The organism is Pseudomonas sp. P1_A1 (assembly GCF_056406935.1).
The window spans coordinates 397,168-509,208 of the sequence record NZ_JBFTZE010000001.1; the positions used below are offsets into that span (position 1 = coordinate 397,168).

Consider the following 112,041-nt stretch of genomic DNA (forward strand, 5'->3'; position numbering starts at 1 on the left):
CTGCAGACCGATCCCCGTGGTTTTGCCACCCTGTGGCTCAGCCGAGAAGAAAAGAACAACGCGTTCAACGCCGAAATGATCCGCGAACTGATCCTCGCGCTGGACAAAGTATCGGGCGATGCCAGCCTGCGTTTTCTGCTGATCCGTGGGCGCGGCAAGCATTTCAGCGCCGGGGCCGATCTGGCCTGGATGCAGCAATCGGCCGAACTCGATTACCACACCAACCTTGATGACGCCCGGGAACTGGCGGAGCTGATGTACAACCTCGCCAAACTGAAAGTCCCGACACTGGCCGTGGTGCAAGGTGCGGCATTCGGCGGCGCGCTGGGCCTGATCAGTTGCTGCGACATGGCGATTGGCGCCGATGATGCACAGTTCTGCCTGTCGGAAGTGCGCATCGGCCTGGCACCGGCAGTGATCAGCCCGTTCGTGGTGCAAGCCATCGGCGAGCGCGCGGCGCGGCGTTATGCCTTGACTGCCGAACGTTTCGGCGGGCAACGGGCGCGGGAAATCGGCTTGTTGTCGGAGAGCTATCCGATGGCTGAGCTGGAGCAGAAAGTCGATCAGTGGATCGACAATTTGCTGCTCAATAGCCCGGCAGCCATGCGCGCCAGCAAGGATCTGCTGCGCGAAGTCGGCAACGGCGCGCTGACCCCGGCGCTGCGGCGCTACACCGAGAACGCCATCGCCCGAATCCGCGTCAGCCCCGAAGGCCAGGAAGGCTTGCGCGCCTTCCTGCAAAAACGCTCGCCCACCTGGCAAGCCGAAACCACTCTCAAGGAGCCGCGTTGATGAGCGCACCTGTTCTCACCACCCTGCTGGTGGCCAACCGTGGCGAAATCGCCTGCCGGGTGATGCGCACCGCCAAGGCTCTGGGCCTGACCACCGTGGCCGTGCACAGCGCCACCGACCGTGACGCCCGGCACAGCCGCGAAGCGGATATCCGCGTCGACCTGGGCGGCAGCAAAGCCGCCGACAGTTACCTGCAAATCGACAAACTGATCGCCGCCGCGAAAGCCAGCGGTGCTCAGGCGATTCATCCAGGTTATGGTTTTCTCTCGGAAAACGCCGGGTTCGCCCGGGCGATCGAGGCGGCGGGCCTGATCTTCCTCGGCCCGCCCGCCTCGGCCATCGACGCCATGGGCAGCAAGTCCGCCGCCAAAGCCTTGATGGAAACCGCCGGTGTACCGCTGGTGCCCGGCTATCACGGCGAAGCCCAGGACCTCGACACCTTCCGCGACGCCTGCGAACGCATTGGTTATCCGGTGTTGCTCAAGGCTACGGCGGGCGGCGGCGGCAAAGGCATGAAAGTGGTCGAGGACKTCAGCCAACTGGCCGAAGCCCTGGCCTCGGCGCAGCGTGAAGCACAATCGTCGTTCGGCGATTCGCGGATGTTGGTCGAGAAATACCTGCTCAAGCCACGTCATGTGGAAATCCAGGTATTCGCCGACCAGCACGGCAACTGTCTGTACCTCAACGAGCGTGACTGCTCGATTCAGCGTCGGCATCAGAAAGTCGTCGAAGAAGCACCCGCTCCAGGCCTGACCCCGCAATTGCGTCGGGCCATGGGCGAAGCCGCCGTACGTTCGGCTCAAGCGATCGGCTATGTGGGCGCCGGCACCGTGGAGTTTTTGCTGGATGCGCGCGGTGAGTTCTTCTTCATGGAGATGAACACGCGGCTGCAAGTCGAACACCCGGTGACCGAGGCCATTACCGGCCTCGACCTGGTGGCCTGGCAGATTCGTGTAGCCCGTGGCGAAACGCTGCCGATGACACAGGATCAGGTGCCGCTGATCGGCCATGCGATCGAAGTACGGTTGTATGCCGAAGACCCGGGCAACGATTTTTTGCCGGCCACCGGGCGTCTGGCGTTGTACCGCGAGTCCGCCGAAGGGCCGGGGCGTCGTGTGGACAGTGGCGTCGAAGAAGGCGACGAGATTTCGCCGTTCTACGACCCGATGCTTGGCAAACTGATTGCCTGGGGCGAAGACCGTGAACAGGCGCGGCTGCGATTGCTGAGCATGCTCGAGGAGTTTGCCATTGGCGGGCTGAAGACCAACATCAACTTCCTGCACCGGATCGTCGGCCACCCGGCGTTTGCCGCCGCCGAACTGGATACCGGGTTCATTCCGCGTTATCAGGAGCAACTGCTGCCAGCACCTTCGCCACTCAGTGATGAGTTCTGGCAAGCGGCGGCCCAGGCGTTTGCGCAAAGTCAGCCGGCTGTTTTGCGCGCCGATGATCCGAGTTCGCCGTGGGCCTTCAACAATGGTTTCCGTGCCGGGCTGCCAACAGAAATCACCTTGCACTTGAGTTGCGAAGGGCAAGACCGTGCGCTGACCCTGGGCAATGCCGACATGCATACCGCACGGCTCACGGGTGAATACCTGCTGACCGAACACCACGGTTTGCGCCGCCAGCACCGGGCCATCCGCCGTGGCGATGCGCTGTATCTGCAATGGGACGGCGAGCTGCGCCGCATCGAGTCGTATGACCCGATCGGCGCCGTCGAAGCCAGTCACAGCCATCAAGGCGGGCTTACCGCACCCATGAACGGCAGCATCGTGCGGGTGTTGGTGGAGGCCGGGCAAACGGTCGAAGCCGGGGCGCAACTGGTGGTGCTGGAAGCGATGAAAATGGAGCACAGCATTCGCGCGCCCCACGCCGGGGTGATCAAGACGCTGTATTGCCAGGAAGGCGAAATGGTCAGCGAAGGCAGTGCCTTGGTGGAGTTGGAACAAGCGTGAAATGAAGATCGGTCCTACGCGTTGCGAGGACCGATCCGATTAGAATTTGGCAGTTGCCTGAACCACCACGCCGATGATTCGGCATTCTTCGGTGTAAAGGGCTTTCGGATATGTCGGATTGAGCGGGACCAGATAACGCTGCCCGCCCTCTTCGATCAGCTTGCGAAAGACCGCCTCGGCGCTGCCGGGCCATTGGGCGATCACCAGTTTGCCAGGCTCCGGCACGATCGCCGGGTCGACCAGAATCAGCATGCCCTCGGCAATGCTCGGCCCCGTCGGTGCCGTCATCGCATCGCCGACCACCACCAGCCAGAACGCCGCGCCCTGTGCATGGTAATCGGACAGCTCGAAGCGTGGCTTGCTGACAGCCAGCGAGGTGCCGTAGGTCGACAGCTCGCCGTCGCGCACCACCCCGGTTTCTCGCCAGTCACTGACCGGGTAGCGAAAGTACGGGTTGTACTTTTGCGCCAGGGAGATCTCCTCATCCTCTGAGGGCAGCGGCTCCCTGATCACCATCGCCACTTCCAGATAGTCCATGCCGAGCGCCCGCAAGACGCGATTCATCTCTCCGATGCCGGGCTGACGACGTTTATTGAGCCAGTGGCCGACGCCACCCTGGGACATCCCGATGCGCTCGGCGAGTATTTCTTGAGTGACTTTGAGTTCACTCATTTTGGCCTTGACCAATTCAATCCATTTATCCATGTGCGGCACGATACGTGGGGTACTCCGACCATCAAAACACAAATTGTAGTATTTAAATTAAAGACACAAATACAGTACGTACTAAGCTGGGCTCACGGATTTGAATCTCTCACGGAGCTCGCCATCGTCATGACCATCCCCAGCAATACCTTGCCCGATATGCAAATCGACACCAGCCTCACCTCGCCAAAAGGCTCTGCCGCGGCGCAGCGGGCACTGGACTATTACTTGAAACCAGCTGTGTCAGAAGTAGCCAGCGAAGAACGTTTCTTTGATGTGAACCGTAGCATCAGCAGCGAAGAAGCGCTGGTTCATGCTTCGGATTTGCTGCGATGTGCTGTCGCCACCGCGCATGAGTCAGCCAACCAGCTGCAGGGCACAAGCCGGGATCTGGCGTTTTCGACGGTGCACATGATCGACATGGCCAAGGCGATGGTCGACCGGGCCCTGGAGGGCAATCAGAACAATTGAGGCGGGAGCGTATTGGAGGAGGACAGGAAAAATTTTCCAATCGCACAGGTAGAAACATTTGACTTGCAAATGATAATGATTATTATTGCATCAGCTGATCGCGAGATCAGTCGATAGCCCAAGAGACCTTAGGTCGGACTCCTGGACTGTCTCCTCATCAGGCTAATCACGGTTTTTGACCCGGCTTTTTGCCGGGTCTTTTTTTTGCCAGTCAGGCTGGCTTTGGCTTCAGGCTAATGAAGTCTGTAGGTGCTGCAAAATTCGATTGGCGCGGATGATATCAAAAGAATATCTACTGCCAAGAGAAGCCCGGCAACACTGGGCCAAACTAACGAAAAATAGCACTTGAGAATCAATTGCGCAGTCTCTAAGCTGCATCGGCGTCAAGGAGGACGCCCCCCTTTTACACCCCCGTAATTTCCCCCGGTTTCTCCCCCTCTTGCGTGTAAAGTAGCAGCCATAAAAATCGTATTCAGGAATTGATTATGGCCGGGGCTAAATCTTCTTTCGACATCAGCGCTAACTTCGACAGCGGCAACATTGATGTGCTGGACATCAGCAATCCTCTGCAAGCGTTGCTGGCCATCAGGCCAGACACTCGCAGCCAGCATTTCCAGTGGTTCCACTTCAAGGCCAGCGGCCTGCATGTGGGTCAGGAGCATTGGTTTCGTCTGAACAACGCCAGCAAGTCCTCATACAACAAGGCCTGGGATGGTTATCAGGCGGTGGCGTCCTACGACCACGTGAACTGGTTTCGGGTGCCGACCATCTTCGAAGGCGACTGCCTGCGTTTCAGCCTTGAAGCCACTGCCACCCATGCCTGGTTCGCCTATTTCGAACCCTACAGCCGTGGCCGTCACGACTGGCTGATCGAACAGGCACTGACCAAGGCCGGCACCGAACTGTTGGCCACCGGCAAGAGCGTTGAAGGTCGTGACATCCAGCTGCTGCGCAAAGGGACTGGCGCCGAAGGCCAGCGCAAGGTCTGGATCATCGCCCAGCAACACCCCGGCGAACACATGGCCGAATGGTTCATGGAAGGCGTGATCGAGCGTCTGGAGAAACACGACGACCCGGTGCTGAATAAGCTCCTGGCCAGCGCCGACCTGTACCTGGTGCCCAACATGAACCCGGACGGCGCCTTCCACGGTCATTTGCGCACCAATGCCATGGGCCAGGACCTGAATCGCGCCTGGCAGAACGCCAGCCAGGAAATCAGCCCGGAAGTGCTGTTCGTTCAGCAGCAAATGGAAAAATATGGCGTCGACCTGTTCCTCGACATCCATGGCGATGAAGAAATTCCCTACGTGTTCACCGCCGGTTGCGAAGGCAACCCCGGTTATACACCGCGGATCGAAAAACTCGAAGAGCGCTTCCGCAGCCATCTGAAGCACCTGACCAAGGACTTCCAGACCAAACACGGCTACACCCGCGACGAGCCTGGCAAAGCCAACATGACCTTGGCCTGCAACAGCGTCGGTCAGAAGTTCGATTGCCTGTCCTTTACCATTGAAATGCCCTTCAAGGACAACAACGACGCGCCAAATGCGCTGACTGGCTGGTCTGGTAAGCGTTCGAAGCAGTTGGGCAAGGATGTGCTGACGACCATCGCCGACATGGTCGATACTCTGCGTTGATTATTCAAGATCAAAAGATCGCAGCCTTCGGCAGATCCTACAAGGCTGCGATCTTTTTACTCAGCCGGGATCCGCACACAATCCTGGGGCCCCAACAGCCGCCCATCCTCGGCGCGCAATTCCAGCGGCCGCAACGGTCGACCGTTCTCACGATCGACAACCTGCGAATGCGCCTCCCCCGCCTCATAGAAAAACGCCTCGCCCCACTGCCGCAACCCGATGATTAACGGGAACAAGCCTTGGCCCTTCTCCGTCAGCACATATTCCTGATACGCGCTGCCATCCGACGCCGGCACCAGATCGAAAATTCCGTGGGCCACCAATGTGCGCAGGCGTGCCGAGAGAATGTTCTTGGCCATGCCCAGATTGCGCTGGAACTCACCGAAGCGTCGCAGGCCATCGAACGCATCGCGCACGATCAATAGCGACCACCAATCCCCAATCGCATTCAGTGAACGGGCGACCGGGCATTCGGCGCCTTCCATGCTTGTACGTTTAACCATGACCACGTCCGCCGGCATCAATGTGGTTGCAATATAAAACCAGACTCCTTACCGTACAACTGGTTTTATATTGAAACCACACAAGGAAGCCTGTGATGAAACCTGACCACCCGTTAAGCGGCGCCGTGGTGCTGCTGTTTGCCGTCGCCTGCGGCCTGGCCGTCGGCGATGTGTATTACGCACAACCATTGCTCGATGCCATGGCCGAAGCCTTCGCCATGGACCCGGCAACCATCGGTATCGTCATCACCCTCACCCAGATCGGTTATGGCGTGGGCCTGTTGTTGCTGGTCCCTCTGGGGGATCTGCTCAACCGTCGCCGATTGATCGTCTTGCAAACCCTGCTCTCGGCACTGGCATTGTTGATGATCGCGTTAGCGCCGAGCAGCACCTGGCTGTTGCTCGGCATGGCGCTGACCGGATTACTGGCGGTCGTGACGCAAGTCCTGGTGGCCTACGCCGCGACGCTGGCCATCCCGGCGCAACGTGGACGTGTGGTAGGCGTGATCACCAGCGGCATTGTCGTCGGCATTCTGTTGGCACGAACGGTGGCCGGCGGCATGGCCGACCTGGCTGGTTGGCGTTCGATTTATCTGCTGTCCGCCGGGTTGACCCTGGTGATGGCGCTGCTGTTGTTTCGTGTGCTGCCCAGGCACGAAGACGCGCGACCGGATAGCGCTTACGGCGCGTTGATCGGCTCAGTCTTCACGTTGTTCAAGGAAGAACCGGTGTTGCGTCAACGGGCCACCCTTGCCCTGCTGACGTTCGCCAGCGCCATGGTGCTGTGGACCCCTTTGGTATTGCCGTTGAGCACCCCGCCGCTTTCACTGTCCCACACCGAAATCGGACTGTTCGGGCTGGCCGGGGCTGCCGGCGCACTGGCCGCTGCTCGCGCCGGGCATCTGGCCGATCGTGGCCTGGGTCAATGGACCAGCGGACTGTCGTTGTTGCTGATGCTCGCCTCATGGCTGCCCATCGCCCTCACTCAATCCTCGCTGTGGGCGCTGCTGCTCGGGGTGATTACGCTGGATCTGGGTTTGCAGGCCGTTCATGTCACCAGCCAGAGCATGATCTACAGCGTGCGCCCCGAAGCGCAAAGCCGACTCACCGCCGGCTACATGCTGTTCTATTCGATCGGCAGCGCCTTGGGCTCTATCGGTTCGACGGCGATGTATGCCTGGGGTGGCTGGATTGCGGTGTGCTGGCTGGGTGCGGGCATCAACGCCGTAGCGTTGATCTATTGGTGGCTGACGCTGGCCACCAAAGACCAGCCGATAGAGATGGCTTCACACTGACCGGTAGGAGCTGCCGCAGGCTGCGATCTTTTGATCTTAGAAATCGAAGGTGCCCCAAAATCAAAAGATCGCAGCCTGCGGCAGCTCCAACGCCTATTGCGTACATCTTCCTCTTACCAACTGCTACCGATCCCTGCCCCGCAACATGCTGTCCAGCACCTCATCGCGGCGCACCCAACCGTGAAACAACGCCGCTGCCAGGTGCAGCAGCACGGTCAGGAACAGTAGATACGCCAGATACCTATGTGCCTGGCGCAAGAACGCAAACAACTGCGCATTCGCCGGCAGGATCGACGGCAGTTGCAACGAGCTGCTGAGCATCACCGGATCGCCAGCCGCCGAAATCATCGCCCAGCCCAGCAACGGCAAAATCAGCATCAAGGCGTACAGCAAGACATGCGAAGCCTTCGCCGCGAGCACTTGCCAACCCGGCAGGTCCGCCGGCAGCGGTGGTTGCCGGGTCGAAAAACGTACGGCCAGACGCACGACCACCAACAGCAGAATGGCGATGCCCAACGGTTTGTGCAGGTGGATCAGCCACTCATGGCGCTCGGACACCGAGGCCACCATGCCGGCGCCGATGAACAGCATCGCGATGATCATCAGCGCCATCAGCCAATGCAGCAGCCGCGCCAGGGGAGCGAAATGGTTCGGTTGAGCGCTCATTGATGAGACTCCTGCTTGGCGTTGGGCAACTGATTCACTTCGCTGGTGCGACGCAAATAGGAATTGGCATAGCCCGCTGAACGAGTGGCGAGCAGCGGGTCGTCGGAGCCTTCGATACCGCTGGGCAATACCAGTGGGTCGTAGTTGATGTCACGGCACTCGCCATTGAGTTGTGGCTGGGTGCTTTCGAGCACCAGAGTGCCGGCGTTCAGTACTTTTCGGTCACCGGGCCAGGTCTTGCTCGCGTCGTTGACCGGGTCCCCGGGGTTCGCCAGGGTGATGTTCAACTGCCAACGCAGCGGTCCGGCGGACAAACGCTGAACCAGATCCTTCTCCAGAAAGTCAGCGCCCTCCGGTGCCGTCGCGCCCGCCGCATCCTGAGCAACCGGGGTCATGCTCCAACGCACCGCTTGCCGCTGCCCCGCTGCGTTCACCAGGTAAAACGCATTGACGCTGTTATACGTCTCGGTCGCATAACTGGCAGAAGGTTTGGCGGTCTTGATCCAGGCCAGAAACGGCGCGGCTTCCGGGTGAGAACCGAAGAATGTCGGCACCACCGCAGGATTCGGTTTGCCGGTGGCCGGGTCCGGTGACTGCGCCTGTTGCAGCTGATAGAACGCCTCGGGCGTGCCCACCGGGAACACCGGCATGCTGTTCATCCCGGTGCGCCACTGCTGACCGTTGGCCTGGGTAAAGCGCAACGCCAGGCTGCGGATCGGCACGCTGTTGTCCGGTGCGTAAGGGTTGCCGGCAGGCAGCGCGAAACGCCCGACCACCGGGGTCCGCGCTTCATTGAACACTTGGGCGCTGGAATACTCGCGCACCTGGCCGCTGCTCTCGAAATGCCCGATCACGCACACCCCTTTGGCGTGGTTGCGACGGAACCCCGGGTGCACGCCGTTGTTTTTCTCCAGCACATTGATCAACGCTTTCGGCGTCAGGCGCTGTGGGTCGAGTGTGCCGTTGACGTAGGCAAAAGCCCCGGCCAGCGCGGCGACCACCACGGCGATGCCGGTCAGGCGCAACGTCAGGCTCGCGGTGCTCAGGGGCGGCCGAGACGGCCCTGTTGTAGATGAGCGATCAACCATGAAAGTCTCCGGGGCCGTAGGCCACAGGGGGAAAGAGCTATGAGACGAACGTCACGTAGGATTATTCCCCCTGAACTGTAGTTTCTTTCAAAGCACCGCTAGCGACGAATCCTCAAGGTTGGTCAAACCGGGTTAAAACTCGGCTCACGCTTCTGCAAAAAAGCCTGCATACCTTCCTGTTGCCCCCCCGTGGCAAACAAGCCATGAAACACTCTTCGCTCGAAAAGAAGGCCTTCACGCAACCCTGACTCCAGTGCCCGGTCCACTGACTCGCGCGCAGCGAGTGTGGCGGTTTTGGCGAAACCGGCAATGGTCTGCGCTGCGGCCAAGGATTGCTCCAGCAGATCGCTGGCAACGATGACCCGCGACACCAATCCTGCCCGCTCGGCCTCTTCGGCCGACATCGAGCGTCCGGTCAAAATCATGTCCATGGCCTTCGACTTGCCGATCAGGCGCGTGAGACGTTGGGTCCCGCCCATTCCAGGCATCACCCCCAATCTGATTTCCGGTTGGCCAAAACGAGCGTTATCCGCAGCAAAGATCAGATCGCACATCATGGCCAACTCACAGCCGCCACCGTATGCATAACCGGCAACAGCGGCCAGCTTGGGCGTACGCAACGCGGCAAAGGCTTCCCAATCGGCGAAATAATCCTCATGGACCATGTCCAGGTAAGATTTTCCGTACATCTCCTTGATGTCGGCGCCAGCCGCAAAAAAATCCGCTGTCCCGGTGATCACGAAACAGCCGACTCCGGGGTCGCGGTCCAGCCGTTGCAAGGTGTCCAGCAGTTCGCGCATCAGGGCCGAACTCAAAGCATTCCTGGCATGCGGGCGATTAAGACGAATCAATACGACTCGATCATGACGTTCGATCAATGTGTGCATGGTGATCTCATTAAATAGATGTGAAATGTTTGAATGAAAAACGCTCTTGGCACACTTCAGGAATCCCAGATTGCGCCATACGCCGGAATGCCTCGCCCTTCCATTTCCTCAACCACTCGCTGGGTGAGCGTCTGGTTCGAAATGCAGATCACCGCCTCGGCACCGAACGAGCGAACCGCGTCATAAGCCAGTTGCACAAGGTCTGGCTTGCCGAGCACATCGGTGTCCCAGATCAAGGCATCAGGATTGGCCCGCAGGATCTCTTCCACCAGTTCGTCACCGTAGGTTTTTCGCGGGCTGCGGGTCGACCAGACCAGCCGTATCGGTACTTGCCTGGCCAACAAATGGGGCAACACCGGGCCGATGCCGCTGCCCGTGGCGATGTACACCACCGATTTGAACAGGGTTTCGATGTGCGCCACGCCAGCGGTGGTAATGCCTTTGACCCAGACATGCGTCGGCATTTGCTCGATGAACTCGCCGGTCCAGTCACCTGCCCGGGAAATGATCAGGCGAAAACCCGCTTCACCCGGTGCGGGAATATTGGCAAAGGAATGCCACTCCATCAGCGGGTTGAGACTGATGGCGTTGGAGGAGCCGGCAAACGGCGTGACATGGCCAAAACGGGCTATTACCGCATGAGAAGAAGGCCTGATCAGTTGCACCGGCACTTTGCGCAGACGAAACCATGGCAAGGCGATGCTGAACGTCAGCACAATCAACATCCAGAATGCCACCGACGTCGACAGCGCCTCGCTCACGGAGGCCTGCGGGTTCTGGTCCCGGGTAAACAGAACGCTCCATACCCAGAACAGGGCAAGTGCGGTCCACCCACCAAAGCGGTGCATTCGCTCGAAGCCGTTGTGAAAACGCCCGCGAATCCGCGGGTGAGCCATGACGGCCACCAGCAGCAAGATCCCCAGCAACCCGGCGCTCACCCCGAGCAGCGCCAGAGAAACGCCGCCCAAGCTTTCAGTCCAATGCCAGGCCAGGGAGCCACTCAACACCGCGAACCAGCCAATAGCCGCCAACGCGCCGCCGCTGTGCAAACCGCCGAAATGATAAACCTTGGCCAGTGAGCGGCGAATCGCAAGCGGCCAGCAAGTGGGCGCCCGGGTTGCCAGCCAGAACAACAGATTGATGATGTATTGCTGGCGAATCAAAATCGCCATCGATAGATTCGCCACCACCAAACCCGACAACGCTTCAAGGACGATCCCTGAAGATGTCCACCACTGCCCGGCAGTCATCCCATGCACCAGCGCCGCGCTATTGAGCGCAAGCACCAGGGCTACCAGGCGGTTGTAATGAGAAAATATCGGCAACGTTCCCAATCGCCGCCACAGCGGGTATTTGGCGGGCAGCGCGGTATCCGGATTTACCCCCTTCATGCGCTCACCCCTTGCCCGGTCGCCGCGGCAAGGTCGGCCCGATGTGTCATCGCCCACTCCAGCAACAAGCGTTTGTCCACCTTGCCGCGTGAGGTCAGCGGAATGTGCTCCACGGCGAGGATCAGCGAAGGAACGCAATAATAGGCAAGCCGCTCTTCACAGCGCCGTCTTGCATCATCGATGTCCGTGGTAACGGGGTAGACGAAGGCCACCAGATGGCGACTGTCGAGTTTCAACGTGACCGCCCGCTCGCAGCGATCAGATGACTCCAGAGCCGCAGAAACAGAGTCGAGCTCCACCCGAAACCCTCTGACCTTGACCTGATCATCGACGCGCCCCAGGTGTTCAAGTTCGCCGCTCGCGGTCCAGCGCCCCAGGTCCCGTGTGCGGAACATCATCCGGCCTTGCCCCAGAAACGGGTCAGGCCGATAGCGTTCGGCGGTCAATGTCGGGTTGCCCAAATAACCGGCTGTCACACAGTCGCCACCGGCCCACATCTCGCCTTGCTCACCCGTCTCGCACAGCTGGCCCGCCTCGTCCAGGACGTACACCGTGTTGTTGGGCGTGGGTTTGCCAATCGTCAGCGCACCTGCGCCCCTGTAATGCTGCAGGGTGTTGACGATGGTGGTTTCGGTCGGGCCGCAGGCATTGTAAAAAGTGCAGAACGAGGACCAGCGATCAGCCAGGGGCTGAGGGCAAGGCTCCCCGGCAAGGGCCACGACCTTGACTTGCTGACAACGCAATGGATCGAGTGTGCCGAGTATCGAAGGTGTAGCGATCAGCACATCGCATTGTTCGGCCGTCTGGGCGATGTCCTTGCCACGGATCATCAAGGTCGCGCCATGCGCCAGACACCCGAGTATTTCCCAGGCCGCCATGTCAAAGGCAATGTTAAGTATCTGTCCGACCTTGAGCCCAGGCCGCATGCCGAGATTGCCAGGAGCTGTCAGCAAAATATTGCACACATTGCGGTGGGTCACCCGAACCCCATTGGGCAGGCCGGTGGTGCCGGAAGTAAACAGCACGAAGCACAATCGATCCGGGGTCGATGACAGCGAACAGGCCACATTCGGGTCATCAGCGGGTGTTGACGCAACCTCCATGAACTCATCGAGGCAAATGCAGTGTTGCTGCGACGTCAGGGGAATTCGCGATTCGAGGCTCGACAGTGTCAGCACCACCCGCGTCGAGGCCACGTCCATGATGTGGCGCAATTGCGCGGTGGGAGTAATCCCTACGTGCTGAGGGATGTAGGCAGCACCCACTTTCAATGCGGCCAACATTCCCACCAGCATCGGGATCGAACGTTCCACAAACAAGGCCACGTGATCACCCGGGGCGACGCCCTGCTGACGCAACAGCGTGGCCAGTCGGTTGGCCTGCCGGTTCAGTTCACCATAGGTGATGGTTTCGCCCTCACAATGGGCGGCAATGCCCTGAGGTCTGGCGGCGGCTTGCGCCTCGATAGCGTGATGGATCAGAAGATACTCAGGCTCAACCGTCGGCCCACGACCGAACCGCGGCCACACGTCATGGGTGTTGTTGTCCGGAAGCAGCGAACACATCGATGCCGACTCAAGGGAAATTTTGCACTCTTGCATGTTAAAAAATTCTCTTCAGGCTCAATATTTACGTTCAAGCACAGGTGGTTCTGCGCAGTCTGGTGAGAGGCTGGGCTGACTGCCTGAGCTTGCTGCATGGGTTGAGCCGCGAAGTTCGATGCCATTACATGGATTACAAACCCATCAGAAATCTCCTACACAAATAAGTAATGGTTTTCCCCGACGAAGGAATAAACCACGGTGGCCGGCGTCCTTCTTGTCAGTGCCATTCATCACAGCCAGAGAACACGCCTTCTCCATGAACAACATCGACGGACAATTGCGTGAAATCATTCCCAGGCTGCGGCGCTTCGCCGTGTCGCTGACGCGCAACCCCAGCAGTGCCGATGATCTGGTGCAGACAAGCCTGGAACGAGCGCTGTCGAATTGGAGCGCTAAACGTCCGGAGGGCGACCTGCGGGCCTGGCTGTTTTCGATTCTTTATCGGCAGTTTCTCGACGCCCACCGCCGCTCCCGGCGGTATGCGCGGATGCTCGAATTCTTTACCGGGCGCGACGATGCGCAGCCTTCGGTAGAACGCACGGTAATCGCCCAGTCGACCCTGCAAGCCTTCGATCAGCTCAGCACCGAACAGCGCGCACTGCTGCTCTGGGTGTCGGTGGAAGGCTTGAGTTACAAGGAGGTCGCCGAGATTCTCGACGTCCCCATCGGCACCGTGATGTCGCGCCTGTCCCGCGCTCGTCAGGCCTTGCGCCAGCTCAGCGACGGCGAAATCACCCGCCCTTCCCTGCGGAGACTCAAATGATCAGCATGCCGCCCAGCGAGCGTGACCTGCACGCCTACGTCGATCACCAACTCAGCGATGCCGACCGACATCAGGTGGACACTTATCTGGCCAGCAATGCCAAAGTCGCCGCGCAAGTACGCGCCTGGCAGCAGGACGCCCAGCAATTGCGCGCAGCCCTGAGCGGCGCCTTGCAGCAACCGGCCAACCCGCAACTTGACCCGGCGCTGATTCGCCAGCGCCTCAAACGCCAGTCGCGCCGTCATCTGGCCAGTGCCGCGGTGTTGTTGATTGCGGTCAGCGTCGGCGGATTGGGCGGTTGGCACGCGCGGGAGATGACTCTGGTCAGCCCCCCACTGCCGATGGCCGATGCGATGCAGGCCTACCGACTGATTGCCCAGCAAGGCATCCTGCCGGCGGATTACCAAGTCAGCGACGATGGCGATATGCAAGGCTGGCTCGACCGCTATTTCAGCCAGGCCCATCGCCTGCCGAACTTGGCGGGGGCAGGCTACAAACCGGTCAGCGGCCGTTTGCTCAGTACCGAGCAAGGGCCGGCAGCGATGGTGGTTTACGAAGATCATGGCGGCCACAAAGTCAGCTTTTACGTCCGTCCGCCGGGACCGAAAAACTTCCTCCTGCCCCGCGGCAGCCGCAGCGACGGCGATCTGCAGGCCGAGTATTGGTCGGATGCCGGGTACAACTACGCGCTGGTCAGCCCGAGTGACACACCGGCGGCGCAGATGCTCAAGCAGACACTGAAGTTCTGATCCGGGTTGTGGTCACCCCTGCCCAAACACCTGCGAAGGCCTGCGCAACAGCGGGTCGAACGGGTTGATCCGCGGCCCGATCAACGCCGCTTCGCGCTTGAGCATTTCCACCACGGTCGGCAAACGATCCGGCCCCAGGCGATCACTGATCGTGGCCACGCTCAACGCCGCCACTGCCCGGCCGTCGCGATCGAGGATCGGCACGGCCACGCCGGCCATGCCCTGCAACACGCCGGTGTTGCGCCCGGCGTACCCCAGCGCGCGCACATTCTCGACTTCCGAGCGCAGGAACACCTCGTCATACAGGTGAAAATCCTTGAGCCGCGGCAAGTTGTAGTGAATCACCGTGTCGCGTTCCTCTTGCGGCAGGAATGCCAGAATCGCCAGGCTGCCCTGACCCACGCCGAGCGCCACCCGCCCGCCGATGTCACCGGTAAATGTGCGGATCGGAAACGGCCCTTCACTGCGGTCCAGACAGATCGCATCAAAGCCACTGCGCGCCAGCAAAAACAGCGAATCGCCCAGCGATGCCGATAACCGCAGCAATGCCGGCCGCGCCAGTTCGCGCAGGTTGTTGGTATTGCCGGCGCGGGCCGCCAAGGCAAAAAACTCCAGGCTCAGGCGATAGCGTTTGCTGCGGGCGTCCTGCTCGACCATGCCCTCGTCCATCAAGCTGCGCAGCAAGCGGTGGGTAGTCGGTTGCGACAAGCCGATGCGCTGCGCCAGTTGCGTCACGCGTTCGCCGCCCTCGACGGTGTCACCCAGGCTGCGCAGCACCGCAAACAGTCTTGAGACCGCACCGACACCGACTTCATTTTTGTTTTCATTCCGATCAGTGGAATCTGACATTTGATTTCTCATCAATAAATTTACTCACTGAATAAAACTGAAAATAGTCATCGCTTCAGTGAAATAGGTTATTGAGCCCATCCTATTCTTCGTCCTACTCTGCGTCCATACAGGGGCGATTCGAACAACAACGGCAGCCGACACACGTCGAGCGCCAACGCACCCCGCAACATCTTTTCGTATCTGCCCATACAAAAAAGCGCGCCGTTGGCGACGCATAACAATCTCAGGTGGAGCGCAGTCATGGCTTTTGTGCAGCTTGAAAACCTCGGCAAACGATATGGCGAGATCGACGCAGTCGTCGCCACCAATCTGTCGGTGGAAAAAGGCGAGTTCGTCTCACTGCTCGGCCCCTCCGGCTGCGGCAAAACCACCACCCTGCAAATGATCGCCGGCTTCGTCGAAGTCAGCAGCGGACGCATTGTGCTGGACGGTCGCGACATCACCCACGCCAAACCCGCCAGCCGTGGCCTGGGCGTGGTGTTCCAGAGTTACGCGCTGTTCCCGCACATGACCGTGCAAGACAACGTCGCCTTCGGCCTGCGCATGCGCAAAGTGCCCAACGGTGAGTTGCAGCAACGGGTGGACCGGGTGCTGAAACTGGTTCGCCTGCACCAGCACGCCGAGCGTTATCCACGGGAGCTTTCCGGCGGCCAGCGCCAGCGTGTGGCACTGGCCCGGGCGTTGGTGATCGAACCGCCGGTGTTGCTGCTCGACGAACCGCTGTCCAACCTCGACGCCAATTTGCGCGAAGAGATGCAGTTCGAAATCCGCCGCATCCAGCGCGAAGTCGGGATCACCACGCTGATGGTCACCCACGACCAGTCTGAAGCGCTGTCGATCAGTGATCGGGTAGTGGTGATGCAGGCCGGGCGCATCACTCAGATCGACGCGCCCTACACCCTCTACGAACACCCGCGCACCGAGTTCATTTCCGGGTTCGTCGGCAAAGCCAATCTGCTGCCCGGTGAGCGAGATGGCGCCGGTGTGGTTCAGGTGTGCAACACCGGCAACAGCGAACTGACGTTAAGCCTGCGCCCGGAGAAAATCGATCTGCGGGAAAAAGGCCATGGTCGTCTGCAAGGCAAGATCGCCAGCCGCTTCTTCCTCGGCAGCCAATGGTTGTACGGCGTAACGACAACCCTGGGCGAACTCTGCGTGGTGCGTCGCAACGACGGCTCGGCGCCACTGGCCGAAGGCACGGCGGTCGGCCTCGACTGGGACGCGGCACTGCTGCGGGTGCTGAGTGTCGACGAGGTGTCGGCATGAATACGCTCGCCGCCATCCGCCAGGGACGCCAAGGGTATGTGTTGTCGGCGCCGGCCCTGGCGTTGTACGTCGGCCTGCTGGCGATCCCGCTGCTGCTGACGCTGGTGTTGTCGTTGAACGTCTTCGACTACAGCGCGGGGATCAACAGCGACGCCTACACCTTCGCCCATTACAGCAGCCTGCTGGGCGATCCGTACTTCTACGAGATCTTTCTGCGCACGATGTGGATCAGCGCCCTGACCACCCTGCTCTGCGTGCTGATCGGCGTGCCCGAGGCCTACATCCTCAGTCGCATGGGCGCACCGTGGCGTTCGATTTTCCTGATTCTGATCCTCACGCCGCTGCTGATTTCGGTGGTGGTGCGGGCGTTCGGCTGGAGCCTGTTGCTGGGCGCCGACGGGCTGGTCAACCAGACCTTGCAAGCCTTCGGTGGCTCGCCGATGAAGCTGCTCTACACGCCGTTCGCAGTGGTGATCGCGCTGGTCCACGTGATGCTGCCGTTCATGATCATTCCGGTCTGGACCTCGCTGCAAAAACTCGACCCGGCCGCCGAACAGGCCGCGCTGTCACTGGGCGCCAGCCACTTCACGGTGATACGCAAAGTAGTGTTGCCGCAGGTCATGCCCGGCGTGCTCTCCGGCACCTTGATCGTGTTCGGCCTCGCGGCCAGTTCCTTCGCCATTCCCGGCCTGCTGGGCGGACGCCGGCTGAAGATGGTCGCCACGCTGATCTACGACCAGTACCTGTCGGAGCTGAACTGGCCGATGGGCGCCGCGATTGCCGTAGCCCTGCTGTTGCTCAACCTGCTGATCATGCTGTCGTGGAACCGGATGATCGAAGGCCGCTACAAGAAGTCATTGGGATAATTCGTCATGTCCAGAAACGGTCCTTTCGCCCTGCTGTTCCATGCCCTGGTGGTGCTGTTCATGCTCGCGCCGCTGGTGGTGGTGTGCCTTGTCGCCTTCACCCCGGAAAACACCCTGAGCCTGCCGACCACGGATTTCTCCCTGCGCTGGTTCCGCGCCGTGTTCGAACGCGCGGACTTTGTCGATGCGTTCTACAACAGCCTGATCCTGGGCTTCAGCGCGGCCAGTCTGGCGACGCTGATTGCGGTGCCGGCGGCGCTGGCGATCACCCGCTTCGAGTTCCCCGGACGGGACTTCTTCAACGCCCTGTTCCTGTCGCCGATCATCATTCCACACCTGGTGCTGGGGGTGGCGTTGCTGCGCCTGTTCGCGCTGATGGGCGTCAACGGCAGCTTCGCCTGGCTGATCTTCGCCCATGTGCTGGTAATCACGCCGTATGTGTTGCGGCTGGTATTGGCGTCGGCCATCGGCCTGGACCGCAGCGCCGAACACGCCGCGCAATCCTTGGGCGCCGGGCGCTTCACGCTGTTCCGGCAAATCACCTTGCCGATGATTCTGCCGGGGGTCGCCGGTGGCTGGCTGCTGGCGTTCATCAACAGTTTTGACGAGGTCACGTTGTCGATCTTCGTCACCTCGCCGGCTACTCAGACGTTGCCGGTGCGCATGTACGTGTACGCCACCGAATCCATCGATCCGATGATGGCGGCGGTGTCGGCCCTGGTGATCGCGCTGACCGCGCTGACGATGATTCTGCTCGATCGGGTCTACGGCCTGGATCGGGTTCTGGTGGGTAAACAATGAGGGCGCCATGGCTCTGCTGAAACGACTGGCCGAAGGCGACCGCCCGGCCCTGGACTTTACCCTCGACGGCTTGCCTGCCAGCGGCTTGCTCGGCGACACCCTGCTGACCGCCGTGCTGACCTGCAGCGAACACCTGCGCGGCAGCGACTTCAGCGCCGAACCCCGCGCCGGCTTCTGCCTGATGGGCGCCTGCCAGGACTGCTGGGTACGCCTGGGCGATGGCCGCCGGGTGCGGGCCTGCTCGACGCTGCTTGAGGCCGGCCAGCAGGTCAGCCGCGAACCGGGGCGCTCGGTATGAACGCTGTGGTGATCATCGGCGCCGGCCCCGCCGGGATTCGTGCGGCACAGACGCTGGTGGCGCATGGCGTGCGCCCGGTTCTGCTGGACGAAGCCGCACGCGGTGGCGGGCAGATTTATCGGCGGCAACCGGCGAACTTCAAGCGCTCGCCCGTCAAGTTGTATGGCTTCGAAGCCCCCAAGGCCAAGGCGCTGCATCAAACCATCGACGCACTGCGCGAACAACTCGATTACCGCCCCGACACGCTGGTGTGGAACGCCGAGGCCAACGCTCTCGACACCTTGCACGCGGGTCACGCTGCGCGCGTGGCGTTCTCCCGGGTGATTGTCGCCACGGGCGCCACCGACCGCATTCTGCCGGTGCCGGGCTGGACGTTGCCGGGGGTGTACAGCCTCGGCGCGGCGCAGATCGCCTTGAAGTTTCAGGGCTGTGCCATTGGTGAACGCGTGGTGTTCGCTGGCAGCGGACCGTTGCTGTACCTGGTGGCCTATCAATACGCCAAGGCCGGCGCCAACGTGGTCGCGGTGCTCGACAGTTCGCCGTTCAGCGCTCAGGCCCGCGCCCTGCCCGGTCTGTTGTCGCAACCGGCTACCCTCGCCAAAGGCCTCTATTACCGCAGCTGGCTGACCGCCCAGGGCATCCCGGTGCATCAGGGCGCCAGCCTGTCAGGCATCGATGGCCAACAGCGTGTGCAATCGCTGAACTGGCGCAACGCAAAAGGCCAACATCGGATCGACTGCGACGCCGTCGCCTTCGGCCATGGCCTGCGCAGCGAAACCCAACTCGCCGACCTGCTGGGCTGCGAATTCACCTGGAACCCGCTCAACCGCGCCTGGCTGCCACAGCGCGACAGCGCCGGGCGCAGCAGCGTCGCCGAGGTGTACCTGGCGGGTGACGGCGCCGGCATCATGGGTGCCGACGCGGCGGAAATGGCCGGTGAACGGGCAGCCCTGGCCTTGCTTGAAGACAGCGGTTACCTGCTCCCGCCACAACGTGCCACCCAGCTGGAACAGTCGCTGAAAGAAATTGGCAGATTCCGCCAAGGTCTTGAGCGTGCCTTTGCCTTCCCCGAAAGCTGGGCCGCCGACGCTGAGGATGACCTGATGATCTGTCGCTGCGAAGAAGTACGCGCCGGCGACATCCGCCAGGTGGTGCGCGAAGGTCACTGGGAGATCAACCGGGTCAAGGCCCATTGCCGGGTCGGCATGGGTCGCTGTCAGGGCCGGATGTGCGGGGCCGCCGCCGCGGAAATCATTGCCTGCCAAAGTCAGCGTTCAGTAGCCGACATCGGTCGGTTGCGGGCTCAGGCACCGATCAAACCCTTGCCGTTCGGACTGGAGGTCGAGCCATGATCGAGGTCGAGGCAGTCATCATCGGCGGTGGCATTGTCGGGGCCTCCGCCGCCCTGTTTCTGAGCAAGGCTGGCCGACGCGTGGCGCTGCTGGAACGGGATTTTTGCGGTTCGCATTCCAGCGGCGTGAACTATGGCGGTGTGCGTCGTCAGGGCCGGCCGCTGTCGCAATTGCCGTTGTCGCAACGGGCTCACGAGATCTGGGGACAGCTGCCACAACTGATCGGCATCGACGGCGAGTACCAGCGCAGCGGTCACTTGAAACTCGCCCGCAGTCTCAACGATTTACGAGCGTTGCAGGATTACGCCGCCAGCAGCCAGGGGTTCGGCCTCGATTTGCAGATGTTTGATCGCGATGAGTTGCGCGCACGTTTTCCGTGGGTCGGAGACGTCGCGGTCGGTGCTTCGCTGTGCCCGGACGATGGCCACGCCAACCCGCGCCTGGTGTCGCCGGCGTTTGCCCAAGCGGCACGTCGGCATGGCGCGCAGGTGCATGAGCAATGCGCAGTCACGGCGGTGGACCACGATGGTCAGCGCTTTCGCGTCAGCACTCAATCCGGCCTCGAACTGCGCGCCCCCTGGCTGCTGAACTGCGCCGGCGCCTGGGCCGGCAACCTTGCCGCGCAATTCGGTGAAGCGGTGCCGATGCATGCCGGGCACCCGGCGATGCTGGTCACCGAGCCCTTGCCGCTGGTGATGAATGCCAGCACCGGCGTCGAGGGCGGCGGCATCTATGCCCGCCAGGTCACGCGGGGCAATTGTGTATTGGGCGGCGGTCAGGGCTTTGCCCTTGATGGTGCCCGCGCCCGGCCTGGTCAGAGCGCGGTGATCGAGATCCTGCGTCAGGCCGTCGAGCTCTACCCGTTTCTTGAAGGCGCCCAGGCAATTCGTACCTGGAGCGGCACCGAAGGGTATCTGCCCGATCGCCAACCGGTGATCGGTCACAGCAGCACGCAACCCGGTCTGTTGCACGCATTCGGCTTTGCCGGCGCGGGCTTTCAGATCGGGCCTGCGGTGGGCCAGGCGCTCACCGAGATCATCTGTAGCGGCGCGTCAAAGACGTCGCTGGATGCGTTTTCCATCACCCGGTTTCACTCCATCTCCGTAGCTTGATAGAGGAAGGTCGCGCCAATGAATAACCTCAAACGCACTGCACTGCTCGGTTTGTCCTGCATGAGCGCCCTGCTCACGGTCACCCAGGCCCAGGCCGAGCCGACGCTATACCTGGGCATGAACGGCGGGACCATGGAGCGGCTCTACGCCGACAAGGTGCTGCCGGCTTTCGAGAAAGCCAATAACGTCAAAGTGGTGATCGTGCCGGGGACCTCGGCCGATATTCTGGCCAAGGTCCAGGCCAGCAAAGGCAACCCGCAATTGCACGTGATGTTCCTCGACGACGGCATCATGTACCGCGCCATTGCCATGGGCTTGTGCGACAAACTCGAAGACAGCCCGACCCTGGCGCAGATTCCGCCCAAGGGCCGCATCAAGGATCAAGCGGTGGCGGTCAGCCTCGGCGTTACCGGGTTGGCGTACAACACGCGGCTGTTCAAGGAAAAAGGCTGGAACCCGCCGACCTCCTGGATGGACATGGCCGATCCTCGATACAAGGACAAGGTTGTGTTCCAGTCGATGGCCTCCTCGACCTTCGGCCTGCACGGTTTCCTGATGTTCAACCGGATTCAGGGCGGCAGCGAAACCAACGTCGAACCGGGGTTCAAGGCCTGGCCGAACACCGTCGGGCGCAACGTGCTGGAGTACATTCCGAGTTCGGCGAAAATCTCCGAAATGCTCCAGACCGACGAAGCGGCGCTGTTCCCGCTGACCCCGACCCAGGTCACCGCGCTGAAACTCAAGGGCATGCCGGTGGAATATGCGCAGCCAAAGGAAGGCTCGGTGGTGCTCAACGTGGCCGAATGCGCCATCGCCAACAACACCCAGCCGGAACTGGCGCAGAAGCTCGCCGCCTTCTTGCTGACACCTGAAGCACAGGCTGCGGCGCTTGAAGATGGCGATCAGATTCCGTCGAATCCGAATACGCCAACCACCGACAAGACCCGCGGTCAGGTCGAGGCAATGAAACACTATCTGGAAACGGCGATTGCCATCGATTGGGATCAGGTCAACGAACAGCGCCCGGCGTGGAATGACCGGTGGAATCGCAGTATCGAGCGCTAACCTCGAAGATCAAAAGATCGCAGCCTGCGGCAGCTCCTACAGGGCCTGGTGTTCATCCGCGATATTTCGGTGAGCATCGATCCAAGGAGCTGCCGCAGGCTGCGATCTTTTTGCGGCCCCTCCACAGTTGCCAGAGTGGTCGGGTTATTCCCCATTTGGTTAAAATACGCCGCCGCGGCTCAGGGGAAGCCGGCCAAAAGATTACGGGGTGACATCACAGTGGCCGTTCGACCGCCCAACCGTGCGCGACTCACACCACGCTGGCCAGCGCTGCGCCGTTTTTTCGGCAAGGTATTGGCGGCACCGACCAGTGGCAGCGCGCAAGGTCGAGTGATCCACGACTACTTCCGCCACAAGGCCCATGTTCAGGGCTACACCCTCAGCCACAGCCAGTTGCGCGTGATCGACTGCATGGCGCAACACGCGTCGGCGCTGCCGGGGCCATCGGCGCCACTCCCCGGGCTTTACCTCCATGGTGCGGTCGGGCGCGGCAAGAGCTGGCTGCTCGACGGTTTTTTCCAGGCCATCCCCGTCACGGCCAAACAGCGCCTGCACTTCCATGAGTTTTTTGCGCAATTGCACCAGGGCATGTTCAGCCATCGCGATCAGCCCGATGCGCTGGCAACCACCCTCGACGAACTGCTGCAAGACTGCCAGGTGCTGTGTTTCGATGAATTCCACGTGCATGACATCGGCGATGCGATGCTCATCACGCGGTTGTTCAAGGCGCTGTTCCGCCGGGGGATTCTGCTGCTGGTGACCTCAAATTACCCGCCGGAAGGTTTACTGCCCAACCCGCTCTACCACACCCGCTTCAAACCAGTGATCGACCTGATCAACACGCGCATGCAGGTGATGGAAGTCGGCGGCCCCCATGATTACCGCAGTCAGGCGCGAACCCATGCGCAGCAGCTGTTTACCCAGGGCCAGTACGTCTGGCCGGCCACGGTAACCCAGCGTCAGGCGCTGCACCTGCTCGAACACGACGCACCGCCCATTCGGCTTCCCGTCGGGACACGACACCTTCAAGCCCGATACTGCGAAGGGCGAACCATCGGCTTCACTTTCGCCGACCTGTGTGAACACCCCACCGCCGTCATGGACTACCTGGAACTGTGCCGGCGCTTCGACCGCTGGATCATCGACAAACTGCCCAGCCTCGCCGACTGTTCAATCGCCTCCCAGCAACGCTTTATCAACCTGATCGACGTCTTGTACGACCAGGACAAACACCTGATTCTGCTCGGCTACCAGTCATTACGCGAATGCCTGGACGGCGATGCCATCGATCTGGCGCGTACGCGCAGCCGGCTGGGGCAGTTGCTGGAGGTCAGGGAACTCGCCTGACAGCCACCACCACTTTCCCGCTATCATGTCGCCCATTTCCAAGGCCCTAGCGCCTTCCTTCAGATCAATAGCGAACCTGCCTATGCACACCCTCGCACAACTGCGCGCCGGCCAATTGTCGGGTATCACCCGCCTGGACCTGGTCTGTGGCCTGACCGAATTCCCCCGGGAAATCTTCGACCTGGCGGACTCGCTGGAAGTGCTCAACCTCAGCGGCAACGCCTTGCGCAGCCTGCCGGACGATCTGCACCGCCTGACCCGTTTGCGCGTGCTGTTCTGCTCGGACAATCAGTTCACCGAACTGCCCGCCTGCCTCGGCCAGTGTACGGCCCTGACGATGATCGGTTTCAAGGCCAACGCCATCGAACACGTGCCGGCCGCCGCCCTGCCGCCGCTGTTGCGCTGGCTGATCCTGACCGACAACCGCATCACGGATCTGCCAACCGAACTGGGCGAGCGCCCGCACCTGCAAAAACTCATGCTCGCCGGCAACCGGTTACAGCGTTTGCCCGAGAGCCTGAGCCACTGTCATCGACTTGAGCTGATCCGCATTGCCGCCAACCAGCTCACCGAGCTTCCCGAATGGCTGCTGACCCTTCCGGGCCTGACCTGGCTGGCGTACGCCGGTAACCCATTGGAAACCGAAGCCGATGCGGCGGCACTTGAAGCCACGGCGAGCATTCCCTGGTCCGAGCTGAGCCTGGAGAAGAAGCTGGGCGAAGGCGCGTCGGGGGTCATTCATCAGGCGTTGTGGGAACAGACGAAACAGGTTGCGGTAAAACTCTATAAAGGCGAAATGACCAGCGACGGCTCGCCGTTGCACGAAATGAACGCCTGCATCACTGCCGGTATCCACCCCAACCTGATCCGGGTCGAAGGGCGGATCGTCGGGCACCCACAGGCGCAAGCCGGGCTGGTGATGCAGCTGATCGACCCGAGCTACCGCAACCTGGCCAGCCTGCCGAGCCTGGCGTCCTGCTCCCGCGACATCTATGCCGACGACACCCGGTTCAGCGCCGGCGTGGCAATGCGCATCGCCAGTGGCATCGCCTCGGTGGCCGAACACCTGCACCGCCAAGGCATCACCCACGGCGACCTCTATGGCCACAACATTCTGTGGAACGAGCATGGCGATTGTCTGTTGGGGGATTTTGGCGCGGCATCTTTCCATGCCACCTCAGACAGCCTTGAAAGCCGTGCGCTGCAACGGATCGAGGTACGGGCGTTCGGGATCTTGCTGGGGGAGTTGCTGGAGCGGATCGACTCGGGGTTGAGCGCTGAACAGCGGGTCGCGTTAGAGGATTTACAGCAGCGCTGCTGTCAACCGGATGTGTTGGCGCGGCCGGGGTTCAGTGAGGTTGGCCGCGTGTTGCAGGAAATTATTGCGGCGTATTGAAAAAAAGATCGCAGCCTTCGGCAGCTCCTACGCGCCTGTGGGCGCTGGCGAAGCCTGCGATCTTTTACTGTTTAACCCGCCAACCCGACAAACATGTCCTGCACGTCATCGTGGTTATCGAGGCCTTCGAGGAACGCTTCGACTTCTGCCATCTGCTCGTCGCTCAAGCCGCTCACCGGGTTCTTCGGCTGGTAACCCAACTTGGCCGACAACACGGTGAAGCCTTGCTCCGGCAGCGCTTTCTGTACCGCGTCCAGGTCCGCAGGATCGGTCAGGAACAGCGTCGCGCCGTCTTCGCCCGGCTCGAAATCCTGGGCGCCGGCTTCGATCGCGGCCATTTCCGGATCGGCGTCAGGGCTGTCCGGGGACGCCTCGATCATGCCGACGTGGTTGAAGTCCCAAGCCACCGAACCGGAAGCGCCCAACTGGCCCTTGCGGAACGCGACGCGGATTTCAGCGACGGTGCGGTTGATGTTGTCAGTCACGCATTCAACGATCAGCGGCACCTGATGCGGTGCGAACCCTTCATACGTCACGCGATGGTATTGCACGGTTTCACCGAGCTGGCCGGAGCCTTTCTTGATCGCGCGTTCCAGGGTTTCGCGAGGCATCGAGGCTTTTTTCGCCTGTTCGACCACCAGACGCAGGTGTGCGTTGGTGGCGGTATCGGCACCGTTGCGCGCAGCAATGGTGATTTCCTTCACCAGTTTGCCGAAGATCTTACCCTTGGCGTTGGCTGCCGCTTCTTTGTGTTTAACCTTCCACTGTGCGCCCATTACTCACTCTCTTGATCTGTGGCGCCGAGACATCTATTGGCCGACGCGTAGCGCAAGTTTATACGGCCTAAAGATGCCAATCGACCAAAAATTCCAAGATATTCAGCCCATGACGGGTCGACATCTTCACCAATGTTTGTAGGGCGATTCTGAAAAGTCGATTTGCGGTGACGCTTCAGGGCTGTGGTTTCGTACCCTCTGCGCCCATTCCCATGGCAGAAGCGCGCTCGATGCACAACGACAAGGAAAGCCCCTACACCCTGACACTCCTCGACGGCGGTCTGAGTTTGCAGGTGTTGCAATTCAATGGCCGCGAGGGCCTCAACCAGCCCTATCGATTCGACATCGAGGTGATCGGCCTCGCACCGGCGATGAACCTGGATCGGTTGCTGCAACAACCGGCGTTCCTGAGGCTGTCGGCTGATCAGGGCATTCACGGCGTGATCCACAGCGTCAGCCGCGAACATCGCGGCCCGTATCGGGTCGGCTACTCACTGGTGCTGGTGCCCCATCTGCAACGACTTCAGTTGCAAAGCTCGCGTCGGGTATTTCATCGTCTCAGCGTGCCGGCGATCATGCGTCAGTTGCTGGAGAAGCATCAGCTGCCCGAGCATAGCTATCGCTTCGACCTGACCTGCGGCCACTACCCGCTGCGGCCCTTTTGCATTCAGTACGATGAGAGCGATCTGGCCTTCATGCAGCGGCTGTGTGAAGAAGAAGGCATCCACTTCCACTTCGAACATCAGCACGACGGGCACGTGCTGGTCCTGGCCGATGACAGCCTGAGTTTCCCGCAGGAACCGCTGCTGATGCCGTTCCATGCCGACGTATTCAACGACCCGCTCTTGCCGGCGATCAGCGAATTGTTCCAGCGCCATGACCCGGCCCCCGCCCCGGCACAATGGGATGCCAGAAACCGCGGCGCGCAGGTGATTGGCGACGGCGCGGCCAACCATCCGCTTGCCGGAACGGGCCCGGTTACGGCAAGACCCGCGCCCGAACAGCTTCATCGCGAACAGCTGGGCCGCCGCTTGCTGGAACGCCTGCGTTGCCAGTACCGGCAGATCCACGGCCAAAGCACCTTGAACGAGCTGCGCAGCGGACGAATCGTGCAAGTGGCGCAGCACCCGCTCTCGAGTTTCAACGATCAGTGGCTGCTGACCGACATCCAGCACCAGGGGCTGCAGCCGTCGATTCTCGCCGAGGATGAACCCGGCATTGCCCGGCGCTACAGCAATCGTTTCACCGCCATTCCCTGGTCAACGGTATTCAGGCCGGCGCTCAAACAGGTCAAGCCGAGCATCCCGGGCTATCAGACCGCCCGGGTGCTGGGCCCCGTCGGGCAACCGGCTGCACTCGATGAGCAAGGCCGAATACAGGTCTGCTTGTGGCCGAAACCGGCGTTCGAGGCGGATGAGTCCGTTGGGCTCTGGCTACCGGTCGCCCTCACAGCACCGGACGGTCGGATCGATCCGTCCAGGCTGCCCATGGCCGGCACCGAAGTGTTGGTCAGTTTTCTCGACAGCGACCCGGACCGGCCGGTGCTGTGTGCCGGCATGGGCCACCTCCAGCCTTCCCGGCCCGCTCCCGAACCACGCCGCGATGCGCATCTACTGCTCGATTGGCTGATCAACCGCTCGGACCTCCTGCCGTGATTTTACCGGGTCGCTCCCACAGGAATTTAGGCTGGCCGCCTACCTTGTATACGACGCAAAACCTGTGGGAGCCTGGCTTGCCCGCGATAGCCGCGCCGCGCTCTACCCGACGGGCGCCAGCCCAAAAAACGCCTGTATCAAGCGCAAATCCCGCCGCCGTTCCATACAACCGATCATGTGCCGATTGACCAGCCCCTCCCCAATAACCGGCACCTCCATCTACCAACGCTTCATGCCGCTGCAGATCGAAAAAATCGCCGAACATTCGGCGCTGATTCCGGGCGCCCTGGACACCATCACCAACCTGCGTCAGCAAGGGATCAAGATCGGCTCGTGCTCCGGTTACCCGAAACAGGTCATGGACAAAGTGGTGGAACTGGCCGCCACCAACGGCTATGTCGCCGGTCACGTGGTCGCCACCGACGAAGTGCCCAACGGCCGCCCATGGCCCGCTCAGGCCCTGGCCAATGTGATTGCGCTGGGCATCGATGACGTCGCGGCCTGTGTGAAGATCGACGACACGGTGCCGGGCATTCTCGAAGGTCGCCGCGCCGGCACGTGGACCGTGGCGTTGATCTGTTCCGGCAACGCGCTGGGTCTGGACTACGAAGGCTATCGCGCCATGAGCCGCGACAAACTGGCCAGCGAACGCAAGCGCATTCATGCCCTGTTCGAAGGCTCGCGACCGCACTACATGATCGACACCATCACCGATTTGCCCGAGGTGATCGCCGACATCAACAAGCGCCTGGCCAACGGCGAAATGCCGCAAACCAACTGATTGCACCTCTCGCCTCCTAAAAAAACGCCGGTTCCTTTGATGGAGCTGGCGCTTTTTTGTGGCCGATCACTTGATTTAGAGCATTGAACGGCCCATTTGCCTCGGGCAAATCCTGCGAAACAGGATTACAGTTAACGCACGCCGTCGAACAAGAACGGTGACTTCAGACCAGACTTGTGAGGAAACACCGTATGCCCTGGAAGAATTCCGAATCACGCTACAGCACCGTATCGATCGCGCTGCACTGGTTGATGCTGGTTCTGTTAATACTGGTCTACGCCTGTATCGAATTTCGCGGGATCTTTCCCAAAGGCAGTGGCGGCCGAACGCTGATCAAGGAAGCGCACTTCATGCTCGGCCTGACCGTGTTCGTGCTGGTCTGGTTGCGGCTGTTCGCCCGCAGCCTGGGGCCAGCGCCGCAGATCTTCCCGGCCTCGCCCCACTGGCAAACCGTGGTTGCCAGGCTGATGCACTGGGCACTGTATATTTTCATGATCACCATGCCGGTTCTGGGTTGGCTGATTACCAGCGCCGAGGGGCATCGGGTGATGTTCTATGGCGTTGACCTGCCGTTGCTGATCGAGGAAAACAAACCGCTGGCCAAGCAGTTCCAGGGCTGGCATGAGCTCGGCGCCACCATCGGTTATTGGCTGATCGGGTTGCACGCGGTGGCCGGGATTTACCACCACTATGTGGTGCGCGATAACACCTTGCTGCGGATGATGCCCAAACGCGGTTAATCGCGACCGCTTTGCTCGAAACCCCGGCGGCCCTGCAAGCCGCCGGTGTGGATGAAGATCAGGCGCGTGCCTTGGGGAAATTTACCAGCTTCGACCTGTTGCTTGAGAGCCATGAGCGCTTTGCCGGTGTACAGCGGCTCGAAAAGAATGCCGCTGGCCTGTTCGGCCTGCTCGATGAATGCAAGCAGCTGCGGATCGACTTTGGCAAAACCGCCACGGCTGGCGTCCAGTAGCTCATACAAGGGATCGACCCAACCGGCTTCCTGCCCAATCATCTCGACCTGCTGCGCCACGCCATGATCATCGGGCACCGCCAGCGCGCCATACACCGGGTGTTCACCCGCCTCGGCCAGCACCAGACCGGCCAGGGTCGTGCCCGTTCCGCAGGCCAGCCACCAGCCGTCGTAATGGCTCCAGCCCAGACCACTCAGTTGCTCGCGGGCCTGTGCCACCAGCTGCATGCAGCCCTTCGCCCCACGCAAGCCGCCACCACCTTCCGGCACCGGTTGCAGCTCGGGATACTGTGCCTGCCACGGCTGCCAGAAACCCGGCTCATGCCGCGCTCGATAACCGCCATAACCCAGCCAGTGCAACTGCATGCCGAACGCCTGCAAGTCCTTTACGGTCGGGGTGTCTTGCGGATGCCCGCGCAGCAAACCGACCGTGGTGAAACCGAAGCGCTTGCCCGCGGCGGCCAATGCGTGGAGATGGTTGGAGTGAGCACCGCCCAGGCTGATGATGCCTTGGGCGCCGTTCTGGTCGGCGGCTTTCAGGTGTTCGATGAGTTTGAACCACTTGTTGCCACTGATCAGCGGGTCGATCTGGTCCAGACGCAGGATGGCGACGTCGATGCCGGCGGTGGTGAGCCAGTCGAGGTGAAGGGGTTCGAGGGGGGCTTGGGGGAGCCAGTCTGTTGGAGGGGAAAGCATTGATGCCGGCTCTGGGTAAAGAGCCGGTATCTTAGCAGCAGACTTGTGGCGAGGGAGCTTGCTCCCGTTCGGCGGCGCAGCAGCCACAGAATCAGCGACGTTGATTAACCTGATACCACATCATCGCTGATAGAGGGAGTCCTTCGGCCTCCAGCGGGAGCAAGCTCCCTCGCCACAGACTTTGTGTTGATTACAACTCAGCCGCCAACCGCGAACCCTGGTTGATCGCACGCTTGGCATCCAGCTCCGCCGCCACGTCCGCGCCGCCGATCAAGTGCACGTTCTGCCCGGCCGCAACCAGACCGTCGTGCAACTCGCGCAATGGATCCTGCCCGGCGCAGATCACGATGTTGTCCACCGGCAGCACCTGCGGCTCGCCGCTTTCGCCGATGCGGATGTGCAGGCCTTCGTCGTCGATCTTCAGGTACTCCACGCTGTTGAGCATTTGCACCTTTTTGTTCTTCAGACCGGTTCGGTGAATCCAGCCAGTGGTCTTGCCCAGGCCGTCGCCGACCTTGGAGGTCTTGCGTTGCAGCAGGAACACTTCGCGGGCCGGCGCATGCGGCGCAGCCTTGATGCCCGCGACACCGCCACGCGCTTCAAGGTGCGTATCGATGCCCCACTCCTTCCAGAACGCTTCGCGGTCCTGACTGGTGGCCACGCCTTCGTGCACGAGGAATTCCGACACGTCGAAACCGATACCGCCAGCGCCGATTACCGCGACGCGTTTGCCCACCGGTTTACGCTCGAGGATCACGTCCAGGTAGCTCAGCACCTTGGCGTGCTCGACACCCGGAATCGCCGGCACCCGTGGCGCGATGCCGGTGGCCAGGATGATTTCGTCGTAACCGCCCTCGACCAGCTGCGCCGCGTCCACACGGGTGTTCAGGCACAGCTCGACGTTGCTGGTCTGCAACTTGCGGTTGAAGTAGCGCAGGGTTTCGAAGAACTCTTCCTTGCCCGGCACGCGCTTGGCGATGTTGAACTGGCCGCCGATTTCGCTGGCCGAATCGAACAGCGTCACCTGATGACCGCGTTCGGCGGCCACGGTGGCGGCGGACAGCCCCGCAGGACCGGCGCCAACCACGGCGATTTTCTTGATCTGCTGCACCGGCAGGTAATTGAGTTCGGTTTCATGGCAGGCCCGCGGGTTCACCAGACAACTGGTCAACTTGCCGCCGAACGTGTGATCCAGGCAAGCCTGGTTGCAACCAATGCAGGTATTGATTTCATCGCCACGGCCGGCCGCCGCCTTGTTGACGAAGTCCGGGTCGGCGAGGAACGGCCGCGCCATCGACACCATGTCGGCATCGCCTTCGGCCAGGATCTGCTCGGCGACTTCCGGGGTGTTGATGCGGTTGGTGGTGATCAGCGGAATGCTCACCGAACCACGCAGTTTCGCGGTGACCTTGCTGAACGCCGCACGGGGCACTTTGGTGGCAATGGTCGGAATCCGCGCTTCGTGCCAGCCGATGCCGGTGTTGATGATGGTCGCGCCCGCCTGCTCGATGGCCTTGGCCAATTGCACGATTTCTTCCCAGGTGCTGCCGCCTTCCACCAGGTCGAGCATCGACAGGCGGAAGATGATGATGAAGTTCGGGCCGACCGCTTCGCGCACCCGACGGACGATTTCCACTGGCAGGCGCATGCGGTTTTCGTAGGCGCCGCCCCAGCGGTCAGTGCGATGGTTGGTGTGGGCCGCGAGGAACTGGTTAATGAAATAACCTTCGGAACCCATGATTTCGACGCCGTCGTACTCGGCTTTTTGCGCCAGGGTCGAGCAGGTAACGAAATCGCTGATCTGCTTCTCGATGCCTTCCTCGTCCAGCTCTTTAGGCTTGAACGGGTTGATCGGCGCCTGGATCGCGCTCGGCGCCACCTGTTTCGGACTGTAGGCATAACGCCCGGCATGCAGGATCTGCATGCAGATCTTGCCGCCCGCCTCGTGCACCGCGCGGGTGACGACCCGGTGTTTGAGCGCTTCTTCCTCGGTGGTCAGCTTGGCCGCGCCCGAGTAAACCCCGCCCTCATCGTTCGGGCCGATACCGCCGGTGACCATCAGACCTACGCCGCCACGGGCACGTTCGGCGAAGTACGCGGCCATGCGCTCGAAACCGCCGGGCTTTTCCTCGAGACCGGTGTGCATCGAGCCCATCAGGGTGCGGTTGCGCAACGTGGTAAAACCCAGGTCCAGCGGGGCCAACAGGTGCGGGTAATGAGCGGCGGCCATCGGTAACTCCACAACGAGCGATCACGGAAAAATTGCAGGAGCTCTTCGGCCCCCGTCGGTCATGTTCGACAGACTAAGAGTCGCACTGCTGTCACTCAATGACCGTAACTGACAACTTATTGATCCAAATGCGCAACGCCCCTTGGCAAGCGCAGGCATGGGCCCTACCCTAGTCGCGAACCCTGCACACGGCCGCTGACTGTTTTCCATGCGCAAACTTCTGTACCTGACCCTCTCCATGGCGTTGATCGCCGTTCTGACGACCTACGCGATGTGGGCCGCGGACCGTCCGGTGGGTCATTACCTGTCGGACCTGCGCATCAATCTTGCGGTCGATCAGGGCACGCCCGCCAATCATGGCAATCTGCTGGGCATCCAGCCCGAGCTGTTCCCCACCGACTATCAAAGCCCCGAACGCCTGCACCGCAAGCTCGCGGCCTACTTGCAGAAAGCCCAGGACCAGGGCCTGCTGAATGAAAAAACCATTGTTGTGCTGCCCGAACATGTCGGCACCTGGCTGATGGTCAGCAGCGAGAAAGACGAGCTGTACCAGGCCAGCACCCTCAAGGAGGCCATGAACTGGCTGGCGGTGAGCAACCCGCTGCAGTTCATTCGCGCCCTGATCAGTGCCGAAGGCAGCAACCGTCTCGACGACGCGCACTTGCGGATGAAAGCCAAACGCATGGCCAAGGATTACCAGGCACTGTTCGGTGGCCTGGCGAAAGAATTCCACGTGACCCTGGTGGCCGGTTCCATCGTGCTGCCCGAGCCAAGCGTCAGCGACGGCACCCTGCACATCGGTCACGGCGCGCTGTACAACAGCAGCGTGGTGTTCGGTCGCGACRGCGTGCCAATCGGCCAACCCCAGCGACAAGTGCACTCGACGTTCGCTGGACGCGGCACGCTCCAAGGCAATTCCGATCATCCGGTCAACGTCGTCGACACCCCGGCAGGACGCCTCGGCGTGCTGATCGGCAGTGACAGCTGGTACCCCGACAACTACCGCAAACTCGACAACCAAGGCGCGCAACTGGTGGCGGTCCCGGCGTTCGTCGTCGGGCGTGGGTCCTGGGATCAACCGTGGCGCGGTTATAAAGGCCTGCCCACACCGAGTTCTGTCAGCCTCAAGGCCGGCGAACTCAGTGAAGGTCAGGCCTGGCAGCGGCTGACGCTGATCGCCCAACCACCGGCCAGCCAGAGCATCGCCGGCATGAGCGTGTTCCTGCGCGGTCAGTTCTGGGACAAGAGCAGCGCCGGTCAAAGCTTCCTCAGCAGCAACGGGCAGCATTTCGCCGACGGCGATGCCCGCGGCGCGCAATTGCTGAACCTCTGGTTGTAAGCGATGAAACCGCAGCCGATGCGCCTCGGGGATCTGTCGGTGGGCTTCGTCCATAGCCTGGCCGATGCCGTGCGCAGTCATGGCCTGGACCCACAACCGTTGCTGGAACAATACGGCCTCGACGCCGCGCGACTGGCCGAAGCCGGCGCCCGCCTCTCAATCCCGCGTTACATGCGCCTGGGCCACGGCGCCATTCAACTGACCGACGACCCGGCGCTGGGCTTGCGCATGGGCCAGCTCAGTCGCCTGAGCCAGGTTGGCCTCGCTGGCGTCACCGCCGCCCAGGCCCCCACCGTGCGCGAAGCGGCGCGCTGCCTGATTCGTTTCGAAGCGCTGTACGGCTCCAACTATCGAGGCCAGTCGAGCTTTCACGAAGACGCCCAAGGCGCCTGGCTGCGGTTCTATTCGATCAGCCCCTATAACGCCTACAACCGCTTCGTGGTGGATTCGATCATCGCTGGCTGGTTGCAGCAATTGTCCAGCGTGAGCCCTGCCCCGCTGCGCGCCGAACGAATCGAGATCGAATTTGACGCGCCGGATTACCGTGAAGCCTATGCCGTACTCGGCGACTGTCCGATTCAGTTTGGCGCCGAACAGAATCAACTGCGCCTGAGCCTGGACAGCCTCGCCCAGCGCAACCCGGAGCACTGCCCGAGCACCTGGCGGCACCTGCTGCAACTGTGTGAACGGGAACTTGAGCAACTGACACGCACCCGCAGCCTGCGTGAACGCATCACTCAGTTGCTGGGCCCGTTGCTCAATGGTGGCCGGGAACCCGACCTGGAAGAAGTGGCGGCACGCCTGAAGCTGCCAACCTGGACCTTGCGCCGCAAACTCGCCGAGGAAGGCACGCAATTTCGTGCAATTCTCAACGATACACGCCGCGACCTGGCCATGACCTACATCCGCGACACTGAACTGGCGTTCGGCGAAATCGCTTATCTTCTGGGGTTTGCCTCAGCCGAAGCCTTTCAGCGCGCCTTCAAACGCTGGAACGGCCAGACGCCCGGCGAGTTTCGCCGCAGTCATCGCAATTACAGTTCGGTAGCGTCTTCGGCCGGCTCCAGCGGGTCCAGTTCAAAGGCCTGATACTCGAGCAGTTCTTCTTGATAATCGTCCATTATTAAACCCCCATCGCTTGTTGAAAAAATCGCTTGAATAAATGACCAACGCTTTGAGCATAAAGTGCCCGCATGAAAGAAAAATGACGCGGGCACGACACTACGTCGCTACTGAATAAAACGTAGCAGGTGGTCAGGAATTTATCACTGGATTTTTCGATACGGGCTGTGGGAATACAGCCCGACTTGATGTGGATCAGTCTTGAAAGACGTTACGGGAGCGGTATCGTCTGACCCGCCCCCATAACAAGCAAGCCCATTACTGGCCGGAGACAGGCATCGCCGAAATCGGCTCGGTCGGCGGCGGCAGCGTGCTCGAGTCCGCTACTGGAGTGACCGTTTCCGTGGACGACGTCGGCTCGGTGCTCTTGGTCGGGGTAATCGGCGCTGTTTCAGCAGGCGGCACAACAGGCTCCGAAGCGGCTGGAGCGGTTTCGGCAGGTGCAGGCGTCGGTGTGGCTGCCGGCGCTGGAGCAGGTTCTGCCGCCGGGGCTGGAGTCGGCGCCAACTGAGCCGGCGCAGCCTTGGGTTCAGGCACACCCAGATCTGTTTTCGGTTTCTCGACGATGTGCGCTGCCTTCTTCGCTTCCGGCGGAAGGAACAACTCGACCAGAGTAAAGAAACGCTCGTAGAACTTGGCCGAGGACACAGTTTCACTGGCGACCTTGACCATCGAGTCGTCAGACGAGCCGATCGGCATCGATACCGAGCCCAACACGCCGACGCCGAGGCTGGCGGAGTTGTTGGTCTTTTTCAGCGCATAACGGTCCTGCAGGGCATTGGCGAACACGGTCGCATGGTGCCCCTCGCTGCCGTCATCGGCACAGACCACATTGAAACTGATCTCCATATGGGTTTCGCCGGTCTGCTGGAAGCTCTTGTGCCCACTGATCAGTTTCGGATCGCTGCTGGTGATGATGTAACCCTGGCTGAGCAATGCCCGACGGGCGGCCTCGCAGGTCTGCGCATCGGTCACCGGGTAGCTGCGCGAAAACGTCCCGGAGTCGTCGAAGTTCTCATGCTCATAAACGGCGGCTTTCTTCGACGAACAACCGGCAGCGGCGGCCAGCACCAAGGCCAGCCCGACAACACGCATGGGAATTGATTTAAACATTGAACATCCTGAGGAAAACGGTTCGGGGCGTATTGTGCAACAGATCGATGCTTAGCGGAGTATCGATTGTGTCTAAAAACGGCTACAGACTCATTGACCGTGATATCAGGAGAAAGTCCCGACGGAGCAAAAATCAAAGATCGAAGCCTGCGGCAGCTCCTACAGGGGTCGGGTTCCTCTGTAGGAGCTGCCGCAGGCTGCGACCTTTTCGTGTCACCCACAAAAAACCCCAACCTTTCGGCTGGGGTCCTTTGTGTCGCGCAAAACTCAGTCAGGCATCAGAAACGCTTGATCTCAGCCTCACGCTCCAGCAGCTTGCGGTAGGCCGCGAAGTCTTGCTGGCCAATGCGCGAGGCGAGGAAGCGACGGTATTGAGCCTTCTCTTCTTCGGTCGGCGCAGCGCCTTCATTCACGCCGTTCAGACGCACGACCACCAGGCTACCATCGGCCAGGGTCACGCTGCTGAAGGTCGGCTTGTCCTTGGAGACTGGCTTGGGCATGCGGAACAACGCTTGCAGCACGGCTGGGTCGACCCCTTCCTGAGCGCGAGTCGCGGTTGCGGTGACTTTCCAGTTCTGACCATCGATCGCCTTGTCCAGTGCAGTCTTGCCATCACGCAAGCTGGCGATCAGTTGATCGGCCTTGGTCTTGGCGGCGGCACTGGCGTGCTCCTTGGTCAATTGCACGCGGATGCTGGCAGCCACGCTTTCCAGCGGCAGTTGCTCAGGCTTGCGGTGCTCCTTGGCGCGCAGCACGATCACGGTTTCCGGGTCCAGCTCGATGGCGGTGCTGTTGGCACCCTCATCCAGCACTTCAGGACTGAATGCAGCGGTCACCACGGCACGATTGGCCGCAACGCCTTCGCCACCTTCACGGCCGAATGGCGCGGACGTGTGGACGGTCAGCTTCAGGTCTTGTGCCGGCTGGGCCAGATCAGAGGACTCGAACGAGGAGTCTTCCAATTGCTTGGTCGCTTCGACGAAACGCTGCTCGACCTGCTGGGTTTTCAACTCGCGGGTCAGCTTGTCTTTCAGGCTGGCGAACGTTGGCACTTCAGGCGCTTCGACACCCAACAGCTTGATCAGGTGGAAACCGAAGTCAGTGCGAACCGGCTCTGAGACCTGATCCTTGGCCAACGAATACAGGGCTTTTTCAAACGCTGGATCGTAGACGCCCGGACCGGCAAAACCGAGGTCACCGCCGTTGTTCGCCGAACCTGGATCCTGGGAGAACTCCTTGGCCAGCGCCTCGAAACTCTCGCCTTTGGCCAGGCGCGCCTGAACTTCTTCGATCTTGGCCTTGGCTTGCGCCTCGGTCACCTTGTCGTTCACTTCGATCAGAATGTGCGCAGCCCGGCGTTGCTCGGACAGGTTCGCGGTTTCTTTCTGATACGCCGCTTGCAAGTCTTCGTCCTTGACGCTGACCTGATCGAAGAAGGATGCCTTTTTCAATTCAAGGTAATCGATGACCACCTGATCCGGCGACATGAACTCCTTGGCGTGTTCGTCGTAGTAGGCCTTGACCTCATCGTCGGTCAGTTTCACTGCCGCCGGGTCTGCCTTGATGTTCACGGTGGCGAAATCGCGGGTCTGTTTTTCCAGACGGGCGAAGGCCAACACCTGTGCATCGGTGACGAAACCGCTACCGGCCAGGCCAGCGCGCAGCTGACCGATCAGCATTTCCTGAGCCAGCATCTGACGGAATTGCAGACGGCTGTAGCCCAGTTGACGGATCACCTGGTCGAAACGCTCGGGGCTGAACTTGCCGTTCACCTGGAACTCAGGCGTTTGCAGGATCACCTGATCCAAAGCGGCTTCGGAGAAAGCGAATTTCGATTTTTCTGCGCCTTGCAGCAGCAGCTTGCGATCGATCAGGCCTTTGAGGGCCGCCTCGCGCAGCATTTTTTCGTCGAGCAAGGAAGCATCGAAATCCTTGCCCAGCTGTTGCATGAGCTGACGGCGTTGCATATCGACCGCCTGGCTCAGCTCGTTCTGGCTGATTTCTTCGCCGTTAACCTTGGCCGCTTCATTTTTGTGCGTCGTGGCCCGAAAAATGGCGTCGAAACCGGTCAAAGCCATCAGTGCAACGATGACCCCGATAATGGTCTTGGCAATCCAGCCTTGTGAATTGTCCCTGATATTCTGCAGCATGCGTCCCCCAGAAACGGTTGAACTTCAAAATTAGGCAACCGTGGAGCGTGGGTAGAATCCGGATAGAAGAAAGGCGCATCCGAGGATGCGCCTTCTCGTAACTGGCGGAGCGGACGGGACTCGAACCCGCGACCCCCGGCGTGACAGGCCGGTATTCTAACCGACTGAACTACCGCTCCGCTGCCAAGTCAGGAATGACCCCGACCCGGATAGGCAAAAACCTGAATCGAACTTAGTTGACAGCTTCTTTCAGTGCTTTACCGGCTTTGAAACCTGGTTTTTTGGCTGCTGCGATTTCCAGCGTCTTACCGGTCTGTGGGTTACGACCGATGCGAGCTGGACGATCAGTCACGGAGAAAGTACCGAAACCAACCAGAACAACAGAATCACCAGCCTTGAGAGCGCCAGTGACGGATTCGATTACAGCGTCCAGCGCACGGCCAGCAGCAGCTTTCGGGATATCAGCGGATGCAGCGATAGCATCAATCAGTTCCGACTTGTTCACTCTAAGTCCCCTTATATCTATTTGAGTTTGATTCTAAGTTTTTTGGTGAAAGCAAAAAAACGAGTGCTGAATGGCCTACAGACACTTAAGAGCCGCTTTATAACAAGGGCTCTAAAAAACTGTCAAGGAAGCCCCCCAGGCAAATGCGTACTAATGCGTGCTAATTCTTTCCTTAGAGTCAGACTCGCGTTTGTCATCCTTTGCAACGATCTCCGGAACCACATCCGGTAAGGGTTCCGGCGCGTATTGCAGCGCAATTTGCAGGACCTCGTCAATCCATTTAACGGGTTTAATCTGTAGATCTTGCTTGATGTTGTCAGGAATTTCCTTCAGATCGCGTACGTTCTCTTCAGGAATGATCACCGTCTTGATTCCGCCACGGTGAGCAGCCAGCAGTTTTTCCTTCAAACCACCGATCGCCAGCACCTGACCACGCAAGGTGATTTCGCCAGTCATGGCGACGTCCGCTCTTACAGGAATGCCAGTCAATGCCGACACCAGGGCCGTGCACATGCCTACACCGGCGCTAGGGCCGTCTTTCGGGGTCGCCCCTTCAGGCATGTGGATATGCGTGTCGCGCTTCTCGTGGAAGTCCAGGGGAATCCCCAGGCTCTTCGCGCGGCTGCGGACAACGGTCAGGGCTGCGGTGATCGATTCGACCATCACGTCACCCAGAGAACCGGTCTTGATCAATTGGCCTTTACCCGGCACGACTGCGGCTTCGATGGTCAGCAATTCGCCGCCCACCTGGGTCCACGCCAGGCCGGTGACCTGACCGATCTGATCCTGCTGTTCAGCCAGGCCGTAACGGAATTTACGCACGCCCAGGAAGTGTTCCAGCATCTCGGCAGTTACCTTCACCGAGAAGCGTTTTTCCAGAGCATGCTCTTTGACCGCCTTGCGGCAAACCTTGGCAATCTGGCGCTCCAGCCCACGTACACCGGCTTCGCGGGTGTAGTAGCGAATGATGTCGCGGATCGCTTCGGCGTCGAATTCCAGCTCGCCTTTCTTCAGGCCGTTGGCAGCAATCTGCTTGGGCGAAAGGTATTTGACGGCGATGTTGATCTTCTCGTCTTCGGTGTAACCCGGCAGACGAATCACTTCCATCCGGTCCAGCAGCGCCGGTGGAATATTCATCGAGTTGGAGGTGCACAGGAACATCACATCGGACAAGTCGTAGTCGACTTCCAGATAGTGATCGTTGAAGTTGTGGTTCTGCTCGGGGTCGAGCACTTCCAGCAACGCCGACGCCGGATCGCCACGCATGTCGCTGCCCATTTTGTCGATTTCATCGAGCAGGAACAGCGGGTTGCGGACGCCCACCTTTGTCATCTTTTGAATCAATCTTCCTGGCATCGAACCGATATAAGTCCGGCGATGACCACGAATTTCCGCCTCATCACGCACGCCACCGAGGGCCATGCGGACGAACTTGCGGTTGGTGGCATGCGCAATCGACTCAGCCAGAGAGGTTTTACCTACCCCTGGAGGACCGACCAGGCACAATACCGGACCACGAATCTTCTTCACGCGCTTCTGCACGGCAAGGTATTCGAGGATCCGCTCTTTGACTTCTTCCAGACCGTAGTGGTCGGCGTCGAGAATGTCTTCGGCCCGGGCCAGGTCCAGGCGCACTTTGCTCTGGGCTTTCCATGGCACTTGAACCAGCCAGTCGATGTACGAACGCACCACGGTCGCTTCCGCGGACATTGGCGACATTTGCTTCAGCTTGTTCAGCTCGGCCTGAGCCTTGGCCAACGCGTCTTTCGGCAGACCGGCGGCATCGATGCGCTTCTTCAGCTCTTCGATTTCGTTGTGGCCTTCGTCGCTGTCGCCCAGTTCTTTCTGAATGGCCTTCATCTGCTCATTCAGGTAGTACTCACGCTGGCTGCGCTCCATTTGCTTCTTAACGCGGCCGCGAATGCGTTTTTCGACCTGCAGCAGATCGATCTCGGCATCCAGCAACGCCAGAACGTGCTCGACCCGGGCCGACAAATCGATGATTTCGAGGATTTCCTGCTTCTGCTCGATCTTCAGGGCCATGTGTGCGGCCATGGTGTCGACCAGGCGGCCCGGCTCGTCGATGCTGTTGAGCGACGACAGGACTTCAGCGGGGACTTTCTTGCCCAGCTGCACATATTGTTCGAACTGAGCCAGCAGGCTGCGGACAAACACTTCCGATTCGCGCTCAGGCGCTTCGGTTTCGTCGATCAGCGAGACTTCGGCACGGCAGTGGCCGTCGACTTCGCTGAAGCGCTCCACGGCGCCCCGCTGCTCACCTTCGACAAGAACCTTGACGGTGCCGTCAGGCAGCTTGAGCAGCTGCAGAACGGTAGCAATGGTGCCTACGCGATAAAGTGCTTCTTCACCGGGATCGTCATCAGCAGGATTCCGCTGAGCCAGCAGAAGGATCTGCTTGTCGCCCGTCATCGCTGCCTCGAGAGCTTCGATGGATTTCTCGCGCCCCACGAACAGCGGGATAACCATGTGCGGATAAACCACGACATCACGCAATGGCAAGAGAGGCAATTCGATGGTCGTCTTCATGATTTCGCCTCTACGGCGGCCATAAGGCCGTAAACAGATGGAAGTAAGCTTGAAACCAAGATGGGGGCTGTTTTCAAAAAAAACAAGCGGATAAAAGAATCACTTAAAAAATCAGGGCTTACGGTAGCGCCTGCGCTTATCCCGGCGCATCCAGAAAATCAGGTTAGCTGCCCCGTCTCCCACAATAGCAAAGGGGCCCGAAGGCCCCTTCTTTATTCCAGCAGTGTGACGCTTAAGCGTCTGGCGCTGCCTTGGCAGTCGGCTCACTGTTCTCATAGAGATACAGCGGCTTGGACTTGCCTTCTATAACGCTTTCGTCGATCACTACTTTACTCACCTCGGACTGCGAGGGGATTTCATACATAGTGTCGAGCAATACACCTTCGAGAATCGAGCGCAGGCCACGGGCACCGGTTTTGCGTTCCAGGGCACGTTTGGCGACCGATTTCAGCGCGTCGGCCCGGAATTCCAGGTCCACGCCTTCCATCTCGAACAGCTTGGCATACTGCTTGGTCAGAGCATTTTTCGGCTCGGTGAGAATCTGCATCAGCGCAGCCTCATCAAGCTCGTCCAGCGTGGCAAGTACCGGCAGACGACCGACGAATTCCGGGATCAGACCGAACTTGACCAGATCGTCAGGCTCGACTTCACGCAGGGACTCACCAACTTTCTTGCCTTCTTCCTTGCTGCGCACTTCTGCGTTGAAGCCGATGCCGCCACGGGTGGAACGGTTTTGAATAACCTTTTCCAGACCGGAGAATGCACCACCGCAGATGAACAGGATGTTACGGGTGTCGACCTGAAGGAATTCCTGCTGCGGATGCTTGCGACCACCTTGAGGCGGAACGGAAGCGACCGTACCTTCGATCAACTTGAGCAGGGCCTGCTGCACGCCTTCACCGGAAACGTCCCGGGTGATCGACGGGTTGTCAGACTTGCGCGAGATCTTGTCGATCTCATCGATGTAGACAATGCCCATCTGAGCCTTTTCTACGTCGTAATCGCACTTCTGCAGCAGCTTCTGAATGATGTTCTCGACATCTTCACCCACATAACCCGCCTCGGTGAGGGTGGTTGCGTCGGCGATGGTGAACGGAACGTTCAGCAAGCGGGCCAGAGTTTCGGCAAGCAGGGTTTTACCCGAGCCTGTCGGGCCGATCAGCAAGATGTTGCTTTTGCCGAGTTCGACGTCGTCATTCTTTTTGTCGCGCTGGTTCAGACGCTTGTAGTGGTTGTACACCGCTACGGCCAGAACCTTTTTCGCACGTTCCTGACCAATCACGTACTGATCAAGGATGCCGCTGATTTCTTTAGGCGAAGGCAATTTATGCGCGCTGCTTTCGGCCTGGGCTTCCTGCACCTCCTCACGGATGATGTCATTGCACAGGTCGACGCACTCGTCGCAGATAAAGACCGAGGGGCCGGCAATCAATTTGCGTACTTCATGCTGGCTTTTGCCACAGAAGGAGCAATAGAGCAGTTTGCCGTTGTCCTCGCCGTTGCGGGTGTCAGTCATTCGATCGATCCAAATCCGATAGGCTTGCAACACAAGATGAAGGCAATTGCAGGCTTTTTCAAGCCCGCAGGCGGTCAGTTACCCCGACCACCTACATTTGGGCTGCTTAGGCGGGCATTTTACGCTTGTCGATCACGGAGTCGATCAGGCCATATTCAGCCGCACGCTCAGCGCTCATGAAGTTGTCGCGTTCGGTATCGCGCTCGATGGTTTCGAGGCTCTGACCGGTGTGATGAGCCAACAGCTGGTTCAGACGCGAACGAATGTGGAGGATTTCCTTGGCATGGATGTCGATATCCGACGCCTGACCCTGGAAGCCGCCCAACGGCTGGTGAATCATCATGCGCGAGTTCGGCAGGCAGAAACGCTTGCCGGCAGCACCACCGGCAAGCAGGAAGGCACCCATGCTGCAGGCCTGACCGATGCAGGTGGTGGAAACGTCTGGCTTGATGAACTGCATGGTGTCGTAGATCGACATGCCCGCAGTCACCGAACCGCCTGGTGAGTTGATGTAAAGATGGATGTCCTTGTCCGGGTTTTCCGCTTCAAGGAACAGCAGTTGCGCCGCAACCAGGTTGGCCATGTAGTCTTCTACCGGACCCACCAGGAAGATCACTCGTTCCTTCAACAGGCGCGAGTAGATGTCATAGGCACGTTCGCCACGGGCAGACTGCTCGATAACCATCGGGACCAGACCGCCTGCGGCCTGGATGTCAGAGCTCTGATAATAAGAATTGCGGGACATGTCTCGCAGTCACTCCCAAATAGTTATGTCTTGAATACGCATAAGCCAGCACGAAGGCTGGCTTATGGTGTGTACTTCTTACCGCAAAACCAATCAGTCGGCTTTTGGAGCTTCTACCGGCTTGACCGCTTCTTCGTAAGAGACCGATTTGTCGGTCACGCTAGCTTTCTGCAGAACAGTATCCACAACTTGCTCTTCCAGCACAACCGAACGGACTTCGTTCAGTTGCTGGTCGTTCTTGTAGTACCAGGACACAACCTGCTCAGGCTCTTGGTAGGCCGAAGCCATTTCCTGAATCATCTCGCGAACGCGGGCTTCGTCAGGCTTGAGGTCGAATTGCTTGACCACTTCAGCCACGATCAGACCCAGCACTACGCGGCGCTTGGCTTGCTCTTCGAACAGCTCGGCCGGCAGTTGGTCAGGCTTGATGTTGCCACCGAACTGCTGAACAGCCTGCACGCGCAGACGGTCGACTTCGTTGGACAGCAGAGCCTTAGGCACTTCGATCGGGTTGGTGGCCAGCAGACCGTCCATCACCTGATTCTTGACCTTGGATTTGATCGCCTGACGCAGTTCGCGCTCCATGTTCTTGCGAACTTCGGTGCGGAAGCCTTCCAGACCGGTTTCCTTGATGCCGAATTGAGCGAAGAACTCTTCGGTCAGCTCTGGCAGTTTAGGCTCGGAAACGGTGTTCACGGTCACGGTGAACTCAGCAGTTTTGCCTGCCAGGTCGAGGTTCTGGTAGTCCTCTGGGAAGGTCAGGTTCAGAACGCGCTCTTCGCCGGCTTTAGCGCCAACCAGACCCTCTTCGAAACCAGGGATCATGCGGCCGGAGCCCAGCACCAGCTGAGTACCTTTGGCAGAACCGCCTGCGAACACTTCACCGTCGACCTTGCCGACGAAATCGATATTCAGCTGGTCTTCGTTCTGGGCAGCGCGATTGGCCACTTCAAAACGGGTGTTCTGCTTGCGCAGGACTTCCAGCATCTTGTCCAGATCGGCGTCAGCCACTTCGGCGCTCAGGCGCTCGACGGTGATGCCTTCGAAGCCGGCAACGGTGAACTCAGGGAACACTTCGAATACAGCAACGTATTCCAGGTCCTTGCCCGCTTCCAGGGTTTTAGGTTCGATCGAAGGCGAACCAGCCGGGTTCAGCTTCTGCTCGACGACAGCTTCGTAGAAGGAAGACTGGATCACGTCGCCCACGGCTTCTTGACGCGCATCAGCCCCGAAACGCTGACGGATCACGCTCATTGGCACTTTGCCTGGACGGAAGCCAGCGATCTTGGCCTTTTGGGCAGTCTGCTGCAGACGCTTGTTGACCTGAGTCTCGATGCGCTCAGCCGGCACGGTGATGCTCATGCGGCGCTCAAGAGCAGAAGTATTTTCAACAGAAACTTGCATGGATATTCCTCGTTGCACAGACGTTAGCCGGCCGTTTCCGACCCCAGAATCAAGGGCATGCATTCTAGTGGGTCAAACTCAAGAAGTCACCCTACTGAAAACGGGTAAAAAAACAGCAGGCAATTTATAGGCGGGGACAAACGGTTGTGCCTCGCCCTGTTAGCAAATACAACCAATCAAGCCAGGGCTCTGCACCCACCTTCCTATATATAGAAGGAATCGGCAATCCGTCCCTGACAGCCAACCCCGCGAGGGGATCGGCGGGCAAATCGGGCATCATCGAGAAACATAAATACGACGAAGCGACCTGCCCCTGCGGCCCACAACCTGCAGCCGTCGACACTCAATCCACTGAAACAAAAAAGGCGCCAGACTGTTAAATCTGGCGCCTTTCTGAATATGGGGTGGACGATGGGGATCGAACCCACGACAACGGGAGTCACAATCCCGTGCTCTACCAACTGAGCTACGCCCACCATATTGCGTGACAAAGAAGCCAAACAACTTCTTTGTTGAACCTCAATCACGCCAAGCGGCATGAGTGAAGCTTTATTTGGTGCGGATGAAGAGACTCGAACTCTTACGCCTCGCGGCGCTGGAACCTAAATCCAGTGTGTCTACCAATTCCACCACATCCGCGGGTTGAAGCTGTTAAAGCAAAGGCGCCAGATTATTAATCTGGCGCCTTTCGAAATATGGGGTGGACGATGGGGATCGAACCCACGACAACGGGAGTCACAATCCCGTGCTCTACCAACTGAGCTACGCCCACCATATCGCGCTACTTGTGCCAATGCTGCCTAATGGCGCACCCGGCAGGACTCGAACCTGCGACCATCCGCTTAGAAGGCGGATGCTCTATCCAGCTGAGCTACGGGCGCCTTGTTAATCTGTACCCTTGAAGGACTACAAACTAAGTGCTTTTCAGTCTTGCGAAACCGTAACTCCGCTCGACCTTCTTAACCAGTGCTAGGCTGTGCCCGACAAGTGCGACGAATAGTATAGAGCCCCCTGAAGGTCGTCAAATCCTTTTTGAAAAAAATTCATTTAATTAAAGGAGTTAGGGGAATTTGCAGACCAAGCGCCTTTGCCCTCACCTCATGACATGCGAGAATGCGCTCTCTTTTTTTCCCCTCTCGATGGTTAATCACGCGCAATGACTGCACAACTAATCGACGGCAAATCGATCGCCGCCAGCCTGCGCCAGCAGATCGCCCAACGAGTCGCCGAGCGTCGCCAGCAAGGCCTGCGCACGCCCGGCCTCGCGGTGATCCTGGTCGGCAGCGATCCTGCCTCTCAGGTTTATGTCTCGCACAAGCGTAAAGACTGTGAAGAGGTCGGCTTCCTATCCCAAGCCTATGACCTGCCTGCCGACACCACTCAAGCAGCACTGACCGATCTGATCGATCGCCTGAACGACGACCCGGCAATCGACGGCGTTCTGCTTCAGCTGCCTCTACCTGAACACCTGGATGCCTCCAAATTGCTGGAGCGCATTCGTCCCGACAAGGACGTCGACGGTTTCCACCCTTATAACGTCGGTCGTCTGGCCCAGCGCATTCCGCTGCTGCGCCCGTGCACGCCCAAAGGCATCATGACGCTGCTGGAAAGCACCGGCGTCAATCTTTACGGGATGGACGCAGTCATTGTCGGGGCTTCCAACATTGTTGGTCGTCCGATGGCGATGGAACTGCTGCTGGCCGGGTGCACCGTGACTGTCACCCACCGCTTCACCAAGGATCTGGCCGGCCACGTCGGTCGCGCCGATCTGGTAGTGGTTGCCGCCGGCAAGCCGGGCCTGGTCAAAGGTGAGTGGATCAAGGAAGGCGCGATCGTGATCGACGTCGGCATCAACCGTCAGGAAGACGGCAAACTGGTCGGCGACGTGACTTACGAATCCGCCCTGGCCCGTGCCGGCTGGATCACTCCGGTACCGGGCGGCGTCGGCCCGATGACCCGCGCCTGCCTGCTGGAAAACACGTTGTACGCCGCCGAAACACTGCACAGCTGAGTTCACTCTCACCCTGCTGCACCCAAAAGTACCCCGCCCATCGCGGGGTTCTTTTTGCCTGTAGCAAACAGCTCGCTCACAGAGGTCGGACAACTGCAAAGCAAAACAGTAAAGAAAGAGTTACAGCATTAAATATTCTTCACTTTTACCCCCCGTCTTACAGGCGCCTATGGCTTTCCTGGCACATACTCCTAAAATGCGTCGTTTTTAAGAAACAGCCCGTTACAGAACGGCATATCCACCCTTTATGAGTCTGCCAGCGTGAAAATCCGTCTTTCCATCCTGAGCCTAGTTTTTGCAGTTACAGGGACTTTCATCACGCCAACGGTCAACGCCGCTGAAACCACCGCGGCACCACGAGACAATTCACAACTGAAGATCGCGTCCGGCAGCGCTTTGCTGATGGATCTGCAAACCAACAAAGTCATCTATGCCAGCAATCCTGACGTCGTCGTACCCATCGCGTCTGTCAGCAAACTGATGACCGGCCTGGTGGTCGTAGAAGCGCGGCAGAACATGGACGAATATATTCCCGTCAACATCAGCGACACCCCGGAAATGAAAGGCGTGTTCTCCCGAGTCAAACTCCAAAGCGAATTGACGCGCCGCGAGATGCTGCTGATCGCCCTGATGTCATCGGAAAACCGTGCCGCCGCAACCTTGGCGCATCACTATCCGGGCGGTTACGTCGCATTCATTGCCGCCATGAACGCCAAAGCCAAGGCGCTGGGCATGACCAGCACCCACTTCGTCGAACCGACGGGCCTGTCCCCCCGCAATGTGTCCACCGCCCGCGACCTGAGCAAACTGCTGATCGCCGCGCACAAGTACCCGCTCTTGACCGAGCTGAGCACGACCAAGGAAAAAACCGTTACATTCCGTAAACCCAACTACAGCCTGGGTTTCCACAATACCGACCACTTGATCAACAAGCCGAACTGGGACATCAAACTGACGAAAACCGGGTTTACCAACCAGGCCGGTCACTGCCTGGTGCTGGTGACCAGCATGGGCAACCGTCCGGTTGCGCTGGTGATTCTCGATGCCTTCGGCAAGTACACGCACTTTGCCGATGCGACCCGGATTCGTAGCTGGGTTGAAACCGGCAAGAGCACCAACGTGCCGTCCGTCGCCCTGCAATACAAGTCAGACAAGAACCTCAAGCATCGCCAGAGCGGTGTGATTGAAGCCTCAAAATAAGGTCGAAACATCCGTAAATGAAAAGCCCCGAATATTCGGGGCTTTTTTTGTCCGGCGGTCAATCATTGGGCAACGGCATCTGATCGTCATCCGGAATGCCATCCCCGGCACTCGGGTCTCGCCAGCCCTGCGGATGCTTCGTCGGCACCACGGTCGGCCTGGCCAAGGGATCCCTTAGCGGGCTGTCCGGATCCATCACCGGGTCCAGGTCCGCCTCGGGGGTTGTTGGAACGCTTTCGGGAGGGTCCGAATGTTTGTCGTCGAAGCTCGAATCGGTAGACATATGCACCTCTGACTAAGACTTGGGTTTCAGATTACCGAGCGGGTCGTAAGGCTTTGCCGGTGTCTTCTTGCCCTCTTCACCCGGTTTTATATCTTTGGGTGCCCTGGCAGGTCCGATGGGGTCGACCTGAGGATCGGCAACGTCTGGAGAGTCGGGGTCGAACCCCAACTCATTATCGGACGAATGCTCGGACGAGTGTGGGCCGACGGGGGTATTGGATTGAGCCATGGACGCCTCCTGGTCACGGCCCGGCGAGAAACCCGGGCCCTTTACATCAGAGGCGAACAACGCCGAGTAGTGCCCGGCGGATGACAAACGGAAACTACTGCGCGCTCAGCGCCTTCTTCGCCCTGGCTGCCGCTTGCTCCTGACCTGACTGGGCAAGATCGTTCGCCGCTTTCAGCCAGCGCTGCTGATCGACGTTGGCCGGAATCTGGTCCGGCTTCTGGATCAAAACGGCCCAACCGCCTGCATTCTCGAGCGCCGACTCAAAGGCGCTGAACCCCATCAGCAACCGACGATCCATCCCGGTGCGCAGCAACACGGTCTGCTTCTGACGGTTGTAACCGGCAAGAATGGCGTATCGCGGCCCGGCCCAGAATGCCGAGCCTTCAGTAATGCGTACCATCACCGGATAACCGGCCGCGACCTGGGTCAGCAGTGCCGGTAATTGGCTGTCGAGGGGATAGACCACCATTCCGTATTCGCGGGCGAGGTTTTGCATGTTCTGCTGCAACCGGTCTTCGGCACCCGGTAAATTCAGGGGCTTTTCGAGCAGCCCCGGAGTTATCACGATGTCCTGTTGGGACAACAGGCTGGCCAGCACTTGAGGCCCGCTTTGATAACTTTGCCCGCGGTAGAACGTACCGCTGAGTTCGACACGCTCCGGCAGACGCTTGATCTCAGGCGCTACGCTCCCCGCGCAACCAGCCAGGCCGGCAACGCAGCCAATGATCAGTGCCAAAGATCGAATTCGAGAAAATACCCGCACCATCATCACTCTCTTGTTCAGACGCCAGGCGATCACGCAGCCGGCTTGGCCGTCGATAATAGGATGCCGCGCGACAGCGGTATAGCCTTAACCGGCAGTTGTTTGCCTCCGATAGAGCGAACGGGTTGATGACAGGCGACCTTTGGTCAATAGCCTGAAACACAGCAACGGCTAGACTGTCCTTTACCAAGGAAGAGCGCGCGCCCGCTGCAGGGCAAAGAGGAGGCACTGATGAGCCTGACAATGACCATTGTGATGTTGATTTCCGGCTGGCTGGCAGTGGCCGCCGCCATGTTGTGGGGCGTTTTGCGCATTACCCGTCGGCACCATCACCACCCAGTTCAACCGGCGGCCGTGGCCAAAACCGATAAACCGGCTACACACCCCATCACCGCGCACTGACTGGCGCCTTTCAGTCGTACAAACAAAAAACGGCCGCCTGGACTCTCGCGAGTGCAGGCGGCCGTTTCGTTTATCGGCGATTAAGCTTCTGCGGCGACGCGCCGCTGTTTGGCCCGCCGCGACAGCATGTTCAAGCCTTCGATCGTCGCCGAGAACGCCATGGCCGCGTAGACATAGCCTTTCGGTACGTGGGCGCCGAAACCTTCGGCGATCAGCGTCATGCCGATCATGATCAGGAAGCCCAGCGCCAGCATCACCACCGTCGGGTTGTCGTTGATGAACTTGGCCAGCGGGTCAGCAGCCAGCAACATCACCAGAACCGACACCACCACCGCGATGATCATGATCGGCAAATGCTCGGTCATGCCGACAGCGGTAATGATGCTGTCGATGGAGAACACCATGTCCAGCATCAGGATCTGACCGATTGCGGCGGCAAAGCCCAGGGTCACGGTCGAGGTGGCCGACGTCGGATCTTCCGGCGACGGGTCCATGCTGTGATGAATCTCGGTGGTCGCCTTCCACAACAGGAACAGGCCGCCGGCGATCAGGATCATGTCTTTCCAGGAGAACGCGTGGCCGAGAATGTCGATCACCGGTTCAGTCAACTGGACGATGAACGCGATGGTGCTCAACAGCGCCAGGCGCAGGATCAACGCCATGCCGATACCAACGCGCCGCGCCTTCTGGCGATGCTGTTCGGGAAGCTTATTGGTAAGGATCGAGATGAAGATCAGGTTATCGATGCCGAGCACGATTTCCATCACCACCAACGTGGCCAGGGCGACCCAGGCGGTGGGGCTTGCAGCAAGTTCTAAAAGGTATTCCATGGGTCAGTCCTGACTCGTTGCAGACGGTTTAGATTTCCTGGGACGAAGAGTCGGTTTTGCCCGTCTCTTTGGCCGGTTGGTCTTTCTTGCTGATCAGGCCACTCGTGGCCTCGCTCAACGCTTGTTCGGCAGCTTTGTGGGTATCGTCAATCGCCTGTTTGGCGCTTTCGGCAGCCTTGCCCATCAATTGCTGAGCACTTTTCTCGGCCTGGTCGCAACCAGCCAACACCAGTAAAGAGGTGATCAGCAGCGCGGTGGTTTTAAGCTTCATGATGCTTTCCTCGATAGAACAGACAGAACCCGAAAGGCGATCCGTCGATAGCGAGGCAGTCTAAAGAGGCAAACACTTCAGGAAAATTCGTATTTTCAGCGGTTATACTTCGGTTTTTACGAATCCATAGCAAAACACACGCTACGGGGAACATGAATGCTGAATTATCGACAGCTGCATTATTTCTGGGTGGTGGCCAAGACTGGCAGCATCGTGCGCGCCTGCGAGCAGTTGAACCTGACGCCACAGACCATCAGCGGGCAGATTTCCCTGCTCGAACAAACCTATGGCATCGAATTGTTTCGCCGGGTCGGTCGGCAGCTGGAACTCACCGAAGCCGGGCGTCAGACCCTGCCCTACGCCGAGCAGATGTTTCAACTCGGGGGCGAGCTGGAGCTGATGCTGCGGGCGCAGCCCAATGAGCAACAGATTCTGTTTCGGGTGGGCGTCGCCGATGTGGTGCCCAAATCCATCGTCTATCGCCTGATCGCGCCGACCATGGAGTTGAGCGAGCCGCTACGCATCACCTGCCGCGAAGACAAACTGGAACGATTGCTCGCCGACCTGGCGATTCAACGCCTCGACCTGGTGATTTCCGACAGCCCGATGCCCTCGCATCTGGACATCAAGGGCTACAGCCAGAAGCTCGGTGAATGCGGTATCAGCTTCTTCGCCACCGCTGAACTGACGGCACGATACGGCCAGGATTTCCCCCGCAGCCTGCACGGCGCCCCGTTGTTGATTCCCGGGCCGGAAACCGTGGTGCGCAGTCGCTTGCAACGCTGGTTTGCCGAACAGCAGATTCAGCCGCGAATCGTCGGCGAGTTCGACGACAGCGCTTTGATGCAGGCCTTCGGCCAATCCGGCAGCGGGATTTTCATCGGCCCGAGCGTGATCGCCGACGAGGTGAAACGCCAATGCGGCGTGGAGTTGATCGGCCAGACCGACACGGTGCGCGAGTCGTTCTACGCCATCTCGGTGGAACGCAAGGTCAAGCACCCCGGCATTGTCGCCATTACCGAAGGTGCCCGACGCGAGCTGTTCACCGAAACGTGAAGCCTCAGGCGCAGATTTCTCGGGGCTTGAAAGTCATCAGCGCCATGGCCAGGAGAATCGAAATCAGGATAAAACCGGCGGCGGCGAAACCCAGTCCGCCCAGGCCCACACTGTCGATCACCCGGCCGCCGACCATCGCGCCCAGGCCGATCCCAAGGTTGGCCCCGGCAATGTTCAGCGACGCAGCAAAGGCCGGCGCTTCAGGCGCAGCCTTCATCAAACGCACATGACTGACCAGGAACAACGCCGCCTGGGTCACGCCCCAAATCCCCATCGCCGCCGCCAGCCCCAGCGGCGAATGAATGTTCGGCACCAGCGTCACCATGCCGGCAATCATGAACGCGCAAAACGTTACAGAAGCAATCAGCGGGTGACGATCCACCGCGCGGCCGCCCAGCGAGTTGCCGATCAGCCCGACCGCACCGAAGCCCATCAGGCACCAGCCGACCACGGTGCCGTTGAAACCGGCGAGGCGCTCAAGAATGTCGGCCAGATAGGTGTAGGCAGTGAACATGCCGCTGAACACCAGAATCGACAGCAGTACGTGCCCCAGCATCAGTGGGCTGCGCAGAATCTTGAACTGTGAACGGAAGCTCACCTGATGCTGGTGCAGACTGGTTTTCGGCAGGTAGATAAACAACAGCAGCGCCTTGGCAAACGCGATCACCGCCAGAATGCCGAAAGCACTGCGCCAGCCGAACGCATCGGAAATCAACGTGCCGACCGGAATGCCGAATACGGTGGCGCAGACGATGCCGAAACCGATCTTGGCAATCGCACGTCCGGCGTAGTCCGGGCCGACGATGTCCACCGCGGTTTCACTGGCCAACGCCCAGAACACCGGCAACCCCAGCGCCGGAATCAACCGGGCAATGGCCATCACCCAGATGTTTGGCGCCAGCACCGCCAGTGTGTTGGCCAGGCCGAACATGATCAGCACGCTGATGAACAGTTTGCGCCGCTCAAACCTTGCGAAGTACGCCGTCAGGAACGGCCCGAACGCGGCCACGGTGAACGCGAACAGGGTCACCAGCAAACCCGCTTGAGGGATGCTGACGTCCAGGTCACGGGCGATTGCCGGCAACAGGCCGACGATGATGAATTCCGTGGTCAGCACCGTGAAACCGGCGGCGGACAACAGAAGAATGGGCAACAGCATGTAGAACTCCAGGAAAACGACGACACCAGCGATAGCCCGAAGGCCCACTGGCAGAACTAGAAAATGAGGATGGCGAAGCTTAACAGAGTGTTTCCAAACGAGGTTGCACGAACCTGCAAATCGCGTTGAACAATCGGGTGGCAGATCGTCACAGGTCTGAAGGATCACGGCTACGCTGTGATAAAGTTCGCGACCCTGCGGTACTTACACCTTGCTCATCGGCCATTGACTGGCATTGATGTGGCGACCTTCTTCGGTTCCCTCCATGTGGCCTGCCCGGCTTTTTGCTGCATGAGCCAAGGAACCCTGCACCCTAATAAAATCAGAGATACCGTTATGACCGCTTCATCCCCTTCTCTTTTGCAACGCCTGAAACGCAGCAGCCTGGTCACGCAAATCATCATCGGCCTGATCGCCGGGATTGCCCTGGCCCTGTTCGCGCCTGAGGTGGCGAAGTCCACCGCCTTCATTGGCAAAGTATTCGTGTCGGCGCTCAAGGCTGTCGCGCCGATCCTGGTGTTCGTGCTGGTCATGGCCTCGATTGCCAACCATAAGCACGGCCAGGAAACCCACATCCGGCCCATTCTGTTTCTGTACCTGCTGGGCACCTTCGCCGCGGCCGTGGTGGCGGTGATCGCCAGTACGTTGTTTCCGTCGAGCCTGGTGCTGTCGACCCAGGACGTCGCGGTTACTGCCCCGGGCGGCATCAGCGAGGTACTGCAAAGCCTGGCACTGAGCGTGGTGGATAACCCGGTCAGCGCACTGATGAACGCCAACTTCATCGGCATTCTGGCGTGGGCGATCGGCATGGGCATTGCGATTCGCCATGCCGGCGAGACGACGCGCGAAGTGCTTGGCGACCTGTCCAATGGCGTGACCGTGATCGTGCGCCTGGTGATTCGCTTTGCGCCACTGGGGATCTTCGGCCTGGTGGCTTCGACTCTGGCCACTTCCGGTTTCGGCGCATTGATCGGCTATATGCACCTGCTGGCGGTGCTGCTGGGCTGCATGCTGTTCGTCGCGTTGGTGATGAACCCGGTCATCGTGTTCTGGAAACTGCGCCGCAACCCGTATCCGCTGGTACTCACCTGCCTGCGCGAGAGCGGTATCACCGCCTTCTTCACCCGCAGCTCGGCGGCGAACATTCCGGTCAACCTGGAGTTGAGCAAACGTCTGGGCCTGCACGAAGACACCTATTCGGTGTCGATCCCCCTCGGCGCGACGATCAACATGGCCGGCGCGGCGATCACCATCACTGTGCTGACCCTGGCCGCCGTGCACACCTTGGGCATCGCCGTGGATATTCCGACGGCCATTCTGCTCAGCGTCGTCGCGGCAATTTGTGCCTGTGGCGCCTCGGGCGTGGCGGGCGGTTCGTTGCTGCTGATTCCACTGGCGTGCAGCCTGTTCGGCATCCCGAGCGAAATCGCCATGCAGGTGGTGGCGGTCGGCTTCATCATCGGTGTGTTGCAGGACTCGGCGGAAACCGCGCTGAACTCCTCCACCGACGTGCTGTTCACCGCGGCGGCTTGCCAGGGTGAAGAGTTGAAGGTGCAGCGTTTGGCGTAAAACGCACCGACAAAAACGAAAAAGCCCGCCAAGGCTTACACCTTGGCGGGCTTTTTTGTACCTGGGTGGTTTAGAACGCGCCCATGTAATCGCGCTTGCCCACTTCCACACCGTTGTGACGCAGCAGCGCGTAGGCGGTGGTGACGTGGAAGAAGAACTGCGGCAGACCGTAGCTCAGCAGGTAAGCCTGGCCAGTGAAGCGCTTCTCTTTAGGGGTGCCAGGACGGGTCACGATTTCGATGCCTTCCTTGCCGTTGATCTGCTCGGGTTTGATCTCGCCGATGAAGGCCAGGACCTTGGCGATCAACGCTTGCAGTTCAGCGAAGGTGGTTTCGGTGTCGTCGTATTTCGGCAGTTCGACTTCAGCCAGACGCGCCGAAACGCCTTTGGCGAAATCAACGGCGATCTGCACCTGACGCACCAGCGGGAACATGTCCGGGTACAGACGGGCCTGCAGGAACGCGTTCGGGTCGATGTTTTTTGCAGTGGCGTGGGCTTCGGCCTTGCTCAGGTTGTTGCTCAAAGCGTTGAGCATTTGCTGGAAAACCGGAACGGAAGCGGCGTACAGGGAAATAGTCATGGCAGTCTCGTGTGGTGACAGGAGTAAAAAACGTGGAGCGATTATAGCCATGCCGGCGCGCCCTGCGACTTGTCTTTTATCCAGCAAGGATTAGGCTAGGCGGCTCGACTGCCTAGGGAAAAGCGCGATGAGCACTGAACAAGAGACGACCTTCGACGAACCGCGGCTCAACAGCACGGAAATCCGCATTCTGGGCTCGTTGATCGAAAAACAGGCCACCAGCCCGGAAACCTATCCGCTGACCCTCAATGCCCTGGTGATTGCCTGCAACCAGAAAACCAGCCGCGAACCGGTGATGAACCTCAGCCAGGGCCAGGTTGGCCAGAGCCTGCGCGCCCTTGAAGGTCGCGGCTTCACCCGGCTGGTGATGGGCAGCCGTGCCGACCGCTGGGAACATCGGGTCGACAAGGCGCTGGAACTGGTGCCGGCCCAGGTGATTCTGACGGGGCTGTTGTTCCTGCGCGGTCCGCAGACGGTCAACGAACTGCTGACCCGCAGCGGCCGCATGCATGACTTCGAAGATGCCGAACAAGTGGTGCATCAACTGGAGCGCTTGATCGCCCGAGGCCTGGCGCTGTTGATCCCGCGCCAGGCCGGCCAACGCGAAGACCGTTACATGCATGCGCTGGGCGATCCGGCGGATATCGAAGCGATCCTCGCGGCCCGTCAGAACCCGGTGGAACGTGGCACCGGTGGCGGTGTGTCGGTTGAGCGAATCGAAGAGCTTGAAGCGCGGATTGCGGCGCTGGAAGAACGCCTGGCGCGCCTCGAATAACCCTTCCCGATGTACCGAGTTCCCCGTGGCGAGGGAGCTTGCTCCCTCACCACAGGTCCAACCGATAATCGGAATTCAGCTCCGGGCAAACGCCACGGCTTTCTGAAACTGCTCATCGGTCGGTCGCACGCCGGTGTACAACACGAACTGTTCCAGCGCCTGGATGGCAATCACTTCCAGCCCGGTGATCACCCGTTTGCCTTCGGCACGAGCACGCACGATCAGCGGTGTTTCCGAGGGGATCGCCACCACATCGAAGACCGTTTCGGCGGCAGCGATGGCGTCAGGGGCGAACGCCAGTTGATCGGCTTCCGGGCCGCCGGTCATGCCGATCGGCGTGACGTTGATCAGCATCTGCGGGCGTTGAGCGCCCAGTTCCGCCTGCCATTGGTAGCCCAGCGATTCGGCCAGGGCACGCCCGGCGCGCTCGTTGCGGGCCACGATCAGCCCGTTGTTGTAGCCGCCATCGCGCAAGGCGCTGGCCACGGCCTTGGCCATGCCGCCGCTGCCGCGCAACGCAAAGGTCGACTCCTTGGGCACCTGATGGGATTCAAGCAACTGGGCGATGGCAATGTAGTCGGTGTTGTAGGCCTTGAGGTGGCCGTTGGTGTTGACGATAGTATTGATCGATTGGATAGCCTCAGCCGATGCATCCAGCTCATCGACCAGCGCGATACAGGCTTCCTTGAACGGCATCGATACGCCGCACCCCCGAATGCCCAATGCCCGGATGCCGCTGACAGCGCCCGTCAGGTCCTGGCTGCTGAAGGCCTTATAGTAAAAATTCAGCCCCAGTTGTTCGTACAGATGATTGTGAAACCGCAGGCCGAAATTACCGGGGCGCCCCGAGAGTGACATGCACAACTGGGTGTCTTTGTTGGGGTTCATCTGCATCCGAATCTCCTTCAGTAGCACTTTCAGATGGACGGAATTAACAATTCCACCCGATTGTGGTCGATCATAAGGGTATGTCTGTACCAGACAGCACCGTAAAGAAACCGGTACAGACCTTACACAAAATTTACCCAACGGCTGTGCTGATTTTCAAAAAATCGCTGTCTTAGAAGTATCCCCGCGACAACTTGTGTCTATTGCAGACGCAAGCGCCGGGTCGAAGAACCGAGGACTTATCATGATCCGTAAAATCCCCACAGTAGCCTTGCTGATCGGTGCTCTCGCTATCGCAGGGCAGGCAGAAGCAGGTGGTCGTGGCTGGGAAGGTCCGGCTGTGTTTGGTGCGATCGTCGGCTCGGCAATCATCGGCTCGGCAATCATTGGTCGCGACCGGCCGGTGTATGTAGAACAGCCGGTTTACGTTCAACCTCAACCGGTATATGTACAGCCACCGCCTGTCTACTACCAGCCGGCGCCGGTCTATGTGCAACAACCGATGTACTACCGCCCGGCACCGATTTATTACGGTCCACCACGCGGCTACTATGGCCCACCGCGCGGCTATTACGGCCCTCCCCATGGTTATTACCGTGGCGACCGCTGGTAACTGACTCATCAGGCCCCGCCTCAACAGCGGGGCCTTTTTTGTGGCCGCTGGGCGGGCGAAGTCTGAATAAATCTCGCCAAGGTCGCTGTCGGGACAGTACCGACCGATAAAGTCAGTCATATTTATGTCATGACAGGCCCGCAAGCTTGGATCTGTCCGTAAACAACAGGTTGATAAAAACAAGGACGACCTCATGCCCACACAAAACCCGCACCGTATTGTCGGCTTGTGCACTTCCAGCAAGGTGTACAACGCACTGACCGAGCTCAAACACCTGGAAGGCCATCGCAGCGCCAAGTTTCTCTCGCTGCTGGCGCAAAACCTGGTGCGCAAAGGCCTGCTCAATGAGCAGGAAGTCATGCATATGCTCGATCAAGTAGTGGAATGACCGCTGCAACACTCACTGGCATCAATGACGACTATCGAAAGCGTTGATTGTCCGTCCAAGCGTCCGATCCGTAAGGTAACCCCATAGATTGATGGAGGTACTTATGGCTCAGGTTCAGATTATGTCCGTTATCGGCAGCGCCGTTCCCGCACCGCTCAGAGCGCTGGGATTGCTCGCCTGTTGGTATCTGGTGCAGGACGGCGAACCGATCAGCGGTCCGCTCACCTCACTTCCCGACGCCCAGGCTCTATCGCAACGTATCGGTTCAGGCCAGCTCAGCGCTTAAGGCAGCTGAACATGCGGTTTGGTTTCGATGAAGATTGCCCAGCTAGACATGAACAACGCGGCGATCAAAGGCCCGATGACAAAGCCATTGAGCCCGAAAATCGCCAGGCCGCCGAGGGTTGAGATGAGAATCAGATAGTCCGGCATCTTCGTATCCTTACCCACCAGGATCGGTCGCAGGACATTGTCCACCAACCCGATCACGAACACCCCGAACAAGGCGAGTACCGTGCCCTGCCAGATCGCACCGCTGAGCAGAAAATACGCGGCCACCGGCGCCCAGACAATCCCCGCCCCCACCGCTGGCAACAGTGACAGACACGCCATCAGCACCGCCCAAAGCAATACGCTCGGGATATCCAGAAACCAGAAAATCAAACCGCCTAATGCGCCTTGCGTGATCGCTACTAGCAAGTTGCCTTTTATCGTCGCCCGCACCACATGATTGAACTTGAGTTGCAAACGGCGTTTCTGGTTGTCCTCCAGCGGTATGGCGGCGCGTATTTTGCGCGCCAGTTCGGCCCCGTCGCGCAGAAAGAAGAACAACAGATAGAGCATGATGAAAAAGCTCACCACGAATTCGAAAGTGCCCTGGCCAAAACTGTAAGCCTGAGTAGCAAAAAACTGGCCGCCCTGCATCGCACTCTTGATGATTTTCTCCCGTAGACCACTCAACTCGCCCATGCCGAAACGATCGAGCAAGTGCTGGAAGTACGGTGGCAGGCTGTGTTTGAACTGCACCACATGACCGGCGACGTCCAATTCGCCGCTTTCGATGCTTTTGTATATCGACGCGCCTTCTTGAACCAGAAAGGCACCGACGATGGTCACCGGCAGGATCGCGATCACCAGACAGATACTTAGCGTGCACAGCGCCGTCAGGTTGCGTTGCCAGCCGAACTTCAGCTGCAACCGACGTTGCAAGGGCGCAAACAGAATGCCGAGGATGGCCGCCCAGAACACCGCGCCGTAGAACGGCAGCAAAATCCAGAGAAACGCGACGGTCACCAGCGCCAGCAAGACCATCAGCGACTTGTTTTGTAGTGTCGTTTCGTTCATGTCCGATCCGTTCATGTCCTATCCATGTCAGTGCGCAAGGGTGCTAATTCGCGTCTCTTGTGTTTAGTCCGCCACGGTTGGCGCGAGTGCCATCTGTTTGTTGGTCAAGCATAGATCCAGATCAATAAACCCCGCGGGCAAGCCGCTTACCCTTGCCGGCTTTTGCGATCGACACTGCCATGACCTGCGCCATGACACTCATACCCCCGGAACTGCTCGCCCCTGCCGGCACCTTGAAAAACATGCGTTATGCCTTCGCCTACGGCGCCGATGCGGTGTACGCCGGCCAGCCGCGCTACAGCCTGCGCGTGCGCAACAACGAATTCGATCACGCCAACCTCGCGCTCGGCATCAGCGAGGCCCAGGCTCAAGGCAAGCGCTTTTATGTGGTGGTGAACATCGCCCCGCACAACGCCAAGCTGAAAACGTTCCTCAAGGACCTGGAACCGGTGATCGGCATGGCGCCGGACGCGTTGATCATGTCCGACCCCGGCCTGATCATGCTGGTGCGCCGACACTTCCCGCAGATGCCGATCCACCTGTCGGTGCAGGCCAACACGGTGAACTGGGCCAGCGTCGAGTTCTGGCAGCAACAGGGCTTGAGCCGGATCATCCTGTCCCGCGAACTGTCGCTGGAAGAAATCGCCGAAATCCGCCAGCACGTCCCGGCGATGGAGCTGGAAGTGTTTGTGCACGGCGCGTTGTGCATGGCCTATTCCGGGCGCTGCCTGTTGTCGGGCTACATGAACAAGCGTGACGCCAATCAGGGCAGCTGCACCAACGCCTGTCGCTGGAAATACTCGGCGACACCGGCCAGCGAAAATCTGCTCGGTGACATCGTCCAGCACTACTCTCCCGAACCGACCCTGGGCCTCGGCACGCCGACCGATCAGGTGTTCCTGTTGCAAGAGGCCAATCGCCCAGGCGAACTGATGCCGGCCTTCGAGGATGAGCACGGCACCTACATCATGAACGCCAAGGACCTGCGCGCCGTCCAGCACGTCGAGCGCCTGACGCAGATGGGCGTGCACTCACTGAAAATCGAAGGCCGGACCAAATCGCATTTCTATTGCGCGCGCACCACCCAGGTTTACCGCCGCGCGATCGATGATGCGGTGGCTGGCCGGGTGTTCGATCGCAGCTTGATGACTGATCTGGAGTCCCTGGCGCAGCGCGGCTACACCGAAGGTTTTCTGCGCCGGCACGTGCATGACGAATACCAGAACTACCAGAACGGCAGCTCGGTTTCAGAGCGCCAACAGTTCGTTGGGGAGTTGACCGGCGAACGCCGTGACCGGCTGGCCGAGGTGCGGGTGAAAAATCGTTTTGGCCTGGGCGATCACATGGAACTGATGACGCCCAAGGGCAATTTCCACTTCGACCTGCATCAACTGCGGAACGTCAAAGGCGAGGCGATTGAAGTGGCGCCCGGGGACGGGCACACAGTGTATTTGCCAATACCGGACGCGGTGGATTTGCGTTATGGATTGCTGATGCGCGATGTTGGTGTGAGCTGAAAATCATCGAGCCCGCCCCCACAGGTCACTGACGAATCAGCTGCCGCCCGCCGAAAAGCGGTCGCGGCTGTTGGTCAGGTGCAACCACATCGCCGCCCGCGCAGCATCCGGATCCTGGCGCTTGATGGCGTTGAGAATCGCCTCGTGTTCAAGGTTGGCCAGTTGCCCCAGCTTGCTCAAGTCCGCTGACCCGCGCTCGGCGGCATTGACGCGGGTGCGGGGAATCATCGCATTGCCCAAGTGCTGCATGATCTCTGTGAAGCATACATTGCCGGTGGCTTCGGCGATCAGCAGGTGGAAACGTTTGTCGGCCTCGACGCAGCTGTCGTTGTTGGCCAGCAAACTTTGATAGTCATCCAGCGCTTCACGCATCTGCGCCAATTGCTGATCGGTACGACGCACCGCGGCCAGCGCGGCGGCCTGGGTTTCCAGGCCCATGCGCAACTCCAGAATGCTGCGCACGCCCAGCGCGGTATCGACATTCAGCCGCAACCCCTGCTCCGGCGCACGCTCGATGACAAAGGTGCCGATGCCGTGACGGGTTTCCACCAGACCTGAAGCCTGCAATTTCGAAATCGCCTCGCGCACCACCGTACGGCTTATCCCATACTCCTGAACAATCGAGTTCTCCGACGGCAGCTTGTCCCCCGGCAGCATCTGGCCGAGCAGAATGCTCTGGGTCAGCTTGGCCACCAGGTCATGGGCCAGGTTGTGGGCACGCTTGCGGGCGGGTGCGTCGATGTCTTCTTGCATGGTGATCATCCATAAAGCAGGGCTATCCGGATCGTAGCACCGGAATCGATTGGAATCCCCAGAAAACAGCCTCAAACTTGTATGACAACACTCAAAAAATTGACCACTCGAACACCATCACAACCCCACGCTCGACTAAAAAAAGCATAGAAACCAGCTAACAAATAGCCATTTTATTGGACCGCAGCGCTTGTCGAATCAAAAAAACCAGTTGTATGATGTCTATCAACAACGCTACACCCAGCCACACCCCGCATAAAAATAACGAGTGGGAGAAAAACAAGTGAATACATCCATACCCGGGATGAACGATGGCGCCGATTCGGTCCTGAAGTCCGCCATCTCGAAAGTAAAACGCCACGTCCTGCCGCTGTTCGTGATCATGTTCATCGTCAACTACATCGACCGTGTGAACATCGGCTTCGTCCGCGCCCACATGGAACATGACTTGGGGATTGGCGCTGCCGCCTACGGCCTCGGGGCCGGCCTGTTCTTCATCGGTTACGCGCTGTTCGAAGTACCCTCCAACATCCTCCTGCAAAAAGTCGGCGCACGAATCTGGCTGACCCGCATCATGCTGACCTGGGGCGTGGTGGCCGCCTGCATGGCGTTCATCCAGAACGAAACCCACTTCTACATCCTGCGTTTTCTGCTCGGCGTGGCTGAAGCCGGGTTCTTTCCCGGGGTAATTTATTACTTCACCCGCTGGTTGCCTGGCGTGGAGCGTGGCAAGGCGATTGCGATCTTCCTCAGCGGTTCGGCGATTGCTTCGCTGATCTCCGGCCCGCTGTCGGGGCTACTGCTGCAAATCAACGGTTTGGGCATGCACGGCTGGCAGTGGATGTACTTCATCGAGGGCATGTTCTCGGTCGGGTTGTGCGTGTTCGTCTGGTGCTGGCTGGACTCCAAACCCCACGACGCCAAATGGCTGACCCTGGCTGAACAGGACGCGCTGGTCAAAGCCATCGATGACGAACAACTGGCCCGCGAAGCCGCGACGCCGATCAAACCGTCGCTGGGCACACTGCTCAAGGACCGCCAGATCATCCTGTTCTGCCTGATCTACTTCTTCATTCAATTGACCATCTATGCCGCGACCTTCTGGCTGCCGAGCATCATCAAGAAAATGGGCGACTTGAGTGACATTCAGGTCGGCTTGTTCAACTCGATTCCGTGGTTGCTGTCGATCGTCGGCATGTACGCCTTCGCTTCGCTGTCGGTCAAGTGGAAACACCAGCAAGCCTGGGTCGCCGCGGCTCTGCTGATCGCTGCGGCGGGGATGTTCATGTCCACCACCGGCGGGCCGATCTTCGCCTTCGTCGCCATTTGCTTCGCCGCATTGGGCTTCAAGTCCGCCTCGTCGCTGTTCTGGCCGATTCCCCAGGCCTACCTGGATGCGCGGATCGCCGCTGGCGTGATTGCGCTGATCAACTCGGTGGGCAACCTCGGCGGCTTCGTGGCGCCGACCACCTTCGGCTTGCTGGAAGAGCACACCGGTTCGATTCAGGGTGGACTGTACGGTCTGGCCGCCACTTCGATCATCGCCGCGATCATCGTCTTCGCCGCGCGCAATAAACCGAAACCCGCACCGGCCGTTGCACTGGGCAAACCCGCGCCAAATCACGCCTGAACATTGGTTTATAGGACAAGAGCATGAACCCACAAGAAGCCGCAAAAGCCCCGATCATCACCAGCATGCAAGTAGTGCCGGTGGCCGGCCACGATGGCATGCTGCTCAATCTGAGCGGCGCCCACGGCCCGTTTTTCACCCGCAACATCGTAATCCTCAAGGACAACGCCGGTCACACCGGCGTCGGCGAAGTACCCGGTGGCGAGCGCATTCGCCAAACCCTGGAAGATGCACGCTCTCTGGTGGTCGGCAGCCCCATCGGCACCTACCAGAAGATCCTCAATCAGGTGCGCCAGACTTTCGCCGATCGCGATGCCGGCGGGCGTGGCCTGCAGACCTTCGACCTGCGCATCACCATTCATGCCGTCACTGGCCTGGAAGCGGCCCTGCTGGACTTGCTTGGCCAGCACCTGGACGTGCCGGTCGCCGCTTTGCTCGGCGAAGGCCAGCAGCGTGATGAAGTGAAGATGCTCGGCTACCTGTTTTACGTCGGTGATCGCAACGAAACCGATCTGGCCTATCGCGATGAACCGGACGCCGACAATGACTGGTTCCGCGTGCGCCACGAAAAAGCCATGAGCGCCGACGCCGTGGTGCGCCTGGCGGTCGCCGCCCACGCCCGTTATGGCTTCAAGGACTTCAAACTCAAGGGCGGCGTGTTGAGCGGCGACGAGGAAATCGAAGCGGTCACCGCCCTCGCCGAACGCTTTCCCGACGCGCGCATTACCCTCGACCCGAATGGCGCCTGGTCGCTGAAAGAAGCGATCCGCCTGTGCCGGGATCAGCATCACGTTCTGGCTTATGCCGAAGACCCCTGCGGGGCGGAAAACGGTTACTCGGGCCGTGAAGTCATGGCTGAGTTTCGTCGGGCCACGGGCCTGAAAACCGCGACCAACATGATCGCCACCGACTGGCGGGAAATGGGCCACGCGATCCAGTTGCAGTCGGTGGACATTCCCCTGGCCGACCCGCACTTCTGGACAATGCAGGGCTCGGTGCGGGTGGCGCAGATGTGCCACGAATGGGGCCTGACCTGGGGCTCGCATTCCAACAACCACTTCGATATTTCCCTGGCCATGTTCACCCACGTCGCGGCTGCCGCGCCGGGCGAGATCACGGCCATCGACACCCACTGGATCTGGCAGGACGGCCAGCGCCTGACCAAGGCCCCCCTGCAAATCGTCGACGGCTGCGTGCAAGTACCGAAAAAACCTGGCCTGGGGGTTGAGCTGGACATGGATCAACTGGCCAAGGCCCATGAGCTGTACAAAGGCATGGGGCTGGGCGCGCGGGATGACAGCGTGGCGATGCAGTTTCTGATTCCGGGATGGAAGTTCGATAACAAGCGGCCGTGCCTGGTGCGCTAAACCTCCGGAACCGCCGCTCCCACAAGGAGCGGCGTTCACACTATTTCATCTGGGCTGCTTGCAGCAGCCAGCCCCGGAACGCCGTCATCGCCGACGTTTCGGGGCGCGACTGCAAGCGGGTCAGCCAGTAGCTGCCGGTGGTGATCCCGATGGCGAACGGTTGCTCGATTGCGCCCGCCGCCAGTTGCCGGGCAAACATCAGCGGCGGCGCCAATGCCACACCTGCACCTTGCAACGCAGCCTCCATCATCGCCAGCGAGGAATCGAAGACGATGCTCCGGGGCAGCACGGCATGGGCCGAAAGACCGGTCGCCTGAAACCACTCCGGCCACTCATCCGTGCGATAGGAGCGCAACAGTGTTTGTTGCAACAGATCCTCTGGCGCCTGCAATTGCCGGGCGATCTCCGGCACACAGAGCACCGACAGAGGCGCCTCGATCAACCGCACCGCTTCAATCCCGTGCCACGCCCCCGCGCCAAAGCGGATGGCGTAATCCAGGCCTTCAGCGGCCACGTCCACCCGGTTGTTATTGGTCGACAGGCGCAAATCTATGAACGGATGTTTCTTCTGAAAATCCGCCAATCGCGGCAACAGCCAACCGACCGCGAACGTCCCCACGGCGCCCACCGTCAGCACCTCACGAAAATGCCCGCCCTCGAAACGCCCCAGGGTTTCGGCGATCCGGTCGAAGGTTTCGCGTAACACCGGCAACAGCGTTTCACCTTCGCTGGTCAGCATCAGGCCGCGAGGCAGGCGTTTGAACAAGGTCACGTTAAGCTGAGCCTCAAGGCTTTTGACCTGATGACTCACCGCCGCCTGCGTGACGCACAACTCCACGGCCGCCCGGGTGAAACTCAAATGGCGCGCCGAAGCCTCGAAAGCGCGTAGCGCATTCAGCGGCAAATGAGGTCGAATCATGCCAACCCCCAAAATTTTCTAATGGCTCATCCGAAATATCGTCGTTTGCCGGTCTTCGCCAAACTGCCTAGATTTGGCTCGCCCAACAGCGGACCGCCTTGAAAAACCGCTCGGAGTGTAGCGGTTAACACCACGAACAATCATGGACAGCGCCTCAATCATGCCTAAAAAAAATCAGAAAAAACTCATATCCTACAGTGCTTTCGCACTTCTCCTCGGTGCCAGCCACAGCTTCGCTGACGAACACATCGAAACCATCGTGAAGGCCGCCGTCGAACCGGTGATGCAGCAACAGCAGATCCCCGGCGTCGCGGTCGCGATCACCGTCAACGGCCAGCCGCATTACTTTAACTACGGCGTAGCGTCGAAAGAGAACGGCAAAGCCGTCACCGAAAACACCCTGTTCGAGATCGGTTCGGTGAGCAAAACCTTCACCGCCACCCTCGCCGCCTATGCCCAGGCGAGCGGCAAACTGTCCTTGTCGGACAACGCCAGTCAGGTGCTGCCGGCTCTGCGCGGCAGCGCGTTCGACAACATCAGCGTGCTGCAACTCGGCACCTACACCGCCGGTGGGCTGCCGCTGCAATTCCCTAGCGAGGCAGACCATCAGGACAAGATGCTCGGCTATTTCAAGCAATGGAAACCGACCTACGCCGCCGGCACTCAGCGCCTGTATTCAAACCCCAGCCTCGGGCTGTTTGGCTTTCTGGCGGCCCAGAGCATGGGGGCGCCGTTCGATGAGCTGATGGAAAAAACCTTGCTGCCGAAACTCGGCCTGAAACACAGCTACCTCAAGGTGCCGCTGGATCAGATGGAGCTTTACGCCCAGGGTTACAGCAAGGACGACAAACCTGTGCGGGTCGAGCCGGGGGCATTGGACTCCGAAGCGTACGGCGTGAAAACCAGCGCCGCGGACCTGCTTCGCTATGTTGAGGCGAACATCAATCCCGCTGCGCTGGAAAAGCCTTTGCAGCAAGCCATCGCCAGCACTCACACCGGTTATTACCGGGTTGGCGAGATGACTCAAGGGTTGGGATGGGAGCTCTACAACTACCCGGTGACGCTCGACACCTTACTGGCCGGCAACTCGTCGCAGATGGCGTTCGAGGCCCATGAAGTCCAGTGGCTGACCCCGGCACAACCTCCACGCGACACCGTGCTGATCAACAAAACCGGCTCAACCGGCGGCTTCGGCGCCTACGTCGCTTTTATCCCGGCGAAGGACATCGGCATCGTGATCCTGGCCAACAAAAACTACCCGAACCCGGAGCGAGTCAAAATTGCTCACAAAATATTGAGTGCATTGGCCGATTGATCCCAGTAACCCGGCAGCCCCTCGCCACAGGGTTGCCTCACCACAGTGGGTCACCAAGTTTCAGATTTCCGCTGGCAAACAAAATGGGCGACCTGTTGAGGTCGCCCATTGGGGTAAGCCTTCTCCGCACTACTCAGCTCAATTCAATCATCCGGCTGCTCAGCCGGCTTGGCGGGCTTCGCCGGTTTGCCTTTGGCGCCTTTCGCACCTTTGACCGGTGCGACTTCAGCCACCGGCGCTGGCACCGGTACCGTTGCTTCCTTCTCGGCCGTCGGCAGCTGGTCGACGGTATTGAATATCTCTTTCAACTCGACCGCATCCGACTGCTCAAGCTTCTTTTCGCCATCCTTGCCGATCAGGATGATTTTGCTCTTCGCCCCGGCGCCCAGCTTGAGCGAGCGGATCAACGCCATCGTCGATTGCGGGTCGAGGTCTTTGCCGTCCCGTTGGCCCACCGTGTTGATCACGGTGTACAGCACCATGTTTCGATCGGTGAAACCCTTGCGGTTGGCAGAGTCGTCCAGTGATTTTTTCAGGTTGAGCCAAACCGGGTCCACCGAACTGGGCGCGATGACAATCAGGGGTCGAGCCCGGCCCACGTCTTTAACCAGCGGGGAATCGTCATCGGCGGCGAATGAAGGACCGACGAAAGCCAACAGGGTAGCCAGGGTCAAAGACCTGATGAGCATGCGCATCTCCTTTTGATATCCACGCTCTAATGATTGCGCATCGCGGTGATCGTTCCGGGCGATGCACCGCGATTGTGTTCCGCCTTGCCCAAGCTTAGGTCAGGGCGGTCATTGCGCAACAGCCTGAGCTAATCTCATAGCTGATTCATCGTGAGGGTTTCTCCATGAGCGCTCAGCTGAACCACACCATCGTCTGGTGCCGTGACAAACAGGTTTCGGCACGCTACCTGACCGACCTCCTCGGCCTGCCCGATCCCGAGCCGTTCGGGCCGATGCTGGTGGTCAAGTTCGATAACGGGGTGTCGCTGGATTTCTACAACAACGACCCGCCCATCGCGTCCCAGCACTATGCGTTCTTGATTGGTGACGACGACTTCGATGCGGCCTTCGCTCGCCTGCAAGCGCTCAAGCAACCGTGGTGGGCCGACCCCGGTAAGCAGCGGCCCAACGAGATCAACGATTACGCCGGTGGCCGACGGGTGTATTTCGATGACCCGGACGGGCATCTACTGGAGATTTTTACTCGGGAAGCGGTATCGGATCAGAACGCCAGTTTATAGCCGATCAGCACCAGCATCGTGGCCAGGCACGGACGCAGCAGTTCGTCGGAGATGCGCCCGGTCAAATGGCTGCCCAGGTAAATCCCAGGCAACGAACCGACCAGCAAGAAGCCCAACACGTGCCAATCCATGTTGCCCATGCTCGCGTGGCCCAGGCCGGCGACCAGGGTCAGGGGCACCGCGTGGGCGATTTCGGTGCCGACCAGGCGACGAGTGGGCAGCAGCGGATACAGGATGAACAGCGCAACGGTGCCCAGGGCGCCAGCGCCGATGGAGGTCAGAGCCACCATGGTGCCGAGGACCAGACCGGTGATCACGGTCAGTACATTCAACCGGGAGCCGCTGGGGTTGTACTGGCCGCCCGCCCGTTTGTGGGCGAAGTCGAGCAAGCGCTTCTTGAAGAGAATCGCCAGCGCCGTGGCGAACAGCACGAAGCCCAGCGCCTGTTTGATGATGGCGTTCATCGCCTCGGGCGAGGTCTGCAAAGTGCTCAGGAACCACAGCGTCAGGGCCACCGCCGGCACGCTGCCGAGGGTCAGCCAGCCAGTGATCGCCCAGTCGATGTTCTTGTTCTTGCGATGAACCAGCACACCGCTGGATTTGGTAATGGCCGCGTACAGCAAGTCCGTGCCCACCGCCGTGGCCGGGTTAACGCCGAACCACAGCAGGATCGGCGTCATCAACGAACCGCCCCCGACCCCGGTCATGCCGACAATAAAGCCGACCACCAGACCTGCAACGACCAACCCGAAATTACCGAATTCCATTAATACGCCCAGAAAATCGCAGGAAATAAACCGGACGCAGCATAGCGATTTTTCTTATAACCACATATATCGATGCGGTCTATCGTTATGCCAATTCACCGATTTGAACCAGCGACCTTCCCCTCCGACATCTCACTGCACCGGCAAAAAATTCAGGAACAGCAGACTCTGGGCGTAGTTCAGGCCAATCCGTCGGTACCGCTCGTCAAGCATCTGGGTCAGCAGGTCCAGCCGCGCGACGATTTTGCCGAACTCCACGGCAAAACTCAGGTTGCTGCCCTCCTCCGAAATTTCGTTGGAGAACAGCAAGGGCTCGCCTTGCCTGTTTTGCCGCTGGCTCAAGATCCAGGTGGCTTTTTCGATGTTGCGCGCGGCATTGCTGACGAAGGTCGGGTTGAGCGCATCCGTCATGTAGAACTCCAGCCGATTGCCATGGGCCGTCACCAGCATGCTGCCAATCGCATAGATGAATGCGCCGACCCGATCGCCGAGAAACTCCGGACTCATGGCAAAGCTCAGCGCAGCGAGGTCTTTTTTGCCACCGAGGGTGGGTAGTGGCTCTTGCTGTTCGATGGCCATGCGCACTTGCTTTTCTGCGGTACCGACATCGAGGAAGCCGGATTTTTTCAGCTCCTGCGGGTTGCGCAGGTAGAGCTTGTTCATCAGCAGGTAGAGGCTTTCGAGGTTGTCGCGCATCGTCAGGGTCGCCATGCGGTCGACGCTGGTCTGGAGGAATTCCTGGGGTTTGCCATCGCGAAACTGGCTGATGACATCGTTGCCCGGCTGATGGCTGCAACCACTGGCGAGGAGCATCGACAGGCTAATCAGCAGCACGCAATGACGGCGAATGGGCAGGGCAAAACGGGGTAAAACTCGAGCCATGGGTTCTTGAACTTGGGCATGGGCCGGCGGTGGGGATCGCCGCGGGCTGGCCAAGGATAGAACCGTGAAAGCTGAAAAAGTGCAGTGCCGGTGGTCCGTAAGCGCGGATCATCGCGAAAGCGCCCTCAAATTAGTCATACTTTATAATTGCAATACTCGATGCATAAGCTATAAATCCTTCCTTGATCGCGTTAAATCACGATCATTAGTATGACTACTTCTTAAAAACAACAAAAAGGAAGGTCAACCATGCTTCAATCCCGACACCTGCTCTCCGGCCTCGGACTGTCCCTGATGATCGCCACCCTCTCCGCTCACGCCACTGGCTTGTCCAGCGAACAAAAAGCCTTCGGCAAAACCAATGACGGCACGCCCGTCGAGCAATACATTTTGCGCAACAGCCACGGCCTGCAGGCCACGGTCATTACTTACGGCGGGATTCTCCAGTCGCTGAAAGTGCCGGATAAAAACGGCAAGCTCGACGATGTGGTGCTCGGTTTCGACGACGTGCAGGGTTATCAAAGTGGCACGGCGTTTTTCGGCGCGACCATCGGCCGCTTCGGCAATCGCCTGGCCAACGGCGCCTTCGAGCTGGATGGCAAGCGCTTTCAAGTGCCGCTCAACGACGGCAGCAATTCGCTGCACGGCGGGGCTCAGGGTTTCGACAAGCGGGTGTGGAAAGCCGAACCGAGCAAGGGCAAGGATTCGGTGGGCGTGACGCTGACATACCTGTCCTCGGATGGCGAAATGGGTTTCCCCGGCAACCTGAAAACCGAGGTCACCTACAGCCTCACCGAGAACAATGAGCTGCGCATCGACTACAAGGCCAGCACCGATAAGCCCACGGTGCTCAACCTGACCAACCACAGCTATTTCAACCTGGCCGGTGCGGGTAACGGCGATGTGCTGAAGCAGTTGGCGACCTTGCACGCCACCCGTTACACGCCAGTCACCGGCAAACTGATCCCCACCGGTGAACTGGCCCCGGTCGCCGGCACGCCCATGGACTTCACTCAACCGACCGCCATCGGTCAACACATCAAGACCGATCACCCACAGTTGAAATTCGCCGAACCGAAACAAGGCGGTTTCGACTTCAACTGGGTGCTGGACGCCAAGGGTGACCTGGGCAAACTCGCCGCCGATGTCAGCGATCCGCAATCCGGCCGTCGCTTGCAGCTCTACACCACCGAACCTGGCGTACAGTTCTACACCAGCAACTTCCTCGACGGCTCGGTCAAGGGCAAGGCCGGCAAGATTTACCCGCATTGGGGTGCCTTTACTCTGGAAACCCAGCATTATCCGGACTCGCCGAACCAGCCGGCCTTCCCGTCCACGCGGCTGGATCCGGGCAAGACCTATGCCCAGACCACGGTGTTCAGGTTTTCCGTCCGGTAGATCAAAAGATCGCAGCTTTCGGCCGCTCCAGGGAGCTGGGTACACCCGTGATATCGCGGGTGTGCCCCGCCCTCGCAGGAGCTGCCGCAGGCTGCGATCTTTCATGATGACGACGGAACCACCCTGCTATTTTGCTGCCAACTGTAGTATCGATCGGGCTTCGACAAGGAGGATTCATGCGGACTCTTGAGCTGGCCGGCCGCCCTGTGCCGGTCATCGGCCAAGGCACCTGGCACATGGGAGAGGAACGCTCCCGACACACCAGGGAAGTTGCAGCGCTGCGCCTGGGTATCGAGTTGGGCATGACCCTGATCGACACCGCTGAGATGTACGCTGAAGGGGGCACCGAAGAGGTGGTGGGTGAAGCCATTACAGGCCTGCGCGACCAGGTTTTTCTGGTGAGCAAGGTCTACCCTCACAACGCCAGCAGCAGAGGCATCCCCCAGGCTTGTGAACGCAGCCTGCGGCGGTTGAATACCGATTACATCGATCTTTATCTGTTGCACTGGCGCGGCGAGTATCCCCTCGAGGAAACCGTCGAAGCCTTCGAACGCCTGCGTGAAGACGGCAAGATCGGCCGTTGGGGCGTGTCCAACTTCGACCTGGACGACCTGGATGAACTGGCCTCACCGGCCTGCGCCACCAATCAGGTGCTGTATAACCTGGAAGAACGCGGCATCGAATTCGATCTGCTGCCCTGGAGCCAACGGCAAAAGATGCCGGTGATGGCCTACTGTCCGATCGGCCAGGGCGGGCATATGCTGGCCAATCCGACGCTCAAGCAGGTTGCCGCCCGTCACCAGGCGACACCTGCGCAGATAGCGCTGGCATGGATTCTGCGTCAGAACGGAGTGATCGCCATCCCCAAAGCGGTCCACCCCGAGCATGTGCGGCTCAACGCGCAAGCGGCACAATTGCAGCTTGAAGTCGGGGATCTGGAGGCGCTGGACCACGCGTTTCGCGCGCCACAACGCAAGCAGCGACTGGCCATGGTCTGAGCCATCGCGGTTCTATCAGAGGGCATCGGCATGAGAAGTACCGATCAACTCGACGCTTTTAATTTGCCACGCTTCGTCCAGGCGCAGGATCCTGTGTTCGAGTGGGTTCAGGAGGAGCTGCGCGCCGGCCAGAAGCGCCGGCACTGGATGTGGTTCATCTTTCCGCAGTTTGCCGGGTTGGGTGACAGCGAAATGTCCCGCTACTTTGCCATTCGCTCCAGAGAAGAAGCCACGGCGTACCTGGAGCATCCGTTGCTGGGGCCTCGCTTGCGCACCTGCACGCAACTGGTGCTGGATGTTCCTCAACGCTCGATCACCAAGATTTTCGGGCACCCCGACAACCTCAAGTTTCATTCATCGATGACGCTGTTCGCCCAGGTTTCGCCAAAAGGCAGCCTGTTCCATCAGGCTCTGGATCAGTACTTTCACGGCATACCGGATGACTGGACGCTGTCGCTGCTGGACTCAAAACAGGCCCAGCTGCCCACCAATCAGCGTTGAGAAATCGTCATCCACGAACGGCAGGATGGCATCCGCCACCGGTTGCAGCTGCCGGGTGATGTAATGGTCGTAGTCGATCGGCGCGCTGCGCACTTCCAGCGGCTCGGGGCCGGCAACCGTGATCACGTAACGGATCCAGCCGCCGTTGTGATATTGCCGTGGCCGCCCCTGTTGGTCGTTGTAATCATCGGCGATCCGCGCGGCCCGCACATGGGGCGGCACGTTGCGTTGATAGTCATCGAGGGGCCGACGCAGGCGTTTGCGGTAGATCAGGCGCTCATCGAACTCACCGGCCAAGGTCTTGCGCACATAGTCACGCACGTAATCCTGATAGGGCTTGCGATTAAAGATGCGCAGATACAGCTCCTGCTGGAATTGCCGGGCCAGCGGCGACCAGTCGGTGCGCACGGTTTCCAGGCCTTTGTAGACCATCTCGTCGGTGCCATCGGCACGGGTAACCAACCCGGCATAGCGCTTCTTGCTGCCCTCCTCGGCGCCACGAATGGTCGGCATCAGAAAGCGCTTGTAGTGAGTTTCGAACTGCAATTCCAGGGCACTTTCCAACCCGTACTCCTGCTTCACATGCTCGCGCCACCATTGGTTGACGTGGTCCACCAGCGCGTGGCCGATCTGCGCCGCTTCAGCCTGACCGTGGGGGCGACGCAGCCAGACGAAGGTCGAGTCGGTGTCGCCGTAAATCACCGCGTGGCCCTGAGCTTCGATGAGTTGGCGGGTACGCAGCATGATCTCGTGACCGCGCAAGGTGATGGACGAAGCCAACCGTGTATCGAAGAAGCGGCAACCGCTGGAGCCGAGTACGCCATAGAAGGCATTCATGATGATTTTAAGGGCCTGGGACAGCGGCGCGTTGTGTTCGCGCTTGGCGATTTCGCGGCCTTCGGCGACCCGGGCGACAATGGCCGGCAGGCAATGCCGGGTCCGTGAGAAACGGGCACCGCGAAAACCCGGCACCGATTCGCTGTCGTCGGGATGCTTGAGCCCTTCGATCAAGCCCACCGGGTCGATCAGGAAGGTGCGGATGATCGACGGATAGAGGCTTTTGTAATCGAGCACCAGCACCGATTCGTACAGCCCCGGTTGCGAGTCCATGACAAAACCGCCCGGGCTGGCCTCTGGCGGTTTGCCGCCGAGGTTCGGTGCGACGAAGCCCTGGCGGTGCATCAGCGGCATATACAGGTGAGTGAAGGCCGCCACCGAACCACCGCTGCGATCCGCCGGCAAACCGGTGACGCTGGCGCGCTCCAGCAGGAAAGTCAGCAACTCGGTCTTGGCGAAGATCCGCGTCACCAGTTCGCAGTCCTTGAGGTTGTACTTGGCCAGGGCCGGTTTGTCCTCGGCGAACATGCGGTTGATTTCGTCCATGCGCTGGTACGGGTTGTCGATCGACTTGCCTTCACCCAACAGGGTTTGCGCGACGTTTTCCAGGCTGAACGAGGGGAAGCTCCAGGTCGCCGAACGCAGTGACTCGATGCCGTCGATGATCAACCGGCCGGCAGCCGAGGCGAAATAATGATTGCCGCTGCCGTGCTCGCGCCACTGCATTTCTTCGCCGCCACGCCCCAGCTTCAGCGGCACCGCCAGGCGGCGGGCATGTTCGTGCAGGACGCGCAGGTCGAACTGCACGACGTTCCAGCCGATGATGGCGTCGGGGTCGTGCCGGGCGAACCACTCATTGAGTTTTTTCAGCAGCAGGGTTCGCGAATCGCAGTATTCGAGCTGGAAATCCACCCCACTGTCATCACCATTGGGCGACCCGAGCATATACACCTGACGCTCGCCGCAGCCTTCCAGGGCGATGGAGTACAACTCGCCCTGGGCGGTGGTTTCGATGTCCAGCGACACCAGCCTGAGTGTCGGTCGGTAATCGGGGGCGGGTTTCATTTGCGCGTCGAGCAGCAGGCCGTCGGCACCGGGTGTGCCGCCGAACAAAACCGGCGCGGTGATGAACCGCTCCATCATGTAGCGTTCCGGCGGACGGATGTCGGCTTCGAACACCTCGACGCCTGATTTGCGCAGTGCGGTTTCCAGGCGCATCAGCTGGCCGTGCTGCTGGCAATACAGGCCCAGCACCGGGCGGTGCTCGAAGTCCATCAGCGCCAATGGCCGCAGCTCGACGTTCTTTTCGCCGCGCAACACCGTTTCGGCTTGCTCGCGCATGACCTGTGGAATGAACGCGACCGACGGTTGATGCGGCAGGCGGATGCGCCGGGGACCGGCATCGGTCGCCAGCCAGAACTCGACTTCGGTGCCGGTCGGGGTATCGCGCCAATGCCGGGTCAGGACGAAGCCCTGCTGTAAATCCACCACTGCAACCTCAACGATTTGATTCAAGTGGTGATTCTACGCGTGATCGCCGGCTAAGCCGTAATGCGATCCGTAGCAGCTGGCGAAGCCAGCGGCTACAAAGGGCAAGCCCCCTCGCCACACATCTGTATGTACCGGGCTTTTACAAAGAAAAATCACTGAATGACGCTATTTGCGTGTTATCTGCCGCTTTGCGCCTTGCTCTGTGAGCCTGTCTCTACGATTCTTCAAGAACAACGACAACACCCGAGAAGCCGTCATGAAAACCGTCGCCCAGTTGCTCAAGTTAAAGGCCCAACAGAATCAGGCAGTCCACACCATTGAGCCTCATCAAATGGTGCTGGAAGCGCTGATGGTGATGGCCGCGAAAAACGTCGGTGCGTTGCCGGTCCTGAAAGATGGCAAGGTGGTCGGCATCATCAGTGAGCGGGACTATGCGCGCAAACTGGTGCTCAAGGGGCGCTCCTCCGTCGGCACACCGGTCAGCGACATCATGGTGTCGCCGGTGATCACCGTGGACACCCATCAAACCGTCGAAACCTGCATGGGCATCATGTCCGACAAACGCCTACGGCACTTGCCGGTGGTGGAGGACGGTGAGCTGATGGGCTTGCTGTCGATCGGCGACCTGGTCAAGGAAGCCATTGCCGAACAGGCTGAACTGATTCGGCAGCTGGAGCAGTACATCCGCGGCGAGTGATTGCACACTGTGCGAGGGCTTGTCTGTGGCGAGGGAGCAAGCTCCCTCGCCACAGACAAGCCCGACTCCCACAAAGGCTCGTCCCCACATTGGTTTGATGTGTTCCTATGGCCAATGCCGCGAGAAGACCGGCGCCAATGCAGGGTGTCGGTCGAAGCGTTCGAGCCAGGCGAAGAAACCCGGCCGCGCAACGCGCAAGTGCTCCCGGGTGCCCGCCCACCGCGTCACCACCGCCGCCAGAATATCCAGCGCGCCCGGTTTTCCATCGTCCAGGTACAACTTGCCGGCGAACTGATCGGCAAACACCTCCCAATTCCTGTGCAGGCGCTGGCGGGCACCGGCCATGAGGTTTTGCCGGGACAACTCGTCCGCCTCGTCGAGCCAGCGCTCGGGGTAATCGATGATGCCGATGGCGGTGTAACAATTGCTGACGATGTACACCAGGCCATGGATCACCTGATCGCGCTTGATCGGGTTTTCCGGCAACAGGTTCGACTCCGGAAACGTAAGGCCCAGGTGAATCAGGATGGCCGCACTCTCGGCAAGAACGCCGCCATCGGGCAGTTGCAGAGTGGGAACCTGCTTGAGCGGGTTGAGCTTCTCCAGCGCATGCGCCGCCTGCGGGGACGATGAAACGTCGATGAAGCGATAAGGAACCTCGCACAGTTCCAGCGCGGCTTCGATGGCGGCCGCACCCGAATTCTGATACCCATAGAGCTGGTACATGACTAAATCTCCTCTGCGACTATCTCTTTGTAGCAGATGCCAAAGACTGCGCGTGAACCCTGTGGGAGGAGGAGGGGCGAAATCTCCCACGGATCTGTACTGCGCCAACAGTCAGAATCGAGCCTTGTCCCTCCTCCTCCCTTCAAGTACCAGCATACAAGCGAGCTTGCCCGGTCACCCTCCCGCGCGCTTCATACAGCGCTGATAACGCTCGTCGACTCGCTTGGCAAACCACGCCGTGGTGAGTTTGCGGGTGATTTTCGGGCTTTGCAGCACGATCCCCGGCAACACCGCCCGGGGTAATGCCCGGCCTTCGGCCTGTTCGGCCAAGGCGAAGACGCGCTGATAGAGCGTGGTGTCCTCGAACTGAAGACTTTTACCCTCCTCCAATTGATTCCGAATGGTCGGATTGCGCATGTCCAATTGCTTGCCGAGGGTGCGCACCGCCAGTTCCGTGGTGCCGGGCATGATCGAGTCGTAGCGCACCAAGTCGCCATCCAGCGCTAGCGGGATACCCGTCGCACGACTGACCGCGTTCTGGAACGCCGCATTGCGGCTGGCGTACCAACCGGCATTGAAATCGGCGAAGCGATACAGCGGCTGCTTGTAGCTCACCGGATAGCCGAGCAAGTGGGCGATACCGAAATACAGGCCACCGCGACGGGTGAACACTTCGTGACGAATAGAGCCGTTCACCGGGTAGGGGTAATCCCGCGCCTGCTGCTCGGCAAAGTCGATGCTGACCTGCATCGGCCCGCCGGTGTGCACCGGGTTGAATCCGCCGAACAAGGTCCGGCCCATGGGCACCATGCCGATGAAGTCATCGAAAATCGCGCTGAGCTCTTTTTCGCTGCGCGCGGCATTCAGTCGGTCGCTGTAGCTTTTGCCGTTGGGTGAACGCACCTGCAAGGCACCGCTGACCAGCAGGCTGGGGATGTGGGCTTTATCGGCGCGGCGGTCGATTTCATCCCGGGCGATCTTGCCCAGGCCTGGCACCGGCGGATCAGCCTGAAACGTCGACTCTTGCTCAGCGACCGCGAGCACCGAACACAGGTTTTGCGTGGTCGGCGCAATCTTTTGCGCGGCAAACGCTGCGTAGATGTCCGTGGCCCAGCCCTGGCGGTCGACCGTTTTGGCCGGCAGCAGGCTTACGATCTCGGCCTTGACCTCGGCAGGCTTGCGGGCCGGCGGTTCCTGAGGGCGCTGAGTGCCGCAACCGGCCAGTACCAACAGCGCGGCCACGCTCATGATCAATCGATTGGCTTGCATGGTGCTCCATCAAATCCGTTGAGCCGGGTTAACCATACGATCAATGGCATGGCGCAGGCTATGACTATCCCGCCCTCTCCCTGTTCCGTAGCCGCTGGCGAGCCTGCGAGTGCCCCCCGGTTGAACCATACTTGATCCACACACCGAGGAGGACAGGCTCATGAACCGTAGCGACGTGCTGATCATCGGCGCCGGCCCGACCGGACTGGTCCTGGCACTGTGGCTGAGCAAGCTGGGGATTGGGGTACGGATTATCGACAAGACCTCGGCCCCTGGCACCACCTCACGCGCGTTGGCAGTACAGGCCAGGACGCTGGAGCTGTATCGCCAGCTCGACCTCAGCGAGGCCGTGGTGCAGAACGGCCATAAAGTGTGCGCCGCGAATTTCTGGGTCAAGGGCGAACCGGTCGCACACCTGCCGCTGAGCGCCATCGGCGAGGGTCTGACGCCCTATGCGTTCCTGGAAATCTATCCGCAAGACGAGCATGAACAGCTGCTGATCGAACGCCTGGAGACCTTTGGCATTACGGTGGAGCGCAACACCGAATTGCAAAGTTTCGAGGAAACCGGCGATGGCATCACCGCAACGCTGCGCTTGCCCGATGGCCGGCAGCAAACCTGCCAGGCCTGTTACCTCGCAGGCTGCGACGGTGCCCGCTCGATTGTGCGTAAAACCCTGGACACCGGTTTCCCAGGGGGCACCTACCAGCAGATTTTCTACGTAGCGGATGTGCAGGCCCGCGGCCCGACGTTCAACGGTGAATTGCATGTGGACCTCGACGAAGCCGACTTTCTCGCCATTTTTCCTTTGTCCAGCGACGGTCGCGCCCGACTGATCGGCACGGTTCGCGACGAACGCGCCGAGCGCGCCGAAACCCTCCAGTTTGCAGACGTCAGCAGACGGGCCATCGAGCATTTAAAGTTGCAGATCGATCAGGTGAACTGGTTCTCGACCTACCGCGTGCATCACCGGGTAGCGGATCACTTTCGTACCGGACACGCGTTTCTGTTGGGTGACGCCGCCCATGTCCACAGCCCGGCGGGTGGCCAGGGCATGAACACCGGGATTGGCGACGCGATCAATCTGGCCTGGAAGCTCGCGGCGGTGTTAAGCGGCAGCGCCACGGCCAAACTGCTCGACAGTTATGAAACCGAACGCATCGCCTTTGCCCAACGCCTGGTGGCCACCACTGACCGGGTGTTCAATTTCGTCACGGCCGATGGGCCAATTGCCGACGTGGTGCGCATGCGCGTGGCACCCTTTTTGATCCCGAAAATGATCTCGTTCGAGGCCGTCCGGGAGTTCATGTTTCGCACGGTGTCACAGACCACCCTCAACTATCGCGGCATGCCGTTGAGTGAGGGCGTTGCCGGCCATGTTCACGGCGGTGATCGCCTGCCCTGGGCCCACGACGGTGAAGGGGACAACTTCGAATCGCTGAAATACCTGACCTGGCAGGTGCATGTGTATGGCGACACCAGCGACGAGATGATCGCCTGGTGCAAGGCGCATCACCTGCCGTTGCAGGTGTTCGACTGGCGACCGGTGTTTGAAACCGTGGGACTGGCGCGCAACGGGTTTTACCTGCTGCGCCCCGATACCTACGTGGCGATCGCCGATTACAGCGCCGATCCGAAGGTGATCGAACGGTATTTCCGCGATCATGGGATACGGCCTTTTATCGTCTGAAGATCAAAATATCGCAGCCTGCGGCAGCTCCTACAGGATCGATGTTCACCCGCAAAATCGAGAATGGACATCGATCCCGTGTTTGCCGCCATTAACGCGGATGAACGCAATTCCCTGTAGGAGCTGCCGCAGGCTGCGATCTTTTGATTTTTTAGATCCCGGCCAGGGCCAGGTCCATTGCGAAGTAGGTGAAGATCAAATCCGCCCCCGCCCTTTTGATCGCCCCCAGACTCTCACGCACGACGCGATCTTCATCGATTGCCCCGGCCTGGGCGGCGAATTTGATCATCGCGTATTCACCGCTCACCTGATACGCCGACAACGGCAGACGCGAGGCTTCGCGGATGTCGCGGATGATGTCCAGGTACGCGCCGGCCGGCTTGACCATCAGCGCGTCGGCGCCCTCCTGTTCGTCCAGCAACGACTCACGCACCGCTTCACGACGGTTCATCGGATTCATTTGATAGCTTTTGCGGTCACCCTTGAGCGCACTACCGCCGGCTTCGCGGAACGGGCCGTAAAGCGCCGAGGCGAATTTGGTCGAATAGGCCATGATCGCGGTCTGGCTGAAACCCGCTGCATCGAGCGCCCGGCGAATCGCCTGGACCTGCCCGTCCATCGCCGCCGACGGCGCGATCACATCGGCACCGGCCCGAGCGGCGGCCACGGCTTGTTTGCCGAGGTTGATCAGGGTCTGATCGTTATCGACTTCGTGCTGGTGCAACACGCCGCAATGGCCGTGCTCGGTGTACTCACAAAAACAGGTGTCGGACATCACGATCATTTCCGGCACGGCGTTTTTGGCGATGCGCGACATGCGCGACACCAGGCCATTATCGTCCCAGGTGTCGCTGCCGTTGCTGTCCAGATGATGAGACACGCCGAACGTCATCACCGACTTGATCCCGGCCCGAGCGTAACGCTCGATCTCGCCGGCCAGTTTCGACTCGGGAATGCGCATTACCCCGGGCATGCTCTTGATCGGCACGAAATCGTCGATTTCTTCCTCGACGAAAATCGGCAGCACCAGGTCATTCAAGCTGAACTCGGTTTCCTGGAACAGGCTGCGCAGGCTCGCATTGCGGCGCAGACGGCGTGGACGTGCTTCGGGGAACTGACTGGACATGGACCTTCCTGAAAAACGGCGGATGAGACGAAATTCGTAGGAGGCGAAGCTTATGCCCTGCAAGGTGAAGGGTACAAACCCCAAACGCTCAAGACTGCGTTACCGCGGCGACAACAATCGCCCGCATCGAACACAGCGCTCCTACAGATTAGATCGTCAGTGTGCCGCTGACACACGTCACCACAGCACCACCAATCCAGATCTCATCCCCCACCTGCTCCACCCGAATCCGCCCGGCGCGGCCCATGGTCAGGCCCTGACTGACGACATAAGACGCCGGGGCCAGCCCTTCGCTGAGCAACCATTGAGCGATCCCGGCGTTCAGGCTGCCGGTGGCCGGGTCTTCCGGCATGCCGTCGCCGGAGATGAATGCACGCACTTCGAACTGCGCGTCAGCACCATCGCGCTCGGGATGCCACGGCGCGATGACACCGACGGCGAGGCCAAGCATCTGTGCATGATCCGGTTGCAAGTCCAGCACCTGCTGGCGGTCCTCGACCATCACCGCCAGCCAACCGGCACCGTTGTCGACCCATTGCGTGCGCACAATCGCGCCCGGCGTCAATCCGAGGCCCAGCCGTACACGCTCGATCAGCCCGGCGTCCACCGGGCCGGACCTGAGCAGCGGTGGCGCGAGAAACGCCAGCTCCGCCCCCTGCCGACGCACCCGCACCAGGCCTACACCACACTCCTGAATAATCTCCTCACCCTTGGGCACCCCACCAGCCTCGAGCCAGGCATGGCACGTGCCCAGCGTCGGATGACCGGCGAACGGCAACTCTTGCAGGGTGGTGAAGATACGCACTCGATAGTCGGCCCGGGGGTCTCGAGGTTCGAGCACGAACGTGGTTTCGCTGAGGTTGGTCCAGGTCGCGAACGCCGCCATGCGCTCATCGCTGAGCCTGTCTGCGCCGAACACCACCGCCAGCGCGTTGCCCTTGAGCGCGACACGGCTGAAGACATCTACTTGCTTGAAATCGAATGAGCTCATTGCCTGCCTTGGTGATGAGGGATTCAAAAGGATTGCTTGGGGATTTCCAGCCCGCGAATTACCGCCGGTCTTGCCAGGAAACGCTCCAGCACGCGGGTGACGTTGGGAAAATCCTGGATGCCGACCAGGTCGCCAGCCTCGTAGAAGCCGATCAGGTTACGCACCCACGGAAAAGTCGCGATGTCGGCAATGGTGTAGCGCTCGCCCATGATCCAGTCGCGCCCTTGCAGACGGCCATCGAGGACCTTGAGCAAACGCTTGCTTTCATCGACGTAGCGATCACGGGGACGTTTGTCTTCGTAGTCCTTGCCGGCGAATTTGTTGAAAAAACCGAGCTGGCCGAACATCGGCCCAATACCGCCCATCTGAAACATCAGCCACTGAAGGGTCTCGTAACGCGCCGCCGACTCCTGGGCCAGCAGTTGCCCGCTCTTGTCGGCGAGGTAAATCAGAATCGCCCCGGACTCGAACAGCGCCAGCGGTTGGTCACCCGGGCCGTGGGGGTCGAGGATCGCCGGGATCTTGTTATTGGGATTCAGAGACAGAAACTCGGGGGACAGCTGATCCTGGGTGTCGAAGCCCACACGATGTGGCTCGTAGGGCAGCCCGATCTCTTCGAGCATGATCGAAACCTTAACGCCATTGGGCGTTGGCAAGGAATAGAGCTGGATCCACTCCGGGTACTGGGCCGGCCATTTTCGAGTGATGGGGAATGCAGACAAATCGGTCATCGGGAGCTTCCACTGGAAAATCGGAGTGAAGATCATAAGGGGGACGGGGCTAAGATGTGTACTGTGTCCATAAATCCGAAACATCCTGTCGATAACCTTCCCCCAATCTGTTCAAGGTTGCCGCTAAAGTGCCAGGCACCTCGTTCGGATTGAAGCTCGGATCGAACCAAAAGGGCTTCAGCGAACTCTGAGCGTTGCCCTGTTAGAAATAGACCGGGTCAACGACATGGAAAACACCCTATGCTAGGAGCTTGAGGTGTCGAGGTTTGTCAGCCTTAACCAAATGCGCTGAAGATCACCTATTCGATGATGAATCCTTTGAAATTCACCAACCGCTTCAAACATCGCGCTTATATCTTCCTGCCCGCTCTGTTGGCGGCCAGCGCATTGCTTTTGTCGCTGGAGTCCAGTGTAAGCCGCGCCCAACCGGTGGACGGGACACAGACGCTGGTGTTTTTGCGTCACGCGGAAAAACCGGCCGGCGGCCTGGGTCAACTCAATTGTCAGGGACTGAACCGCGCCATCGACCTGGCCACCTTGCTGCCGGAAAAATTCGGCAAGGCCAACTACGTGTTTGCCGCCAACCCGACGCGCAATGTCGAGGAAGGCGAACTGGATAATTCCTACAGTTACATCCGCCCCCTGATGACCATCAGCCCCAGCGCGATCAAGCTCGGCTTGCCGGTGAACATCGAATTTTCGGCCAACGACACCAGCGACCTGGCCGATGAACTGCTTCGCGACAAGTACCACAACTCGATCATCTATACCGCCTGGTCCCATGGCTACCTGCCCGAGCTGATCAACAAGGTCGCCGGGGAGGCCGTCGGCTCAGAACAGCGCATCACCGATGACTGGGCATCCAGCGACTATGACTCGCTGTACGTGCTCACGCTGACCTGGCACAACGGCAAGGCCAGCCTGCAGAGCCACAGCTACAAGCAAGGGCTGGATAATGGTCGGGAGACTTGTCCGACGTAAGTGGTCGGGCACCTGCCAGGCCCCATCGTGAGCAAGCCCGCGATGAGGCCAGCAAAAACAACATTACCCCCGCCGTTTACCCCGCTCCCGCAGATATTCGAGAACGGCGCTCCGTTCCCCGACAAACTCGATCCGCGCGCCCTTTTTCTCCCGCTGAAACACATACATCGGGTCGTAATACTCGCGCAATAACCCTTCGATCCAGCCCCGGTGCAAATCCACCGCACCGCTGTCGGCCTGTTCCGCCAGCGCATCTTCCATCAAGGTCAGCATCCGCCGATGACGTTCGCCGCCCAGGCGTTTCTGGACATTGTTCAGGCTCGCCAACATCCGCTCGGAAAACAGCGTGAAGCCTTCATCGCCATACACCTCGGTGAACTCGGCGCATAAATCCACCACGTAATCGCGCAGGATCCGCTCGACGCGCCCTTCCAGGCTGTCTTCCAGCCAGACCATCGGAAACTGCTGCATGCCCTGATACAGCGGCAACGGCAGCGCGCAACTGCCGATCGCGCGGCTCTCGTCTTCGAGCACAAACCGCTCGATACCGTTGGCGCGTTTTTTCAGCACGTCCACGGCCAGGCGGTTTTCAAAGTCGATGTTGGAGGGTTGGCCGGTGGCGCGTTTGCCGAAGCTTGAGCCGCGATGATGGGCGTGACCTTCAAGATCCAGCGCGTTGCTCAATTGCGTGAGCACCTCGGTCTTGCCGGTGCCGGTCATGCCGCCCAGCAAAACGAAATCGCACTGGGTAACGGTCTGCTCGAGCGTGTCGAGCAAAAACGTGCGCATGGCCTTGTAGCCGCCACCGACGCGCGGATAGTCGATGCCCGCTTCGTCCTTGAGCCACTGCTGGGTGATCTGCGAACGCAGTCCGCCGCGAAAACAATACAAATAACCATCCGGATGCGCCCGGGCAAAATCGGCCCAGGCCTGGATGCGCTCGGCCTTGATCGCGCCGGTCACCAATTGATGCCCCAGCGTGATGGCCGCGTGCTGACCGTGTTGCTTGTAGCAAGTGCCGACCCGTTGCCGCTCGTGATCATTCATCAGCGGCAGGTTGACCACGCCGGGGAATGAGCCCTTGAGGAATTCGATCGGCGCGCGCACATCCATCATCGCCCGGTCGTTGAGGAAAATGTCGCGGTAATCGGTGAAGTCTCTGGACATCAAACCACCTCAACCGCGTGGGTCTGTCGCTCAACCAGTTCGCCGATCGGCTGAAGGTTCAGGCCAAGCTCGGCGGCAACGTTGAGGAACTGTTCGTTGCCTTCAGGGGTGACTGCAATCAGCAGGCCACCACTGGTCTGCGGGTCGCAGAGCACGCGTTTGTGCAACTCCTGGAGCCGGCGGACCTTGCTGGCGTAGCTGTCGAAATTGCGCAGTGTGCCGCCGGGCACGCAGCCCTGATCGAGGTAATACTCGACGCCCGGCAGACGCGGCACACGGTCATAGCCGATGCGGGCGGTCACGTTGCTGCCGTCGGCCATTTCCACCAGATGCCCGAGCAGGCCGAAACCGGTGACATCGGTCATTGCGGTCACGCCATCGAGCTTGCCAAAACGGCTGCCGGGTTTGTTCAGGGTGCACATCCAGTCGCGGGCCAGGCCGATGTCGGCATTGCGCAACTTGCCCTTTTTCTCGGCGGTGGTGAGGATGCCGATGCCCAAGGGTTTGGTGAGATAGAGCAGGCATCCGGCGGTGGCGGTGTCGTTGCGCTTCATGTGGCGCTTTTCCACCAGTCCGGTCACGGCCAGGCCGAAGATCGGCTCAGGTGCGTCGATGGAATGGCCGCCGGCCAAGGGGATTCCCGCTTCATCGCAGACCGACCGCCCGCCGCGAATCACTTCCCGGGCAATCTCCGGCGCCAGCACATTGACCGGCCAGCCGAGGATCGCAATCGCCATCAACGGATCGCCGCCCATGGCGTAAATATCGCTGATGGCGTTGGTGGCGGCGATACGGCCGAAATCGAACGGGTCGTCGACGATCGGCATAAAGAAGTCAGTGGTCGACACCACGCCACGTTCTTCGTCGATGGCATACACCGCCGCGTCATCGCGCGAGGCGTTGCCAACCCAGAGTTTCGGGTCCAGGTTCTGCGCCCCGCTGCCGGCCAGAATCACCTCCAGCACCTGGGGCGAAATCTTGCAGCCGCAACCTGCGCCGTGGCTGTATTGGGTCAGACGAATCGGCTCGCTCATGGGATGCACCTTGTGAAGTCAATGCCCAGGATTCTACAGCAACCCCCATTTGTAGGAGGGCGCGTAAGGACGATCTTTGTGCAGCGACACTCACTTTGGTGCACTCAGGTAAGCCTCCTTTCCCCCACCGTCCGAAATCCTTGACCGAAAGGACAGCAAAACCGCCAATTCCTCCTGTTTTTCAGCGCTTTGAGAAAACTGGTATAGGTTGTGCAAACGTTTGCGAGTCGCCGATACCGGCCTGTCGCCACTTAAACCGCACAAGCCCGCACCATCGGGCTTCGATACGCACGAAAAGGGACTTTTAATGCATTGCACCTCCAGCCGCGTGACTTGCTCGCGCACGCTTGCTGTTTCCTTGCTGTTGGCCAGCGTTACAGGACTACTCAGCAGCTCCGCGTTGGCCCAACCGGCCACCACCGAGGAATCCGCCCAGGGCGAAACCCTCAGCCCTGAAGCCAACCCGCCGAAAAAAGGCGCGTACCTGTCGGACTGGTTCAATCAGGACCTGACCGTCATCGGCAGCAAGGACATCAGTTTCGGCCCGCAACCGGCCGACGATATTTACCTGGAATACGAATACTTCGGCCGCAAGGGGCCGTTCGAGTTGTACGGCTACATCGACATTCCGAAGATCTTCGACATCGGCAACAGCCATGACAAAGGCGTATGGGACCACGGCTCGCCAGTGTTCATGGAACACGAACCGCGGATTTCCATCGACTACCTGGCCGGCCGCAGCCTGGCCGTCGGGCCGTTCAAGGAGTGGTACGTGGCGTTCGACTGGATCTACGACCACGGCAGCAACCGCGCCAACCGCGCCAATACGCTGTACAGCGGCCTCGGCACCGACATCGACACCCATTCGCGGGTCAACCTGTCGGCCAACTTCTACGGTCGCTACCAGTGGGAAAACTACGGCGCCAGCAACGAGTATTCGTGGGACGGCTACCGCGCCCAGCTCAAATACATCGTGCCCATCAGCAGTTTCAGCAACGGCGCTTCGTTGACCTACATCGGTTTCACCAACTTCGACTTCGGCTCCGATCTGCACAAGGACAACCCGGCCCGCACCGCCAATGCCACCGTGGCCACCAACGTGTTGCTCTACGCCTTCACCCACTTGCGTTTCACCCTCGTCGGCCGTTACTTCCACAACGGCRGCAACTGGGAGGACGGCAGTGAGTTGAATTTCGGCAACGGTGACTTCCGCGCCCGTTCCAACGGCTGGGGTTACTACGCCGGTGTTGGCTATCAGTTTTAAGGCTCATTTGAATCAGGAGGTTTTATGAAGGCAATGACGCGTCTTTCCCTGTCTGTCGGTTTTGCGGCAAGCACCCTGCTCTCTTCCTCTGCCTGGGCGGCAGAAGCACCGATCCAGCCGAAAGTGATGCTGATCACCATGTTCGCCCCCGAGGCGCAGAACTGGATCGATCGCCTGGAACTCAAGCAAGAGGTGCGCGTACCGGGCCTGTCCGCCGAGTACCCGAACATTCGCTGCAACACGCAACAGGTGTGCCTGATGGTCACCGGCATGGGCCAGACCAATGCGGCGGCCTCGACCCTGGCCCTGGCGCTGTCGCCAAAATTCGACCTGCGCAAAAGTTACTTCCTGATCGCCGGGATTGCCGGCATCAGCCCAAAACACGGCACCCTCGGCACCACCGCGTGGGCGCACTACCTGGTGGAGTTTGGCACCCAGTGGGAACTGGACTCCCGGGACGCGCCGAAAGACTGGCCGACCGGTTACCTGGGCATCAACACCAAAGGCCCGAACGAAAAACCGCCGCTGGATTACAAGACCGAAGTCTTCGAACTCAATCCGAAGTTGCAGGCCAAGGCCTTCGCCCTGAGCCACAAAGTCGAGCTGAGCGAGAGCAAGGAATCAGCGGCGTGGCGCTTGAAGTATCCGTCGGCCCCGGCCAATCAGCCGCCAGTGGTGACCCAGTGCGACACGTTGGCGGGCAATACCTGGTTTTCCGGGACGCGCTTGAGTGAGCGAGCGGAAGTCTGGACCAAACTGCTGACCAACAACGAAGGGGTCTATTGCACGACTCAGCAGGAAGACAATTCCACCTACGAGGCGCTGCTACGGGCCAGCCGCGAGGGCCTGGTGGATGTCCGCCGTTTGGCGGTGGTACGCGCCGGTTCCGACTTCGACCGGCCGGCGCCGGGCCAGAGCGAGGTGGATAACCTGCTCAAATACGCCGATCAGGGCGGGTTTGTGCCGGCACTGGAGAATCTGTACCGCACAGGGAATCCGTTGGTACAGGAGATTTTGCAGAATTGGTCGGCTTGGGAGAAAGGCGTGCCTGAAGCCTGATTAGATATCACACGTCCAAATATGGGAGCGGGCTTGCCCGCTCCCATATTTGATCCGGAGTGTATTTCTAATTGCATCCATTTCAAGGCAACAAAATCACCTTGTCGCCACTGCCCTGATTCACCTCGGCATACCGCTCCACCCCCTCGGCCAACGGCGATTCAACTAGCCCTTCCGGCAACGGCAACAGGCCCTGATCGAAAAAGCTTCCGAACTGTTCGAGCATCGCCGCACACGCCTGAACCCCGTACAGCAACGAATTGATCCCTACCACCGAACCGCCCTTGCGATACAGCGCCAGGGCCGGCAATTGCACATGCCCATCCGCCGGTGCGGCGATGATTGCGATGCGACCGAACGCGGCCAGCGCCGGGACCGAGGCCGGTAGCCAGAAACCGGTGGTGTCGAAGATCACGTCGGCGCCGCCGGCATACACGGCGCTGACCTGTGCGCCCAGGTCCTCAGGCTTATCCAGTTGCAGCGTCTGATAACCCTGAGCCTGCAAATCCTTGACCTGCTCCGGCCGCCGCGCCGCCGCCAGCACCTGGGCGCCCCGGACTTTGGCCAGCGCCAATGCCGCGCTGCCCACCGCCCCGCCGCCGATCACCAACAGCCGCGTTCCGGTGGTGACAAGGCTGCGCTCCAGCGCATCCCACGCCGTGGTGTACGGCACACCGAGGCTGGCGGCCTGGGCAAAGCTCAGATGCGTCGGCTTCAGCGCCACGCCATTGGCCGGCAGTTTGACGAATTGCGCGTGGGAACCGTCGGCAAAGAAGCCCAACTCCCGGCCAGTGCCCCAGACTTCCTGGCCGATCAGCGCCTGCGAGCCTTCGACGACGATACCGGCGAAATCACGCCCGGGAATCCGCGGCAACGTGGTGTAGGGAAAGCGCCCCAGTACGTTTTTCACATCGCTGGGATTGAGGCCCGCCGCCTTGATCTGGACCAGCACTTCGTCAGCGCCGGGAACGGGGGTGGGCACCTCAACGTAGCGCAGGGCCGAGAGGTCGCCGGTTTTGTCGAATTGCAGTGCTTTCATGGGCATTTTCACCAAATGGACAAGAGGTTTCAGGAGATCCAGCTCGCCACCAGTTGCCGGCCCAAGGGCCACAACTGCTCACCGGCGAGCATGCCCAGCAGGCCCACCAGCGCGATGGCCGGCGGTGCGGGGGAACGAAAATCCAGCGCGCCATAGAGCAGGCCGACGCCCAGACCGATACCCAACGAGATAAGGTAGTTCATGACAGACTCCGTGGCATAAGGGGGTATGCGCAGAGTCTAGAGAGAGGTCGCCACGGACGTCGGCCAAGTACTTCTGAATGTCGGCCAAAGCGCTTTTTACGCAGCGCCGCCCCGTTGCTGGCTCACGCAAAACTGCGAAGGCGCGACACCCAGTTCCCGGCGGAACATGTCGCTGAAGCTGCTCGGCGAATAACCCAGTTCCCGGGCTATCGCGCTGACCGGTACGCCCTGAATCAATTCGGCCGCCGCGGTCGCCAGTTGCACCTGTCGTCGCCACTCGGCGAACCCCATGCCCAAACCGTCCTTGAACAACCGCGCCAGGGTACGCACGCTGGCACCGGCATTTTCGGCGTGTTGCTCGAAGGAAATATCCAGCGACGGTGACGCCATGACCGCCTGGCACAGGTTCATCAGCCGCCGGTCGGAATCGTCCGGCAGCGGAATTTTCAGCAATGAGCGCCGGGCGCGCTTGAGCTCCAGCAAGGCCAGGCCGACCAGCGCGTCGTAGTAATCCGGGGCACCGTCGTCGCCCTGCTCCACCAGCCCGACGATCAGTTCGCGCAGCAAGCCGCCGACTTCAATCACTTGCACACTGTCGTCCAGTGTCGCCGCCAATGACGGCCGCAGGTAGATGTTACGCATCTGCAAGTCAGAGACCACGCGAATCCCGTGCGGCACACCCGGCGGCAGCCAGACCGCCCGTTGCGGCGGCACCACCAGCGCTTCATGGGGCGTCTCGACCCACATCACGCCGCTCATCGCGTACAGCAACTGGCCCCACACATGTTCGTGAGGCTCGATATACAACCCACGCGGGTAAGTACGTGCCAGCGGTTGCACGGGCACATCGGTATCGCTTAAATCAGGGGGGGCGGCCTTGGCCATAGGCTAGGATCATTGGGGGACGGAAAGGCTCCATGGTAGCGAGGCGTGCGGCGTGTCGCCAGTCACTGTAACCGACTGACAATCCGACGGAATTTTTCGCGCGCCTCACGATCCTTCTATAACAACAGGGAGGAATACAGGCTTTATGAACAACGCAAAGCTTTTCGTCATTGAATACACACTTCATGGCAAGCCTAAGTCTTTCATCATCCGCCAGGACAAAATGGACAACGCAGAAGCCTGGCACTGGGCAAGTTGCGACGCCGGCGTAGGCCGGATCCCGCGTTTTGGTCGTGAGCGGGTGCAAAAGACCAGCAAACCAGTGGCGGAAAAATTCGGCGTCGAGAACGTGACCTGGCGGCCGGCAAGTTGAGCATTAAAAGGGAGGGTAAACATTCAAACTGAAAGTGGAGCCGCAGCGGCTCCACTTTTTTGGGCTGAACAGTCAGTGCTTAGCGCACTTGCAACCTTTGGTGGAGCATTCTTCGCCGTGTTCGTGATGTTTGGCGCAGCCTTCGCAGCAATAGTGCTTGCCGTGACGCACGATGGGGTGATCACCCAATTTGCAGGAGCATTTCGGGCAGTCGCAAGTACCGTTGTTCATAAGTCTGACTCCGTGGTTAGGGTCGTCCGGGTACCGCGGGTGCGCGGCACCTGAAGCAAACGACCGCCCGTTGCAGAAACCGGTTCAAACAGATGCCTGGACGGAGTTTGCTTACTATTGAGGGTAGTCGCGATGTTGCCACTTATGGACGAATACCGCCCTGTGGCGAGGGGGAAGCACAGCACCCGTAGGAGCGAGGCTTGCCCGCGAAGAATGCACCGCGGTTTTTCAGGTATTGCGCGTCATCGTTCTTCGCGGGMAAGCCTCGCCCCTACGGGTTTTGCATCCTGATTTACCGGCATTGGGGCGAGCCCTCTCGCCACACAAGCAACATCACTTAAATACGGAATTGCCCGACCAGTTGCCCCAGGCGCTGACCGAGATCGGCCAGGCTGCGCGAAGTTTGCGCGCCGCGCTGGGTTTCGTCGGCGACGCTGTCCACGGCCACGGCGATCTGGTGCACGCTGCGGTTGATCTCTTCGGCCACGGCGGTTTGCTCTTCGGCGGCGCTGGCGATCTGCGCGTTCATCGAGTTGATGGTGCCGATCAGTTGGGCCATGGCGTCCAGCGATGCCCCGGCCTCGTTGGCCTGGGCCGACGTGCCGTCGCCAGCCTCGCTGGAGCGGCGCATGGACTCGACCGCCGATTGGGTGCCGGCCTGCAAGCGGTCGATCATGCCCTGGATTTCCTGGGTGCTGATTTGCGTGCGACTGGCCAGCGCCCGCACTTCATCGGCAACCACCGCAAAACCACGCCCGGCCTCGCCGGCGCGAGCCGCTTCAATGGCGGCGTTGAGCGCCAGCAGGTTGGTCTGCTCGGCAATCGAACGGATCACCCCGAGCACGCTGACAATCGACGACACGTCTTTTTGCAAGCTGTCGAGGGACACGCCGCTGCTGCGAATATCGGTCACCAGCGCATGAATCTTCACGATGCTGCCGGCCACCACGCGCTTGGCGGCCTGGCCTTCTTCGTCGGTCTGCTGGGCAGCGACCGCGGCGTTTTGCGCGCTCTTGGCCACTTCCTGGGCCGCCGCCGACATTTGGTTGATCGCCGTGGCCACCTGATCGGTCTCGTGACGCTGGCGCTCCATGGCCTGATCCGAGCGTTGGGCCTGATCGGACACCTGATTCACCAGCACGGTCAGTTGCGAAGTCATTTCAGTGATCTGCCGCACCAGGCCGTGGATCTTGTCGACGAAACGGTTGAACGAGCCGGCCAGTTCGCCGAGTTCATCCTGGCTGGTGATGGTCAGGCGCCGGGTCAGGTCGCCCTCGCCCGCCGCGATGTCGTCGAGGTTGGCTTTCATCAGGTTCAGCGGACGCAGAATGGTATTGGCCAGCAGCATCCCGGCCGCGGCGATCACCAGCAGCACCACCACGGTAATCCCGACAATGCTCAGCACCACGCCTTGCATGCGTTCCTGGACCTTGATCTCGACCAGCGCCACTTGAGCTTCGATGCCGTCGAGGTTGACCGAGGTACCGACCGCCATGTCCCACTTCGACAAGTATTCGGTGTAGCCGAGCTTGGGCACCTGCACTTGGGTATTACCAGGCAGTGGCGAGCTGTATTGCAGGTAGTGGGTACCGTCCTTGGCGACTTTCACCAGGTCGCGGTTGACGTAGACGCCGTTCGCGTCGCGGTTGTCCTTGAAGCTCTGGCCCACGCCTTCGGGGCTGTTGGCCTTGAACAGGCGCACAGTGTTGGAGTCGTAGCCGAAGAAGTAGCCGTCCTTGCCGTAGGTGATGCTCGACAGCAACTTGATCACCTGCGCCCGCGCCGCGTCATCGCCGGGGGCGGCCGCGTCGTAGAGCGGTTTGATCGTGGTCATGGCCACGGTAACGTAGCTTTGCAGGGTCGCTTTGGCGTCGCTGAGCAGGCGCTGACGGGTTTCTTCGACTTCCTTGCGGGCCTGTTCCTGCAGGATGAACAGCGTGGTCAGGCTGATGACCAGCGCAAAGAGCAACACCGGGAGGACGGCAAGGGACAGGACTTTGGCCTTCAGGCTCATGCGCATGACGTTCACTCTTTTGATTTTATTGGCGTGGTTAAAGGCTATAACGGCACGCCAGATCAAAAGTTGAACGCGGTCCCACAAGGTAAATGTAGTTACAGAACCATCGCCGCCACCCAACCGAACGCCAGCAATGGCAGGTTGTAGTGCAGGAACGTCGGGACCACGGTGTCCCAGATGTGGTGATGCTGGCCGTCGATGTTCAGACCGGAGGTCGGGCCCAGGGTCGAGTCCGACGCCGGTGAACCGGCATCGCCCAGCGCGCCGGCAGTGCCGACGATGCACACGATGGCGATCGGGCTGAAGCCCAGTTGCACGCACAACGGCACGAAAATCGCCGCCAGAATCGGTACCGTGGAAAACGACGAACCGATGCCCATGGTCACCAACAGGCCCACCAGCAGCATCAACAGCGCCCCGATGCCWTTGCTGTGGTCGATCCACGAGGCCGAGGACTCCACCAGTGTCTGCACATGACCGGTGGCTTTCATCACTTCGGCAAACCCGGACGCGGCGATCATGATGAAGCCGATCATCGCCATCATCTTCATGCCTTCGGTGAACAGGTCGTCGGTTTCACGCCACTTGACGATGCCCGACGCCGAAAAGATCAGAAAGCCCACCAGCGCCCCGATAATCATCGAGTCCAGCAACAGCTGAATAATGAACGCCACGACAATCGCCAGACCGGCGACCATCAGGCTCAAGGGGTTGTACTGCACCGCGACCTGTTCGACTTGCTCGATCTTTTCCAGGTCGTAAACGCGCTTCTTGCGGTAGCTGATGAAGGCTGCCGCGAGGCCAAACACCATGCCCAGCGCCGGAATGCCCATGGCATGGGTGACGTTGATGCCGCTGATGTCCACCCCGCTACGGGCGACGTTGGCCAGCAGGATTTCATTGAGGAAGATGTTGCCGAAGCCCACCGGCAGGAACATGTACGGCGTGATCAGCCCGAAGGTCATCACGCAGGCGATCAACCTGCGGTCCAGTTGCAGTTTGGTCAGCACATATAAAAGAGGCGGCACCAGCAACGGGATAAAGGCGATATGAATCGGCAAAATGTTCTGCGAGGCGATGGCCACCACCCATAGCAGGCCGATCAGCAGCCATTTGACATTGCCGCCACCGTTGGCGTGCTGGCGATCGACCATGGCCAAGGCTTTGTCCGCCAGGGCATGGGCCAGGCCGGACTTGGCAATGGCCACGGCGAACGCGCCGAGCAAGGCGTAGGACAACGCCACCGTCGCCCCGCCACCGAGGCCGCTATTGAAGGCTTTGAGGGTCGCATCGATCCCCAGGCCACCGGTCAAGCCACCGACCAGCGCGCCCACAATCAGCGCGATTACCACATGCACGCGGGACAGGCTGAGTATCAGCATGATGCCGACCGCGGCAATTACTGCATTAATCATCGTTACCTCAAGGCAAGCGGAAAGAGTCCGTCCGGCAGTGCGCACAAGCGCCGCCAGCGGATTGAAGAGAGGGTTTTATTAGAGGGCGCGCACTTTGCCGCAGCATCGTCCCCTTGTCAAAGCGAACGGCTATTGCCGATATGTAACGGATTGCGCTCCCACAGGGTTATGGGTTGGCTTCAGCTCTGTGTCAGCGTTTGGGCAGTTCGATCATCACGTTCAACCCGCCCCACTCGCTTTCCTCCAGCCTCAACACCCCGCCCCACGTGTCGACGATGTCGCGCACGATGCCCAATCCCAATCCATGCCCATCGGTCTGTTCATCAAGCCGTGTACCGCGGCTGAACACCTGATCGCGCTGGTCTTCGGGAATCCCCGGCCCATCGTCTTCCACGCTCAACTGAAAACTTTCAGCCGTTTCAACCACGCTTAACCGAACCTCGGCATCCGCCCATTTGCAGGCGTTGTCCAGCAGGTTGCCCAGCAACTCCAGCAGATCTTCGCGATCCCACGGCAGTTGCAAGCCGGCTGGTGCGCGGTAGCTCAGGTCGAGGTGTTCACCGTGAATCATGTTCAGCGTGGCCAGCAACCCTGGCAGCTCGGCATCGCAATCGAACAAGGCCCCCGGCAGCGCATCGCCGGACAACCGGGCGCGATTGAGTTCGCGATTGAGTCGCTGCTGGACCTGCTCCAGTTGCGCTTGAATCACCTTGCGCAGCTGCGGGTGCGCATCGAGTTTCTCGCTGGAAGCCAGGCTCAACAACACCGCCAACGGGGTTTTCAACGCATGCCCCAAGTTGCCCAAGGCATTGCGCGAGCGCTTGAGGCTGTCTTCGGTGTGGGCCAGCAAATGGTTGATCTGCGCCACGAGCGGTTCCAGCTCCAGCGGCACGGCTTCGTCGAGTTGCGAACGCTGGCCCTGCTGCAACTGGGCGATTTGTTCGCGGGCCGTTTCCAGCGGGCGCAAGGCGCGGCGCACGGTGATCCGTTGCAACAGCAAGATCAGCAACAACCCCGCCAGCCCCAACCCGAGGCCGACTTCTTGCATGCGACAGAAACTCTCGCGCACCGGCGTGTAGTCCTGAGCGACGCTGATGGAAATCGCCTGGCCCAGCCGCCGGTAGTCCGAACGCAGCACCAGCAACTCCTGCCCTTCCGGCCCCAGTTGCAGGTTGCTGTTCAGGCCCGGGTGTTCGAGCCGCGGCAGGTCCTGATCCCATAACGAGCGGGAGCGCCAATGACTGTCGGCAAAGTCGATACGAAAATAGTGCCCGGAAAACGGGCGCTGATAGGCCGGCGACAGATGTCGTTCATCCAGCTGCAACCCCTGCGGGCCACGCACCAGCGCCACCAGCAGGTTTTCACTGTCGTTGCGCAACCCGGCTTCGAGGTAGCGCTGCAAGCCCATTTCGAACAGCCACAGACTGGTTTGCGCCAGCACCAGGCCGACGATCACCATCACGCCGATCAGGCCCAGGCTCAAGCGACGCTGGATCGACCTCACTGGGCTTGCCCGCCGAACAGGTAACCCTGACCGCGACGGGTTTCGATCACGCTGCGGCCGAGCTTGCGGCGCAGGTGGTTGACGTGGACTTCGAGCACGTTGGAATCACGTTCGGTTTCACCGTCGTAGAGGTGTTCGGCGAGGTGGCTTTTGGAAAGGATCTGTTCGGGGTGCAGCATGAAATAGCGCAGCAGGCGAAATTCCGCGGCAGTGAGCTGGATGTCGGCGCCGTCGCGGGTCACGCACTGGCGACCTTCATCCAGGTGCAGCCCGGCGGCCTTGAGCGTCGGCTGATTGGCCTGGCCGTGGGAGCGGCGCAACAATGCCTGAATGCGCAGGTGCAGTTCTTCCGGATGGAAGGGTTTGCTCAGGTAATCGTCAGCGCCGGCCTTGAGGCCTTCGATTCGCTCGGCCCAGGAACCGCGCGCGGTGAGAATCAGCACCGGCGTGGCCAAGCCACCGGCCCGCCACTGCGCCAGCACCTCAAGCCCCGGCAAACCCGGCAGGCCGAGGTCGAGGATGATCAGGTCATAAGGCTCGCTGCTGCCCTGGTACACCGCATCGCGGCCGTCGGCCAGCCAGTCCACGGCGTAGCCTTGCCGATTGAGGCCGGCCATCAATTCGTYGGCCAGCGGCACGTGGTCTTCCACCAGGAGCAAACGCATCGGTCAATCTTCCTTGTCTTTCAGCAGGTGGCCGGTGGTGGCATCGACGTCCAGCTCGCGCACCACGCCTTCGGCGGTCAGCAGCTCGACTTCATAAACATAGACGTCGTGTTTTTCTTCAAGCTCGGCTTCCAGCAACTTGGCCCCGGGATAGCGGTCCAGCGCTTGCTGCAAGAGCTGCTCCAGCGGCAGGATCACGCCCTGTTGGCGCAGGCGCAGGGCTTCGTCTTGATCCAGGTCGCGGGCCACGGCCACCGAGCAAAAAGCCAGAAGCACCAGCGCCATGCTTGAAAATGAAAGCACCTTCATTACGTATCCTGATGATCCCTGAGGACCTGCCCGCTGACCGCATCCAATTCCATATCCCACTCAATGCCTTGCGGGTCGCGCAGTTCCATCTGGTATTTGTACTTGCCGTACGCTTCTTCGAGCTCGGTTCCGGTGATGGTCGAGCCGGGGTGTTTGGCCAGAGCGGTGGCGTTGAGCGTCTCGAAAGACACAATGGTACCAGCGTCGCGCAGTCTCAGGGTTTCGTCGGGGCCCAGGTCGCGGGCATGGGCGAGGCTGGCGGTCAGGCTGATGAGGAACGCGGAGAACAGGGCAGTCAGGATTTTCATGGGGTGGCTCCATATTTTCTTATGTGTTGCCTACGGAGCGACCTTAGCGATTCGAACTTAACTGAAACTGAATTGCCATCATTGGGAATAGCTTACGCATAACCCGTAGGAGCTGCCGAAGGCTGCGATCTTTTGATCTTTGGCTGCGTCATAAACGCCAAAAATCAAAATCAAAAGATCGCAGCCTTCGGCAGCTCCTGCATTGATCGGGGACAATCGCAGCCCAAGAGGTGCTTATAATCCCTGCTTGCCAGACATCGAGACCGGTATGACCGCTATCCACATCAAGTTCCCTTCCCTGATCCTCAAGGCCGGCCCGCGTGCTCTGGCGCGCATCCGTGCCAACGGCTTGAGCGCTGCCGATGTAGGCACGTTGCCGGGCGCCGCCGGTGGCCCGAAAGCGCTGGGGATTCAGGGTCTGGACCTGGCGCTGTTTGGCGAATGGCTGCCGGCGGCGCCCCGGGAGCGTTCGCTGATCGGCGCCTCGGTGGGTTCCTGGCGGTTCGCCAGCGCCTGCCTGCCGGATGCCGCCGAAGGCATCCGCCGCCTCGGCCATCTGTACACCGGGCAGAACTTCGCCAAGGGCGTGACCATGGCGCAGATCAGCCAGAGCTCCCGGCGCATGCTCGATGACTTGCTCGACGGCCGCGATGCCTCGATTCTGGATAACGCCCACTACCGCCTGAACATCATGGTGGTCAAAAGCCACGGCCTGTTGGCGGACGATCATCGCGGCCGGTTGGGGCTGGGCCTGTCGTCAGTGATCGCCGACAACCTGCGCGGTCGCGCACGGCTGTCGCGGCATTTCGAGCGGCTGATCATCCACGACCCGCGCCTGGCACCACCGGTCAACGCGCTGAATGACTTCCCGTCGCGCTTTATCTCACTGAATGCCGGCAACCTGCGCCAGGCCCTGCTCGCCTCGGGTTCGATCCCGATGGTCATGCAAGGCGTGCGCGACCTGCCGGGCGCAGGCGCGGGGACGTTCCGCGATGGCGGTCTGCTGGACTATCACCTCGACCTGCCCTACAGCGGCAACGACATCGTGCTGTATCCGCACTTCACCGACCGGGTGATCCCCGGCTGGTTCGACAAGACGCTGCCATGGCGCCGCGCCTGCCCTGAGCGCTTGCAGGATGTTCTGCTGCTGGCACCGTCGAAGGAATACCTGGCACGCCTGCCCTACGGCAAACTACCGGACCGCAACGACTTCAAGCGCTTCATGGGCGATGCCCCGAGCCGGCAGAAGTACTGGCGCGCGACGATGGATGAAAGCCGTCGCCTGGGCGATGAGTTCCTCGAACTGACCGCCAACGGTCGCCTCGGCGAGCGCTTGCTGACCCTTTAGTCAGTGTTTTGCCCAGAGCTCTGGTAAACTCGCCTCCTGCCCACATCGCCGCGGCGATCGCCACCTGAAAGAGCTGAACATCACTGTGGAAATCTTCAAAGAATTTACCTTCGAATCCGCCCATCGCCTGCCCCACGTACCGGACGGCCACAAGTGCGGCCGCCTTCACGGTCATTCGTTCAAAGTGGCGATTCACCTGAGCGGCGACCTCGATCCGCACACCGGCTGGATCCGCGATTTCTCGGAAATCAAAGAGATCTTCAAGCCGCTCTACGAGCGCCTCGACCACAACTACCTGAACGACATTCCCGGCCTGGAAAACCCGACCAGCGAAGTGCTGGCCAAGTGGATCTGGAATGAGTTGAAGCCGTTGTTGCCGGAACTCAGCGCGATCCGGATTCACGAGACCTGCACCAGCGGTTGCATCTATCGCGGCGAGTAAAACGTAAATCCCACAAGGAGAATGCGTTTCGTCAGTGAATAGAGAAACAGCCTTCAATGGCTGTTTTTTATGCCTATGCTTTTGGGCTCGCACACGCCAAGAGGACGCACCCATGACTGACTGGCCGCTGGCTCAGACCTATCGTTTCAACGGGCACTCCGTTCGCTACGCCGTACGTGGCGACGGCCCGCCGCTGGTGTTCGTGCATGGCACGCCCTTCTCTTCTCATGTGTGGCACCGGATCGCGCCGCACTTCATCACCTCGCACCGGGTGTATTACTTCGATTTGCTGGGTTACGGGCAGTCCGCACAGCCGAACGGCGATGTGTCGCTGGGCGTACAAAACCAACTGTTGGCGCAATTGCTGGAGCACTGGGGCCTGGAACGGCCAGACGTGGTAGCCCACGATTTTGGCGGCGCCACCGCGTTGCGCGCGCATCTGCTCAATGGCAAGGATTACCGCAGCCTGACGCTGATTGACCCGGTGGCGCTATCGCCCTGGGGTTCGCCGTTCGTGCAGCATGTGCGTCAGCATGAAGCGGCGTTCAGCGGGCTGCCTGATTACATTCAACGGGCGATTGTGCCGACCTATATTCGTGGCGCGATCAAGCGCGAGATTTCCGATCAGGAGCTGGCGCCTTACGTGCAGCCCTGGCTGGGTGATTCGGGGCAAGCGGCGTTCTATCGGCAGATCGCGCAGATGGATGAGCGTTATACCCGCGAGGTCGAAACGCTGTACCCGACGATTCGCTGCCCGGTGCAGATTCTCTGGGGGGAAGACGATCAGTGGATTCCCATCGAGCGCGGGCGGGCGTTGCATCAGATGATTGCGGGGTCGCAGTTTCATCCCGTTGCGAATGCCGGGCATCTGGTGCAGGAGGATGCACCGGAGGCGATCATGGCGGCGATATTGCGGTTTTTGCCGTTGGCACAGAACGCCTGATCGACGGAGCCCCTCGCCACAAGGTTTTGTGACTACCTGCTTGCTGCGTTCCAATTTGAACCACAGCCGCACCGCTTTCGTGCCCCTCTTCAGGCCAAATCCGCCTGCTCGGCTATAAAGAACAACACCCTCGCGCCATTGGCACGAGCACTGCAACACCCTCGCGTCCTCCATCCAGCAAGGAATGCCACATGACGCAGAACGATCCGGGCAACGATTACCCCCTCAGCGAAGTCCCGATGCATGCCCGCAAGGGGCTTGCCTCCACGGCCATGGTGCTGCTGGGTTTTACCTTTTTCACAGCGACCATGTTTGCCGGCGGCAAGCTGGGGGTGGCGTTCAGTTTCGGCGAGATGCTGACGGTGATTATCGTCGGCAACCTGCTGCTGGGACTCTACGCAGCCGGGCTTGGCTACATCGCTTTCAAAAGCGGCCTCAATTCGGTGCTGATGGGCCGTTTCTGCTTCGGCGAAGTGGGCAGTAAGCTCAGCGACCTGATCCTCGGCTTCACCCAGATCGGCTGGTACGCCTGGGGCACCGCGACCGCAGCCGTCGTACTCGGCAAATATTTCCAACTGAGCGATGGCACCGTTCTGGGGCTGATGGTGCTGTTCGGCCTGGGCTTTTGCGCCACGGCGTACATCGGCTATCGAGGACTGGAGATTCTGTCTTACATCGCCGTCCCCGCCATGATGTTGCTGCTGATGCTGTCGATGTGGGTCGCGACGGTGAAGGTCGGCGGGCTCGAGGGTTTGCTGGCCGTGGTGCCGACGGCAACACTGGACTGGTCGACCGCGATTACCCTGGTGTTCGGCACCTTTGTCAGTGGCGCGACCCAGGCGACCAACTGGACACGCTTCTCCCGTTCGGCGCGGGTCGCAGTGCTGGCGAGCCTGATCGGCTTTTTCATCGGCAACGGCCTGATGGTGTTGATCGGTGCCTACGGCGCCATCGTCTATCAGCAACCGGACGTGGTCGAAGTGCTGTTGCTGCAAGGTTTCGCCATGGCCGCGATGGCGATGTTGCTGCTCAACATCTGGAGCACCCAGGACAACACCATCTACAACTTCGCCGTCGCCGGCTGCAATCTGTTGCGCACCGGTCGGCGCAAAACCGTGACCCTGGCCGGCGCGGTGATCGGCACGCTGCTGGCGCTGCTGGGCATGTACGACATGCTGGTGCCTTACCTGATTCTGCTGGGCACGGTGATTCCGCCGATTGGCGGGGTGATCATGGCGGACTTTTTCTTCCGTTACCGTGGGCAATATCCACGCCTGGCCGATGCCCGGTTGCCGGCGTTCAACTGGCCTGGCCTGAGCGCTTATGCGGTCGGCACCGTCGCGGCATTCAGCTCCCCGTGGGTCGCGCCTCTGGTAGGGATTGCCACTGCCGCGCTAACGTATGTGTTATTGACCGGCGTACTGGGTGCCCGTACCGCCGAAGCGCCACTACAAGATCTCTAAAAGGACTCGCCTGATGCACATCATCAACGCCCGCCTGCGCAACCAAGAAGGCCTGCATGAGTTGCACCTGGAAAACGGCCTGATTCACAGCATCGCCCGGCAAACCGAAGCCCCTTCACTGGGGCCAAATGACCTGGACGCCGGCGGTAATCTGGTGGTACCGCCCTTCGTCGAACCGCACATTCACCTCGACGCCACCCTGACTGCCGGCGAACCGCGCTGGAACATGAGCGGCACGCTGTTCGAAGGCATCGAGTGCTGGGGCGAGCGCAAGGCCACCATCACTCAGGAAGACACCAAGACCCGCGCCAAAAAAACCATCCAGACCCTCGCCGCCCATGGCATCCAGCATGTGCGCACCCACGTCGATGTCACCGACCCGGAGCTGACCGCGCTCAAGGCGATGCTCGAAGTCCGCGAGGAAAGCCGCCACCTGATCGACCTGCAAATCGTCGCGTTCCCCCAGGAAGGCATCGAGTCGTACCGCAACGGGCGCGAGCTGATGGAAGAAGCGATCCGTCTGGGCGCCGATGTGGTCGGGGGCATTCCGCATTTCGAATACACCCGGGACCAGGGCGTGAGCTCGGTGAAGTTCCTGATGGACCTGGCCGAACGCACCGGTTGTCTGGTGGACGTGCATTGCGACGAAACCGACGACCCGCACTCACGCTTCCTTGAAGTGCTGGCCGAAGAGGCCCGCAGCCGCGACATGGGTTCGCGTGTCACCGCCAGCCACACCACGGCCATGGGCTCCTATGACAACGCTTACTGCGCGAAACTGTTTCGCTTGCTCGGGCACTCGGGGATCAGTTTTGTTTCTTGCCCCACCGAAAGCATTCACCTGCAAGGCCGCTTCGACACCTTCCCGAAACGCCGTGGCGTGACCCGGGTGAATGAGTTGCTCGAAGCGGGGATGAACGTGTGTTTCGGTCAGGACTCGATCGTCGACCCGTGGTATCCGTTGGGCAACGGCAACATTCTGCGGGTGCTCGAGGCCGGTTTGCACATCTGCCACATGCTCGGTTATCGCAATTTGCAGAGTGCGCTGGACCTGGTCACGGACAACAGTGCCAAGGCGATGAACCTGGGCGATCGCTATGGATTGGAACTGGGCCGGCCGGCGAATCTGCTGATTCTGTCGGCGGACAGCGATTACGAGGTGATCCGCAGCCAGGGTCTGCCGCTGTATTCGATACGTGGGGGCAAGGTGTTGATGAAGCGGCAGATGCCGGTGGTTGAGTGGGCGGATCGGCTCTGAATCTTCGCTGACCGTTCGGGCGTCATCGCGAGCTGGCTCGCGATGACGGTCTCAAAATCACCCCATCAACCGCGCCGTCCCAAACAACCTGACCCGACTCAATTCGCCCTCCCGTTCTTCCAGCAGAATCGGCGCCGTGCCGCCGGGCATGACCACTTTCACTGCCCCGGCCGCCACCCAACCCACTCGCCACGCCGCGCACGCCACCGCACTGGCGCTGGTGCCCGACGACTCGGTCGGCCCTTCGCCACGCTCGAACACCCGCGCAACGATTCGCCCTTCGGATTCAAGCATCGCCCATTGCAGGTTCACGCCTGCCGCACACGGCTGCCCTGCCCCGGTCGGCGTGGCGTAAGCGATGCGGGTCAACCCTCCAGACAACTCCGGCTCACGCATTTGCGCGTTGCTCGGCAACGCATCGGCGCCTGTCACTAACGTCACACAATGGGGATTACCGATGCGCACGAACTGGCTGCGGTTCCAGGCAGGGTCGAGCGTCGATAATGGCCGCACATGGCTGACATCGCGCCCGTTCAACAGCACGGTTTCGACCCCTTGCGCACCCACCGCTTCAGGCCCGAACGAAGGCTGCCCCAAGTCCAGCCAGAACCCTTGCACGCCATCGATTTCGGCGGGCTTCACCGAAGTCGTCACTGGCGAGAGCGCATCGTTCTTGTCGTGATGAACCCTGAGCAGGCAAGCCTCCTCCCTCGGCATCAGCCCTTGTTCACTCAGGGCCTGGGAAAAAATCGTCAGGCCATTGCCACTGCGTTCAGCCAGAGTGCCGTCGGTGTTGACGATCAACAGGTCAAAAGGCGGCGACGATTGAAACGGCCCCACCAGCAAGCCATCGCAACGATGCGCCTTGCTGCCGGGCGGTTGTGTCCCGGGAGCCCAGCCGCAGAATGCCTCGATGGCTGACACGGCCCAGGTCTCACGGGTTTGCGCAGCCTGGCTGGCGTGGTCAGGCAGGTCGATACCACTACTGCGCAGGGCGTCAGGTGCCACCACCGCGTAGATATTGCCTCGAGCATCGTAGAACGGCGTCATGAATCGATCCTGAAGTCAGCTTGAAGAGCTTGTACTTTAGGCGCTGACAAGAGAAATCACATCTGCCAGACGCGCTTTATGACAGTCATGAAACGCCTGTCCTTTATTTCGAAATAGTTGGAACAACCTGTCAGTTATGACAGCAGACAATCTTCAGGACGCAGCACAGAGTGGAACTCTTCATCCAGATTCGGAAGACGACCATGAAAAGGGCACTATTACCTCTGCTCCTTTCCCTGATATTGACTGCGGCAGCCATCGCCGATGAAACAGTTCCGGTGCGCAATGGCACAGGAGAAGAAATCCTGTTGCAGGGTTTCCATTGGAACTCCAGCCGCAATACACCCGAAAAATGGTATGTGGTACTAACACGCTTGGCTGGTCAGATCGGCAACGATGGTTTTACCACTATCTGGATGCCGCCGCCGTGGCGGGACACTTCAAGTTGGGAGGACAGCAGCAAAGGCACCTCCGGTGGAGGTGAAGGTTATTTCTGGGGCAGCTTCGATAAAAACAGCCAGTACGGCACTGACGAGCAACTCAAAACAGCCGCCATGGCGCTGAATAAAGCCGGAGTGGAAGTCGTCTATGACGTGGTGCCCAACCACATGAATGACAGCAATGGAAATGATTCACTATTTCCCAGAGGTCACAGGGAATGGCGCCACGATTGTGCCGAGTGCGATGAAGGCGATTCATTTATCGACGGCAATGCCGATCTGAACACTGGCAATGCACATGTGTTCGACACCTTTAAAAATGAGCTCATCAACCTTCGCGAACATTACGCAGCCAAAGGCCTGCGCTTCGACTTTGTCCGGGGTTATGCACCGGAAACGGTCGACCGCTGGATGAAGGCTTTTGGCGATCAGCAGTTATGTGTTGGTGAAATGTGGAAAGGTCCCAGCGAGTACCCGGCCAACGATTGGCGCAGTAAGGCCAGTTGGCAGGACTCACTCAAGGATTGGTCCGATCGTTCGCGCTGCACAGTCTTTGACTTCGCCCTCAAGGAGCGGATGCAGAATGGTTCGATTGCAGAGTGGCGACATGGGCTGAATGGCAACCCGGATTCAACCTGGCGCAAGACGGCCATCACCTTTGTCGATAACCATGACACTGGCTACTCCCCGGGACGCTATGGAGGCCAACATCATTGGGCATTACCCGAAGAACTGCGCAATCAGGCCTACGCTTATATCCTCAGCAGCCCAGGCACGCCAGCCGTGTACTGGCCTGACATGTATGACTGGCAGCGCGGCGACCTGATTCGTCAATTGATCAAGCTTCGCAAGGAAGCCGGTATCAAGGCTGACTCGCCGATCCGCTTCCACACCCAATATTCAGGGCTGGTCGCTACGACAACAGGCGTGCGCAAGAGCCTGATCATCGCCCTGAGTTCCGACTTTGCAAAACTCCCCGAAGGACTGAGCCAACCGACGCTCACATCGGACAGTGGAAAAATCCGGATCTGGAGCACACCACCCGAACAGTCACCCGTCACTGTCCGCTTCACATGTGCCAATACCAGCCCTCAACCCGGGCAGAGTGTGTATGTCGCAGGTTCATCCATTGAACTGGGTGCCTGGGATCCCGCCCATGCCATTCGCCTGAACAATAACCCGCAGGAAAACCGCTGGACGGGCGCCATCGATTTGCCTGCTCAAAAAAATATTGATTGGAAATGCATCGTGCGTAGCGATGACCCGTCAGGCGCTGTACGTTGGCAACCGGATCCCAACGTCAACTTCACCAGTGGCGCAGTCAGTGAAACGCGAGGTACGTTTTAGGCATTCGGTTCCATTGCCGTGAAAAGCTTTCAAGGTCGCGGGACGCCGCCTGATATGCAACGATGTTGCCCTGCCTATCGTCAGCAACCCGCAACACCAAGGACTTTTCATGACTGCCTTCAATACTCCCGCGCCCGTCATCCCCGGACGCCTGGAACAGATGTCCACGCGCATCGCCTTTTTCATCGCCGGTTTCGGCATCGCGGCCTGGGCGCCGCTGGTGCCTTACGCCAAGGCACGGGCCGGGCTGGATGAAGGCACCCTCGGGCTGTTGCTGTTGTGTCTGGGGGTGGGCTCGATTCTGGCGATGCCCATGGCCGGGATTCTGGCAACGCGCTTCGGCTGCCGTCGGGTGTTGAGCGGCGGCACTTTGTTGATCTGTGCGGCATTGCCGCTGTTGGCGACGGTGTCTTCGATTCCGGCGTTGATCGCGGCGTTGTTCATGTTCGGCGCCGGCCTGGGCACGGTGGATTCGACGGTGAACCTGCAAGCGGTGATCGTCGAGCGGGCCAGCGGCAAGACCATGATGTCGGGTTTTCATGGGCTGTTCAGCCTCGGCGGGATCGTCGGCGCGGCGGGTGTCAGCGCCCTGCTCGGCTTGGGCTTTTCGCCGCTGGGGGCGATGTTGGTAGTGATCGTGATTCTAGTGCTGGCATTGCTCAAAGCCGCGCCGCACCTGTTGCCTTACGGCAGTGAAAGCTCCGGCCCGGCATTTGCCGTGCCTCACGGCATCGTGCTGTTTATCGGCGGGATGTGCTTCATCGTGTTCCTGGCCGAAGGCGCGGCACTCGACTGGAGCGCGGTGTTCCTGGCGCAGGAGCGCGGCATCGACACGGCGTATGCAGGCCTGGGTTATGCAGCGTTTGCGCTGACCATGACGCTCGGGCGCTTGACCGGCGACCGGATTGTTCGACGTCTTGGTTATACGCGAGTGATAGTGTTCGGTGGCTTGATGGCCGCATCGGGCCTGGCGCTGGCGACATTCGCACCGGCATGGGAAGCGGCGCTGGTGGGTTATGCGTTGTTGGGAGCCGGCTGTTCGAACATTGTGCCGGTGCTATACACCGCTGTTGGTAAACAGACCGTCATGCCCGAAAGCATTGCCGTGCCGGCCATTACCACGTTGGGCTATGCCGGGATTCTCGCCGGGCCAGCGGTGATCGGCTTTATCGCCCATGGCAGCAGTTTGAGTTTTGCCTTTGGGTTGATGGCGATGTTGCTGGTGGCGGTGGCGATTGGTGGGAAGGTGTTGAAGGTTTAAAAGCATCGCGGGCAAGCCCGCGATAAAGTTAACTCGGTCGATCAGAACCCGACGCTGGCCTGTACAAAGAACGTGCGTGGCGCGCCGACGTACATCCCCGAGTTGTTGTCGCTGGAACGGGTGAAATACTGCTTGTCGAAGATGTTTTTCACCCCGGCGCCGACTTTCAGGTTTGACAACTGCGAGCCGAAGTCATAACCACCGCGCACGTTCCAGGTCACATAACCCGGAATGTCACCGTACTGCCCGTCTGCGGAACCTTCGGTGATGTAGTTGCCGCTGAAGCTGCCATCGGCATTCACACCGGTCCCCGGCGAACGCTGTTTGGACTGGGCAAAGGCATCGAGGTTGTAGGTCCAGCGGTTGATGTCGTAACGCAGCCCGGCGGTGGCCACCTGACGCGAGTAGAACGGCAGATCACGGCCCTTGAAGCCCGGGATCTCGCCTTCGTACGTGGCGCGGGTGTAGGTGAAACCGGCGTTGGCGGTCAGGCCGTCAAGCATCGGGTTGAGCGCCGACATGTCGTAATGCACCGACGCTTCAAGGCCCTGGTGCTTGGTCGCGCCGAGGTTGGTCCAGCCCACGTCGTTGCTGATGTATTGCAGTTCGTCATCGAAGTCGATGTAGAACAGCGTCACTTCCCCGCCCCACACGTCATCGTTGTAGCGTGTACCGATCTCGTAGGTCTTGGCCTTTTCCGGGCTCAAGCCATTGGCGGTGTTGTCACCCGAACCACCCTGGCCGAGCTGGAAATATTGCAGGCTGCCGAACGAGGTTTCGTAGTTGGCGAACAGTTTCCAGGCATCGGACAGGTGATACATCACGCTCAAGGCCGGCAACGGTTCGTTGCTGTCGATGCTGCGGCGTTTTTCCTGCACCGGTTTGCCGGCGGTGTCGAGAACCGGCCTGTCATGCCATTCGGTGCTGATGCTTTCAAAACGAATGCCGGGGGTCACGGTCCAGTTGCCGACGTCGATCTTGTCATCGAGGTAAACGGCGTGGGCTTCGGTGCCCCCGGTGCGGTCCTGGAACACGTGACCATCGGAAGTTTTGCTGACCACCGGCTGATTGTTCACCAGCGCCAGACGGCTCGACTCTTCGTGCATGCCTTCTTTCAGGTAGCGATAACCGACGCTGGCTTCCTGCGTGGTCGGGCCCAGGTCGAACACATGGGACACCCGCGGCTCGATGCCGAAGGTGTAGTACGTGCGCGGGTAGGAGCTGAGGGTTTTCTGGTCGCGCGCGGCGATGGTGCTGCCACGGAAGCTGTCGGAATAGTAGGTCAGCACTTCGGCCTGGGTACGGTCGTCGATCTGCCGCGCCCATTTGAACGACACGTCCTTGCGGCGGCCGCTGAAGTTGTCGTGGTCGCGGTCGGACTGGAACGGATCGGCGTCGTACTGCTTCTGCGTCAGGCCGCCGGGCATGTCGGCGCTGGCGTCGTAGTAATGGAAGTTGAGGCTGAAATCGTCCTGATCGGTGGGCGCCCAGTGAGTCTTGAGGATCACGTCGTCGATGTCATTGCCGTTGTTGCTTTTGCGATAACCGTTGCCATTCACCCCCGAATACAACAGCGCCACGCCCACGCCGTTATCGGCGGTGCCGCCGAGAAACGCGGTGTCGATGTGTTTCCAGCCACCACGCTGGGTGGTTTCCAGGGTGGTGCCGATTTCACCGGTGGCTTTCTCCGGGATCGCGCGGGTGACGAAGTTGATCACGCCACCGACGTTCTGCGGCCCGTAACGCACGGAACCGGCGCCGCGCACCACGTCGATGCTGTCGAGGTTGCCGGAGGAAATCGGCGCCATCGACAGCTGCGGTTGGCCGTAAGGGGCGAAGGCAGCCGGCACACCGTCGATCAGTACGGTGGAGCGTGGCGACAGGCGCGAAGTCAGGCCGCGCACGCCGACGTTCAGGGAAATGTCGCTGCCGCCAGTACCGTTGGCGTCCTGCACTTGCACGCCGGGCACGCGCTTCAATACGTCGCCGACGTTCATGGCGCCCTGCTCGACCATCGCTTCACGGCGGATCACCGTGCGCGCGCCCGGATGGTTTTGCACCACGGCGGCGTCGGCGTCACCGAGCCAGTCACCAACCACCTTGATGTCGGTCACGCCCAATTCCAGCGGGCCATTTGAGGCGGAAGTCGGTGCCGGCATCAGCGTGACCGAACCTTCATCGATCTGGTATTGCAGACCGCTGCCTTGCAGCAATTGGCGCAAGGCCTGTTCCGGCGAGAGGTTGCCATCGACTGCCGGGGCCTGTTTGCCGGCCACCAGTTCCGGGCTGAAAAAAACCTGCAGCGAGGTTTGCTGGCCCAGCTGACTCAAGGCCTGGCCCAATGGCTGCGCCTGAATATGAATGGCGTCGGCGGCGAATGCCTGAGGCAGCGCCGAGCTGAGCGCCAGGGCAAGCGCGAGGGGCAGCCAGGATGATTTGTTATTTTTAGCGGTGGTTTTCTTCACGTCGAACGTTGTCCTGTGGATCGCAAGAGTGTGCGTCTGTTAATGCAAACCAGTTGCAGTTGGACAAGAAGACGAAGAACTCGAAAAAAACCTGAATCTATCGGGCAATTATTTCCTGGCTGCCGTCGTCGAGGGTGCGGATGGTCACCGGCAGAATGCTCGGCAAGGCCTTGAGCAGCGCATCGGTGTTGTCGGATTTGAACACGCTGGTCAGGCGCAGGTTGCCCACGCTGGCGCTGCCGACTGTCAGTGGTTTCTCCCGATAACGCGACACTTCTTCGGCCACTTCGCCGAGGCTGGCGTTGTTGAACACCAGTTTGCCGCTGCGCCATGCGGTCAGTTCCGCAGGGTTGACCGCATAGGCGGCGGCCACCTTGCCCTGGGCATTGATGCGAGTGCCGAAGCCGGCGGTGAGGCTGACGAAATCATCGCCGCCCCCTTGAACCCTGACCGTGCCCTGCTCCACCGCGACCCTTGTTTCGGCGCTGTCGCGGCGCACATCGAACCGGGTGCCGGTGACCGTGACCTTGCCGCTGCCCGCCTCGACCACGAACGGTCGACTGCTGTCGTGCTCGACGCTGAACATCGCCTCGCCTTGCGTCAACTCGATGCCGCGACGGTCCTTTTCATAGCGCACCTGCACCCGGCTGCGGCTGTTCAGATCAATCACCGAACCGTCCGGCAACGCCACATGGCGACGCTCGTCAAGGGCCGTGGAATATTCAGCCGTGTAGGTCGCCGGAGGGTTCAAGCCGCTGAACAGCCCCAGGCCGAACGCCACCGTCAACACGCTGGCGGCTATCGCGTAACGCACCAGCGGACGACGTTTACTGAGTGCCACCGGGGTTTCACACAAGGCGTGCAGACGCTTGGCCGGCAGCCGATCGGCCGCCACCCACAGGTTCTGCAGTATCTGATATTCGTTGCGATGCTGAGGGTGTTCGTCCAGCCAGATCTCGAAGCGGCGCTGCTCTTCGGCGCTGACGGCAGGTTCCTGCAAACGCACGAACCACCGCGCCGCGTCGTCGCGAACCGTTGTTTGCCCACACGCACAATCACGAGTATCCATCATGGAAAGTCCTGCCTGGCTGGGGATGAGAAGCCGGCGATCTGTTCGGGACGACGCAACATCATGGTTGTAACCCGTCCAGACGATCACGCAGATGCCGCAGGGTGCGGATCATATACTTTTCCACCATGTTCCTGGACAACCCCAGGCGTTCGGCGATTTCGGCCTGGGTCAGGCCTTCGATCTTCTGCCAGACGAACACCTTGCGGCAGTTGAGCGGCAACTCGGTGAGCGCCCGCTCGATGGAATCGGCCAACTGGATCGCGTGCATGAAATGCTCCGGGTCGCCGGACGACGACACACTGTGATCGATCGCCTCCGACTCCATGGCACCTCGCCGATCCTCACGCCGATAACCGTCCACCGCGATGTTGCGCGCGGTCTGATGCAAATACGCCCGAGGTTGCTGCACCGCCGCCGAATCGGACTCGAGCACCCGCACGAAGGTGTCATGGGCCAGGTCCTCGGCCTGCTGACGATTTCTCAGGCGACGGGTCCAGGTGCCGATCAACTCTTCGTAATGTTCGAAAAAACCGGGTCTGCGGGGCAGCTTGGGGGTCATTTGCGGCGTGCTGCGGGAAAGAGGTGCGAATAGTAATACTTCCTATTAAGCCCGGCAATTCATTCCTCCCTGCGTCGACGAGAGGGTCATCGTCCCCGCCAACAGCAAGGCTAGCGCACCACATAGCATTAAGGTTTCCCCCAATGCCTGACTCCAGGCTGCCAACATCAGCCCACCACCGATCAACAGGTAGTACAACAAACCGAACAGTGCGCCAGCAGTGCCCAGTCGATCGCCGTAATTCGCCAAGGCCGAGCCGAGGATGTTCGGGATTGCCATACCGAACGCCAATACCACCAGCAACATCGCCAGCACGAACAGAGCACTGTCCTGCATCAGCCATACGCCGATACCACCCAGCAATGCCGACAACGCCGCAAGCCGGATCAACCACGGGCCACTAACCCCGCGTTGGAGCAAGCGCTTGTTGAGCCAGGCGCCAAGCCCGGAGCCCAAGGCCAGGATCACACCGCTGTAACCAAACAGCTGTGTACTCAAACCCAGTCGCTCGAATACGAAGGGGCCGAGGCTGTAGTAGCTGAACAAGGCAACATTGAATAACGCCACCAATAGCGTCGAACGCCAGATATCGCGGTCTTGCAGCATCTGCCACAGTGTCTCGAACAGGTTGGCCGTGGTCAGGTGCTGTGGTCGGGTTTCCGGTAACGTGCGCCAGCACCACAGCAACAATCCAAGGGACAGTAGCAACAGACAGCCCTGCACCCCGCGATATCCAAAGGCTTGCACCAGGCTCGCACCGCTAAATAAGCCGATCGCCGGACTCGCGGCAAGGGCGATACCCATCACCGAAAACACCTGCGCCAGTTCCGCGCCCTTGAAGCGGTCGCGCAACAGGGTTTGTGTCACCACCGAGCCGACCGCCGCGCCAAATGCAGCCAGCGCCTGAGCCATCAGCAGCGCGCTGAAGGTGCTGACACTCAGCGCCATCACCGACGCACCGGCGTACAACGCCAGCCCGGTGAGCATCGAGGGCCGACGGCCAATACGGTCGCACACCCGACCCCACACCACGACGCCGAATGCAAAGGCCACAAAATACACCGACAGCGTTTGCGCCGCCGCTTGGGGGCTAACGGCAAATACCTGACCGATATCCGCCAACGCCGGGCTGTAAAGGGTTTGGGCGATTTGCGCAAACATCAGCAAGGCAATAGCCAGCACCAGCAGGTTTCTGGAATTCATCACGACTTCACTCCTAAAGAAAAAACTGCCGAGGAGTTTAAGAAGCCATGACTGACGTATTATCCAAATTCTGACAATTAATCATTGAAATCGGACAACCATGGCCTGGCTCGATGCCGATGCACCATTCAATCCCGACACCTTCCCGGCACCGGTTATCGGTATCGCTGCGACCCTGGGCGATCACGATTCCGGGCTTCATCGACACGCGCGCGGGCAGTTGTTGTTCACGCGTCAGGGCTGCATGCGCATCACGCTGACGCAGCAATTGTGCCTATTGCCGCCATCCCGCGCGGCATGGATTCCGCCGGGCATCATTCACCGCGCAGTGATGAAACAGAGCGTGGACTATCGATCCATTTACCTGAAACCCGAGTTATGCGCCGAACTACCGCCACAGGTTTGCGTCATTGAAGTCAGCCCGCTGCTGCGAGCGGTGCTGGAACCGATCGCCAAGGCCGACTTCGACACCGATTGGCAGCAGGGCAAGTTTGTCCACCTGTTGGGTCTGTGCCTGAGCGAAATACGCGATGCCGCACAACAACCGATGCTCTTGCCTCTGCCTCGGGACAAGCGTCTGGCGCCACTGCTCGCAACGCCAGAGCAACTGCCGCCGGTACTCCAGGTTCTGGAAAGACAGATCGGTGCCAGCGGCCGCACGATCAGCCGAATCTTCCAGCGCGAAACCGGCATGAGCTATCAGCAATGGCGCCAACAGTGGCGGTTGATGCGCGCCATGGAATTACTCGCCACCGGGCGCAACCTCAGTTACAGCGCATTTGAACTGGGGTTTGCCAGCGACAGCGCGTTCATTGCGTTCTTCAAGGACATGACCGGCATCACCCCTGGCGCGTGGCTTAGATAAGCGACGACTGGTTGCAGAAACCCATTGCGACAAAATATTACTTGCATCATATTACATTCGTAATAAGGAACCGTTTCCCACAGGTATATATCCATGACCAACATGCCCAGCCTTGAACCCGACCTTGCTGTCGCAGTGACCCCACCCAAGCCTCCCCTGCTCAAACGGCTGGTGCTGCTGACGGCGGCTATCGCGGCCCTGGTGTTCATCGGGCTGTACGCAACCCATTGGTGGACCGCCGGAC

The 112,041-nt window shown here is 60.1% G+C and carries 107 protein-coding genes, 5 tRNA genes and 3 pseudogenes (2 of these 115 cut by a window edge); 53 read left to right on the forward strand and 62 right to left on the reverse strand.

The window, feature by feature from the left end; genetic code table 11:
* A protein-coding gene (locus tag AC1D2Q_RS01845; protein WP_305409413.1) for a gamma-carboxygeranoyl-CoA hydratase crosses the window boundary here: on the forward strand, nt 1-792 show its 3' portion. The gene continues 24 nt to the left of window position 1, outside the view; only the last 792 of its 816 coding nucleotides appear in the window; its start codon lies beyond the left edge, outside the window; it ends in the stop codon at nt 790-792.
* Nucleotides 792-2,747: an acetyl/propionyl/methylcrotonyl-CoA carboxylase subunit alpha gene (locus tag AC1D2Q_RS01850; protein WP_477812047.1), complete on the forward strand. Its 1,956-nt coding sequence runs from the start codon at nt 792-794 to the stop codon at nt 2,745-2,747. The genes AC1D2Q_RS01845 and AC1D2Q_RS01850 overlap by 1 nt, the downstream gene beginning before the upstream one ends.
* 39 nt (nt 2,748-2,786) lie before the next feature.
* On the opposite strand, the gene AC1D2Q_RS01855 is transcribed toward AC1D2Q_RS01850, so the two are convergent.
* Nucleotides 2,787-3,452, reverse strand: a complete 666-nt coding sequence (locus AC1D2Q_RS01855; protein ID WP_305409415.1) for a LexA family protein — start codon at nt 3,450-3,452, stop codon at nt 2,787-2,789.
* A gap of 129 nt (nt 3,453-3,581) precedes the next feature.
* Here AC1D2Q_RS01855 and AC1D2Q_RS01860 point away from each other — a divergent pair, with 129 nt between their 5' ends.
* Both AC1D2Q_RS01860 and AC1D2Q_RS01865 read left to right on the forward strand, forming a co-directional pair.
* Nucleotides 3,582-3,923, forward strand: coding sequence for a DUF6124 family protein (locus tag AC1D2Q_RS01860; protein WP_477812048.1), 342 nt, complete (start codon nt 3,582-3,584; stop codon nt 3,921-3,923).
* A gap of 485 nt (nt 3,924-4,408) precedes the next feature.
* On the forward strand, nt 4,409-5,560 hold the full coding sequence (locus AC1D2Q_RS01865; protein WP_028941233.1) for a M14 family metallopeptidase: 1,152 nt from the start codon (nt 4,409-4,411) through the stop codon (nt 5,558-5,560).
* 56 nt (nt 5,561-5,616) lie between these two features.
* Here the strand turns inward: AC1D2Q_RS01865 and AC1D2Q_RS01870 are convergent, their stop codons facing one another.
* Nucleotides 5,617-6,063, reverse strand: a complete 447-nt coding sequence (locus tag AC1D2Q_RS01870) for a winged helix-turn-helix transcriptional regulator (protein WP_477812049.1) — start codon at nt 6,061-6,063, stop codon at nt 5,617-5,619.
* Between the two features lie 95 nt (nt 6,064-6,158).
* Here AC1D2Q_RS01870 and AC1D2Q_RS01875 point away from each other — a divergent pair, with 95 nt between their 5' ends.
* Nucleotides 6,159-7,358 (forward strand): MFS transporter, encoded by a 1,200-nt coding sequence (locus AC1D2Q_RS01875; RefSeq protein ID WP_477812050.1) that lies wholly within the window; start codon nt 6,159-6,161, stop codon nt 7,356-7,358.
* A 123-nt stretch (nt 7,359-7,481) separates the two neighbouring features.
* Here AC1D2Q_RS01875 and AC1D2Q_RS01880 read toward each other — a convergent pair whose 3' ends face one another.
* From AC1D2Q_RS01880 to AC1D2Q_RS01900, 5 genes are all read right to left on the reverse strand, one after another.
* On the reverse strand, nt 7,482-8,024 hold the full coding sequence (locus AC1D2Q_RS01880) for a cytochrome b (RefSeq protein ID WP_477812051.1): 543 nt from the start codon (nt 8,022-8,024) through the stop codon (nt 7,482-7,484).
* Nucleotides 8,021-9,112: a catalase family peroxidase gene (locus AC1D2Q_RS01885; protein WP_477812052.1), complete on the reverse strand. Its 1,092-nt coding sequence runs from the start codon at nt 9,110-9,112 to the stop codon at nt 8,021-8,023. Before AC1D2Q_RS01885 ends, AC1D2Q_RS01880 begins: the two co-directional genes overlap by 4 nt.
* Before the next feature lie 122 nt (nt 9,113-9,234).
* Nucleotides 9,235-9,999 carry an enoyl-CoA hydratase-related protein gene (locus AC1D2Q_RS01890; RefSeq protein WP_477812053.1) on the reverse strand — a complete coding sequence of 255 codons (765 nt, stop codon included), beginning with the start codon at nt 9,997-9,999 and terminating at the stop codon, nt 9,235-9,237.
* A 56-nt stretch (nt 10,000-10,055) separates the two neighbouring features.
* Nucleotides 10,056-11,390, reverse strand: coding sequence for a ferredoxin reductase domain-containing protein (locus AC1D2Q_RS01895; protein ID WP_477812054.1), 1,335 nt, complete (start codon nt 11,388-11,390; stop codon nt 10,056-10,058).
* On the reverse strand, nt 11,387-12,955 hold the full coding sequence (locus AC1D2Q_RS01900) for an amino acid adenylation domain-containing protein (RefSeq protein ID WP_477812055.1): 1,569 nt from the start codon (nt 12,953-12,955) through the stop codon (nt 11,387-11,389). The genes AC1D2Q_RS01895 and AC1D2Q_RS01900 overlap by 4 nt, the downstream gene beginning before the upstream one ends.
* 295 nt (nt 12,956-13,250) lie before the next feature.
* Here AC1D2Q_RS01900 and AC1D2Q_RS01905 point away from each other — a divergent pair, with 295 nt between their 5' ends.
* Together AC1D2Q_RS01905 and AC1D2Q_RS01910 are read left to right on the forward strand one after the other, a co-directional pair.
* The gene (locus AC1D2Q_RS01905) at nt 13,251-13,757 is read left to right on the forward strand and encodes an RNA polymerase sigma factor (protein WP_477812056.1); all 507 of its coding nucleotides are present in this window, start codon (nt 13,251-13,253) and stop codon (nt 13,755-13,757) included.
* Nucleotides 13,754-14,506, forward strand: a complete 753-nt coding sequence (locus AC1D2Q_RS01910; protein WP_477812057.1) for an anti-sigma factor family protein — start codon at nt 13,754-13,756, stop codon at nt 14,504-14,506. The genes AC1D2Q_RS01905 and AC1D2Q_RS01910 overlap by 4 nt, the downstream gene beginning before the upstream one ends.
* Before the next feature lie 12 nt (nt 14,507-14,518).
* On the opposite strand, the gene AC1D2Q_RS01915 is transcribed toward AC1D2Q_RS01910, so the two are convergent.
* On the reverse strand, nt 14,519-15,355 hold the full coding sequence (locus AC1D2Q_RS01915) for an IclR family transcriptional regulator (RefSeq protein ID WP_018925445.1): 837 nt from the start codon (nt 15,353-15,355) through the stop codon (nt 14,519-14,521).
* Nucleotides 15,356-15,598: 243 nt separating this feature from the next.
* On the opposite strand from AC1D2Q_RS01915, the gene AC1D2Q_RS01920 reads away from it, so the two are divergent.
* The 9 genes from AC1D2Q_RS01920 (at nt 15,599) to AC1D2Q_RS01960 (ending at nt 24,861) form a co-directional block, all read left to right on the forward strand.
* Nucleotides 15,599-16,624 (forward strand): ABC transporter ATP-binding protein, encoded by a 1,026-nt coding sequence (locus AC1D2Q_RS01920; protein ID WP_477812058.1) that lies wholly within the window; start codon nt 15,599-15,601, stop codon nt 16,622-16,624.
* Nucleotides 16,621-17,490 (forward strand): ABC transporter permease, encoded by an 870-nt coding sequence (locus tag AC1D2Q_RS01925; protein WP_019648426.1) that lies wholly within the window; start codon nt 16,621-16,623, stop codon nt 17,488-17,490. Before AC1D2Q_RS01920 ends, AC1D2Q_RS01925 begins: the two co-directional genes overlap by 4 nt.
* A gap of 6 nt (nt 17,491-17,496) precedes the next feature.
* Complete coding sequence (locus tag AC1D2Q_RS01930; protein WP_477812059.1) at nt 17,497-18,291, forward strand: ABC transporter permease; 795 nt, start codon at nt 17,497-17,499, stop codon at nt 18,289-18,291.
* A gap of 7 nt (nt 18,292-18,298) precedes the next feature.
* Nucleotides 18,299-18,589, forward strand: a complete 291-nt coding sequence (locus tag AC1D2Q_RS01935; RefSeq protein ID WP_428631838.1) for a (2Fe-2S)-binding protein — start codon at nt 18,299-18,301, stop codon at nt 18,587-18,589.
* On the forward strand, nt 18,586-19,941 hold the full coding sequence (locus AC1D2Q_RS01940; protein ID WP_477812060.1) for an FAD/NAD(P)-dependent oxidoreductase: 1,356 nt from the start codon (nt 18,586-18,588) through the stop codon (nt 19,939-19,941). Before AC1D2Q_RS01935 ends, AC1D2Q_RS01940 begins: the two co-directional genes overlap by 4 nt.
* Nucleotides 19,938-21,053 carry an NAD(P)/FAD-dependent oxidoreductase gene (locus AC1D2Q_RS01945; RefSeq protein ID WP_477812061.1) on the forward strand — a complete coding sequence of 372 codons (1,116 nt, stop codon included), beginning with the start codon at nt 19,938-19,940 and terminating at the stop codon, nt 21,051-21,053. The genes AC1D2Q_RS01940 and AC1D2Q_RS01945 overlap by 4 nt, the downstream gene beginning before the upstream one ends.
* 18 nt (nt 21,054-21,071) lie before the next feature.
* Nucleotides 21,072-22,118, forward strand: a complete 1,047-nt coding sequence (locus AC1D2Q_RS01950) for an ABC transporter substrate-binding protein (RefSeq protein ID WP_477812062.1) — start codon at nt 21,072-21,074, stop codon at nt 22,116-22,118.
* 219 nt (nt 22,119-22,337) lie between these two features.
* Entirely contained in the window at nt 22,338-23,465 is a 1,128-nt protein-coding gene (gene zapE / locus AC1D2Q_RS01955; RefSeq protein ID WP_477812063.1) for a cell division protein ZapE, read from the forward strand.
* A gap of 82 nt (nt 23,466-23,547) precedes the next feature.
* Nucleotides 23,548-24,861, forward strand: coding sequence for a leucine-rich repeat-containing protein kinase family protein (locus AC1D2Q_RS01960; protein ID WP_477812064.1), 1,314 nt, complete (start codon nt 23,548-23,550; stop codon nt 24,859-24,861).
* Between the two features lie 71 nt (nt 24,862-24,932).
* Here the strand turns inward: AC1D2Q_RS01960 and AC1D2Q_RS01965 are convergent, their stop codons facing one another.
* The gene (locus AC1D2Q_RS01965; RefSeq protein WP_007940960.1) at nt 24,933-25,637 is read right to left on the reverse strand and encodes a YebC/PmpR family DNA-binding transcriptional regulator; all 705 of its coding nucleotides are present in this window, start codon (nt 25,635-25,637) and stop codon (nt 24,933-24,935) included.
* Between the two features lie 230 nt (nt 25,638-25,867).
* Between AC1D2Q_RS01965 and AC1D2Q_RS01970 the strand changes: the two genes are divergently transcribed.
* A complete protein-coding gene (locus AC1D2Q_RS01970; protein ID WP_477812065.1) occupies nt 25,868-27,292 on the forward strand; it encodes a type VI secretion system Vgr family protein in 1,425 nt (474 codons plus the stop codon).
* A 102-nt stretch (nt 27,293-27,394) separates the two neighbouring features.
* On the opposite strand, the pseudogene AC1D2Q_RS01975 reads toward AC1D2Q_RS01970, so the two are convergent.
* Nucleotides 27,395-27,505 (reverse strand): annotated as a pseudogene (locus AC1D2Q_RS01975) (LysR substrate-binding domain-containing protein); the annotation flags it as partial.
* On the opposite strand from AC1D2Q_RS01975, the pseudogene AC1D2Q_RS01980 reads away from it, so the two are divergent.
* Together AC1D2Q_RS01980 and AC1D2Q_RS01985 are read left to right on the forward strand one after the other, a co-directional pair.
* Nucleotides 27,504-28,073 (forward strand): annotated as a pseudogene (locus AC1D2Q_RS01980) (HAD-IA family hydrolase); the annotation flags it as partial. The pseudogenes AC1D2Q_RS01975 and AC1D2Q_RS01980 sit on opposite strands and share 2 nt — an antisense overlap.
* Nucleotides 28,074-28,264: 191 nt before the next feature.
* Nucleotides 28,265-28,813 carry a cytochrome b gene (locus AC1D2Q_RS01985; protein WP_477812066.1) on the forward strand — a complete coding sequence of 183 codons (549 nt, stop codon included), beginning with the start codon at nt 28,265-28,267 and terminating at the stop codon, nt 28,811-28,813.
* On the opposite strand, the gene AC1D2Q_RS01990 is transcribed toward AC1D2Q_RS01985, so the two are convergent.
* Both AC1D2Q_RS01990 and AC1D2Q_RS01995 read right to left on the reverse strand, forming a co-directional pair.
* Nucleotides 28,810-29,742, reverse strand: a complete 933-nt coding sequence (locus AC1D2Q_RS01990) for a 1-aminocyclopropane-1-carboxylate deaminase/D-cysteine desulfhydrase (RefSeq protein ID WP_477812067.1) — start codon at nt 29,740-29,742, stop codon at nt 28,810-28,812. The genes AC1D2Q_RS01985 and AC1D2Q_RS01990 overlap by 4 nt on opposite strands.
* 190 nt (nt 29,743-29,932) lie before the next feature.
* Nucleotides 29,933-31,972, reverse strand: coding sequence for an oxidoreductase (locus tag AC1D2Q_RS01995; protein ID WP_477812068.1), 2,040 nt, complete (start codon nt 31,970-31,972; stop codon nt 29,933-29,935).
* A gap of 208 nt (nt 31,973-32,180) precedes the next feature.
* On the opposite strand from AC1D2Q_RS01995, the gene AC1D2Q_RS02000 reads away from it, so the two are divergent.
* Entirely contained in the window at nt 32,181-33,311 is a 1,131-nt protein-coding gene (locus AC1D2Q_RS02000) for a carbon-nitrogen hydrolase family protein (RefSeq protein ID WP_477812069.1), read from the forward strand.
* Nucleotides 33,312-33,314: 3 nt separating this feature from the next.
* Complete coding sequence (locus AC1D2Q_RS02005; RefSeq protein WP_477812070.1) at nt 33,315-34,400, forward strand: AraC family transcriptional regulator; 1,086 nt, start codon at nt 33,315-33,317, stop codon at nt 34,398-34,400.
* Nucleotides 34,401-34,691: 291 nt separating this feature from the next.
* On the opposite strand, the gene AC1D2Q_RS02010 is transcribed toward AC1D2Q_RS02005, so the two are convergent.
* From AC1D2Q_RS02010 to AC1D2Q_RS02065, 12 genes are all read right to left on the reverse strand, one after another.
* Entirely contained in the window at nt 34,692-35,546 is an 855-nt protein-coding gene (locus AC1D2Q_RS02010; RefSeq protein WP_477812071.1) for a DUF2242 domain-containing protein, read from the reverse strand.
* A gap of 278 nt (nt 35,547-35,824) precedes the next feature.
* Entirely contained in the window at nt 35,825-37,696 is a 1,872-nt protein-coding gene (locus tag AC1D2Q_RS02015; RefSeq protein ID WP_477812072.1) for a SurA N-terminal domain-containing protein, read from the reverse strand.
* Between the two features lie 102 nt (nt 37,697-37,798).
* Nucleotides 37,799-37,875: transfer RNA gene (locus AC1D2Q_RS02020), tRNA-Asp, on the reverse strand.
* 53 nt (nt 37,876-37,928) lie between these two features.
* Nucleotides 37,929-38,201, reverse strand: coding sequence for an HU family DNA-binding protein (locus tag AC1D2Q_RS02025; RefSeq protein WP_002552737.1), 273 nt, complete (start codon nt 38,199-38,201; stop codon nt 37,929-37,931).
* 150 nt (nt 38,202-38,351) lie between these two features.
* A complete protein-coding gene (gene lon, locus AC1D2Q_RS02030) occupies nt 38,352-40,748 on the reverse strand; it encodes an endopeptidase La (protein ID WP_007940400.1) in 2,397 nt (798 codons plus the stop codon).
* Nucleotides 40,749-40,980: 232 nt separating this feature from the next.
* Nucleotides 40,981-42,264, reverse strand: coding sequence for an ATP-dependent Clp protease ATP-binding subunit ClpX (gene clpX, locus AC1D2Q_RS02035; protein ID WP_018925424.1), 1,284 nt, complete (start codon nt 42,262-42,264; stop codon nt 40,981-40,983).
* Between the two features lie 106 nt (nt 42,265-42,370).
* Entirely contained in the window at nt 42,371-43,009 is a 639-nt protein-coding gene (gene clpP, locus AC1D2Q_RS02040; RefSeq protein ID WP_018925423.1) for an ATP-dependent Clp endopeptidase proteolytic subunit ClpP, read from the reverse strand.
* Nucleotides 43,010-43,102: 93 nt separating this feature from the next.
* Nucleotides 43,103-44,413, reverse strand: coding sequence for a trigger factor (tig, locus tag AC1D2Q_RS02045; RefSeq protein WP_477812073.1), 1,311 nt, complete (start codon nt 44,411-44,413; stop codon nt 43,103-43,105).
* A 400-nt stretch (nt 44,414-44,813) separates the two neighbouring features.
* Nucleotides 44,814-44,889 (reverse strand) — tRNA-His (locus AC1D2Q_RS02050).
* Between the two features lie 78 nt (nt 44,890-44,967).
* Nucleotides 44,968-45,052, reverse strand: a tRNA-Leu gene (locus tag AC1D2Q_RS02055).
* A 57-nt stretch (nt 45,053-45,109) separates the two neighbouring features.
* Nucleotides 45,110-45,185: transfer RNA gene (locus AC1D2Q_RS02060), tRNA-His, on the reverse strand.
* 32 nt (nt 45,186-45,217) lie between these two features.
* Nucleotides 45,218-45,294, reverse strand: a tRNA-Arg gene (locus AC1D2Q_RS02065).
* Between the two features lie 275 nt (nt 45,295-45,569).
* Here AC1D2Q_RS02065 and folD point away from each other — a divergent pair.
* Together folD and pbpG are read left to right on the forward strand one after the other, a co-directional pair.
* Complete coding sequence (folD, locus tag AC1D2Q_RS02070; RefSeq protein ID WP_477812074.1) at nt 45,570-46,424, forward strand: bifunctional methylenetetrahydrofolate dehydrogenase/methenyltetrahydrofolate cyclohydrolase FolD; 855 nt, start codon at nt 45,570-45,572, stop codon at nt 46,422-46,424.
* Nucleotides 46,425-46,685: 261 nt separating this feature from the next.
* Nucleotides 46,686-47,624 (forward strand): D-alanyl-D-alanine endopeptidase, encoded by a 939-nt coding sequence (gene pbpG, locus AC1D2Q_RS02075; RefSeq protein WP_477812075.1) that lies wholly within the window; start codon nt 46,686-46,688, stop codon nt 47,622-47,624.
* 58 nt (nt 47,625-47,682) lie between these two features.
* Here the strand turns inward: pbpG and AC1D2Q_RS02080 are convergent, their stop codons facing one another.
* The 3 genes from AC1D2Q_RS02080 to AC1D2Q_RS02090 form a co-directional block, all read right to left on the reverse strand.
* Nucleotides 47,683-47,907 (reverse strand): hypothetical protein, encoded by a 225-nt coding sequence (locus AC1D2Q_RS02080; RefSeq protein ID WP_253421288.1) that lies wholly within the window; start codon nt 47,905-47,907, stop codon nt 47,683-47,685.
* Nucleotides 47,908-47,919: 12 nt separating this feature from the next.
* Complete coding sequence (locus tag AC1D2Q_RS02085) at nt 47,920-48,135, reverse strand: DUF6021 family protein (protein WP_086945071.1); 216 nt, start codon at nt 48,133-48,135, stop codon at nt 47,920-47,922.
* Between the two features lie 94 nt (nt 48,136-48,229).
* A complete protein-coding gene (locus AC1D2Q_RS02090) occupies nt 48,230-48,958 on the reverse strand; it encodes a cysteine peptidase family C39 domain-containing protein (protein ID WP_477812198.1) in 729 nt (242 codons plus the stop codon).
* 171 nt (nt 48,959-49,129) lie between these two features.
* On the opposite strand from AC1D2Q_RS02090, the gene AC1D2Q_RS02095 reads away from it, so the two are divergent.
* Nucleotides 49,130-49,300, forward strand: coding sequence for a hypothetical protein (locus AC1D2Q_RS02095; protein ID WP_477812076.1), 171 nt, complete (start codon nt 49,130-49,132; stop codon nt 49,298-49,300).
* A gap of 80 nt (nt 49,301-49,380) precedes the next feature.
* On the opposite strand, the gene AC1D2Q_RS02100 is transcribed toward AC1D2Q_RS02095, so the two are convergent.
* Both AC1D2Q_RS02100 and AC1D2Q_RS02105 read right to left on the reverse strand, forming a co-directional pair.
* Complete coding sequence (locus tag AC1D2Q_RS02100; protein WP_477812077.1) at nt 49,381-50,130, reverse strand: TerC family protein; 750 nt, start codon at nt 50,128-50,130, stop codon at nt 49,381-49,383.
* A gap of 28 nt (nt 50,131-50,158) precedes the next feature.
* Nucleotides 50,159-50,401, reverse strand: a complete 243-nt coding sequence (locus AC1D2Q_RS02105; RefSeq protein WP_477812078.1) for a hypothetical protein — start codon at nt 50,399-50,401, stop codon at nt 50,159-50,161.
* A gap of 156 nt (nt 50,402-50,557) precedes the next feature.
* On the opposite strand from AC1D2Q_RS02105, the gene nhaR reads away from it, so the two are divergent.
* Entirely contained in the window at nt 50,558-51,457 is a 900-nt protein-coding gene (gene nhaR, locus AC1D2Q_RS02110; protein WP_477812079.1) for a transcriptional activator NhaR, read from the forward strand.
* A 4-nt stretch (nt 51,458-51,461) separates the two neighbouring features.
* Here nhaR and AC1D2Q_RS02115 read toward each other — a convergent pair whose 3' ends face one another.
* The gene (locus AC1D2Q_RS02115) at nt 51,462-52,616 is read right to left on the reverse strand and encodes an MFS transporter (protein ID WP_477812080.1); all 1,155 of its coding nucleotides are present in this window, start codon (nt 52,614-52,616) and stop codon (nt 51,462-51,464) included.
* Nucleotides 52,617-52,952: 336 nt separating this feature from the next.
* Between AC1D2Q_RS02115 and sstT the strand changes: the two genes are divergently transcribed.
* The gene (sstT, locus tag AC1D2Q_RS02120; RefSeq protein WP_477812081.1) at nt 52,953-54,185 is read left to right on the forward strand and encodes a serine/threonine transporter SstT; all 1,233 of its coding nucleotides are present in this window, start codon (nt 52,953-52,955) and stop codon (nt 54,183-54,185) included.
* A gap of 70 nt (nt 54,186-54,255) precedes the next feature.
* Here sstT and AC1D2Q_RS02125 read toward each other — a convergent pair whose 3' ends face one another.
* Entirely contained in the window at nt 54,256-54,765 is a 510-nt protein-coding gene (locus tag AC1D2Q_RS02125) for a DUF1993 domain-containing protein (protein WP_095633963.1), read from the reverse strand.
* Nucleotides 54,766-54,892: 127 nt separating this feature from the next.
* Here AC1D2Q_RS02125 and AC1D2Q_RS02130 point away from each other — a divergent pair, with 127 nt between their 5' ends.
* The gene (locus AC1D2Q_RS02130; RefSeq protein ID WP_018925410.1) at nt 54,893-55,540 is read left to right on the forward strand and encodes a YceH family protein; all 648 of its coding nucleotides are present in this window, start codon (nt 54,893-54,895) and stop codon (nt 55,538-55,540) included.
* Between the two features lie 75 nt (nt 55,541-55,615).
* Here AC1D2Q_RS02130 and AC1D2Q_RS02135 read toward each other — a convergent pair whose 3' ends face one another.
* Entirely contained in the window at nt 55,616-56,434 is an 819-nt protein-coding gene (locus AC1D2Q_RS02135; RefSeq protein ID WP_477812082.1) for a shikimate 5-dehydrogenase, read from the reverse strand.
* Nucleotides 56,435-56,672: 238 nt separating this feature from the next.
* Here AC1D2Q_RS02135 and AC1D2Q_RS02140 point away from each other — a divergent pair, with 238 nt between their 5' ends.
* From AC1D2Q_RS02140 to AC1D2Q_RS02150, 3 genes are all read left to right on the forward strand, one after another.
* Nucleotides 56,673-57,041: a hypothetical protein gene (locus tag AC1D2Q_RS02140; RefSeq protein WP_105344116.1), complete on the forward strand. Its 369-nt coding sequence runs from the start codon at nt 56,673-56,675 to the stop codon at nt 57,039-57,041.
* A 193-nt stretch (nt 57,042-57,234) separates the two neighbouring features.
* On the forward strand, nt 57,235-57,429 hold the full coding sequence (locus tag AC1D2Q_RS02145) for a hypothetical protein (protein WP_105344118.1): 195 nt from the start codon (nt 57,235-57,237) through the stop codon (nt 57,427-57,429).
* A 103-nt stretch (nt 57,430-57,532) separates the two neighbouring features.
* Nucleotides 57,533-57,715, forward strand: coding sequence for a hypothetical protein (locus tag AC1D2Q_RS02150; RefSeq protein ID WP_007940423.1), 183 nt, complete (start codon nt 57,533-57,535; stop codon nt 57,713-57,715).
* On the opposite strand, the gene AC1D2Q_RS02155 is transcribed toward AC1D2Q_RS02150, so the two are convergent.
* Nucleotides 57,712-58,773 (reverse strand): AI-2E family transporter, encoded by a 1,062-nt coding sequence (locus AC1D2Q_RS02155; protein WP_477812083.1) that lies wholly within the window; start codon nt 58,771-58,773, stop codon nt 57,712-57,714. The genes AC1D2Q_RS02150 and AC1D2Q_RS02155 overlap by 4 nt on opposite strands.
* A 191-nt stretch (nt 58,774-58,964) precedes the next feature.
* On the opposite strand from AC1D2Q_RS02155, the gene trhP reads away from it, so the two are divergent.
* Nucleotides 58,965-60,290: a prephenate-dependent tRNA uridine(34) hydroxylase TrhP gene (gene trhP / locus AC1D2Q_RS02160; RefSeq protein ID WP_477812084.1), complete on the forward strand. Its 1,326-nt coding sequence runs from the start codon at nt 58,965-58,967 to the stop codon at nt 60,288-60,290.
* 36 nt (nt 60,291-60,326) lie between these two features.
* On the opposite strand, the gene AC1D2Q_RS02165 is transcribed toward trhP, so the two are convergent.
* On the reverse strand, nt 60,327-61,043 hold the full coding sequence (locus AC1D2Q_RS02165) for a FadR/GntR family transcriptional regulator (RefSeq protein WP_477812085.1): 717 nt from the start codon (nt 61,041-61,043) through the stop codon (nt 60,327-60,329).
* A gap of 283 nt (nt 61,044-61,326) precedes the next feature.
* Between AC1D2Q_RS02165 and AC1D2Q_RS02170 the strand changes: the two genes are divergently transcribed.
* The gene (locus tag AC1D2Q_RS02170) at nt 61,327-62,673 is read left to right on the forward strand and encodes an MFS transporter (RefSeq protein ID WP_477812086.1); all 1,347 of its coding nucleotides are present in this window, start codon (nt 61,327-61,329) and stop codon (nt 62,671-62,673) included.
* 23 nt (nt 62,674-62,696) lie between these two features.
* Entirely contained in the window at nt 62,697-64,040 is a 1,344-nt protein-coding gene (gene gudD / locus AC1D2Q_RS02175; protein ID WP_019648390.1) for a glucarate dehydratase, read from the forward strand.
* Between the two features lie 40 nt (nt 64,041-64,080).
* On the opposite strand, the gene AC1D2Q_RS02180 is transcribed toward gudD, so the two are convergent.
* The gene (locus AC1D2Q_RS02180) at nt 64,081-64,959 is read right to left on the reverse strand and encodes a LysR family transcriptional regulator (protein ID WP_477812087.1); all 879 of its coding nucleotides are present in this window, start codon (nt 64,957-64,959) and stop codon (nt 64,081-64,083) included.
* A 160-nt stretch (nt 64,960-65,119) separates the two neighbouring features.
* Between AC1D2Q_RS02180 and ampC the strand changes: the two genes are divergently transcribed.
* Entirely contained in the window at nt 65,120-66,274 is a 1,155-nt protein-coding gene (ampC, locus tag AC1D2Q_RS02185; protein WP_477812088.1) for a class C beta-lactamase, read from the forward strand.
* Between the two features lie 143 nt (nt 66,275-66,417).
* Here the strand turns inward: ampC and AC1D2Q_RS02190 are convergent, their stop codons facing one another.
* Nucleotides 66,418-66,963 (reverse strand): DUF4174 domain-containing protein, encoded by a 546-nt coding sequence (locus AC1D2Q_RS02190; protein ID WP_477812089.1) that lies wholly within the window; start codon nt 66,961-66,963, stop codon nt 66,418-66,420.
* Between the two features lie 164 nt (nt 66,964-67,127).
* Here AC1D2Q_RS02190 and AC1D2Q_RS02195 point away from each other — a divergent pair, with 164 nt between their 5' ends.
* Nucleotides 67,128-67,523 (forward strand): VOC family protein, encoded by a 396-nt coding sequence (locus tag AC1D2Q_RS02195; RefSeq protein WP_105344134.1) that lies wholly within the window; start codon nt 67,128-67,130, stop codon nt 67,521-67,523.
* Here AC1D2Q_RS02195 and AC1D2Q_RS02200 read toward each other — a convergent pair.
* Nucleotides 67,505-68,290: a sulfite exporter TauE/SafE family protein gene (locus tag AC1D2Q_RS02200; protein WP_477812090.1), complete on the reverse strand. Its 786-nt coding sequence runs from the start codon at nt 68,288-68,290 to the stop codon at nt 67,505-67,507. The two genes, AC1D2Q_RS02195 and AC1D2Q_RS02200, sit on opposite strands and share 19 nt — an antisense overlap.
* Nucleotides 68,291-68,422: 132 nt before the next feature.
* A complete protein-coding gene (locus AC1D2Q_RS02205) occupies nt 68,423-69,172 on the reverse strand; it encodes a hypothetical protein (RefSeq protein WP_477812091.1) in 750 nt (249 codons plus the stop codon).
* A 249-nt stretch (nt 69,173-69,421) separates the two neighbouring features.
* On the opposite strand from AC1D2Q_RS02205, the gene AC1D2Q_RS02210 reads away from it, so the two are divergent.
* The 3 genes from AC1D2Q_RS02210 to AC1D2Q_RS02220 all read left to right on the forward strand — a co-directional run bounded on the left by AC1D2Q_RS02210 (nt 69,422) and on the right by AC1D2Q_RS02220 (nt 72,069).
* Nucleotides 69,422-70,570, forward strand: coding sequence for an aldose epimerase family protein (locus tag AC1D2Q_RS02210; protein ID WP_477812092.1), 1,149 nt, complete (start codon nt 69,422-69,424; stop codon nt 70,568-70,570).
* Nucleotides 70,571-70,746: 176 nt separating this feature from the next.
* Entirely contained in the window at nt 70,747-71,568 is an 822-nt protein-coding gene (locus AC1D2Q_RS02215) for an aldo/keto reductase (RefSeq protein WP_477812093.1), read from the forward strand.
* Nucleotides 71,569-71,598: 30 nt separating this feature from the next.
* Nucleotides 71,599-72,069: a DUF1810 domain-containing protein gene (locus AC1D2Q_RS02220; protein ID WP_477812094.1), complete on the forward strand. Its 471-nt coding sequence runs from the start codon at nt 71,599-71,601 to the stop codon at nt 72,067-72,069.
* On the opposite strand, the gene AC1D2Q_RS02225 is transcribed toward AC1D2Q_RS02220, so the two are convergent.
* On the reverse strand, nt 72,034-74,394 hold the full coding sequence (locus AC1D2Q_RS02225) for a DNA polymerase II (protein ID WP_477812199.1): 2,361 nt from the start codon (nt 74,392-74,394) through the stop codon (nt 72,034-72,036). The two genes, AC1D2Q_RS02220 and AC1D2Q_RS02225, sit on opposite strands and share 36 nt — an antisense overlap.
* A gap of 259 nt (nt 74,395-74,653) precedes the next feature.
* Between AC1D2Q_RS02225 and AC1D2Q_RS02230 the strand changes: the two genes are divergently transcribed.
* Nucleotides 74,654-75,094: a CBS domain-containing protein gene (locus AC1D2Q_RS02230; protein WP_477812095.1), complete on the forward strand. Its 441-nt coding sequence runs from the start codon at nt 74,654-74,656 to the stop codon at nt 75,092-75,094.
* A 105-nt stretch (nt 75,095-75,199) separates the two neighbouring features.
* Here the strand turns inward: AC1D2Q_RS02230 and AC1D2Q_RS02235 are convergent, their stop codons facing one another.
* Together AC1D2Q_RS02235 and AC1D2Q_RS02240 are read right to left on the reverse strand one after the other, a co-directional pair.
* Nucleotides 75,200-75,820: a glutathione S-transferase N-terminal domain-containing protein gene (locus AC1D2Q_RS02235; protein WP_477812096.1), complete on the reverse strand. Its 621-nt coding sequence runs from the start codon at nt 75,818-75,820 to the stop codon at nt 75,200-75,202.
* Nucleotides 75,821-75,994: 174 nt separating this feature from the next.
* A complete protein-coding gene (locus AC1D2Q_RS02240) occupies nt 75,995-77,089 on the reverse strand; it encodes a DUF1615 domain-containing protein (RefSeq protein WP_477812097.1) in 1,095 nt (364 codons plus the stop codon).
* 160 nt (nt 77,090-77,249) lie between these two features.
* Between AC1D2Q_RS02240 and AC1D2Q_RS02245 the strand changes: the two genes are divergently transcribed.
* Nucleotides 77,250-78,779, forward strand: coding sequence for an FAD-dependent monooxygenase (locus tag AC1D2Q_RS02245; RefSeq protein ID WP_477812098.1), 1,530 nt, complete (start codon nt 77,250-77,252; stop codon nt 78,777-78,779).
* 151 nt (nt 78,780-78,930) lie between these two features.
* Here AC1D2Q_RS02245 and hemB read toward each other — a convergent pair whose 3' ends face one another.
* The 3 genes from hemB to AC1D2Q_RS02260 form a co-directional block, all read right to left on the reverse strand.
* Nucleotides 78,931-79,905, reverse strand: coding sequence for a porphobilinogen synthase (gene hemB / locus AC1D2Q_RS02250; RefSeq protein WP_477812099.1), 975 nt, complete (start codon nt 79,903-79,905; stop codon nt 78,931-78,933).
* Nucleotides 79,906-80,053: 148 nt separating this feature from the next.
* The gene (locus tag AC1D2Q_RS02255) at nt 80,054-80,896 is read right to left on the reverse strand and encodes a PhzF family phenazine biosynthesis protein (protein ID WP_477812100.1); all 843 of its coding nucleotides are present in this window, start codon (nt 80,894-80,896) and stop codon (nt 80,054-80,056) included.
* Nucleotides 80,897-80,919: 23 nt separating this feature from the next.
* Nucleotides 80,920-81,627: a glutathione binding-like protein gene (locus AC1D2Q_RS02260; RefSeq protein ID WP_477812101.1), complete on the reverse strand. Its 708-nt coding sequence runs from the start codon at nt 81,625-81,627 to the stop codon at nt 80,920-80,922.
* Nucleotides 81,628-81,933: 306 nt separating this feature from the next.
* Here AC1D2Q_RS02260 and AC1D2Q_RS02265 point away from each other — a divergent pair, with 306 nt between their 5' ends.
* Nucleotides 81,934-82,608, forward strand: a complete 675-nt coding sequence (locus tag AC1D2Q_RS02265) for a histidine phosphatase family protein (protein WP_477812102.1) — start codon at nt 81,934-81,936, stop codon at nt 82,606-82,608.
* A gap of 63 nt (nt 82,609-82,671) precedes the next feature.
* Here AC1D2Q_RS02265 and mnmH read toward each other — a convergent pair whose 3' ends face one another.
* Together mnmH and selD are read right to left on the reverse strand one after the other, a co-directional pair.
* Nucleotides 82,672-83,775 carry a tRNA 2-selenouridine(34) synthase MnmH gene (gene mnmH, locus AC1D2Q_RS02270; RefSeq protein ID WP_477812103.1) on the reverse strand — a complete coding sequence of 368 codons (1,104 nt, stop codon included), beginning with the start codon at nt 83,773-83,775 and terminating at the stop codon, nt 82,672-82,674.
* A complete protein-coding gene (selD, locus tag AC1D2Q_RS02275; protein WP_477812104.1) occupies nt 83,775-84,809 on the reverse strand; it encodes a selenide, water dikinase SelD in 1,035 nt (344 codons plus the stop codon). The genes mnmH and selD overlap by 1 nt, the downstream gene beginning before the upstream one ends.
* Before the next feature lie 307 nt (nt 84,810-85,116).
* Between selD and AC1D2Q_RS02280 the strand changes: the two genes are divergently transcribed.
* Complete coding sequence (locus AC1D2Q_RS02280; RefSeq protein ID WP_477812105.1) at nt 85,117-86,073, forward strand: nucleoside-specific channel-forming protein Tsx; 957 nt, start codon at nt 85,117-85,119, stop codon at nt 86,071-86,073.
* 24 nt (nt 86,074-86,097) lie between these two features.
* Nucleotides 86,098-87,132: a purine-nucleoside phosphorylase gene (locus tag AC1D2Q_RS02285; RefSeq protein WP_477812106.1), complete on the forward strand. Its 1,035-nt coding sequence runs from the start codon at nt 86,098-86,100 to the stop codon at nt 87,130-87,132.
* 82 nt (nt 87,133-87,214) lie between these two features.
* On the opposite strand, the gene AC1D2Q_RS02290 is transcribed toward AC1D2Q_RS02285, so the two are convergent.
* The 3 genes from AC1D2Q_RS02290 to AC1D2Q_RS02300 form a co-directional block, all read right to left on the reverse strand.
* Nucleotides 87,215-88,171, reverse strand: a complete 957-nt coding sequence (locus AC1D2Q_RS02290) for a quinone oxidoreductase family protein (RefSeq protein WP_477812107.1) — start codon at nt 88,169-88,171, stop codon at nt 87,215-87,217.
* Nucleotides 88,172-88,200: 29 nt separating this feature from the next.
* Complete coding sequence (locus tag AC1D2Q_RS02295; RefSeq protein WP_477812108.1) at nt 88,201-88,374, reverse strand: DUF1427 family protein; 174 nt, start codon at nt 88,372-88,374, stop codon at nt 88,201-88,203.
* Between the two features lie 96 nt (nt 88,375-88,470).
* Entirely contained in the window at nt 88,471-89,259 is a 789-nt protein-coding gene (locus AC1D2Q_RS02300) for an AraC family transcriptional regulator (RefSeq protein WP_477812109.1), read from the reverse strand.
* A 145-nt stretch (nt 89,260-89,404) separates the two neighbouring features.
* Here AC1D2Q_RS02300 and AC1D2Q_RS02305 point away from each other — a divergent pair, with 145 nt between their 5' ends.
* A complete protein-coding gene (locus tag AC1D2Q_RS02305; protein ID WP_477812110.1) occupies nt 89,405-89,632 on the forward strand; it encodes a DUF6555 family protein in 228 nt (75 codons plus the stop codon).
* A gap of 72 nt (nt 89,633-89,704) precedes the next feature.
* On the opposite strand, the gene AC1D2Q_RS02310 is transcribed toward AC1D2Q_RS02305, so the two are convergent.
* From AC1D2Q_RS02310 to AC1D2Q_RS02345, 8 genes and pseudogenes are all read right to left on the reverse strand, one after another.
* Complete coding sequence (locus tag AC1D2Q_RS02310; RefSeq protein ID WP_477812111.1) at nt 89,705-89,863, reverse strand: metallothionein; 159 nt, start codon at nt 89,861-89,863, stop codon at nt 89,705-89,707.
* A gap of 337 nt (nt 89,864-90,200) precedes the next feature.
* Nucleotides 90,201-91,022 (reverse strand): methyl-accepting chemotaxis protein, encoded by an 822-nt coding sequence (locus tag AC1D2Q_RS02315; protein ID WP_477812200.1) that lies wholly within the window; start codon nt 91,020-91,022, stop codon nt 90,201-90,203.
* 36 nt (nt 91,023-91,058) lie between these two features.
* A pseudogene (locus AC1D2Q_RS02320) lies at nt 91,059-91,883 on the reverse strand (cache domain-containing protein); the annotation flags it as partial.
* Nucleotides 91,884-91,975: 92 nt separating this feature from the next.
* A complete protein-coding gene (locus AC1D2Q_RS02325; protein ID WP_477812201.1) occupies nt 91,976-93,292 on the reverse strand; it encodes a Na+/H+ antiporter family protein in 1,317 nt (438 codons plus the stop codon).
* 193 nt (nt 93,293-93,485) lie between these two features.
* Entirely contained in the window at nt 93,486-94,799 is a 1,314-nt protein-coding gene (locus tag AC1D2Q_RS02330; protein WP_477812112.1) for a sensor histidine kinase, read from the reverse strand.
* Complete coding sequence (locus AC1D2Q_RS02335) at nt 94,796-95,464, reverse strand: response regulator transcription factor (RefSeq protein WP_477812113.1); 669 nt, start codon at nt 95,462-95,464, stop codon at nt 94,796-94,798. Before AC1D2Q_RS02335 ends, AC1D2Q_RS02330 begins: the two co-directional genes overlap by 4 nt.
* A 3-nt stretch (nt 95,465-95,467) precedes the next feature.
* Nucleotides 95,468-95,773 carry a PepSY domain-containing protein gene (locus AC1D2Q_RS02340; RefSeq protein ID WP_477812114.1) on the reverse strand — a complete coding sequence of 102 codons (306 nt, stop codon included), beginning with the start codon at nt 95,771-95,773 and terminating at the stop codon, nt 95,468-95,470.
* On the reverse strand, nt 95,773-96,081 hold the full coding sequence (locus AC1D2Q_RS02345; RefSeq protein ID WP_477812115.1) for a PepSY domain-containing protein: 309 nt from the start codon (nt 96,079-96,081) through the stop codon (nt 95,773-95,775). Before AC1D2Q_RS02345 ends, AC1D2Q_RS02340 begins: the two co-directional genes overlap by 1 nt.
* A 268-nt stretch (nt 96,082-96,349) precedes the next feature.
* Here AC1D2Q_RS02345 and AC1D2Q_RS02350 point away from each other — a divergent pair, with 268 nt between their 5' ends.
* The 5 genes from AC1D2Q_RS02350 to codA all read left to right on the forward strand — a co-directional run bounded on the left by AC1D2Q_RS02350 (nt 96,350) and on the right by codA (nt 101,535).
* A complete protein-coding gene (locus AC1D2Q_RS02350) occupies nt 96,350-97,429 on the forward strand; it encodes a patatin-like phospholipase family protein (RefSeq protein ID WP_477812116.1) in 1,080 nt (359 codons plus the stop codon).
* An 85-nt stretch (nt 97,430-97,514) separates the two neighbouring features.
* On the forward strand, nt 97,515-97,871 hold the full coding sequence (gene queD / locus AC1D2Q_RS02355) for a 6-carboxytetrahydropterin synthase QueD (protein WP_007933061.1): 357 nt from the start codon (nt 97,515-97,517) through the stop codon (nt 97,869-97,871).
* 112 nt (nt 97,872-97,983) lie between these two features.
* Complete coding sequence (locus tag AC1D2Q_RS02360) at nt 97,984-98,814, forward strand: alpha/beta fold hydrolase (RefSeq protein ID WP_477812117.1); 831 nt, start codon at nt 97,984-97,986, stop codon at nt 98,812-98,814.
* Nucleotides 98,815-99,005: 191 nt separating this feature from the next.
* Entirely contained in the window at nt 99,006-100,277 is a 1,272-nt protein-coding gene (gene codB / locus AC1D2Q_RS02365; protein WP_105344218.1) for a cytosine permease, read from the forward strand.
* A 13-nt stretch (nt 100,278-100,290) separates the two neighbouring features.
* Complete coding sequence (gene codA / locus AC1D2Q_RS02370; RefSeq protein ID WP_105344220.1) at nt 100,291-101,535, forward strand: cytosine deaminase; 1,245 nt, start codon at nt 100,291-100,293, stop codon at nt 101,533-101,535.
* A gap of 57 nt (nt 101,536-101,592) precedes the next feature.
* Here codA and AC1D2Q_RS02375 read toward each other — a convergent pair whose 3' ends face one another.
* Nucleotides 101,593-102,585 (reverse strand): diaminopimelate epimerase, encoded by a 993-nt coding sequence (locus tag AC1D2Q_RS02375; RefSeq protein ID WP_477812118.1) that lies wholly within the window; start codon nt 102,583-102,585, stop codon nt 101,593-101,595.
* Between the two features lie 203 nt (nt 102,586-102,788).
* Here AC1D2Q_RS02375 and AC1D2Q_RS02380 point away from each other — a divergent pair, with 203 nt between their 5' ends.
* The gene (locus AC1D2Q_RS02380; protein ID WP_477812202.1) at nt 102,789-104,372 is read left to right on the forward strand and encodes a glucan 1,4-alpha-maltotetraohydrolase domain-containing protein; all 1,584 of its coding nucleotides are present in this window, start codon (nt 102,789-102,791) and stop codon (nt 104,370-104,372) included.
* Between the two features lie 109 nt (nt 104,373-104,481).
* A complete protein-coding gene (locus tag AC1D2Q_RS02385; RefSeq protein WP_477812119.1) occupies nt 104,482-105,633 on the forward strand; it encodes an MFS transporter in 1,152 nt (383 codons plus the stop codon).
* A 41-nt stretch (nt 105,634-105,674) separates the two neighbouring features.
* Here AC1D2Q_RS02385 and AC1D2Q_RS02390 read toward each other — a convergent pair whose 3' ends face one another.
* From AC1D2Q_RS02390 to AC1D2Q_RS02405, 4 genes are all read right to left on the reverse strand, one after another.
* Nucleotides 105,675-108,098 (reverse strand): TonB-dependent siderophore receptor, encoded by a 2,424-nt coding sequence (locus AC1D2Q_RS02390; protein WP_477812120.1) that lies wholly within the window; start codon nt 108,096-108,098, stop codon nt 105,675-105,677.
* A gap of 97 nt (nt 108,099-108,195) precedes the next feature.
* Nucleotides 108,196-109,170 (reverse strand): FecR family protein, encoded by a 975-nt coding sequence (locus AC1D2Q_RS02395; RefSeq protein ID WP_477812121.1) that lies wholly within the window; start codon nt 109,168-109,170, stop codon nt 108,196-108,198.
* A 58-nt stretch (nt 109,171-109,228) separates the two neighbouring features.
* On the reverse strand, nt 109,229-109,729 hold the full coding sequence (locus tag AC1D2Q_RS02400) for a sigma-70 family RNA polymerase sigma factor (RefSeq protein ID WP_007933071.1): 501 nt from the start codon (nt 109,727-109,729) through the stop codon (nt 109,229-109,231).
* Nucleotides 109,730-109,774: 45 nt separating this feature from the next.
* Entirely contained in the window at nt 109,775-110,932 is a 1,158-nt protein-coding gene (locus AC1D2Q_RS02405; RefSeq protein ID WP_477812203.1) for an MFS transporter, read from the reverse strand.
* A 100-nt stretch (nt 110,933-111,032) separates the two neighbouring features.
* On the opposite strand from AC1D2Q_RS02405, the gene AC1D2Q_RS02410 reads away from it, so the two are divergent.
* Both AC1D2Q_RS02410 and AC1D2Q_RS02415 read left to right on the forward strand, forming a co-directional pair.
* Entirely contained in the window at nt 111,033-111,797 is a 765-nt protein-coding gene (locus tag AC1D2Q_RS02410; protein ID WP_477812122.1) for an AraC family transcriptional regulator, read from the forward strand.
* 93 nt (nt 111,798-111,890) lie between these two features.
* Nucleotides 111,891-112,041, forward strand: partial view of an HlyD family secretion protein gene (locus tag AC1D2Q_RS02415; RefSeq protein WP_477812123.1) — the start only. Its footprint extends 977 nt past the window's final position; 151 of the gene's 1,128 nt are visible here — the first part of the coding sequence; its start codon is at nt 111,891-111,893; its stop codon lies off the right edge, out of view.

Excerpts from the sequence above, each read along its gene's own strand:
- AC1D2Q_RS01855 (WP_305409415.1), bottom strand. The coding sequence starts at position 3,452 with ATGGATAAATGGATTGAATTGGTCAAGGCCAAAATGAGTGAACTCAAA.
- AC1D2Q_RS01860 (WP_477812048.1), top strand. The coding sequence starts at position 3,582 with ATGACCATCCCCAGCAATACCTTGCCCGATATGCAAATCGACACCAGC.
- AC1D2Q_RS01865 (WP_028941233.1), top strand. The coding sequence starts at position 4,409 with ATGGCCGGGGCTAAATCTTCTTTCGACATCAGCGCTAACTTCGACAGC.
- AC1D2Q_RS01870 (WP_477812049.1), bottom strand. The coding sequence starts at position 6,063 with ATGGTTAAACGTACAAGCATGGAAGGCGCCGAATGCCCGGTCGCCCGT.
- AC1D2Q_RS01875 (WP_477812050.1), top strand. The coding sequence starts at position 6,159 with ATGAAACCTGACCACCCGTTAAGCGGCGCCGTGGTGCTGCTGTTTGCC.
- AC1D2Q_RS01880 (WP_477812051.1), bottom strand. The coding sequence starts at position 8,024 with ATGAGCGCTCAACCGAACCATTTCGCTCCCCTGGCGCGGCTGCTGCAT.
- AC1D2Q_RS01885 (WP_477812052.1), bottom strand. The coding sequence starts at position 9,112 with ATGGTTGATCGCTCATCTACAACAGGGCCGTCTCGGCCGCCCCTGAGC.
- AC1D2Q_RS01890 (WP_477812053.1), bottom strand. The coding sequence starts at position 9,999 with ATGCACACATTGATCGAACGTCATGATCGAGTCGTATTGATTCGTCTT.
- AC1D2Q_RS01895 (WP_477812054.1), bottom strand. The coding sequence starts at position 11,390 with ATGAAGGGGGTAAATCCGGATACCGCGCTGCCCGCCAAATACCCGCTG.
- AC1D2Q_RS01900 (WP_477812055.1), bottom strand. The coding sequence starts at position 12,955 with ATGTGTTCGCTGCTTCCGGACAACAACACCCATGACGTGTGGCCGCGG.
- AC1D2Q_RS01905 (WP_477812056.1), top strand. The coding sequence starts at position 13,251 with ATGAACAACATCGACGGACAATTGCGTGAAATCATTCCCAGGCTGCGG.
- AC1D2Q_RS01910 (WP_477812057.1), top strand. The coding sequence starts at position 13,754 with ATGATCAGCATGCCGCCCAGCGAGCGTGACCTGCACGCCTACGTCGAT.
- AC1D2Q_RS01915 (WP_018925445.1), bottom strand. The coding sequence starts at position 15,355 with ATGTCAGATTCCACTGATCGGAATGAAAACAAAAATGAAGTCGGTGTC.
- AC1D2Q_RS01920 (WP_477812058.1), top strand. The coding sequence starts at position 15,599 with ATGGCTTTTGTGCAGCTTGAAAACCTCGGCAAACGATATGGCGAGATC.
- AC1D2Q_RS01925 (WP_019648426.1), top strand. The coding sequence starts at position 16,621 with ATGAATACGCTCGCCGCCATCCGCCAGGGACGCCAAGGGTATGTGTTG.
- AC1D2Q_RS01930 (WP_477812059.1), top strand. The coding sequence starts at position 17,497 with ATGTCCAGAAACGGTCCTTTCGCCCTGCTGTTCCATGCCCTGGTGGTG.
- AC1D2Q_RS01935 (WP_428631838.1), top strand. The coding sequence starts at position 18,299 with ATGGCTCTGCTGAAACGACTGGCCGAAGGCGACCGCCCGGCCCTGGAC.
- AC1D2Q_RS01940 (WP_477812060.1), top strand. The coding sequence starts at position 18,586 with ATGAACGCTGTGGTGATCATCGGCGCCGGCCCCGCCGGGATTCGTGCG.
- AC1D2Q_RS01945 (WP_477812061.1), top strand. The coding sequence starts at position 19,938 with ATGATCGAGGTCGAGGCAGTCATCATCGGCGGTGGCATTGTCGGGGCC.
- AC1D2Q_RS01950 (WP_477812062.1), top strand. The coding sequence starts at position 21,072 with ATGAATAACCTCAAACGCACTGCACTGCTCGGTTTGTCCTGCATGAGC.
- AC1D2Q_RS01960 (WP_477812064.1), top strand. The coding sequence starts at position 23,548 with ATGCACACCCTCGCACAACTGCGCGCCGGCCAATTGTCGGGTATCACC.
- AC1D2Q_RS01965 (WP_007940960.1), bottom strand. The coding sequence starts at position 25,637 with ATGGGCGCACAGTGGAAGGTTAAACACAAAGAAGCGGCAGCCAACGCC.
- AC1D2Q_RS01970 (WP_477812065.1), top strand. The coding sequence starts at position 25,868 with ATGCACAACGACAAGGAAAGCCCCTACACCCTGACACTCCTCGACGGC.
- AC1D2Q_RS01985 (WP_477812066.1), top strand. The coding sequence starts at position 28,265 with ATGCCCTGGAAGAATTCCGAATCACGCTACAGCACCGTATCGATCGCG.
- AC1D2Q_RS01990 (WP_477812067.1), bottom strand. The coding sequence starts at position 29,742 with ATGCTTTCCCCTCCAACAGACTGGCTCCCCCAAGCCCCCCTCGAACCC.
- AC1D2Q_RS01995 (WP_477812068.1), bottom strand. The coding sequence starts at position 31,972 with ATGGCCGCCGCTCATTACCCGCACCTGTTGGCCCCGCTGGACCTGGGT.
- AC1D2Q_RS02005 (WP_477812070.1), top strand. The coding sequence starts at position 33,315 with ATGAAACCGCAGCCGATGCGCCTCGGGGATCTGTCGGTGGGCTTCGTC.
- AC1D2Q_RS02010 (WP_477812071.1), bottom strand. The coding sequence starts at position 35,546 with ATGTTTAAATCAATTCCCATGCGTGTTGTCGGGCTGGCCTTGGTGCTG.
- AC1D2Q_RS02015 (WP_477812072.1), bottom strand. The coding sequence starts at position 37,696 with ATGCTGCAGAATATCAGGGACAATTCACAAGGCTGGATTGCCAAGACC.
- lon (WP_007940400.1), bottom strand. The coding sequence starts at position 40,748 with ATGAAGACGACCATCGAATTGCCTCTCTTGCCATTGCGTGATGTCGTG.
- clpX (WP_018925424.1), bottom strand. The coding sequence starts at position 42,264 with ATGACTGACACCCGCAACGGCGAGGACAACGGCAAACTGCTCTATTGC.
- clpP (WP_018925423.1), bottom strand. The coding sequence starts at position 43,009 with ATGTCCCGCAATTCTTATTATCAGAGCTCTGACATCCAGGCCGCAGGC.
- tig (WP_477812073.1), bottom strand. The coding sequence starts at position 44,413 with ATGCAAGTTTCTGTTGAAAATACTTCTGCTCTTGAGCGCCGCATGAGC.
- folD (WP_477812074.1), top strand. The coding sequence starts at position 45,570 with ATGACTGCACAACTAATCGACGGCAAATCGATCGCCGCCAGCCTGCGC.
- AC1D2Q_RS02080 (WP_253421288.1), bottom strand. The coding sequence starts at position 47,907 with ATGTCTACCGATTCGAGCTTCGACGACAAACATTCGGACCCTCCCGAA.
- AC1D2Q_RS02085 (WP_086945071.1), bottom strand. The coding sequence starts at position 48,135 with ATGGCTCAATCCAATACCCCCGTCGGCCCACACTCGTCCGAGCATTCG.
- AC1D2Q_RS02095 (WP_477812076.1), top strand. The coding sequence starts at position 49,130 with ATGAGCCTGACAATGACCATTGTGATGTTGATTTCCGGCTGGCTGGCA.
- AC1D2Q_RS02100 (WP_477812077.1), bottom strand. The coding sequence starts at position 50,130 with ATGGAATACCTTTTAGAACTTGCTGCAAGCCCCACCGCCTGGGTCGCC.
- AC1D2Q_RS02105 (WP_477812078.1), bottom strand. The coding sequence starts at position 50,401 with ATGAAGCTTAAAACCACCGCGCTGCTGATCACCTCTTTACTGGTGTTG.
- nhaR (WP_477812079.1), top strand. The coding sequence starts at position 50,558 with ATGCTGAATTATCGACAGCTGCATTATTTCTGGGTGGTGGCCAAGACT.
- AC1D2Q_RS02115 (WP_477812080.1), bottom strand. The coding sequence starts at position 52,616 with ATGCTGTTGCCCATTCTTCTGTTGTCCGCCGCCGGTTTCACGGTGCTG.
- sstT (WP_477812081.1), top strand. The coding sequence starts at position 52,953 with ATGACCGCTTCATCCCCTTCTCTTTTGCAACGCCTGAAACGCAGCAGC.
- AC1D2Q_RS02125 (WP_095633963.1), bottom strand. The coding sequence starts at position 54,765 with ATGACTATTTCCCTGTACGCCGCTTCCGTTCCGGTTTTCCAGCAAATG.
- AC1D2Q_RS02130 (WP_018925410.1), top strand. The coding sequence starts at position 54,893 with ATGAGCACTGAACAAGAGACGACCTTCGACGAACCGCGGCTCAACAGC.
- AC1D2Q_RS02135 (WP_477812082.1), bottom strand. The coding sequence starts at position 56,434 with ATGCAGATGAACCCCAACAAAGACACCCAGTTGTGCATGTCACTCTCG.
- AC1D2Q_RS02140 (WP_105344116.1), top strand. The coding sequence starts at position 56,673 with ATGATCCGTAAAATCCCCACAGTAGCCTTGCTGATCGGTGCTCTCGCT.
- AC1D2Q_RS02145 (WP_105344118.1), top strand. The coding sequence starts at position 57,235 with ATGCCCACACAAAACCCGCACCGTATTGTCGGCTTGTGCACTTCCAGC.
- AC1D2Q_RS02150 (WP_007940423.1), top strand. The coding sequence starts at position 57,533 with ATGGCTCAGGTTCAGATTATGTCCGTTATCGGCAGCGCCGTTCCCGCA.
- AC1D2Q_RS02155 (WP_477812083.1), bottom strand. The coding sequence starts at position 58,773 with ATGAACGAAACGACACTACAAAACAAGTCGCTGATGGTCTTGCTGGCG.
- trhP (WP_477812084.1), top strand. The coding sequence starts at position 58,965 with ATGACACTCATACCCCCGGAACTGCTCGCCCCTGCCGGCACCTTGAAA.
- AC1D2Q_RS02165 (WP_477812085.1), bottom strand. The coding sequence starts at position 61,043 with ATGCAAGAAGACATCGACGCACCCGCCCGCAAGCGTGCCCACAACCTG.
- gudD (WP_019648390.1), top strand. The coding sequence starts at position 62,697 with ATGAACCCACAAGAAGCCGCAAAAGCCCCGATCATCACCAGCATGCAA.
- AC1D2Q_RS02180 (WP_477812087.1), bottom strand. The coding sequence starts at position 64,959 with ATGATTCGACCTCATTTGCCGCTGAATGCGCTACGCGCTTTCGAGGCT.
- ampC (WP_477812088.1), top strand. The coding sequence starts at position 65,120 with ATGCCTAAAAAAAATCAGAAAAAACTCATATCCTACAGTGCTTTCGCA.
- AC1D2Q_RS02190 (WP_477812089.1), bottom strand. The coding sequence starts at position 66,963 with ATGCTCATCAGGTCTTTGACCCTGGCTACCCTGTTGGCTTTCGTCGGT.
- AC1D2Q_RS02195 (WP_105344134.1), top strand. The coding sequence starts at position 67,128 with ATGAGCGCTCAGCTGAACCACACCATCGTCTGGTGCCGTGACAAACAG.
- AC1D2Q_RS02200 (WP_477812090.1), bottom strand. The coding sequence starts at position 68,290 with ATGGAATTCGGTAATTTCGGGTTGGTCGTTGCAGGTCTGGTGGTCGGC.
- AC1D2Q_RS02205 (WP_477812091.1), bottom strand. The coding sequence starts at position 69,172 with ATGGCTCGAGTTTTACCCCGTTTTGCCCTGCCCATTCGCCGTCATTGC.
- AC1D2Q_RS02210 (WP_477812092.1), top strand. The coding sequence starts at position 69,422 with ATGCTTCAATCCCGACACCTGCTCTCCGGCCTCGGACTGTCCCTGATG.
- AC1D2Q_RS02215 (WP_477812093.1), top strand. The coding sequence starts at position 70,747 with ATGCGGACTCTTGAGCTGGCCGGCCGCCCTGTGCCGGTCATCGGCCAA.
- AC1D2Q_RS02220 (WP_477812094.1), top strand. The coding sequence starts at position 71,599 with ATGAGAAGTACCGATCAACTCGACGCTTTTAATTTGCCACGCTTCGTC.
- AC1D2Q_RS02230 (WP_477812095.1), top strand. The coding sequence starts at position 74,654 with ATGAAAACCGTCGCCCAGTTGCTCAAGTTAAAGGCCCAACAGAATCAG.
- AC1D2Q_RS02235 (WP_477812096.1), bottom strand. The coding sequence starts at position 75,820 with ATGTACCAGCTCTATGGGTATCAGAATTCGGGTGCGGCCGCCATCGAA.
- AC1D2Q_RS02240 (WP_477812097.1), bottom strand. The coding sequence starts at position 77,089 with ATGCAAGCCAATCGATTGATCATGAGCGTGGCCGCGCTGTTGGTACTG.
- AC1D2Q_RS02245 (WP_477812098.1), top strand. The coding sequence starts at position 77,250 with ATGAACCGTAGCGACGTGCTGATCATCGGCGCCGGCCCGACCGGACTG.
- hemB (WP_477812099.1), bottom strand. The coding sequence starts at position 79,905 with ATGTCCAGTCAGTTCCCCGAAGCACGTCCACGCCGTCTGCGCCGCAAT.
- AC1D2Q_RS02255 (WP_477812100.1), bottom strand. The coding sequence starts at position 80,896 with ATGAGCTCATTCGATTTCAAGCAAGTAGATGTCTTCAGCCGTGTCGCG.
- AC1D2Q_RS02260 (WP_477812101.1), bottom strand. The coding sequence starts at position 81,627 with ATGACCGATTTGTCTGCATTCCCCATCACTCGAAAATGGCCGGCCCAG.
- AC1D2Q_RS02265 (WP_477812102.1), top strand. The coding sequence starts at position 81,934 with ATGATGAATCCTTTGAAATTCACCAACCGCTTCAAACATCGCGCTTAT.
- mnmH (WP_477812103.1), bottom strand. The coding sequence starts at position 83,775 with ATGTCCAGAGACTTCACCGATTACCGCGACATTTTCCTCAACGACCGG.
- selD (WP_477812104.1), bottom strand. The coding sequence starts at position 84,809 with ATGAGCGAGCCGATTCGTCTGACCCAATACAGCCACGGCGCAGGTTGC.
- AC1D2Q_RS02285 (WP_477812106.1), top strand. The coding sequence starts at position 86,098 with ATGAAGGCAATGACGCGTCTTTCCCTGTCTGTCGGTTTTGCGGCAAGC.
- AC1D2Q_RS02290 (WP_477812107.1), bottom strand. The coding sequence starts at position 88,171 with ATGAAAGCACTGCAATTCGACAAAACCGGCGACCTCTCGGCCCTGCGC.
- AC1D2Q_RS02295 (WP_477812108.1), bottom strand. The coding sequence starts at position 88,374 with ATGAACTACCTTATCTCGTTGGGTATCGGTCTGGGCGTCGGCCTGCTC.
- AC1D2Q_RS02300 (WP_477812109.1), bottom strand. The coding sequence starts at position 89,259 with ATGGCCAAGGCCGCCCCCCCTGATTTAAGCGATACCGATGTGCCCGTG.
- AC1D2Q_RS02305 (WP_477812110.1), top strand. The coding sequence starts at position 89,405 with ATGAACAACGCAAAGCTTTTCGTCATTGAATACACACTTCATGGCAAG.
- AC1D2Q_RS02310 (WP_477812111.1), bottom strand. The coding sequence starts at position 89,863 with ATGAACAACGGTACTTGCGACTGCCCGAAATGCTCCTGCAAATTGGGT.
- AC1D2Q_RS02315 (WP_477812200.1), bottom strand. The coding sequence starts at position 91,022 with ATGACTTCGCAACTGACCGTGCTGGTGAATCAGGTGTCCGATCAGGCC.
- AC1D2Q_RS02340 (WP_477812114.1), bottom strand. The coding sequence starts at position 95,773 with ATGAAGGTGCTTTCATTTTCAAGCATGGCGCTGGTGCTTCTGGCTTTT.
- AC1D2Q_RS02345 (WP_477812115.1), bottom strand. The coding sequence starts at position 96,081 with ATGAAAATCCTGACTGCCCTGTTCTCCGCGTTCCTCATCAGCCTGACC.
- AC1D2Q_RS02350 (WP_477812116.1), top strand. The coding sequence starts at position 96,350 with ATGACCGCTATCCACATCAAGTTCCCTTCCCTGATCCTCAAGGCCGGC.
- AC1D2Q_RS02360 (WP_477812117.1), top strand. The coding sequence starts at position 97,984 with ATGACTGACTGGCCGCTGGCTCAGACCTATCGTTTCAACGGGCACTCC.
- codB (WP_105344218.1), top strand. The coding sequence starts at position 99,006 with ATGACGCAGAACGATCCGGGCAACGATTACCCCCTCAGCGAAGTCCCG.
- codA (WP_105344220.1), top strand. The coding sequence starts at position 100,291 with ATGCACATCATCAACGCCCGCCTGCGCAACCAAGAAGGCCTGCATGAG.
- AC1D2Q_RS02375 (WP_477812118.1), bottom strand. The coding sequence starts at position 102,585 with ATGACGCCGTTCTACGATGCTCGAGGCAATATCTACGCGGTGGTGGCA.
- AC1D2Q_RS02380 (WP_477812202.1), top strand. The coding sequence starts at position 102,789 with ATGAAAAGGGCACTATTACCTCTGCTCCTTTCCCTGATATTGACTGCG.
- AC1D2Q_RS02385 (WP_477812119.1), top strand. The coding sequence starts at position 104,482 with ATGACTGCCTTCAATACTCCCGCGCCCGTCATCCCCGGACGCCTGGAA.
- AC1D2Q_RS02395 (WP_477812121.1), bottom strand. The coding sequence starts at position 109,170 with ATGATGGATACTCGTGATTGTGCGTGTGGGCAAACAACGGTTCGCGAC.
- AC1D2Q_RS02400 (WP_007933071.1), bottom strand. The coding sequence starts at position 109,729 with ATGACCCCCAAGCTGCCCCGCAGACCCGGTTTTTTCGAACATTACGAA.
- AC1D2Q_RS02405 (WP_477812203.1), bottom strand. The coding sequence starts at position 110,932 with ATGAATTCCAGAAACCTGCTGGTGCTGGCTATTGCCTTGCTGATGTTT.
- AC1D2Q_RS02410 (WP_477812122.1), top strand. The coding sequence starts at position 111,033 with ATGGCCTGGCTCGATGCCGATGCACCATTCAATCCCGACACCTTCCCG.